This window comes from Flavobacterium ovatum, assembly GCF_040703125.1.
GTDB lineage: Bacteria > Bacteroidota > Bacteroidia > Flavobacteriales > Flavobacteriaceae > Flavobacterium > Flavobacterium ovatum.
On sequence record NZ_CP160035.1, the window covers coordinates 1,614,798 to 1,730,140 of the forward strand.

The 115,343-nt window shown below is 33.2% G+C and carries 94 protein-coding genes and 1 tRNA gene (2 of these 95 cut by a window edge); 55 read left to right on the forward strand and 40 right to left on the reverse strand.

The features are described from left to right. Both ABZP37_RS06935 and dnaG read left to right on the forward strand, forming a co-directional pair. Window positions 1–687, forward strand: partial view of a polyprenyl synthetase family protein gene (locus ABZP37_RS06935; protein WP_366186778.1) — the 3' portion only. It extends 291 nt beyond the left edge of the window; the window shows 687 of its 978 coding nt (coding positions 292–978); its start codon lies beyond the left edge, outside the window; the stop codon is at window positions 685–687. A gap of 151 nt (window positions 688–838) precedes the next feature. Beyond that, entirely contained in the window at window positions 839–2,809 is a 1,971-nt protein-coding gene (gene dnaG, locus ABZP37_RS06940) for a DNA primase (RefSeq protein WP_366186780.1), read from the forward strand. A 94-nt stretch (window positions 2,810–2,903) separates the two neighbouring features. Here dnaG and ABZP37_RS06945 read toward each other — a convergent pair whose 3' ends face one another. Further along, complete coding sequence (locus ABZP37_RS06945; RefSeq protein WP_366186782.1) at window positions 2,904–3,983, reverse strand: response regulator; 1,080 nt, start codon at window positions 3,981–3,983, stop codon at window positions 2,904–2,906. A gap of 423 nt (window positions 3,984–4,406) precedes the next feature. On the opposite strand from ABZP37_RS06945, the gene ABZP37_RS06950 reads away from it, so the two are divergent. Beyond that, a complete protein-coding gene (locus tag ABZP37_RS06950) occupies window positions 4,407–5,162 on the forward strand; it encodes a response regulator transcription factor (protein WP_366186784.1) in 756 nt (251 codons plus the stop codon). A gap of 335 nt (window positions 5,163–5,497) precedes the next feature. Here ABZP37_RS06950 and ABZP37_RS06955 read toward each other — a convergent pair whose 3' ends face one another. From ABZP37_RS06955 to nadE, 3 genes are all read right to left on the reverse strand, one after another. Continuing rightward, on the reverse strand, window positions 5,498–9,070 hold the full coding sequence (locus tag ABZP37_RS06955) for a PAS domain S-box protein (protein WP_366186785.1): 3,573 nt from the start codon (window positions 9,068–9,070) through the stop codon (window positions 5,498–5,500). Between the two features lie 866 nt (window positions 9,071–9,936). Continuing rightward, window positions 9,937–10,566: a response regulator transcription factor gene (locus ABZP37_RS06960; protein WP_366186786.1), complete on the reverse strand. Its 630-nt coding sequence runs from the start codon at window positions 10,564–10,566 to the stop codon at window positions 9,937–9,939. 126 nt (window positions 10,567–10,692) lie between these two features. Then, entirely contained in the window at window positions 10,693–11,493 is an 801-nt protein-coding gene (gene nadE / locus ABZP37_RS06965) for an NAD(+) synthase (protein WP_366186788.1), read from the reverse strand. A gap of 101 nt (window positions 11,494–11,594) precedes the next feature. Between nadE and gldB the strand changes: the two genes are divergently transcribed. The 3 genes from gldB to ABZP37_RS06980 all read left to right on the forward strand — a co-directional run bounded on the left by gldB (window position 11,595) and on the right by ABZP37_RS06980 (window position 13,992). After that, window positions 11,595–12,551, forward strand: a complete 957-nt coding sequence (gldB, locus tag ABZP37_RS06970) for a gliding motility lipoprotein GldB (protein ID WP_366186790.1) — start codon at window positions 11,595–11,597, stop codon at window positions 12,549–12,551. Further along, the gene (gene gldC, locus ABZP37_RS06975; RefSeq protein ID WP_366186791.1) at window positions 12,551–12,895 is read left to right on the forward strand and encodes a gliding motility protein GldC; all 345 of its coding nucleotides are present in this window, start codon (window positions 12,551–12,553) and stop codon (window positions 12,893–12,895) included. The genes gldB and gldC overlap by 1 nt, the downstream gene beginning before the upstream one ends. A 728-nt stretch (window positions 12,896–13,623) precedes the next feature. Beyond that, complete coding sequence (locus ABZP37_RS06980) at window positions 13,624–13,992, forward strand: hypothetical protein (RefSeq protein ID WP_366186792.1); 369 nt, start codon at window positions 13,624–13,626, stop codon at window positions 13,990–13,992. A 247-nt stretch (window positions 13,993–14,239) separates the two neighbouring features. On the opposite strand, the gene yihA is transcribed toward ABZP37_RS06980, so the two are convergent. Next, complete coding sequence (gene yihA / locus ABZP37_RS06985; protein WP_366186793.1) at window positions 14,240–14,875, reverse strand: ribosome biogenesis GTP-binding protein YihA/YsxC; 636 nt, start codon at window positions 14,873–14,875, stop codon at window positions 14,240–14,242. Between the two features lie 144 nt (window positions 14,876–15,019). Next, complete coding sequence (locus ABZP37_RS06990; RefSeq protein ID WP_366186794.1) at window positions 15,020–15,784, reverse strand: alpha/beta hydrolase; 765 nt, start codon at window positions 15,782–15,784, stop codon at window positions 15,020–15,022. A gap of 377 nt (window positions 15,785–16,161) precedes the next feature. Between ABZP37_RS06990 and mraZ the strand changes: the two genes are divergently transcribed. The 15 genes from mraZ to ABZP37_RS07065 all read left to right on the forward strand — a co-directional run bounded on the left by mraZ (window position 16,162) and on the right by ABZP37_RS07065 (window position 32,853). Continuing rightward, window positions 16,162–16,635, forward strand: a complete 474-nt coding sequence (gene mraZ / locus ABZP37_RS06995; protein WP_366186795.1) for a division/cell wall cluster transcriptional repressor MraZ — start codon at window positions 16,162–16,164, stop codon at window positions 16,633–16,635. Beyond that, complete coding sequence (gene rsmH, locus ABZP37_RS07000) at window positions 16,610–17,518, forward strand: 16S rRNA (cytosine(1402)-N(4))-methyltransferase RsmH (RefSeq protein ID WP_366186797.1); 909 nt, start codon at window positions 16,610–16,612, stop codon at window positions 17,516–17,518. Before mraZ ends, rsmH begins: the two co-directional genes overlap by 26 nt. 16 nt (window positions 17,519–17,534) lie before the next feature. Further along, the gene (locus ABZP37_RS07005; protein ID WP_366186799.1) at window positions 17,535–17,882 is read left to right on the forward strand and encodes an FtsL-like putative cell division protein; all 348 of its coding nucleotides are present in this window, start codon (window positions 17,535–17,537) and stop codon (window positions 17,880–17,882) included. Beyond that, on the forward strand, window positions 17,873–19,876 hold the full coding sequence (locus tag ABZP37_RS07010) for a penicillin-binding protein (protein WP_366186801.1): 2,004 nt from the start codon (window positions 17,873–17,875) through the stop codon (window positions 19,874–19,876). The genes ABZP37_RS07005 and ABZP37_RS07010 overlap by 10 nt, the downstream gene beginning before the upstream one ends. A 40-nt stretch (window positions 19,877–19,916) precedes the next feature. Next, entirely contained in the window at window positions 19,917–21,383 is a 1,467-nt protein-coding gene (locus tag ABZP37_RS07015) for a UDP-N-acetylmuramoyl-L-alanyl-D-glutamate--2,6-diaminopimelate ligase (RefSeq protein ID WP_366186803.1), read from the forward strand. A 51-nt stretch (window positions 21,384–21,434) separates the two neighbouring features. Then, window positions 21,435–22,664, forward strand: coding sequence for a phospho-N-acetylmuramoyl-pentapeptide-transferase (gene mraY, locus ABZP37_RS07020; RefSeq protein WP_366186805.1), 1,230 nt, complete (start codon window positions 21,435–21,437; stop codon window positions 22,662–22,664). Between the two features lies 1 nt (window position 22,665). Next, window positions 22,666–23,997, forward strand: coding sequence for a UDP-N-acetylmuramoyl-L-alanine--D-glutamate ligase (gene murD, locus ABZP37_RS07025; protein WP_366186807.1), 1,332 nt, complete (start codon window positions 22,666–22,668; stop codon window positions 23,995–23,997). 36 nt (window positions 23,998–24,033) lie between these two features. Continuing rightward, window positions 24,034–25,326, forward strand: coding sequence for an FtsW/RodA/SpoVE family cell cycle protein (locus ABZP37_RS07030; protein ID WP_366186808.1), 1,293 nt, complete (start codon window positions 24,034–24,036; stop codon window positions 25,324–25,326). 20 nt (window positions 25,327–25,346) lie between these two features. Next, complete coding sequence (murG, locus tag ABZP37_RS07035) at window positions 25,347–26,438, forward strand: undecaprenyldiphospho-muramoylpentapeptide beta-N-acetylglucosaminyltransferase (RefSeq protein ID WP_366186810.1); 1,092 nt, start codon at window positions 25,347–25,349, stop codon at window positions 26,436–26,438. Between the two features lie 69 nt (window positions 26,439–26,507). Then, window positions 26,508–27,860: a UDP-N-acetylmuramate--L-alanine ligase gene (murC, locus tag ABZP37_RS07040; protein WP_366186811.1), complete on the forward strand. Its 1,353-nt coding sequence runs from the start codon at window positions 26,508–26,510 to the stop codon at window positions 27,858–27,860. After that, window positions 27,844–28,569, forward strand: a complete 726-nt coding sequence (locus tag ABZP37_RS07045; RefSeq protein WP_366186812.1) for a cell division protein FtsQ — start codon at window positions 27,844–27,846, stop codon at window positions 28,567–28,569. Before murC ends, ABZP37_RS07045 begins: the two co-directional genes overlap by 17 nt. A gap of 7 nt (window positions 28,570–28,576) precedes the next feature. Beyond that, complete coding sequence (ftsA, locus tag ABZP37_RS07050; RefSeq protein ID WP_366186814.1) at window positions 28,577–29,962, forward strand: cell division protein FtsA; 1,386 nt, start codon at window positions 28,577–28,579, stop codon at window positions 29,960–29,962. A 57-nt stretch (window positions 29,963–30,019) separates the two neighbouring features. Beyond that, window positions 30,020–31,963 carry a cell division protein FtsZ gene (gene ftsZ / locus ABZP37_RS07055; RefSeq protein ID WP_366186816.1) on the forward strand — a complete coding sequence of 648 codons (1,944 nt, stop codon included), beginning with the start codon at window positions 30,020–30,022 and terminating at the stop codon, window positions 31,961–31,963. A 300-nt stretch (window positions 31,964–32,263) separates the two neighbouring features. Beyond that, window positions 32,264–32,713 carry a GatB/YqeY domain-containing protein gene (locus ABZP37_RS07060; RefSeq protein WP_366186817.1) on the forward strand — a complete coding sequence of 150 codons (450 nt, stop codon included), beginning with the start codon at window positions 32,264–32,266 and terminating at the stop codon, window positions 32,711–32,713. Between the two features lie 66 nt (window positions 32,714–32,779). Further along, window positions 32,780–32,853, forward strand: a tRNA-Arg gene (locus tag ABZP37_RS07065). Window positions 32,854–33,298: 445 nt separating this feature from the next. Here the strand turns inward: ABZP37_RS07065 and ABZP37_RS07070 are convergent. Beyond that, the gene (locus ABZP37_RS07070; protein WP_366186818.1) at window positions 33,299–36,619 is read right to left on the reverse strand and encodes a T9SS type A sorting domain-containing protein; all 3,321 of its coding nucleotides are present in this window, start codon (window positions 36,617–36,619) and stop codon (window positions 33,299–33,301) included. Window positions 36,620–36,896: 277 nt separating this feature from the next. Between ABZP37_RS07070 and ABZP37_RS07075 the strand changes: the two genes are divergently transcribed. The 4 genes from ABZP37_RS07075 to ABZP37_RS07090 all read left to right on the forward strand — a co-directional run bounded on the left by ABZP37_RS07075 (window position 36,897) and on the right by ABZP37_RS07090 (window position 44,227). Next, window positions 36,897–37,328 (forward strand): CBS domain-containing protein, encoded by a 432-nt coding sequence (locus ABZP37_RS07075; protein ID WP_366186819.1) that lies wholly within the window; start codon window positions 36,897–36,899, stop codon window positions 37,326–37,328. Window positions 37,329–38,531: 1,203 nt separating this feature from the next. After that, the gene (locus tag ABZP37_RS07080; RefSeq protein ID WP_366186821.1) at window positions 38,532–41,108 is read left to right on the forward strand and encodes a gliding motility-associated C-terminal domain-containing protein; all 2,577 of its coding nucleotides are present in this window, start codon (window positions 38,532–38,534) and stop codon (window positions 41,106–41,108) included. A 29-nt stretch (window positions 41,109–41,137) separates the two neighbouring features. Next, window positions 41,138–42,073 carry a type IX secretion system membrane protein PorP/SprF gene (locus tag ABZP37_RS07085; protein WP_366186822.1) on the forward strand — a complete coding sequence of 312 codons (936 nt, stop codon included), beginning with the start codon at window positions 41,138–41,140 and terminating at the stop codon, window positions 42,071–42,073. Window positions 42,074–42,133: 60 nt separating this feature from the next. Continuing rightward, a complete protein-coding gene (locus ABZP37_RS07090; RefSeq protein WP_366186824.1) occupies window positions 42,134–44,227 on the forward strand; it encodes an OmpA family protein in 2,094 nt (697 codons plus the stop codon). Between the two features lie 64 nt (window positions 44,228–44,291). On the opposite strand, the gene rpe is transcribed toward ABZP37_RS07090, so the two are convergent. Continuing rightward, window positions 44,292–44,954 carry a ribulose-phosphate 3-epimerase gene (rpe, locus tag ABZP37_RS07095; RefSeq protein ID WP_366186826.1) on the reverse strand — a complete coding sequence of 221 codons (663 nt, stop codon included), beginning with the start codon at window positions 44,952–44,954 and terminating at the stop codon, window positions 44,292–44,294. 86 nt (window positions 44,955–45,040) lie between these two features. After that, window positions 45,041–45,904 (reverse strand): sigma-70 family RNA polymerase sigma factor, encoded by an 864-nt coding sequence (locus ABZP37_RS07100; protein ID WP_101137626.1) that lies wholly within the window; start codon window positions 45,902–45,904, stop codon window positions 45,041–45,043. A gap of 332 nt (window positions 45,905–46,236) precedes the next feature. Between ABZP37_RS07100 and ABZP37_RS07105 the strand changes: the two genes are divergently transcribed. Beyond that, the gene (locus tag ABZP37_RS07105) at window positions 46,237–46,542 is read left to right on the forward strand and encodes a hypothetical protein (RefSeq protein ID WP_366186828.1); all 306 of its coding nucleotides are present in this window, start codon (window positions 46,237–46,239) and stop codon (window positions 46,540–46,542) included. 217 nt (window positions 46,543–46,759) lie between these two features. On the opposite strand, the gene ABZP37_RS07110 is transcribed toward ABZP37_RS07105, so the two are convergent. The 5 genes from ABZP37_RS07110 to ABZP37_RS07130 form a co-directional block, all read right to left on the reverse strand. Next, a complete protein-coding gene (locus tag ABZP37_RS07110; protein ID WP_366186830.1) occupies window positions 46,760–47,413 on the reverse strand; it encodes a hypothetical protein in 654 nt (217 codons plus the stop codon). An 83-nt stretch (window positions 47,414–47,496) separates the two neighbouring features. Next, window positions 47,497–49,329, reverse strand: coding sequence for a hypothetical protein (locus ABZP37_RS07115; RefSeq protein ID WP_366186831.1), 1,833 nt, complete (start codon window positions 49,327–49,329; stop codon window positions 47,497–47,499). 104 nt (window positions 49,330–49,433) lie between these two features. Further along, complete coding sequence (locus ABZP37_RS07120) at window positions 49,434–49,760, reverse strand: hypothetical protein (RefSeq protein WP_366186832.1); 327 nt, start codon at window positions 49,758–49,760, stop codon at window positions 49,434–49,436. A 3-nt stretch (window positions 49,761–49,763) separates the two neighbouring features. After that, entirely contained in the window at window positions 49,764–50,183 is a 420-nt protein-coding gene (locus tag ABZP37_RS07125; RefSeq protein WP_366186833.1) for a hypothetical protein, read from the reverse strand. A 2-nt stretch (window positions 50,184–50,185) separates the two neighbouring features. Then, window positions 50,186–51,106 (reverse strand): hypothetical protein, encoded by a 921-nt coding sequence (locus ABZP37_RS07130; protein WP_366186834.1) that lies wholly within the window; start codon window positions 51,104–51,106, stop codon window positions 50,186–50,188. Window positions 51,107–51,316: 210 nt separating this feature from the next. Here ABZP37_RS07130 and ABZP37_RS07135 point away from each other — a divergent pair, with 210 nt between their 5' ends. From ABZP37_RS07135 to ABZP37_RS07155, 5 genes are all read left to right on the forward strand, one after another. Beyond that, entirely contained in the window at window positions 51,317–52,336 is a 1,020-nt protein-coding gene (locus tag ABZP37_RS07135; RefSeq protein ID WP_366186836.1) for an OmpA family protein, read from the forward strand. A gap of 79 nt (window positions 52,337–52,415) precedes the next feature. Beyond that, entirely contained in the window at window positions 52,416–52,979 is a 564-nt protein-coding gene (locus ABZP37_RS07140) for a sigma-70 family RNA polymerase sigma factor (protein WP_366186838.1), read from the forward strand. 1 nt (window position 52,980) lies between these two features. After that, window positions 52,981–53,184 carry a hypothetical protein gene (locus ABZP37_RS07145; protein ID WP_366186839.1) on the forward strand — a complete coding sequence of 68 codons (204 nt, stop codon included), beginning with the start codon at window positions 52,981–52,983 and terminating at the stop codon, window positions 53,182–53,184. Window positions 53,185–53,187: 3 nt separating this feature from the next. After that, complete coding sequence (locus ABZP37_RS07150) at window positions 53,188–54,015, forward strand: hypothetical protein (RefSeq protein WP_366186841.1); 828 nt, start codon at window positions 53,188–53,190, stop codon at window positions 54,013–54,015. Window positions 54,016–54,062: 47 nt separating this feature from the next. Continuing rightward, on the forward strand, window positions 54,063–54,893 hold the full coding sequence (locus ABZP37_RS07155) for a DUF2807 domain-containing protein (RefSeq protein ID WP_366186843.1): 831 nt from the start codon (window positions 54,063–54,065) through the stop codon (window positions 54,891–54,893). A 339-nt stretch (window positions 54,894–55,232) separates the two neighbouring features. Here ABZP37_RS07155 and ABZP37_RS07160 read toward each other — a convergent pair whose 3' ends face one another. From ABZP37_RS07160 to ABZP37_RS07175, 4 genes are all read right to left on the reverse strand, one after another. Then, window positions 55,233–57,374: a polyribonucleotide nucleotidyltransferase gene (locus ABZP37_RS07160; RefSeq protein WP_366186845.1), complete on the reverse strand. Its 2,142-nt coding sequence runs from the start codon at window positions 57,372–57,374 to the stop codon at window positions 55,233–55,235. Window positions 57,375–57,556: 182 nt separating this feature from the next. After that, window positions 57,557–57,823 (reverse strand): 30S ribosomal protein S15, encoded by a 267-nt coding sequence (gene rpsO / locus ABZP37_RS07165; RefSeq protein ID WP_366186847.1) that lies wholly within the window; start codon window positions 57,821–57,823, stop codon window positions 57,557–57,559. 109 nt (window positions 57,824–57,932) lie between these two features. Further along, window positions 57,933–58,883 (reverse strand): energy transducer TonB, encoded by a 951-nt coding sequence (locus tag ABZP37_RS07170; protein ID WP_366186849.1) that lies wholly within the window; start codon window positions 58,881–58,883, stop codon window positions 57,933–57,935. 34 nt (window positions 58,884–58,917) lie between these two features. Next, window positions 58,918–59,373: a GAF domain-containing protein gene (locus tag ABZP37_RS07175; RefSeq protein ID WP_366187490.1), complete on the reverse strand. Its 456-nt coding sequence runs from the start codon at window positions 59,371–59,373 to the stop codon at window positions 58,918–58,920. 73 nt (window positions 59,374–59,446) lie between these two features. On the opposite strand from ABZP37_RS07175, the gene xrtF reads away from it, so the two are divergent. Both xrtF and ABZP37_RS07185 read left to right on the forward strand, forming a co-directional pair. Continuing rightward, on the forward strand, window positions 59,447–59,998 hold the full coding sequence (xrtF, locus tag ABZP37_RS07180) for an exosortase family protein XrtF (RefSeq protein WP_366186851.1): 552 nt from the start codon (window positions 59,447–59,449) through the stop codon (window positions 59,996–59,998). Beyond that, on the forward strand, window positions 59,973–60,416 hold the full coding sequence (locus ABZP37_RS07185) for an exosortase F system-associated protein (RefSeq protein ID WP_366186853.1): 444 nt from the start codon (window positions 59,973–59,975) through the stop codon (window positions 60,414–60,416). The genes xrtF and ABZP37_RS07185 overlap by 26 nt, the downstream gene beginning before the upstream one ends. A 102-nt stretch (window positions 60,417–60,518) precedes the next feature. On the opposite strand, the gene ABZP37_RS07190 is transcribed toward ABZP37_RS07185, so the two are convergent. Both ABZP37_RS07190 and ABZP37_RS07195 read right to left on the reverse strand, forming a co-directional pair. After that, on the reverse strand, window positions 60,519–63,932 hold the full coding sequence (locus tag ABZP37_RS07190) for a transglutaminase family protein (RefSeq protein ID WP_366186855.1): 3,414 nt from the start codon (window positions 63,930–63,932) through the stop codon (window positions 60,519–60,521). Window positions 63,933–64,079: 147 nt separating this feature from the next. Further along, on the reverse strand, window positions 64,080–64,922 hold the full coding sequence (locus ABZP37_RS07195) for a transglutaminase family protein (protein WP_366186857.1): 843 nt from the start codon (window positions 64,920–64,922) through the stop codon (window positions 64,080–64,082). 84 nt (window positions 64,923–65,006) lie between these two features. On the opposite strand from ABZP37_RS07195, the gene ABZP37_RS07200 reads away from it, so the two are divergent. The 10 genes from ABZP37_RS07200 (at window position 65,007) to ABZP37_RS07245 (ending at window position 79,114) form a co-directional block, all read left to right on the forward strand. Next, window positions 65,007–67,589: a circularly permuted type 2 ATP-grasp protein gene (locus ABZP37_RS07200; protein WP_366186859.1), complete on the forward strand. Its 2,583-nt coding sequence runs from the start codon at window positions 65,007–65,009 to the stop codon at window positions 67,587–67,589. Then, complete coding sequence (locus ABZP37_RS07205) at window positions 67,579–68,448, forward strand: transglutaminase family protein (RefSeq protein WP_366186861.1); 870 nt, start codon at window positions 67,579–67,581, stop codon at window positions 68,446–68,448. The genes ABZP37_RS07200 and ABZP37_RS07205 overlap by 11 nt, the downstream gene beginning before the upstream one ends. 119 nt (window positions 68,449–68,567) lie before the next feature. Then, a complete protein-coding gene (locus ABZP37_RS07210) occupies window positions 68,568–69,398 on the forward strand; it encodes a restriction endonuclease (RefSeq protein WP_366186862.1) in 831 nt (276 codons plus the stop codon). Window positions 69,399–69,434: 36 nt separating this feature from the next. Beyond that, window positions 69,435–70,790, forward strand: a complete 1,356-nt coding sequence (locus tag ABZP37_RS07215) for an MBL fold metallo-hydrolase (RefSeq protein ID WP_366186864.1) — start codon at window positions 69,435–69,437, stop codon at window positions 70,788–70,790. A 182-nt stretch (window positions 70,791–70,972) separates the two neighbouring features. Then, window positions 70,973–71,656, forward strand: coding sequence for a VTT domain-containing protein (locus ABZP37_RS07220; RefSeq protein ID WP_366186866.1), 684 nt, complete (start codon window positions 70,973–70,975; stop codon window positions 71,654–71,656). 41 nt (window positions 71,657–71,697) lie between these two features. Then, window positions 71,698–72,081 carry a hypothetical protein gene (locus tag ABZP37_RS07225; RefSeq protein ID WP_366186868.1) on the forward strand — a complete coding sequence of 128 codons (384 nt, stop codon included), beginning with the start codon at window positions 71,698–71,700 and terminating at the stop codon, window positions 72,079–72,081. 103 nt (window positions 72,082–72,184) lie between these two features. Next, on the forward strand, window positions 72,185–74,680 hold the full coding sequence (locus ABZP37_RS07230; protein ID WP_366186869.1) for a DUF2309 domain-containing protein: 2,496 nt from the start codon (window positions 72,185–72,187) through the stop codon (window positions 74,678–74,680). 14 nt (window positions 74,681–74,694) lie between these two features. Next, window positions 74,695–76,563, forward strand: a complete 1,869-nt coding sequence (locus ABZP37_RS07235) for a proton-conducting transporter membrane subunit (protein WP_366186870.1) — start codon at window positions 74,695–74,697, stop codon at window positions 76,561–76,563. A gap of 32 nt (window positions 76,564–76,595) precedes the next feature. Further along, complete coding sequence (locus ABZP37_RS07240; RefSeq protein WP_366186872.1) at window positions 76,596–78,197, forward strand: SulP family inorganic anion transporter; 1,602 nt, start codon at window positions 76,596–76,598, stop codon at window positions 78,195–78,197. A 161-nt stretch (window positions 78,198–78,358) separates the two neighbouring features. After that, entirely contained in the window at window positions 78,359–79,114 is a 756-nt protein-coding gene (locus tag ABZP37_RS07245) for a DUF2490 domain-containing protein (RefSeq protein ID WP_366186874.1), read from the forward strand. Between the two features lie 86 nt (window positions 79,115–79,200). Here the strand turns inward: ABZP37_RS07245 and ABZP37_RS07250 are convergent, their stop codons facing one another. The 12 genes from ABZP37_RS07250 to ABZP37_RS07305 form a co-directional block, all read right to left on the reverse strand. Beyond that, complete coding sequence (locus tag ABZP37_RS07250; protein ID WP_366186876.1) at window positions 79,201–81,555, reverse strand: hypothetical protein; 2,355 nt, start codon at window positions 81,553–81,555, stop codon at window positions 79,201–79,203. Between the two features lie 417 nt (window positions 81,556–81,972). Then, window positions 81,973–83,598 (reverse strand): chaperonin GroEL, encoded by a 1,626-nt coding sequence (gene groL, locus ABZP37_RS07255; RefSeq protein WP_366186878.1) that lies wholly within the window; start codon window positions 83,596–83,598, stop codon window positions 81,973–81,975. Between the two features lie 96 nt (window positions 83,599–83,694). Next, entirely contained in the window at window positions 83,695–83,970 is a 276-nt protein-coding gene (locus ABZP37_RS07260; RefSeq protein WP_366186880.1) for a co-chaperone GroES, read from the reverse strand. Window positions 83,971–84,122: 152 nt separating this feature from the next. Beyond that, a complete protein-coding gene (gene secG, locus ABZP37_RS07265; protein ID WP_366186881.1) occupies window positions 84,123–84,446 on the reverse strand; it encodes a preprotein translocase subunit SecG in 324 nt (107 codons plus the stop codon). A gap of 7 nt (window positions 84,447–84,453) precedes the next feature. Continuing rightward, complete coding sequence (locus tag ABZP37_RS07270) at window positions 84,454–85,296, reverse strand: tetratricopeptide repeat protein (RefSeq protein ID WP_366186883.1); 843 nt, start codon at window positions 85,294–85,296, stop codon at window positions 84,454–84,456. A gap of 43 nt (window positions 85,297–85,339) precedes the next feature. After that, the gene (locus ABZP37_RS07275) at window positions 85,340–85,843 is read right to left on the reverse strand and encodes an LptE family protein (RefSeq protein WP_366186885.1); all 504 of its coding nucleotides are present in this window, start codon (window positions 85,841–85,843) and stop codon (window positions 85,340–85,342) included. A gap of 78 nt (window positions 85,844–85,921) precedes the next feature. Further along, on the reverse strand, window positions 85,922–87,178 hold the full coding sequence (locus ABZP37_RS07280; protein ID WP_366186887.1) for a sigma-54 dependent transcriptional regulator: 1,257 nt from the start codon (window positions 87,176–87,178) through the stop codon (window positions 85,922–85,924). Between the two features lie 88 nt (window positions 87,179–87,266). Next, window positions 87,267–88,712, reverse strand: coding sequence for a tRNA (N6-isopentenyl adenosine(37)-C2)-methylthiotransferase MiaB (gene miaB / locus ABZP37_RS07285; protein ID WP_366186889.1), 1,446 nt, complete (start codon window positions 88,710–88,712; stop codon window positions 87,267–87,269). Between the two features lie 211 nt (window positions 88,713–88,923). After that, a complete protein-coding gene (locus ABZP37_RS07290; RefSeq protein WP_366186891.1) occupies window positions 88,924–89,715 on the reverse strand; it encodes a hypothetical protein in 792 nt (263 codons plus the stop codon). A gap of 24 nt (window positions 89,716–89,739) precedes the next feature. Then, complete coding sequence (locus ABZP37_RS07295) at window positions 89,740–90,468, reverse strand: MIP/aquaporin family protein (protein ID WP_366186893.1); 729 nt, start codon at window positions 90,466–90,468, stop codon at window positions 89,740–89,742. Window positions 90,469–90,497: 29 nt separating this feature from the next. Beyond that, window positions 90,498–91,994 (reverse strand): glycerol kinase GlpK, encoded by a 1,497-nt coding sequence (glpK, locus tag ABZP37_RS07300; protein WP_366186895.1) that lies wholly within the window; start codon window positions 91,992–91,994, stop codon window positions 90,498–90,500. Window positions 91,995–92,016: 22 nt separating this feature from the next. After that, window positions 92,017–93,600, reverse strand: a complete 1,584-nt coding sequence (locus ABZP37_RS07305; RefSeq protein WP_366186896.1) for a glycerol-3-phosphate dehydrogenase/oxidase — start codon at window positions 93,598–93,600, stop codon at window positions 92,017–92,019. A gap of 145 nt (window positions 93,601–93,745) precedes the next feature. Here ABZP37_RS07305 and ABZP37_RS07310 point away from each other — a divergent pair, with 145 nt between their 5' ends. From ABZP37_RS07310 to ABZP37_RS07345, 8 genes are all read left to right on the forward strand, one after another. Then, window positions 93,746–94,519, forward strand: a complete 774-nt coding sequence (locus ABZP37_RS07310; RefSeq protein ID WP_366186897.1) for a DeoR/GlpR family DNA-binding transcription regulator — start codon at window positions 93,746–93,748, stop codon at window positions 94,517–94,519. A gap of 163 nt (window positions 94,520–94,682) precedes the next feature. After that, entirely contained in the window at window positions 94,683–97,199 is a 2,517-nt protein-coding gene (gene topA / locus ABZP37_RS07315; protein WP_366186898.1) for a type I DNA topoisomerase, read from the forward strand. Between the two features lie 6 nt (window positions 97,200–97,205). Continuing rightward, the gene (locus ABZP37_RS07320; protein WP_366186900.1) at window positions 97,206–98,357 is read left to right on the forward strand and encodes a formimidoylglutamase; all 1,152 of its coding nucleotides are present in this window, start codon (window positions 97,206–97,208) and stop codon (window positions 98,355–98,357) included. 127 nt (window positions 98,358–98,484) lie between these two features. Continuing rightward, window positions 98,485–99,888, forward strand: coding sequence for a gliding motility lipoprotein GldK (gene gldK, locus ABZP37_RS07325; RefSeq protein WP_366186902.1), 1,404 nt, complete (start codon window positions 98,485–98,487; stop codon window positions 99,886–99,888). A gap of 37 nt (window positions 99,889–99,925) precedes the next feature. Beyond that, the gene (gldL, locus tag ABZP37_RS07330) at window positions 99,926–100,579 is read left to right on the forward strand and encodes a gliding motility protein GldL (protein WP_366186904.1); all 654 of its coding nucleotides are present in this window, start codon (window positions 99,926–99,928) and stop codon (window positions 100,577–100,579) included. A gap of 52 nt (window positions 100,580–100,631) precedes the next feature. Next, window positions 100,632–102,179 carry a gliding motility protein GldM gene (gene gldM, locus ABZP37_RS07335; RefSeq protein WP_366186906.1) on the forward strand — a complete coding sequence of 516 codons (1,548 nt, stop codon included), beginning with the start codon at window positions 100,632–100,634 and terminating at the stop codon, window positions 102,177–102,179. Between the two features lie 44 nt (window positions 102,180–102,223). After that, complete coding sequence (gene gldN / locus ABZP37_RS07340) at window positions 102,224–103,117, forward strand: gliding motility protein GldN (RefSeq protein ID WP_366186908.1); 894 nt, start codon at window positions 102,224–102,226, stop codon at window positions 103,115–103,117. Window positions 103,118–103,207: 90 nt separating this feature from the next. Beyond that, a complete protein-coding gene (locus ABZP37_RS07345) occupies window positions 103,208–104,260 on the forward strand; it encodes an FAD-binding oxidoreductase (RefSeq protein ID WP_366186910.1) in 1,053 nt (350 codons plus the stop codon). Between the two features lie 10 nt (window positions 104,261–104,270). Here the strand turns inward: ABZP37_RS07345 and ABZP37_RS07350 are convergent, their stop codons facing one another. Next, window positions 104,271–104,678 carry a DUF983 domain-containing protein gene (locus ABZP37_RS07350; RefSeq protein WP_366186911.1) on the reverse strand — a complete coding sequence of 136 codons (408 nt, stop codon included), beginning with the start codon at window positions 104,676–104,678 and terminating at the stop codon, window positions 104,271–104,273. 66 nt (window positions 104,679–104,744) lie between these two features. Here ABZP37_RS07350 and ABZP37_RS07355 point away from each other — a divergent pair, with 66 nt between their 5' ends. After that, entirely contained in the window at window positions 104,745–106,652 is a 1,908-nt protein-coding gene (locus ABZP37_RS07355; protein WP_366186912.1) for an ABC-F family ATP-binding cassette domain-containing protein, read from the forward strand. A gap of 176 nt (window positions 106,653–106,828) precedes the next feature. On the opposite strand, the gene ABZP37_RS07360 is transcribed toward ABZP37_RS07355, so the two are convergent. Beyond that, entirely contained in the window at window positions 106,829–107,797 is a 969-nt protein-coding gene (locus ABZP37_RS07360) for an App1 family protein (RefSeq protein ID WP_366186913.1), read from the reverse strand. 89 nt (window positions 107,798–107,886) lie between these two features. Between ABZP37_RS07360 and ABZP37_RS07365 the strand changes: the two genes are divergently transcribed. Continuing rightward, entirely contained in the window at window positions 107,887–108,732 is an 846-nt protein-coding gene (locus ABZP37_RS07365; RefSeq protein ID WP_366187492.1) for a diacylglycerol kinase family protein, read from the forward strand. A gap of 11 nt (window positions 108,733–108,743) precedes the next feature. On the opposite strand, the gene ABZP37_RS07370 is transcribed toward ABZP37_RS07365, so the two are convergent. Then, complete coding sequence (locus ABZP37_RS07370) at window positions 108,744–109,892, reverse strand: peptidogalycan biosysnthesis protein (RefSeq protein WP_366186915.1); 1,149 nt, start codon at window positions 109,890–109,892, stop codon at window positions 108,744–108,746. A gap of 104 nt (window positions 109,893–109,996) precedes the next feature. Between ABZP37_RS07370 and ABZP37_RS07375 the strand changes: the two genes are divergently transcribed. Further along, on the forward strand, window positions 109,997–110,272 hold the full coding sequence (locus ABZP37_RS07375; RefSeq protein ID WP_366186917.1) for a 4a-hydroxytetrahydrobiopterin dehydratase: 276 nt from the start codon (window positions 109,997–109,999) through the stop codon (window positions 110,270–110,272). Between the two features lie 55 nt (window positions 110,273–110,327). On the opposite strand, the gene ABZP37_RS07380 is transcribed toward ABZP37_RS07375, so the two are convergent. After that, complete coding sequence (locus ABZP37_RS07380) at window positions 110,328–110,810, reverse strand: DUF1761 domain-containing protein (protein WP_366186919.1); 483 nt, start codon at window positions 110,808–110,810, stop codon at window positions 110,328–110,330. A gap of 179 nt (window positions 110,811–110,989) precedes the next feature. Here ABZP37_RS07380 and ABZP37_RS07385 point away from each other — a divergent pair, with 179 nt between their 5' ends. Continuing rightward, on the forward strand, window positions 110,990–111,844 hold the full coding sequence (locus ABZP37_RS07385; RefSeq protein ID WP_366186920.1) for a Two component regulator three Y domain protein: 855 nt from the start codon (window positions 110,990–110,992) through the stop codon (window positions 111,842–111,844). 254 nt (window positions 111,845–112,098) lie between these two features. Here ABZP37_RS07385 and ABZP37_RS07390 read toward each other — a convergent pair whose 3' ends face one another. From ABZP37_RS07390 to ABZP37_RS07405, 4 genes are all read right to left on the reverse strand, one after another. Next, a complete protein-coding gene (locus tag ABZP37_RS07390; RefSeq protein WP_366183768.1) occupies window positions 112,099–113,547 on the reverse strand; it encodes an IS1182 family transposase in 1,449 nt (482 codons plus the stop codon). 197 nt (window positions 113,548–113,744) lie between these two features. Beyond that, the gene (locus ABZP37_RS07395; protein WP_366186921.1) at window positions 113,745–113,981 is read right to left on the reverse strand and encodes a hypothetical protein; all 237 of its coding nucleotides are present in this window, start codon (window positions 113,979–113,981) and stop codon (window positions 113,745–113,747) included. 104 nt (window positions 113,982–114,085) lie between these two features. Beyond that, window positions 114,086–115,270: a Gfo/Idh/MocA family oxidoreductase gene (locus ABZP37_RS07400; RefSeq protein ID WP_366186922.1), complete on the reverse strand. Its 1,185-nt coding sequence runs from the start codon at window positions 115,268–115,270 to the stop codon at window positions 114,086–114,088. 51 nt (window positions 115,271–115,321) lie between these two features. Then, window positions 115,322–115,343: the end of a Gfo/Idh/MocA family oxidoreductase gene (locus ABZP37_RS07405; protein ID WP_366186924.1), read on the reverse strand. It continues 1,337 nt past the right edge of the window; 22 of the gene's 1,359 nt are visible here — the last part of the coding sequence; its start codon lies off the right edge, out of view; its stop codon occupies window positions 115,322–115,324.

Genomic DNA, 115,343 nt, shown 5'->3' on the forward strand with positions numbered 1-115,343 from the left:
GGTTTTTTTTCCATTAATGCGCTTTGGAAAAATAAAATTGCTGTTTTAGTTGGAGATTACTTACTCTCCAAAGGATTGTTGCTTTCTATCGATAATGGAGATTTTGATTTACTGAAAATTATTTCAGTAGCAGTACGTGAAATGAGCGAGGGTGAATTACTTCAAATAGAAAAAGCCCGCCGACTGGATATTACTGAGGCAGTCTATTATGAGATTATCCGAAAAAAGACAGCTACACTTATTGCTGCTTGTTGTGCCCTTGGAGCAAAATCAGTTATTGATGATGATTTTCAAGTAGAAAACATTCGGAAATTTGGAGAATTAATTGGAATGGCATTTCAAATCAAAGATGATTTGTTCGATTATTCTGAAGAAGCCATCGGGAAACCTACAGGTATTGATATCAAAGAGCAAAAGATGACTTTACCACTGATTCATGTTTTAAACACGTGTACTTCTAAAGAGAAATCATGGCTCATTAATTCGATAAAAAACCACAATAAGGACAAAAAACGAGTTAAAGAAGTCATTGCATTTGTAAAAGATAATAATGGTTTAGATTATGCTGAAAAAAAAATGATTGCTTTTCAGCAAGAAGCCCTTTCCCTAATTGAAAATTACCCCAATTCTGAATATAAAAAATCATTAATTTTAATGGTTAATTATGTTATTGAAAGGAAAAAATAAAGGCAATTACAGTGTTGAAAATCAAAAATAAATGAAAATCTAATAGCTATTGTTTTTTTAGATTTACATTGTAATTAGCGTTGAAATTGCAATTGATTTTTGCAATTCATATTGTATCTTTGAACTTTTCCAACTTTGAATTCTTAAGAAATTGATTTCTAAATCTACCATAGATACCGTATTTGAAACTGCTCGTGTTGAGGAAGTTATTGGCGATTTTGTACAATTAAAACGTGCAGGAAGTAATTTTAAAGGCTTGAGTCCATTCTCTGATGAGCGCTCTCCGTCCTTTATGGTTTCACCCGCTAAGGGGATTTGGAAGGATTTTAGTTCTGGAAAAGGCGGAAATTCAGTTGCCTTCCTGATGGAACATGAACACTTTACTTATCCTGAGGCTATACGATATTTGGCCAAAAAATACAATATTGAAATAGAAGAAACAGAGCAAACGAATGAGGAAAAGGCAAATATGGATGCTCGTGAAAGTATGTATCTAGTTTCTGAATTTGCTAAAAATTATTTTCATTCAACCTTATTAAAGTCAGAAGAAGGAAAATCCATAGGTTTATCTTATTTTAAAGAACGAGGTTTTACAAATGAAACGATTGAGAAATTTAGTTTAGGATATTCACCTGAAACTTGGGACGCCTTTACTAAAGAAGCCTTGGGGAAAGGATATCAGTTAGAATATCTTGAAAGTACAGGATTAACTATTCCTAGAGATGATAGACCTTTTGATCGATTCAAAGGACGTGTGATGTTTCCTATTCAAAGTATGTCTGGGAGAACCTTAGGTTTTGGTGGTCGAATTTTAACCAATGATAAAAAGGCGGCCAAGTACCTTAACTCGCCTGAAAGTGATCTCTACCACAAGAGTAAAGTTTTGTATGGTATTTTTCAAGCCAAACAAGCGATTGCAAAACTAAATAATTGTTATTTGGTTGAAGGGTATACAGATGTAATTCAGTTCAATCAATCTGGAATTGAGAACGTGGTAGCTTCTTCTGGAACTGCTTTGACGCCAGATCAAATTAGGCTAGTTAATAGATTAACAAAAAATATTACAGTACTTTTTGATGGTGATGCAGCGGGACTACGTGCTTCTATTCGTGGAATCGATTTAATTCTGGAAGAAGGAATGAATGTCAAAGTCTGTACTTTTCCAGATGGAGAAGATCCGGATAGTTTTGCTAAAAAAACTTCCTATGATGATTTAGTAGCTTATTTAGAAAATAATGCTAAGGATTTTATTCAGTTCAAAGCTTCGCTTTTGATGAATGAGGCAAAGAATGATCCGATTAAAAAAGCCGACTTGATCCGAGATATGGTTCAAAGTATCTCTAAGATTCCAGATCGCATTCAGCGCGAAATTTACATACAGGAATGTTCCCGCATTATGGATATTTCAGAGCAAGTTTTGGTGAGTACTTTGGCTCAGTTAACTCAGAAAGATATTGCTGAAGTGGAGAAAAAAACTAAAAAAGAACAAAAGTCTTTTGAGGTTGTTAAAAATGAAAACCCAGAGTCATTAGAGAAAGTTGATGTGCTGTATCGATTAGAACGTAAAATTATTGAAATTTTATTGTTATATGGGAATAAAGAAGAAGAGTTTGAAGACACATTTATGAAAGCCAATGAAGAAGGGGAAATTGTAAATGTGACGGAGAAAAAAAGACTTAAAGTTTTCTATAGAATTTATCTGAGTCTTCAAGAAGATGAAGTAGAACTTGCAAATCCATTATTTAGAGGAGTTTTTAATGATTTAATTAATCATTATTTGCAAAACGAAAGCTTTAGTTTAGAACAATATTTGATGCATTTACCAGCTGAGTATGCGCAAGAAGTAACTGATATTTTAATGGAGGATGAGAAGCTAGTCATGCACAATTGGGAGGAACAAAATATTTTTCCGAAATCAAAGAATGATACTATTGCTCAAAATGTTAACGAAACCATTTTAACACTGAGGTGGTATTTGGTAGGTGGTATTATAGAGGAATTAAAAAACTCCATATCATCTGATGCAGATAATACGGAGTCTATTTCAATGATTATGGATTATAATACTCTTACTAATGCTTTTTCTAAAAAATTAGGAAGAGTAATGTCTCGTTTTAGTTAGACAGTTTCTGTGTTTTTTTTAAACTAAATCCGCTAGATTAGTAACGTTCGGATTTTAAAACCTTAATATTACATAGATATAGTATTGCGAGTTATTAGATATACTTCTTGATAGGTAGTAAAATATTAATTTTAGTCCCTTCATTTTCTCGGGGTAAAATACTTATTATTCCATTCGATTTCTTTATGATAGATTTACTTAGATAAAGTCCTAAGCCTAATCCTTTTTGTTCTTTTTCATCTCGATTAAACTGTACCGCGGCATCAATCATTTTTAGCTCATCTTCCTTGAATCCAACTCCGAAATCAAATATTCGTATTTCATAATAATCTGTATTATAAAGATTTCCGTCAATAGTTACTTTTTTGTTTTTTGGAGAGAATTTTAATGCATTGTCTAATAATTCAAATAAAATAAAATCTAGATTCTTTTTACTGATTTCTAATTCGGATGTTACAAATTTTGATACTACTCTTTTTTCTAGTCCTGTATAATTCAGAGATAAATTTTTTATAACATTTTTGAAAGTACTTTTAACTTCTGAAAAGTCTCCATTTGCTACTTCAAATTGATTGTCTTTTATGTTCTCCATAAGAACGATTTTTTGCATGGTTCTATTCAAACGCTCACTAGATATTTTAATGGCTTCGTAAAAATTAGATGTTTCACTTTTTTTAAATTCATTAGGATATTTGATAAGTAAATCAATTGAGCCTATAATACTGTTTAAAGGAGTATTTATTTCATGTGAAAAATGGTTTTTATTACCAATGTATAGATTAGTTGTATTTTTAATTTTTTTGAATTTGTCTATTTTTGTTTCTATTGTTTTCAACAAGTCACCTGTTTTAAAAGGTTTTGTTAAAAAGTCGTCAGCTCCATTAATTAAACATTTACGCATTAAATTGTTCTCATTTTTAGCGGTCAAAAATATAAAAGGTATACTACTTAATAGTTTGTCGTCATGAACGATTTTTTGGAAAGAATATCCATCCATTACAGGCATCATTATGTCGCATATAATTAGGTCGGGCGTCCAGTTTTCTAAAATATCAAGTCCAATTTGTCCGTTTATAGCAGTTCTTGTATCATAATTTTTAAGAATTAGTAGCTCATTTATAGTTTCTCTAATATTTAACTCATCATCAATAATTAGTATTCTATTTTTATTCATAAGTGAAATATAAGATGAATTTTGTATTAACTTTTTTTTAGTTTCTAATTGAATAGATCTTTTAATTTGTTTTGTATTAACTCACCCCATTTAGAAGTGGGTTATTGGTGTTTTGAATAACATTTTATTTATAATTCCAGTGTATAATAGAGTTTTGAAATACCGGTTTAAATCTTTATTTTTTTAAAGAAGTATACATAAAATCAAAACTTTTTTTATTTTAGAATAACTAAATTATAGAATTATTTCCTTTTAAAGTTCTAGATAAAATTTCATCCATTATAAATATTTTTTGAGGAATTATTTGATGTCTTTTTGAATATTGATTAAAAGTATTTTAATTGTATGTTTTAAGCTGAATAAGTATCATTGATTTAATATAATTTACTTCTAATTTAAAGTTTTTGTTTGTATTTTAGTTGTGTGAAAAATTCTAAAAAAAACATAGTTCTAATTGAAGATGATTATGCATTAGGTGAGTCAATTGTTGATTTACTGATTTTAAGTAATTTTAATGTGAAGTGGTTTAAAAATGGTTATGAAGCATTTGTGTATTTAGAAAGTGTTTTGCCGGATCTTATTATAAGTGACTTACTGATGCCTGTTATGGGAGGGGAAGCATTGTTTTTAAAAATCAGAAATAATAATAATTTCAGTACTATTCCTTTCGTAATTATTACTGCTAGTAAAGATGATGAAACTAAATTTAGGCAACTAGAAAATGGGGTTAACGACTATATTATGAAGCCATTTAAAACACGAGAATTAATATTAAAAATCAATAATATTCTTAACTTAAAATCGCAAATTGAGAAAAAAAATAGACCTGATCCTTTTTCAAAAGTTACAATAAAGTTATCTGAAAAAGATTTTCTATTATCGGTTAATATTATTTTGGCAAAAAACATAAAAGGTGAAATTGATATTCAAGAATTATCAAATCGGCTTCATATAAGTAAATCTACTTTAGATAAAAAAATCAGAAAGCGTACTAATAAAAATATAAGTCAATATATTAGAGAATTCAAATTAGATTATGCTTTGAAATTAATTTCGTTAGGAGAAAGAAATGTTCAGTTTTTAGTTGATCAGTCTGGTTTTAATTCTTTGTCATATTTCTCAACCAGTTTTAAGAAATATGTAGGCTTGACTCCAAGAGATTATATCAAAACGATTTAAATTTTTTACTTAATGATTCTTATACGTTCTAAATGTTGAATTATATATGGTGTCAATAATTATAATTTAACGAAATTAGATCATCCAGGGGGAGTTTTTGGGGCATTTGACATTACTTAAGATTTAGTTGAATAAATTATTCATGGTTTTTATTACCTCTTTCTCATTACTTTATTTATTTTATTAATGTAAACCTGCGGTTTTTTTTCAATTTAATTGACTTATGTTTTTTTAAGCCCCTTTTTGGCTTTAAATACTAGGAATCCATTTAAAGTAATTTCTAGTATTTAGTCCTCTAATGTGCAATTTATGATCTATAATTTATGTATTTTTTATCACTGTAAATCTAATTCAGGTAATTGTATAATTATTTTAGTTCCTTTTCCAAGTTTGCTTTCTAATTTAACAATACCGGAATTCCTTTCAATAAATGTTTTAACAATATAAAGTCCTAAACCGGTACCTTGAATTCCATTAGTATTACTCGCTCTAAAAAAAGTATTAAAAAGTTTTGGTTGATCGTTTTCAGGGATACCAATACCAAAATCTATTATTTCAATCTTAATTATAGATTCATAATTGATTATTTTCATTATTACATCCCCACAATTTTCAGAATATTTAAAGGCGTTGTTTAGAATATTGAAAATGGCATATTCTATTAAATTTTTGTCGGCAAAAATTAAAAACTCTTTTCCTTCTATTTGTACTTCTACTTTACGATTGTCTTTGTTGTTACTAAAAGTCGTTTGAATAATGTTAAGACAAAGATCTTTTAAATCAAACTTTTCTGGTTTGAAGTTAGTTTTCTTAGAGTCATCCTTAGATATGATTAAAACAGCGTTCATCAATTCAACAATTCTATCAATCTCATCTGTAATTCGGTTGATGTGTTTTCTTAAATTATTACTATTGTCATAGTGTTGTTTTTCTATGTACATGCCAATTAATTCCGCACTTGTCCGTATGGTTGTCATGGGGGTTCGGAACTCGTGAGATATAGTAGAGACTAAATTTGTACGTAATTCATTTAATTCGCGTTCTTGTCTAAGTGTTTTTTCAATTACAAATTCTGCTTTTTTTCTTATGGAAATATCTCTTGTGTTAGTTTGAATTTTTACAGGTATTTCATTTTTAAAAACAATTTTAGCAATAGTTTCTACCCAGATATATTTATTCTCTGAATTTAAATAACGGTACTGAATAGGGGTAATTATATTTGTTGAATTAAGTTTGTATAAATGATTTGTTATCACTTCAATGTCTTCTGGGTGAGCAAAGTCCATTGGTGTTTTACCAACCATTTCTTCTGGTGTAAACCCTATTAAATTTTTAACAGAAGGAGACACATACTGAAAAGTCAGATTCAGTTCATGTAAACAGACTAAATCGATTGTATTGTCTGCTAAAAGACGATATAAATTTTTAGCTTCATTAAGCTGAATGTTTCTGTTTCGGTTGTTTTCTTCTACTAAATCTTTGTTTTCTTTTTCAACTTTTTTTCTTTCAGTGATGTCTATGATTTGTGCGATAAAATATTTAATTTCTCCATTAATATCTCTTACGGTCGAAACGGATAGATTTGTCCAAATAATACTCTTGTTTTTATTAATATATCTTTTTTCTATTTGATAAAATGGTATTTCATTAGCTACTAATCTGCTTTTATTAAATAATTCATTCCTTAAATCATGGGCGTGAGTTATATCCATGAATGTTAGGGACTTTAACTCGTCTTTATGATAACCTAATATATTGCATAAGTGTTTGTTAGCGTCAATCCAATAACCATCATTATTTACTATTCCTATACCAATTGATGAATATTCAAAAGCACCTTTGAATTTTTCTTCACTGCTTAGTAATTCGTCTTTTAGTTTTTTCTCAAGAGTTATATCGGTCAAAGACCCTATCATGCGTGTTGCTTTGCCATTTTTATCTCGTATGATATAGGCTTTATTTTTTACATAGGAATAGTAGCCGTCTGATTTTAAATAGCGGTATTCTTGATTCCATTTTTTGATTGTTTTATCACGTAATATTAAATCTAATTTTTTGTTAACTTTTTCAACATCATCGGGGTGAATGTAACTATCACATTCAGCAGCAGGTATGATATTGTCTTTATTTTTAAAATGATGACCAAAGTGTTTGGTGAAATTATTGCCCATTATTACGGTACCAGTGATAACATCTAAGTCCCAAATTACGTCAGATGTTGCTTTGGTAACATGTTTAAAACGTTCATTACTAACTTTTAATTTTTCTTCAGTATTTTTTTGCATTGTTATGTCGTTGAAAGAACAAATCACATAAAGAAGTTGGTTTTGATTTCCAAAAACAGGAATGGCATCAACTAATAGCCAAACTAAATCTTTTTTTGTGGGTCTATGCACGCCCATAACGACGTTATTGATTGGTTTTAATTGTTTTATAGCTAGTGGTACTGGATGGTCTTCAGGTTTGAAATTAGTCCCATTTTCATAAATTACTTTCCATGATTCATCAAATGAATTTTTCCCTATAAGCTGGTTTTGGGTAAGTCCTAACATTTCGCAAGCGGAGATGTTATTGTCTATGATTTCTGAGTTAGGACCTTGTACTAAAATTCCAACAGCCAAATTTTGGATAATACTTTTGGTAAGTTGTCTGCTTTTTAGAATTTCAGTTTGTATTTTTTTGCTTTCAGTCATGTTTACACTAAAACCAATCATAATATTTAGGCTTCCATCTTTGTTAAAAATTGGTGTGAATTTTCTATCGTGAAAAGTTACTTTTCCATTTGCATCATATAATTCTTCTTCCCACGACAGTGTTTTTTTACTTTGTAGTGCGGCATTAAATTTAGTTTGCCTTTCAATGGCAAATTTATTATTTCGATTGGTATGAGTTGCGTATTCAAAATCATCTTTGCCAATGATATAATCGCTTAGTTCTTTGTTTTTGATTGCAATAGGGTTTATATAGAGGTATTTGTGATTAGAGTCAAATACAGCTACATCAGTTGGCAGACAATTTAATATTGTTTCATATAATTCTTTTTGAAGTTGAAGTTTATGTTTGCCTTCGATATGTTCCGTTACATCCCTACAGTTGCCTATGTAAAATTGTTGATTGTTTTTTTCTATTAAATGAATTTTTGTAGAGTGCCAGCGATAGTATCCTTCCTTGTGTAGTATTCTATAAATGATTTCGCTATTAGTTGTTATATTTAGTTTAATCGTACTGATATATTCAAGACACTTATCAATATCTTCAGGATGAATAAAGTCTGAACTACTTTTGCCAATGATTTCTTCATTTTTATGTCCTAAATACAATCTCCAATTTTTTGATGCAAAACTGATAACTCCTTCTAATGTGAGTTCGTAAACAATTTCATTAGAATTTTCTAATAAAGATTTAAATTGTATTCTATTCTCAATTAACTGCGTTTCTAATTCATGATTTTTTAGGCTTAAATCTAATATCGATTCTATTTGTGTAACACATTGTTTTACTATTTTTAATTCCTTAGTATTAAGTTCGAGATTTTCTTTATTTAGAACGCAAATATTCCCCCATATTAATTTATTGCATGATTTTATGGGGAAACTTGCGCAAAACAAGAAAATTCCTTTGTAATTATTTAATGGATAATCATGATTATAATCAGACGAAATTAAAATTTCTTGACTGTTTATAAGTTTTTGAAAATAATCAATTTCATTTAGATTGCTGAAATTTTCTAATCCTTTTTTAGATACTATAACAACATCTTCTATAGCTTTTATTGAAATGAAGCAGTCGGATATTTCACAAATATCAGATATGTATTCTAGGATAGTATCAAATTCTTTTTTTAAAGTATGACCTGTTAAAACCGACTGTAAAGAATTTGAATCAGGTATTACTTGTGAAGAATACATTGTTTTTTGATTTAGGGGGAATAGATTTTAAATTACACTTGCAAAGTAGGGTTTTGCTTTTTTTTATAAATATAAAAATAATTTGATAACTATTAGTTTTTATTTTAGAAGTCCTTTAGTAAAAAAACTAATGTTTTTTTGTTTTTAATAAATTTGATTAAGATCGATGAAATTGTAAATTATAACTTAGTCAAATTAAAGTTTTTTGTTGAATAAGGTGAAGTTTTTTGTTTTACGTAAAATGAGTTTGTGAGATGTAAAGTGATTAATATAAAGACAGATATGATTGCTAATATTAGAATGATATAAATTAGATATTTATCGCTTTTTTTGTTACTCTAGTGCTAGTGCAATTTACAAACGGGTGAATTACTTCTTTATTCTTGCCCGCTTTAGTAAATCAATAAAATATAATTTTGATATTCTTTAAAGGCATCTTTAAAACATTGATGATGTTTAGGTTTACTTGATAATTTTAATTTTTAAAACATGTGGGTACTTATTTTAAAAGGCGGAACTCTTTTTTAGACGCGTGTTCATCATCACTGCTGGTTTCGCTCATTAAACAAATATGGATAGGATTCGGCTCAGATCTCAATATGAAATATTTGGAGTGGCTTTTCATTGTAATATGAAGATTTTGCTTATCCACGATTGATTCTAGATTTAGGGCAATGCATACCTAAATGGAATAATCTGCTCAATAATTAGAAACTAAACCATTTTAACTCTGAGAAGATAGGCGGTATTATAGAGAAATTAAAAAACTCCATATCATCTGATGCAGATAATATGGAGTCTATTTCAATAATTGTGGATTATAATACTCTTTCTAAAAAATTAGGAAGGGTAATGTCTCGTTTTAGTTAGACAATTTCTAGTTTTTTAGCTTTTTCAACTAAATCTACTAGATTAGTAACGTTCAACTTAGTTAGTAACCTCAATTTGTAAGTACTAATTGTTTTTTCATTCAATCCAAGAATGGTTGCAATTTCGTGGTTCTTTTTACCGCCACTCAAATAACGCAATACTTCCACCTCACGGTTTGAAAGTTTTCTATATAAACGTTCGCTTTTACTTTGTTTAGCGATTAACGCTAAGTTTTTCTTAACGGTTTCGTTCATAATGATTTTTCCTTGGTTTACTTTAACAATAGATTGTCCAAGAGTTTCTAGTTTTTCTTTCTTATGAACATATCCAGAAACACCAGCTTTAATTGCGTTTGGCGCATAAATTTGTTCGGAAAGATTACTGAAAATAATGATTTTCGTTTTTGGGAAATTCTTTAAAATTGATTTGATTTCGAATATACTAGCAAGACCTTCTAATTCTAAATCTAGGATAAGAACATCAATTTCCTTAGTAAGGAGAATGTCCCGAATCATCAAAAAGCTACCTACATTGGCAACGATTGAGATATCTGCATGGTCTTTGAAGTATGATTTTACTCCAAAATGTACTACGGGTAAGCTATCAGCTAAACAAACTTTTATCATGGTATTTTATTTATTTGTGGTATTTAATTTATATTAATTAGGTATGTATTTATTAATGAGGGTATTAAATAATAAAATAAAGTTAGTTAAAAAAAACAACAATGCAAATTTTTCGGACAAAAAAAATCAGATATTATTAATTTCGCATACAGGTATTGGGTTCATTTTATGTTGGTTAGCCTTGTTTAGGCGTTGGTATATATCGAAAACTATTTTTTCTCTTTCTGAGAAATTTGTAATCGATAGTTCGTTTTCATCAGCTAACATTGCCCATTCTAATTCGTCATAACTAGCGCCAAGTTGTTCTTCGTCTGTTTTTTCATCACCAAATAATCCATCTGAAGGTTGTGCGTTGAGAATAGAATCGGGGATTTTTAAATAGGATGCCAGAGCAAATACTTCTGATTTCATCAAATCAGCTATCGGGCTAATATCAACCCCGCCATCTCCATATTTAGTGTAAAATCCTACTCCAAAATCTTCTACTTTATTTCCAGTGCCCGCCACGAGTAACCCGTGAACTCCTGCGTGATAGTATAACGTAGTCATTCGTAATCTAGCTCTAGTGTTTGCTAGTGTTAATTGTAGTTTTTTATCATCAATGTGAGCAGGAACTTCGTTTTTAAAAGTTTCAAATACAGGAGTTAAATCCGTTTCAATACTTGAAACATTGTTGAATTTAGCTTTAAGCTGTACAATATGTTCTCTACCTCGACTTACATGATCTTTGTGCTGGTGTATAGGCATTTCAACACATAAAACCTGTAGGCCAGTTTGTGCACATAAGGTTGATGTTAATGCAGAATCTACTCCTCCAGAAATTCCAATTACAAATCCGTTTACTTTTGCAATATCAGCATATTTTTTTAACCAGTTGACAATGTGAGTATTTACTTTTTCAACTTGTATGGTGTTTTTTTTAGTCATATTTGTTTCAGTTTTAAAAAGCAGGAATATGTATATTTGCTAACTATTGCTAATTAGAATGCAAATAGTAGTTTATTCGTGACAAATTTAAATAAAATAAAATGAAATTATGTGTTATTCCGTTTCTTCTGAGCCTCTTTTTGTTTTCTTGCGATAAAAAAACAAAAATAGAGAAGATTGTTGCAGAAATCCCAGTAAATATTAAGGTGGAGCGTTTCGATAAAGCCTTTTTTGAAACAGCACCTAAAGATTTAGAGAAAGTCAAAAAGGAATATCCTCTATTTTTTCCTGTAGGAAATGATGATTCTGTTTGGGTAGAAAAAATGGAAAACCCGTTGTGGAGAGAGCTGTATAATGAGGTTGAAAAAAAATATGCTGATTTTGATTCTGAAAAAGAGGATTTGGATCGCCTATTCAAACATATCAAATATTATTTTCCCCAAACAGTGATCCCAAAAGTGGCTACGGTAATTTCTGAAATGGATTACAATAATAAAGTTATTTATACAGATAGCTTGGTTGTGATAGCTTTAGAGTTATATTTAGGGAAAGACCATCGATTTTATGAGTTTCCAAAATATATCAAACAAAATTTTGAAAAAAATCAGATGATGCCTGATGTTGTTTCTGAATTTTTTAAATTTAAAGTAAAGCCTAATTTAGAAAAAAGTTTGCTTTCAAAAATGATTTATGCTGGTAAAGAATTGTATTTAAAGGATAAATTATTACCTGAAACTAGTGATGCTGATAAAATTGGGTATACTCCAGAACAACTCCTTTGGTGTCAGGAGAACGAGCAATATATGTGGCAATATTTTATAGAAAAACAATTGCTATACAGTGATGATGTTAAATTAGCATCTCGATTTATAAATCCTGCCCCTTTTTCTAAATTTTATTTAGAAATTGACAATGAAAGTCCCGGGAAGGTGGGAGCGTGGTTAGGCTGGCAAATTGTACGCTCCTATATGGATAACAACAGCGCTTCGTTATCAGAAGTTTTTACTATGAATGCAAAAGAATTATTTGAAAAATCAAAATATAAACCTAAGAAATAATGTCAAATCAAAATAGATCAGAAATAAATTTTCTCGTAGAATTAGACGAAAATAAAGTGCCCGAAAAATTAATGTGGTCTGCCAAAGATGGTGGAGTACAATTGGAAGAGGCCAAAGCAATAATGCTTTCTATTTGGGACAGCAAAGCTAAAGAGAGCATGCGAATTGACTTATGGACTAAAGATATGCCTGTAGATGAAATGAAGGTTTTCTTTCATCAAACCTTAGTAGCAATGTCTGATACCTTTCACCGTGCTACTGGAGATGAAAAAATGGCAGCAACTATGAAGGATTTCTGTGAGTATTTTGCGGAAAAATTAGAGTTGACCAATAAAGAGGAATAACTTATTCTAAAATAGCATTAGTTTCTTGAAAAGGGAATATTAAAGAATATTAAAAGTGCAATGAAAGCTGTACTTTTTTGCTTTAAGTTAAGGTGTGTTTTTCTTTAAGAAGCAGAATGTTTTGTTTTCATAACAAATAGTCGTCCTGCTCACTATATCTTTGTGTTTTAATGAAAAACACAAAGGATGCCGCTGTGATCAGGGCTAAAAAGAAAATCTCATTTTCATAAGAAAGCCTCGCTAAAGTCCGAATCCTTTCGTATGGTCGTTATAATTGAAGTCAAATTTCTCTAATAAACAAAAGCATAGTGAGCGTTTTTTTTTTTTTTTTTTTTGAATTTAATTAAACCTTTAAATAAATTAGAGTGCTATTTTTTTAGTTATTTCTAATGTTTTATAAGATTACTGATGAAGTCATTTTATTTATAAAGGTTGTTTTTGAGTTAATGTGTTTAGTATATGACATGAAGTATCCAAATGGATTCGTGCGGTAGCCAGGGTACTCTTTTATCAGGTTGGAATTACTGTAAATCTATTGGTTTATTAGGATGTTTTTGTGAGCTATTTCTCTTTTCGTGGCTAGACAAGTAATTTAAAGATTAAATGGTGAAAGTCATTTTTATGGTTTGATTTGTGTTTTTACAGTGTAAATATTTTTTTTTAATTGTTTTAAAATATTATTTTGTAACTTGTTGAGATCTAATCTAATAATCTAATAATCTAAAATCATGAAAAAATCTAAATTATTTGTACTCGGTGTTGTATTGTTAGCTGTATTAATGGTCTCTTGTCATAAAGACCGAAAAAAGTTGATTGATACTTGGAAGGTATCTGAAGTTATTGTAAAAACACAGCTTTCAGATTCTTTAAAAAATGATATACTGACCAGAGGTCTATTAACTTTTACGAAAGACGGACTAGTCGAAGGTCATTTGCAGAGAGATTTTACGGATGGAATTTATATTTTAACTGAAAAAGGTACAAGTTTGACAATTAAGGATCATACTGGAACGCCGTTTACTTATGAAAGTACGATTACAGACGATAAAATTATATTAGAAGATGATGATTTAAAATTGACGTTGTTGCCTGAATAGAGTTGTGGTAGCTGTTGTTTATCTATGATATGCATCTACTTAGGTTCATTTTGTCAAAGGTACAAGCTCTATTTTAAGTAGGGTATGTTTCTAAAGGGCATAAAATAAATTTATGGCAAATAGACAGTTTTTGTAAAAAAAAAATAAAAATTTAAATCAAAAGGATATTGTTGTAAAAGAGATTAGTCTACTTTACAAAAAACCCCAAAAACATATTAAAAATGTTTTTGGGGTTTTTTGGTATAATTTATCCAGGTGTATTAAAGGGGCTGTTGTTGCTCTTGAAAACCTCCTGATTGACGTCATCTATATATTGCAGTAATTCCTCTTTTCCGGTATTCTCTGTTGCTGAGGTGATAAAATATTCTGGCATCTCGGCCCAGTTATTGGCAAACATGTTTTTTTTGTATGCTGCAATATGAGAGTCAATTTTTACTTTACTGATTTTGTCAGCTTTCGTAAAAATAATGCAAAATGGAATTTCACTTTCCCCCATATAGGACATAAATTCGATATCGATAGTTTGTGCTTCGTGACGAATGTCGATAAGGACAAACGCACATACTAACTGTTCTCTGTTTTCAAAATAATCCGTGATGAATTGTTGGAATACAGATTTGGTTTTCTTTGAAACTTTAGCATATCCATACCCTGGTAAATCGACTAGGAACCAATTTTTATTAATTAAAAAGTGGTTGATTAATTGTGTTTTCCCAGGTCTTCCTGAGGTTTTGGCTAATTTTTTTTGGTTGGTCAACATATTGATTAATGATGACTTTCCTACGTTTGACCTACCAATAAAAGCATATTCAGGCAAAAAGTCTTTGGGACATTTTGAAGCATCGGAATTACTTATTATAAATTCGGCGGTATTGATTTTCATACTATTGTAATATTAAAGAGCAAAGAAAAGACTTTTAAATTTAGTCAAAAAATAAACCAATCAGAATTTTAGTTTTAATAAGTCTGAGTTCACTAAATTTCTTAATGGTTTAAAAGGGGCTTTGTGTTTTTTATTTTAAAAAAGCTATAAGTTGGTTTTTACAAGCCATTCTTCCAGTACTCGGTTGAATTCTTCAGGTTGTTCCATCATGGCAGCATGTCCACATTCATCAATCCAATACAGCGTAGAATTGGGTAATAATTTTTTAAATTCAGTAGCGACATCTGGGGGGGTTACCTTGTCATTTTTTCCCCAAATAACACATGTTTGTACGTGCATTTTAGGTAAATCTTTCGCCATATTATGACGAATGGCACTTTTGGCAATGGTTAGTGTTTTGATAAGTTTGATACGGTCATTTACAGTTGCGTATACTTCGTCAATTAATTCAGGTGTTGCTACTTTTGGATCATAAAATACATCTTCAGCTTTCTTTTTGATGTATTCGTAGTCGCCTCTTTTTGGGTAACTATCTCCCATAGCGCTTTCGTAAAGTCCTGAGCTTCCTGTAATTACTAGTCCTGCTACTTTTTCAGGATACATTTTAGTGTGGTACAAAGCAATGTGGCCTCCAAGAGAATTTCCTAGTAAAATAACTCGGTCAAATCCTTTGAATGTAATGAAGTCTTTGACGTATTTCGCAAAGCTTTTTACATTCGTTTTAAGTATACTTTGTGTGTATATAGGTAAGTCTGGAATGACAATTTTATATCCTTTTTCTGAGAAGTAGCTAGCAACGGCATCAAAGTTACTTAGCCCTCCCATTAGCCCGTGTAGAATTACAATAGGCGTACCTTCCCCTGCTTCATAATAACTATATCTACCTTCTTTCTTGTAGTGCTTTTCCATGTTGCTTATTCCAGATTTCAATTTTCACAAATATAGGATTTAATAAGTAAAAAAGAATTTTTGATTCTGTTTTTTGGATATAATATTTACCGTGAAATTTTTATTACAAAATCATGCTCTTTGCGGTCTGAATAAGTATGTTTTAATTGGTGAAAATGAAGTGTTGTTGTTAAATCTTTGTGGATAATATAATGATTTATTTAGGGCTTATGAATATTCTTACGGGCCTTTTTGTTTGACGCTAACGATCTGAGCCTCCAAAAATTAAGGTCTTATGGGGGAAAGTGGTTAAACTTATTAACAAAGTGGTATTAAGTGGTAAATTGTGGTAAAATTTTTTATATTTTTGCTTAAATCATTTCATTACAAATAAAGGCTTGAATACAATTGTAGGAACATATGAGTGCAAAGTGGACGCTAAAGGGCGGGTGATGATACCTGCGCCATTGAAAAAGCAGTTAACTACCTCACTTCAAGATGGTTTTGTTTTGAAGCGTTCTGTGTTTCAATCTTGTTTGGAGTTGTATCCAATGGAAGAATGGGATTTGATGATGACAAAAATCAACAAGCTAAATCGATTTGTAAAAAAGAATAATGACTTTATTAGACGTTTTACAGCCGGTGTTAAGGTTGTTGAGATTGATTCTTTAGGACGATTGTTAGTTCCAAAAGATTTGGTTGGTTTTGCGAATATCTCTAAGGATGTTGTTTTTTCATCAGCAGTGAATATTGTAGAGATTTGGGACAAAGATTTATACGAGCAATCTATAAATGGAGATGATATTGATTTTGCTGATTTGGCAGAAGATGTAATGGGAAATTTAAATGACAACGACAATGGAATATCATAATCCAGTTTTACTTCACGAATCTATTGACGGTTTGAATATACAGCCAGATGGGGTTTATGTAGATGTGACTTTTGGTGGAGGCGGTCATTCAAGAGAAATTTTGAGAAGGCTAGGGCCAAACGGAAAATTATATGCTTTTGACCAAGATGAAGATGCATTAGCCAATGCGATAGACGATAGTCGTTTTGTTTTGATTAATGAAAATTTCCGTTTTATAAAACGGTTTTTGCGTTTTTATGGGGCTAAATCTGTAGATGGAATCTTGGGAGACTTAGGGGTTTCTTCACATCAATTTGATGTAGCAGAAAGAGGTTTCTCAACTCGTTTTGATGCAGAATTAGATATGCGAATGAGTCAGAAAAATGATTTGAGTGCTTATAAAGTAGTTAATGATTATGATGACGCTAATCTAAGACGAGTATTCTATGATTACGGTGAATTGAAAAATGCACCTGCACTTTCAAAAACGATTATTGAAGCGAGAGAACTTCAGCCGATAAAAACTACAGATGAATTAAAAGAAGTTTTGGCGAGATATTTACCAGAAAGAGTTAGGAATAAAATTTTGGCTCAAATCTATCAAGCTATTCGAATTGAAGTGAACCAAGAAATGGATGTTTTAAAAGAGTTTTTAGAGCAATCTTTAGAAATATTGAAACCAGAAGGAAGATTAAGCGTGATATCGTATCATTCTTTAGAAGATAGATTGGTTAAGCGATTTATGAAAAACGGAATGTTTGAAGGAGAACCAGAAAAAGATTTTTTTGGAAATTTTTCGGTTCCTTTTAAAACCGTTGGAAAACTGATTATTCCTGATGCTGCCGAAATTAAAATAAATAATAGAGCTCGCTCTGCCAAATTAAGAATTGCCGAAAAAAAATAGTAATCCTATTATAAAGATGAAATACGGAATATACAGCCTGTTAAAAGCAAAATTTCTTGTCGATGATGATGCGATGAAAAATTGGCGTTTTATCGTTTTTTTGATTCTGTTGGCAATAATTATGATCGCAAATACACAACGTTACGAACAAAAAGTGTTCAAAATAGCAGCCCTTACAGGTGAAGTAAAAGAATTACGATCGGAGTTTGTAGATAGGCGTTCCCAATTGATGAAATTAAGAATGGAGTCTACGGTGTCTGAAAAAATGGTGGCCAAAGAAATTTACCCATCTACGGTTCCACCAGTGAAAATTAAAGTTAAGAAAGAAGAAGAAAAAAGTTTTTTCAAAAAATTATGGCAGTAGAGGATAAAAACATATCGTATAGAATGTACCTAGTAGCATTTGTTATCTTTTTGATAGCAATAGCAATAGCTGTGAAGTTAACTAATATTCAGTGGGTTGAAGGAGAATATTATAGAAGTTTGGCAAAGGAAAGAACAGTTCGGAATTTTGTAATTCCAGCTAATAAAGGGAATATTTATTCAGCAGACGGTAGCTTGTTGGCAACTTCTATTCCGAACTATGAAATTCGTTTTGATGCAGTAGCACCAAAAGCAGAAGTTTTTGAAAAAAATGTGGCTTCATTGTCAGATTCGTTGTCTTTGATGTTAGGGAAATCAAGTAATTATTTTCAAAATGAACTTCGAAGAGCAAGAGCTAATAACAATCGTTACTATTTGATTTCTCGTGATTTAAGTTATACGGAATATATTAGAATTAAAAAATTCCCATTGTTCAAGTTAGGCGCTTACAAAGGGGGGGTAATTGTAGAGCAAAAAACTGTACGTGAACATCCTATTGGTAAAATTGCAGAACGTACCATTGGTTACGAAAGAAGATTAGGTGAAGGTAAGTTTGAAGGTAAAGGAATTGAGTGGGCTTATAAAGATTATCTCAATGGTACGGATGGAAAAATATTAAAACAAAAAATAGCCAAAGGACAATGGAAACCTATTCGTGATGTAAATGAAGTGGATCCTCAGGATGGTTACGATGTAATTTCGACTATTGATGTATATATCCAAGACATTGCACATCATGCTTTGTTAAAACAACTACAAGAATACGAAGCAGATCATGGCTGTGTGGTAGTGATGGAAACACAAACGGGTGCTGTAAGAGCTATTGCTAATCTAGGAAGAGCAAATGATGGGACTTATTATGAAACAACCAATTACGCGGTTGCTGAATCACACGAACCAGGATCTACTTTTAAATTAGTGGATTTGATGGCTTTGTTAGAAGACAAAGTTGCAGATACTAGTACGGTGTATGACAGTAAAGGAGGCGAAATTAGATATTCTGGTAAAGCGGTTAGAGATTCACACAAAGGAGGTTATGGTAAAATTTCATTAGCAAGAGGTTTCGAGCTTTCGTCAAATACCGTTATGGTTCAGGCAGTATATAATGCCTATAAAGATAATCCAACTCGTTTTGTAAATCATGTGAATTCATATGGATTGAACAAGAAGTTAAATATGGATTTTAAAGGGGAAGGAAGACCATATATTCCACAACCTTCCAGCAAAAGATGGTCTAATATTTCGTTGCCTTGGATGGCTTTTGGTTACGGAGTTTCGGTAACGCCAATGCAAACTTTAGCCTATTATAATGCTGTCGCAAATAATGGAGTGATGGTGAAACCCTATTTTGTATCCGAAATTAAAGAATGGAATAAAACCATTAAAAAAATGGAGACCGAGGTGATTAACCCTAAAATATGTTCACAAGAAACTATTTTGAAATTGAAAGAAGTTTTAAAGAATGTGGTAAAAAAGGGAACTGGTTCTAAATTGTATTCGAAAGAATTTTCGATGGCAGGAAAAACAGGTACAGCGCAAGTAAATTATAGTAAGGATGGCGGATCTGGTAAGTATTATGCTTCTTCATTTGTAGGTTTCTTTCCGGTAGATCAGCCTAAATATTCTTGTATTGTTGTGGTACACAAGCCAAGTACCGTAAATAATAATTACTATGGTGCAGATGTGGCTGGTCCCGTTTTTAAAAGAATAGCACAGAAAATTTTTACAGATGTTCCTTCCACTAATGAAATCAAAAATATCAATAAAAAGATTCCAAAACAGGAGAAAAGTTATAGTAATTATTTTGCGAGTCTTCAAAAAGAGCAAACGCATATTCCTAATGTGAAAGGAATGCCTGGTATGGATGCAATTGCATTATTGGAGAATTTAGGACTTAAGGTGAGCGCAAAAGGCTTAGGGAAAGTAAAAACACAATCATTACAAGCAGGACAGGATATTATCAAGAATACAAGTATTACACTAGAATTATTATAGTCTCACAACACTTCAATAATTTGGAGAAAATGGAACAAAAATGGATAAAAATTTAAAAGACATATTATATAAAGTAGCGATTGAATCTATCAAAGGTTCAACGGATGTTACGATCAATAAATTGGAATTCGATTCAAGAAAATTGGAAGCCAATGATGTTTTTATTGCTATTCGTGGAACTATTTCAGATGGCCATGATTTTATCCAAAAAGCGATTGAATTAGGGGCTATAGCTATAGTTTGTGATACTTTACCTGAAAAAACAGAAGTCGGTATTACTTATGTTCAAGTACTAGATACTAATAAAGCGTTGGCTTTTATGGCGGCAAATTATTTTGGTGATCCTTCAAAGGATATGAAATTAGTTGGAATTACAGGGACTAATGGAAAAACAACCATTGCTTCTTTATTGTTTCAATTATTTGAAAAAGCAGGTTTCAAAGTGGGATTGATTTCTACTGTAAAAATTGTTGTCGACAAACAAGAGTACAAAGCCACACATACAACACCTGATTCAATAACAATCAACCATTATCTTGAAGAAATGAGAGCTGCTGGGGTTGAATATTGTTTTATGGAAGTGAGTTCTCATGGGATTCACCAAAAAAGAACAGAAGCCTTGCATTTTGTAGGAGGTATTTTCACGAATCTTTCTCACGATCACTTGGATTACCATCCAACATTTGCAGAATATAGAGATGTAAAAAAATCTTTTTTTGATAATTTGCCTAAAACAGCTTTTTCAATCACGAACATTGATGACAAAAACGGAGCTGTGATGTTACAAAACACAGTTTCTAAAAAATGTACGTATGCTTTAAAATCGTATGCCGATTATAGAGCACAAATCCTAGAAAATCAATTATCTGGCTTATTGCTAAAGATAAATGAAAATGAAGTTTGGGTAAAATTAATTGGGACTTTCAATGCTTATAATTTATTAGCTATTTATGCTACAGCTATCGAATTAGGAATGGATAGCTTAGAGACACTTCGACTATTATCAGATTTAGAGAGTGTTTCAGGTCGTTTTCAATTTATAGTATCGAATGCAAATGTTACAGCTATTGTAGATTACGCACACACACCTGATGCCTTAGATAATGTATTGAAAACTATTAATGATATTCGAACTAAAAACGAACAATTAATTACAGTTGTGGGTTGTGGTGGGAACCGTGATAAAGCAAAACGTCCTATTATGGCAGGTATTGCTTCTGAACTGAGTGATAAAACAATTTTGACTTCGGATAATCCTCGAAATGAAGATCCTGAAGTAATTATTCACGAAATGGAACAAGGGGTTGCTGCCCAAAATTTTAAAAAAATATTGGCAATTACAGATAGAAAACAAGCTATTAAAACCGCTTGTCAGTTAGCACAGCCTAATGATATTATTTTGATTGCAGGTAAAGGGCATGAAACGTATCAAGAGATTAATGGTGTTCGCCATGATTTTGATGATATGAAAACAGTAAAAGAAATTTTAGAACAATTTGGTAAATAAATATTCAACAGAAGTTTTTGAATCGAAAATTAACCATTCAACCAATATATTATGCTATACTATTTATTTGAGTATTTAAACAAGACATTAGATGTTTCAGGAACGGGAGTTTTTCAGTACATCACCTTTCGTTCTGCTTTGGCGTTCATATTGTCGCTTTTGTTGTCTACTATTTACGGAAAAAGGGTTATCCTTTTTTTACAAAGACAACAAGTAGGTGAAACAGTTAGAGAACTTGGCCTAGCAGGGCAAAATGAAAAAGCAGGTACTCCAACTATGGGAGGGTTGATTATCATTTTTGCTACGTTGCTTCCTGTATTTTTGTTTGCTAAGCTTCATAATATTTATATAGTGTTACTAATAGTGACCACTTTATGGATGGGTACCATTGGTTTTATTGATGATTATATTAAGATTTTCAAGAAAGATAAAGAAGGGTTAAAAGGGATCTTTAAAGTTTTTGGTCAAGTAGGATTAGGTTTAATTGTAGGTTATGTTTTGTATTTCAGTCCTGATGTTACGGTTCGTACAGATACCAGTAAACGAGATGTTTTTAAGATAACCACAGAGAACACTATTTATCCTGCTCCTATAGAGGAGAAGTCAACAGCTACGACCATTCCTTTCTTTAAGAATAATGAATTTGACTATGCTGAATTATTAGCCTGGACAGGCGAAGGATATGAGAAATGGGCTTGGTTGGTTTTCATACCAGTCGTGATTTTCATCATTACTGCAGTTTCCAATGGAGCAAATCTTACTGATGGAATTGATGGTCTTGCGGCAGGAACGTCTGCTATATCTGTGCTCGCCTTAGGGATATTTACGTTCCTTTCCGGGAATATCATTTTCTCTAATTATCTGAATATCATGTATATTCCTAATTCCGGGGAAATGACGGTTTTTATCTCGGCATTTGTTGGGGCTTTGATAGGATTCCTTTGGTATAATTCCTTTCCCGCTTCGGTATTTATGGGAGATACGGGAAGTTTAACAATAGGAGGTATAATTGCGGTTCTCGCTATTGCGGTAAGAAAAGAAATGTTGATTCCTTTATTATGTGGGATATTCTTGGTCGAAAATTTATCTGTGATTTTACAAGTCAGTTATTTCAAATACACCAAGAAGCGTTTTGGAGAAGGTCGAAGAATATTTTTAATGTCGCCTTTGCATCATCATTATCAAAAGAGAGGTTATCATGAAAGTAAGATTGTAACACGGTTTTGGATTGTAGCCATCTTACTCGCCATTTTATCTATTGTGACATTAAAACTAAGATAATATGAGACTAGTAGTTTTAGGAGGAGGAGAAAGTGGTATAGGTACTGCGATTCTGGGGAAGAAGAAAGGATATGATGTTTTTGTATCTGATTTTGGAAAAATAAAAGAAAAGTACAAACAAGTTCTTATAGATAATGAAATAGAATGGGAAGATGAAAAGCATACAGAAGATTTAGTTCTGAATGCTGATGTCGTGATGAAAAGCCCTGGAATTCCTGATAAAGCAGCCGTTATTAAAAAAATGATTGAAAAAGGGATTCCTGTAATTTCAGAAATTGAATTCGCTGCTCCGTTCACTGATGCAGTAACAATAGGGATTACGGGTAGCAATGGTAAAACCACTACGACAATGTTGGTTTATCATTTGCTAAAATCAGCTGGATTGAATGTAGGACTGGGAGGGAATATCGGGAAAAGTTTTGCTTGGCAGGTAGCCGATGAGAATTATGATTCCTATGTATTGGAATTGAGTAGTTTTCAATTAGACGGGATCTTTAATTATAAGCCACACATTGCAATCATTACTAATATTAGCCCGGATCATTTAGATCGATACGATTATAAATACGAAAATTACATAGCTTCAAAGTTTCGGATAACGATGAATCAAACAGAAGAGGATTATCTAATTTACGATGCAGATGATGAAGCGATAGCAAACTGGTTAAAAAATAATAAAACAAAAGCAAAACTAATACCTTTCTCACTAACGCAAATATTTAGCGAAGGAGCCTTTATACAAAACAACATTATGGAAGTAACAATCAACCAGGACGAATTTAAAATGGAAACAGAAACTATTGCCTTAGAAGGAAAACATAACATGAAAAATGCAATGGCAGCAACTTCAGTGGCTAAATTGATGCAAATTAGAAAAGCAACAATACGTGAGAGTCTGTCTAATTTTGAAGGGGTAGAACACCGTTTGGAGAAAGTGTTGAAAATTCAAAATGTACAGTACGTCAACGATTCAAAAGCGACAAATGTAAATGCTACTTTTTTTGCATTAGACAGCATGAATACGCCAACAGTTTGGATTGTAGGAGGGGTTGATAAAGGAAATGATTACAATGAACTAATGTCATTAGTTCGTGAAAAAGTAAAGGCAATTATTTGTTTAGGGGTGGATAATAAAAAAATAATAGATGCTTTTGGTAATGTTGTTGATATGATGATAGAAGTTACCAATATGAGAGAAGCTGTTATTATGGCACAACGATTAACTGAAAAAGGAGATACTGTTTTGTTGTCACCAGCTTGCGCAAGTTTTGATTTATTCGAAAGTTATGAGGACAGAGGAAATCAATTCAAACAAGCCGTACAGAATTTGTAATACTATTATAAAGTATAATAACTAAAAACAATAATAATGAAACAATTAATAAGCAATTTAAAGGGAGATAAAGGGATTTGGTCCTTTGTGGCTTTATTGGCTTTGTTTTCATTTATGCCTGTTTTTAGCGCCAGTAGTAATTTGGCCTATTTAGGTCATGGTACGGGAAATACGTTAGGTTATTTGTTGAAGCATTTAGGACATGTAGTGTGTGGGTTTTGGATTATTTATGTTTTTCATAGGGTTCCTTATCAGTATTTTAGATCATTTTCGAGGTTGTTATTGCCTATTATTTGGGTGGTTTTAGCTATAACTATGATTAAAGGAACTGTAATTGGTGGTGCTAATGCTAGTAGATGGTTGCAAATTCCATTTGTAGGTATTTCTTTCCAGCCTTCAGCTCTGGCCGCTTTAGTGTTATATGTATATGTAGCTCGTTATTTATCGAAAACTAGAGACGAACCAATTGATTTTATAGATTCCGTTAAAGAACTTTGGGTTCCAGTATTTATTACTTTGATATTTATTCTGCCTTCCAATTTTTCAACTGCTGCCTTGATTTTTTCCATGGTGACAATGTTGGTTTTTATTGGGAAATATCCATTAAAATATTTGATTTATATTATTGGTTTAGGAGTAGTTTCTTTAGCTTTTTTTGTACTCTTAGCTAAAGCTTTTCCAGATTCTAAATTTTTTAGTCGTGTGCATACTTGGGAAAGTAGAATAGAAAATTTCACAACTGATAAACCTGATGAAGATGATTATCAAATTGAAAAAGCTAAAATAGCCATTGCGTCGGGAAAAATATATGGATTAGGCCCTGGTAAAAGTATTCAAAAAAACTTTTTGCCACAATCGTCTTCAGATTTTATTTACGCAATTATTGTTGAAGAGTATGGTTTAGTTGGCGGTTTTGGAGTATTGGTTTTGTATCTCTTATTACTTTTTCGTTTTATCATTGCCTCTCATAAAGCCAATACAACTTTTGGGAAATTAGTAGTTATCGGTCTTGGTTTTCCAATGATTTTTCAAGCAATGATTAATATGGCGGTCGCAGTTGAATTGTTGCCCGTAACAGGACAAACTTTACCACTGATTAGTAGTGGAGGTACATCTATTTGGATGACTTGTATTGCCTTGGGAATCATTATTGGTGTTACCAAAAAAGAAGAAGAAATAGCGGAAGAACAAAAAGAAGCTGCCAAAAGAGAGGAAGCTTTGCAGAAATTAATTGACGGACAGCTATTAGTTGATGAAGAATCAAATAATAGTGATTACTCAATTGAGGATAAAGTTTCTAATCCAATGAATGCTGTTTTAAATAAATAAGAATATCAAATTTAATATATATGCAACCATATAAATTCATTTTAAGCGGAGGGGGAACTGGAGGACACATCTATCCTGCGATTGCAATTGCTAATGAATTGAAACTGCGTTTTCCTGACGCTAAGTTTCTTTTTGTAGGTGCCCAAGATAAAATGGAAATGCAAAAAGTGCCACAAGCAGGATATGATATTAAAGGATTATGGATTGCAGGCTTGCAAAGAAAATTGACTTTGCAAAATGCAATGTTCCCTTTTAAATTGGTTGATAGTTTATTTAAATCTAAAAAAATAATCAAAGAATTTAAACCAGATGTGGTGATTGGAACTGGTGGTTTTGCCAGTGGACCTTTATTGCAAGTGGCGGCTATGATGGGGATTACAACCGTTATACAGGAGCAGAATTCATTTCCAGGGATAACGAATAAGTTGTTAAGTAAGAAAGCAGATGCAATTTGTGTTGCTTATGAAAATTTGGAACGTTTTTTTCCAAAAGAAAAAATGATTTTGACAGGCAATCCTGTTCGTAAAGATTTAATTGCAATTGGTGGTAAACGTGAAGAAGCTATTTCATTTTTTCAATTAGATGCTAGTAAAAAAACTTTGTTAGTGCTTGGAGGTAGTTTAGGCGCAAGAAGAGTTAACCAGTTAATTGAGAAAGAACTTGAAGCTATTGTGGCTCAAAATGTTCAAATTATCTGGCAATGTGGGAAATTGTATTTTGATGAGTATAAAAAATATAATTCTAGTCTTGTACAAGTCGTTTCCTTTATTGAACGAATGGATTTGGTTTATGCCGCTGCTGATGTTATTATTTCTAGAGCGGGAGCATCTTCAGTATCTGAATTATGTATCGTAGGGAAGCCCGTTATTTTTATTCCCTCTCCTAATGTGGCAGAGGATCATCAAACTAAAAATGCGAAAGCTATAGTAGATAAAAATGGTGCTTTGTTGCTAAAAGAATACGAATTGGAGACCTTATTTAGTGTGGTTTTTGAAACGCTATTAAAAGATAGTGGGAAGCAATCTCAATTAAGCGAGAATATAAAAAAATTAGCAATGCCTGAAGCGACTCAAAAGATTGCAGATGTAATTGTGAAATTAATTAATAAATAGCAATAGCAATAGCAAATTGCAAAAATCAATTACAATGTCAATTGAATTTTGAACTTTAAATAGCAGGATATGAATTTAAATCAAATACAGAACGTCTTTTTTATCGGAATTGGAGGCATCGGAATGAGCGCTTTAGCTCGCTATTTTAAAAATATAGGAAAAAATGTTTCTGGATACGATAAGACACCAACAATATTGACTTCAGAGTTGATTGAAAATGGCATTGATATCCATTTTGAAGATAGAATTGATTTGATTCCTAATAATTTTTTTGTGGAAAACACATTGATAATTATTACTCCAGCCGTTCCTAAAGCCCATTCCCAATGGAATTATTTTTTGGAGCGAAAATATCATGTTAGAAAAAGAGCTGAGGTTTTAGGGATTATAACTAAAGATACTTTTTGTTTTGCTGTAGCAGGAACACATGGAAAAACAACAACTTCTAGTATTTTAGGACATATATTGTACGAAAGTGGTGCTGATGTAACGGCTTTTATAGGTGGTATTGTGGAGAATTATAATTCTAATCTTATAGGAAGTGGTAAAACAGTAACGGTGGTTGAGGCTGATGAATTTGATCGTTCCTTCCTGCATTTGCATCCTAATATAGCGTGTGTTACTTCAATGGATGCAGATCATTTGGATATATACGGAACGAGTGATGAGATTGAAAAATCTTTTGTTGAGTTTGCGGATAAGATTGAAGATAAGGGCAATTTAATTGTTACTTGTGAATTGCCTTTAAAAGGTATTACTGTTGCTGTAAATGAAAAAGCAGTTTACAGTGCGGTAAATGTTCGAATTGAAAGTAGTAGTTACGTATTTGATATTAATACTCCAAAAGGGGTTTTAAAAGATTTTCGTTTTGGTTTACCAGGAAGACATAATTTAATGAATGCTTTAATGGCTGTTGCTATGGCGGATATATACGGCACCCCAACCGACGCAATTGCAATGGCCTTAGCATCATTTAAAGGAATTAGAAGACGATTTTCTTACCAAATAAAAACTGAAAACTTAATTTATATAGATGATTATGCACATCATCCTACGGAGATTAATGCGGTTCACCAAGCCGTAACAGAGTTGTACCCTGGTAAGAAAGTGTTGGCTATTTTTCAACCTCATTTGTTTAGTAGAACGAATGATTTTGCTGATGATTTTGCGAAAAGTTTGTCAGCTTTTGATGAAACTATTTTGATGGATATTTACCCTGCTAGAGAATTGCCAATGGAAGGAGTGACTTCTGCTTGGTTGATGGGTAAAATGGATTCAAAAAATAAGAAATTAGTTTCAAAGGAGGATTTGATAGCGGCTATTTTGGAAAGTGACGCCCCTATTATTGTAACGATTGGGGCAGGTGATATTGGAGAATTAGTTGGAACCATTAAAAAAGGACTAAATGAAAAAAATTGTTAATTGGGCAAATATTAGGTTAGTTCTCATATTAGTGATCGTAATTTCGCTTTTTTCGTTTACGTCTAATCGAAATAAAAGTAGAAAATTAAAGAAATCGGTAGTTGTTTTCGTAGGAGATAACCCTCTTTTTGTTAAAAGAGAAACGGTTAATAAATTGTTAATAGAAAATAAGACTAATGCTTCAAGCATTGAAAAAGATAAATTAGATTTGAATAAGCTAGAATACATACTAGATTCAAACGAAATGATTGAGAAATCAGATGTGTTTGTGAGTATAGACGGTGTTCTAAAAGCAGTAGTGAAACAAAAGACTCCAATTGCAAGGGTTTTCGAGGGGAATAGTTCTTTCTATATTGGTTATGAGGGAAGTAAAATGCCTTTGTCTGGTAATTTTACAGCTAGAGTTCCACTTGTTTCTGGTCGTTTTAATGAAGGAAATAAGGAGAAATTAACCGATTTACTTCGCTTTATTTATGACGATGATTTTTTGAAAAAAAATATCATTTCAATACAAATAATGCCGAACGGAAGCTTAAAAATGCTCAATAGAGATTTTAATTATCAAATAGATTTTGGTAGTATCATAAAAGTTGAAGATAAATTCAGGAATTATAAGGCTTTTTATCAGAAAGCTATTTTAGATAGTTCTTTGTATAATTATAAGCGAATAGACCTTCGATTTACACAACAAGTAGTTTGCACTAAATAATAGATTAATGGAAAAAGAGAACATTGCAGTAGGTCTAGATATTGGGACGACCAAGATTGTTGCCATGATAGGGAAAAAGAACGAGTATGGGAAACTCGAGATTTTAGGAGTAGGGAAATCTAAAAGTTTAGGTGTAGCACGTGGTGTTGTGAATAACATTACACAAACAATTCAATCTATTCAACAAGCGGTACAAGATGCTGAAAATAATTCAGGGTACAAAATTAAAGATGTTGTTGTAGGGATTGCAGGACAACACATTCGTAGTATTCAACATACGGATTATATCAGTAGAAATAATCCAGAAGAAGTAATTGGTGGTGCTGACATTCAAATGTTGATTGATCAAGTGAATAAATTGGCCATGTTGCCAGGAGAAGAAATTATTCATGTATTGCCACAAGAATTTAAAATTGATGGGCAATCTGAAATTAAAGAACCAATAGGAATGTATGGCGGAAGACTAGAATCTAGTTTTCATGTCGTAGTAGGTCAAGCATCGTCTATACGTAATGTAGGGCGTTGTATTCAAAGTTCAGGTATCGAATTGTCAGGATTGACATTAGAGCCTTTAGCGTCCTCAGATGCCGTATTGAGCCAAGAAGAAAAAGAAGCAGGTGTAGCTTTAATTGATATTGGTGGTGGAACAACAGATTTAGCTATTTTCAAAGACGGAATCATTCGTCATACGGCGGTTATCCCGTTTGGTGGAAATGTGATTTCTGATGATATCAAAGAAGGTTGTTCGATCATCGAAAAACAAGCAGAATTATTAAAAGTGAAATTTGGATCCGCTTGGCCAGGAGAGAACAAAGACAATGAAATAGTTTCTATTCCTGGATTGAGAGGAAGAGAACCTAAAGAAATTTCATTAAAGAATTTGTCTAAGATTATTCATGCTAGAGTAGTGGAAATTGTTGAACAAGTTTTTACAGAAATTAAAGCGTACGGTCATGAAGATCCTCGTAAAAAATTAATTGCGGGAATTGTACTTACTGGTGGAGGAGCACAACTCAAACACATCAAGCAGTTGGTAGAATACATCACTGGAATGGATACCAGAATTGGATATCCTAACGAGCATTTAGCAGGTGATTCAGACGAAGAATTTTCAAGTCCATTGTATGCTACGGCAGTTGGGTTGGTAATGAATAGTATTGAAAATAAAACGCAAAGCGCCGTTCGTATTGAAGAATTAGTAGCTCCTAAAGCGCCTTTTTATCGTGAACCAGCCTCAGTAGCTGATGATAATTATGAAAGAGTAGAAAGCGAAGCTGAAGAGCGAGCAAATACTAAAGCAAAGAAAGATGAGTCCACAGGTGATAAGATCAAAAGAACATTCTTTGATCGTTATGTCGATAAGATTAAGGACTTTTTAGACAATGCAGAATAGGGTTTTTACCCAAAAAAAAGAATAAGTAATAGTTAATAATATCAAAAACCAAATAAAATGGAGAGCAACTCAGAATTTGGAAGTATTTCATTTGATTTACCTAAAAATCAATCAAATGTTATAAAAGTTATAGGTGTAGGTGGAGGTGGTAGTAATGCCATTAATCATATGTTTAAACAAGGAATCAAAGGAGTTGATTTCATAGTTTGTAATACTGATTCACAGGCATTAGAGAATAGTTCTGTTCCTAACAAGATTCAGTTAGGAGTGAATTTAACTGAAGGCCTAGGTGCAGGAGCTAATCCTGATGTAGGTCAACAATCAGCTATTGAAAGTATTGCTGACATTGAGAAAATGTTAGACCGTAATACCAAGATGGTTTTCATTACCGCAGGTATGGGTGGTGGTACTGGTACAGGTGCTGCTCCAGTTATTGCTCAATTAGCTAAAGAAAGAGAAATCTTAACGGTTGGAATTGTAACACTTCCTTTTACTTTTGAAGGAAAAGTGCGTCATCAACAAGCCTTATTAGGAATAGAAAAATTACGCAAACAAGTCGACTCTTTAATTGTTATCAATAATAACAAATTAAGAGAAGTATATGGTAACCTTGGTTTCAAAGCTGGATTCTCTAAAGCTGACGAAGTTTTAGCTACGGCTTCAAGAGGAATTGCAGAAGTAATTACACATCACTATACTCAAAATATTGATTTACGTGATGCTAAAACGGTATTGTCAAACAGTGGAACAGCTATAATGGGTTCTGCTATTGCTGAAGGCGAAAATAGAGCGAAAGAAGCGATTGTTTCTGCTTTGGATTCTCCACTATTAAATGATAATAAAATTACAGGTGCCAAAAACGTATTGTTGCTCATCGTTTCTGGCACAAATGAAATCACTTTAGATGAGATTGGTGAAATTAATGACCATATTCAAACAGAAGCCGGTTTCAATGCAAATATTATTATGGGAGTTGGTGAAGATGATACCCTTGGTGATGCTATAGCAGTTACTATTATCGCAACTGGATTTGATATTGAACAACAAAACGGAATTGTAAATACAGAGCCAAAAAAGATTATCCACACACTTGAAGACGAACAAAAAAGTGTGCATAACTTATCTCAAAATACCGTTACCGCTTTTGATTTAAATGCAGAAGTTCCTGCGACTAATAATATAGAAAATAAAAGAGTTATTTTTGATTTAAATGAAGACGAAGTGACTCCTGTTCCTGTAGCTACCTCGGTGGCTGAGAATAATGATTTAGTAGTGATGTCAGAATTCATTAAGAATTTAGATGTTACTTTCGAAATCCTTTCGCCTATCAAGGACATCGATTATACTTTTACAACTCCAAAAGTTGAAGAAGTGAAAACGTTTCAAGAGACTAAAGCTATAGAAAAACAAGAACAAACTTGTTTTACTTTTGATTTGCCATTAGAAAAAAAACCTGAACCAGTAGCTAAAGTTGAAGAAGATAAAGTTTTTGAACTTACTAATGAAACTCGTGAGATTAAAGTAAACCAACCAGTTCAATTTGTTCCCGTAACTGAATTATCAGACAATGGAATCATCAAATATTCTCTAGAAGAGTATATGGAGGCTGAAAACGAATTGACGTCTTCTAAACCAGTGGCAAAAGTTGTTGAGGAAGTAATTCCAGCTGAGTTGAATATTACCATGAAACAAGTGGATTTGTCTAAAAAAGAAGAGCCAAAATTTGAAGATATTTCTCCAATGGAAATGACTATTGAAGAAACATTAAGAATGAGAGCTGATGCAAGAAGAAAAAAATTAAAAGAATTCAACTACAAGTTCCATAACAATGTTTCTAAGGTAGAAGAATACGAAAAAGAACCAGCTTACAAAAGACTAGGGATCGATATTTCAAATCAACCTACTAATAACGCTAATTCAAGAACGTCAGTAGGAACGGATAGCAATAATGATATGCAATTGCGTTCTAATAATTCTTATTTGCATGATAACGTAGATTAATTTACTACAATAGATAAAAGCTAACCCGAAAATTCAATTTAATTTTCGGGTTATTTTTTTTATCTTCGCACCACTATTTTTATAGAATATTTTTTTGGGCCTATTTCCAGCTGTCCGTTTCAAGATTTTATCGTAAAATGGTTTTTTCTTAGTCTTTAAAAGAGCTTCCTTCGGTCGCTTTTTAAACCCTAGAAAAAAAACCATTTTCTCTCAAAATGCTTTTTACTACCATCTGGGGCAGTCACGAGATTTGTTATAAAATAGCATAACATTTACATCAATTTAAAACCATCAATAGATATGAGTTTAGCAGTAAACATCATGGACGATATCAAAACAGCTATGAGAGCTAAAGATACCGTTGCATTAGAAGCATTAAGAGCGATCAAGTCAGAGTTATTATTAGCTCAAACAGCTACAGGTACCAAAGAAGAAATTTCAGAAGACGACGAAGTTAAATTGCTTCAACGTTTGGTAAAAACAAGAAAAGAAAGCGCTAGAATCTACACAGAACAAAATCGTCCAGACTTAGCAGAACCAGAATTAGCTCAAGTTGCGGTAATCGAAAAATTCTTACCAGCACAATTAAGCGAAGACGAAATAGAAGTGATCATAGCAAAAATCATAGCAGACTCTGGAGCATCAGGAATCGCTTCCATGGGAAAAGTAATGGGATTAGCATCTGCTCAACTAGGAGGAACTGCTGAAGGAAAAACCATTTCTGCTATCGTGAAGAAATTATTGGTATAAAAATATAGATTACTGAATTTGGATTATAGGTTCAATGATTTTAAATCCAAAATCAGTAATCATTTTGGCTGCGTAGTTCAACTGGATAGAATATCAGATTTCGACTCTGAGGGTTGTGGGTTCGAACCCCGCCGCGGTCACTAAAAAAAAAACATGAAATAGAATAAAATTAAATTATTCTATTTCATGTTTTTTTTGTTAATGCAGCACCTTTATGGTAGCGGGACAAGGGCGAAGTGAACTAACGAAGTAATACCAATAATGATTATAAAATAGTTCCGTGTACAGTCGAGAACCGCTATTACACCACGAATGAGCTACCTATGACGTTTTGTTTTAAATACCTAAATTACAGACACCTAAAAAACACACCCCTAGCCCCCTCTCAAGAGGGGAATTAGAAGTGCTAACATTCAAATAACGTCATTTTATATTGCTTTTTTTAGAATAAAAATTACTCCTCGATTTGACAAAAATTAGATTGGACTATTAGATTGTACAGGTTTTGGTATAATTAGCTCCTAAAAAAATACAATCAAAAAAGGCTGACCTTGACAGTCAGCCTTTTATTTTTAAATAGTAGAATTATTGTTTAATTAATTTTCCTTTATAAACATCTGTATTATTTTTGATGACATAAATGTAAATTCCTGTGGCTAAATCTGAAACAGAATATTCGTTGGATTCATTTTTTGTAAATTGTTTAACTAATGTACCGTTCATCGAGTAAATTTTAAAATCTTGATACGCCAAGTTTTCAACAATTTTCACGACGTTTTTTGTTGGATTTGGATAAATAATAGGGCTGTTGCTGTCCGATTGATGATTGTTTACTTTTAAAAGTGTATTTGGATTAGGGTCTGTGGCAACATACCAACCGCTTCCTCTAGTTGAGGCGTAATATTTTCCGGGTGTGTTATAATCAATAGCAATATCATTAACCCGATCAGATTGGCCATTTCCTTTGTTGAATTTGATCCAACTATTTCCTGAATCTTTAGAAAGATAAGTTCCTCCGTTTATTTGTCCGATTGTAGTGTTTGGTAAGGTAGAAACTAGTATTGTTCGGGTGTCGTATTTTGCTACTTCTACACGGTGTGTCCAGGGGTAGTCGAATATTTTTGACCAAGTTTGCATGTTGTCATCACTTACCCATAATCCACCACCATTGTCAGAAACATTATTAAAACCACTGGTGATATATGCTTTTCCATCTTTGTCAAAATGAATATCATTGATTCCTGAAGTTCCAGAAATGACTGTAGTTGTACTTACTTGCGCCCAATTGCTTCCGTAGTCAGTTGTTTTGTATAAGCCTCCATTGTTACCAATTACTGCCGCATATAATATATTGCTAGCATTTGGGTCAATGGCAATTCGAGCTACATCTAGGGAGCTTGGTAAACCTGTGTTGATTTCGGTCCAAGTTGTGCCACCATCAGTAGACCTATGTACGCCCCATCCTGTAACAGAGTCTCCAACCCATTCTATTCTAATGGATGATCTAGGAACGCAAAAATACATGTTGTTGGTGTTGTTTTTGTCTATCAATAAACACATTTGGTGTACTGCTTGGTCACCGCCTCCAGCAGGCTCAGGCCATGGCAATGGAACAGGAGTTCCTACAGTTGCCCATGTAATTCCACTATCGGTTGATTTTAGTAATTGGCCTCTTTTATCTTGACGGAAAAAAGTAGCAAACCAAATACTTGGATTTGTTGGGTCAACTGCAACAGAACTTACAGAGTGCTCTCCTGATGTTAAGTTGCGAACCGAAGCTCCCTGTGCATCCGGTCGTATTAATATACCTTCGGAATTAGTGATCCATAGGCTGTTTTCGCCTGATGGACATAATACTTTATTTGGAAGGTTTTCGCTTTGGTAAAAACCATGTCCAGGTAAATTGCTGTTTCCAGCTCCTACCCAGCTTTCGCTATTAGGTGTCGTTTCTTCATCATCAATATCTACCCAACTATCTCCGTTATCATAAGAAACGAGGCCGATTTTTGCCATTTGAGTATATAGTACGGATCCGTCAGCATTGAATTGGATAAAATTACATGATTTTTGTTCGTAATCGTCTCGATTGACCCAGTCACTTTTATATTTGATTTGGATATTGGTATTCAATGGGTTTCCTCTGTTGGTCCAATAATTTAAATCAGGACTTCCGGTATTCCAGTTTTTGCCATTTCGTACGGTTACAAACCATTTCGTTCCTCCATCTTTTGTTCTCCATAATTGTCCTGGTTTGAAATTGTTTCCCGATGCATTTGAATAGTTGTTGACTAAATAGATATTGTCAGGGTTTTTTGGGTCTACTGTAATCTGGTTGAAACGTTGTGTAATCTTAGAAGGCATGTTTGGATATTGTGCTACTGCTTCATCGTAGGTTATTCCAAAATAAAAAGCAACGTTGTTGTAATACGATTTTTTAATTCCGGAATTGCTGCTAAATTGCCTCATGTCTAAAGCTATATTACCGCTAATGTTTGTCCAAGTTTCTCCTTTATCGGTGCTTTTAAAAATCCCACCAGTGTCATCAGTTAGTGTGCTACCATCTGCTTTCCACATAATGTTGCTCAAAGCATAAAGAACGACTTGGTTCCCTGTTATGCTAGGGTTGTAATACATACTTAGGGATCGGATGACATTATTGGTGATGCCATTGGATTTTAAAATCCAAGTTGTTCCACCGTTGATACTCTTGTAAAATCCATAATTTGTTCCCGCATAAACTATATTTGAGTTTGTTGGGTCTGTGTATATTGTTTCTATTTCGGCACTAGAATGTAGTCCTGAATTTATTAATGTCCAATTAGCTCCTTTATCTGTGGTTTTCCATATTTTTCCTTGACTATTATTATGGGTATAGGATCCGTTGGGTTGTGAAAGTGGAAAATCTACTCTTCCGTAATCACGCATTCGACCAGCGCCTAAATACCAAACGTTTTCATTTTGAGGGTCAACCGCTATACAAGATAAATAAGCATTTCCTGCCTGGGCTTGAACAGACATAACACGACTCCATGATTTTCCTTTGTCTGAAGATTGGAAAAGATCACCAAGTCTTTTTCCAGTCGAAAATCCAAAATTTGCATTGGAACGGGAGAAATCTATGGAATAAGTTTCAGTTGGTCCTCTCATACCACTATTCCAAGCTCCCGCATCTTCGTTCATGATGGTTTCATATGTAAAACCTCTGTCCGTTGAACGATATGAATTTCCCATGTTGGGAGAGGTGAAATGAGTGTTGCTGTCAGTAGGGTGAGGGTAAAAAGAAGTGTTATTTCCGCTCATTCCAGGTCCAAATTGAATCCATTTTATAGATGGATCAGAGACGATATCTTTGGTTTTTATATCTGTGAAAAAAGCAGATATTGGTGGTAGTTTTTCAATTTGAATGTCATCGAAATAAATATCACCACTATCGGTTGCGCTTGGTCTAATAGAAAAAAGTACAGAGCCTGTATTATCCGTAACTGTAGAAGTAAATTCAGTCGTATATTTTGTCCAAGTCGTTGCTGTGAGTGGAAAATTGACTTGAGTTAGTTTCGTAACTCCATTGTTAGCAAAAATCTTAATGTTACTTTCTGAATTGCTAATGGGGGTTATTGCTTTGTAATAAAAAGTAATACGATAGGTGATACCGTTTTCCCAACTCAAATTTTTTGCAGTTTCTAAGTTTCCTTTTTGCGGAGCCGAATTGAACTGCATTTGAAAACCATTATTTCCTGTTCGTTTAGAAAGAGTATTGATTTCAAATTTAGGCATTGAAGAGATATTGTTTGTAGCTCCCCAATCTGTTGTTAAGTCATTCTCAAACCCACATTTAAAAAGAATGGTTTGGCTCCATATGGAATTTGGTATTAGCTGAAGCAATAAAAAAAGGTAGATATGTTTCATAAGTCTAATTGTAAAGAAAGTTAGATGGTTGGTTTTTATAGGTTACTATGGTTTAGTTTTTAAAGCTAAATTAAATATTTCTAGTATGGGTTTTGGTTTCATATGTCTTAAATGCTAAAACATATGATTTTTAATGCTTTAGATACTTGAGTCTTTTCTTTTTTTATGTAAAATATATGTGTAAATTTGTTTATCTGTTGTTAGTCAATGATTTAGTTTGTTTTTGACGACGGTTGTTAGTTTGTGGATAATGTGTAATTACAAATAATTAGAAATAATGAAACAGCAAGTTCCAGTATCAACTATTATGACTAAAAATATAGTAAAGTTAAATCTTACTGATGATTTGACTAAGGCGGAAGTATTGTTTAAAGCAAATAAAATTAAACACATTCCTGTGGTTAATAATTGTAAAATAGTAGGAATAGTAAGCCTGAATGATATGTTGCGTGTTTGTTGTACTGAAGCCGATGATGAAGCTGATATTGATCTTGAATCTGTTGTGTATAATATGTTTACAATCCAGCAGGTAATGACTAAGAGTGTGATTACAATCAAGCCTTATACCACAATTAAAGAAGCGGCTACAATTTTAGTCGAGAATGATTTTCATGCTTTACCAGTATGTGATGATGAAAATTTGGTTGGTATTCTCACTAGTACTGATTTGATAAATTATTTATTAGAGCAGTATGATATTGAAGAATAGAATTTTATATAGATTACAAATAGGCGACTATTTTTTTTATCTTACTCTCTTATAATCAAGGTTTGTAGTTTAAGAGTATTGCCACATTTGATTTTGTAATTTTTATAACAGATAAGAATGTTTTTTAAAGAGTTTTTGCAATATTTGATAGTAGCATTTTGTATCGCTCCATTTATGATTGTGATTATTTTTAGAGTTTTAGAGCCTTTTGTATGTAGGTGTTTATCAGGCCACTTTATCTTTATTGGTGTCCAGTTCTTAAAAGGATATCTCCAGGCCATCAATTAATTTTCTATAATAGATTAACAATAAAAAAAAGTATTTTGAACATCGACTGAAAGTGTTTCTAAATCATTATAGGTAAAGACATTTAGGTGATCGATGAAATGAAAGTCCTTGTAGCTGCCACTTATATCATATTGATGTTTGGATTACGGGATTTTCTTATTGGTTTTTTACCAAAATTGTAATTTATCTGGATACTTGTTTTTCTTCAGTACATCAAAATTATCATAAAGGCGAATTTAATCCAAGGGTGAAAATCGTGGTTTTTTAATGAAAGGATTTTATATTAGGGCACAGTATTTTCAATGATAATGTAAATTTGGGCTTACATGAATTTACACATGTTTTACATTTTTATTGTTTAAAAAGTAAAGAAATAAGTGTCGCAGTTTTTCAAGATGAGTTTGTCGAAGTATTGAAATATTTTAATGATGAAATACTAAATAAAAGCCTTATCGAAAAGGGTATTTCCGTTTGTATGCTTATGAAAATAAATTTGAATTTTGACTGTTATTTTAGAACATTTTTTAAACACCAGAAAAATTTAAAAAATATCATCCCGAATTGTTTGACTCTGTTTCAAGAATGCTGAACATAAGCGAAAGTACTATTATGTAAAGAGTTGATGTATTAATTTTTATAATAGATTTCTTTGGTTTTTCAATGAAAACTTCCAATGTTAATTTTGTGATTTCATTTAATGGATTGATAGTTATTTGTTTTTGTTCAGTGATTTTCAATTGGTGTTATTTTTTGTAAATTAATGTTTGAAAAAAAAGATATTTTAATCGATGAAACTTAAATTTTGCATGAATTTTTGTCTTATTTTTGGGAAAAATTTAAGAAATATTTATGACTTTAAAATCGCTTGCTTCGACAAAGTTTAATTTTATCTATTACTTTTTAGCCCTGTTTTTTTTGACCTCAAAATCAAATTTAAAAGCACAATGTGCTGGAAATGATAATGCTATTACTATTTGTGATATTTCCAATAATAATAGTAAAACGGTTAATCTTTTTAATTTATTAGGCTCCTCTGCCATTACAGGTGGGATATGGATTGATAATTTAAAGACAGGTGGGTTAAACACTTCAACAGGAGTATTGAATGTTCAATCTATTCGTAACAGTGGTGTTTTTACTTATACCTATATGGTAAATAACGGGGGCTGTGTGGATAGCTCAATAGTTACTGTAACAGTGGGAGGATATACAGGAGTTACGAGTTCCAATGTGACCGTTTGTGGAGATGATAATAATTTTAATTTATTTCAAGCATTTGACGGAAATTTTCTTCGTCCACAATTTGGAGGAGTTTGGTCTGATAATGATGGTACGGGAGCATTAAGTGGTAATTATTTTGATGCTACTAAAGTGCCTTATGAACAAATTTATTCTTTCACTTATACAATTCCTGCCATAGGAACATGCTCACAACAATCGGCTACCGTTTTTGTTAGAACAAAAAAACCAGCTATACCAGGAAGCCCCTTAGATTTATTGTTGTGTAATACGGATGATCTGTCATTATATAAAAACCTTGATTTAGATACTAGGTTATTTGGGCAAGATGCAGGTGGAATTTGGACCGAATCAGGAACAGGACAATTGTCAGGTATACTAGACACAACAATTGATGTACAAGATATTTATAATAGATTTGGAGCAGGAACTTATACGTTTACTTATACTGTGATTCCAGAAAGCCCTGTTTGTATTAGAAAAACAGCTGTTTTTACAATCATTATTGAAGACCTTTTGGACTTTACAGGTTCAACCTTAGTAGTGAATTCCGATATATGTGAAGATGATTTGCCAATCGCTACTTATCAAGCTGTTTTGCGCAGAGGAGTTATGAGTATTCCTAATGGGAGTTATTTGGTGTCATACAATGTTACTTCGGGTACTTCAATAAATTCATATACTACGCTCGCTTTGTTTTCTAGTGGTGTTTTGAATTTTATTGTCAATAAAACAAGTATTGCTAATGCTACTGATTATACGGTTAGTGTTTCAAATATCGTTAAAGAAAATAGTTTAAGACTTTGTATTAATATTATCGGTTCCATTACTGATGTGCTTCATGTAAATCCAATTCCAAAAATTAATATTGGAACTTTGAAAGTCATAGCAGCGTGTAAAGGATTTGATATTCCAGTTGAGATTTCGGGTAATACAAATTTATCAGATGGAAATTATACCATTGTTTATGGTCTATCAGGAACAAATACGATTGCAAATCAAACAGCTACAATCAATGTTGTTAGTGGAGTGGGCTCTTTTTTAATTCCGTCCAATATTTTACCTAATATAGGAAATACAACTCTTTCGATAACAAGAATTACCAATGTTCTTACGGGGTGTACCAATGCTGTTACTTTGACTAAAGGTTTTGATATAAAACCCTTGCCAGATGTTGCTGCTCTTAAAGTAAATATTCCTTCGATTTGCAAAAGGGCATCAGTGACTGTTAATTTAACAGGTTTAGGAACACTGACTAATATTAATGTGGTTTATAATATTAGCGGAGCAAACGTTTTAACCAATATATCAGTGGATTTAGTGGTAACATCTGGAAATACTTCATTTACGATCCCAGCATCATCATTTAATACTGTCGGTACAAATGTTTTTACGATAACTTCTTTGGTTGATAATACCAATGGATGTCAAGCAGTAGTTTTAAATGCTACGGCAAATTTTAGTGTTTTTGATTTACCTGTTACACCAGCATCCAATAGTTTTTCAGTTTGTAAAGTTGATAATCCTACTATTGGAGATTTAATTCCTAGCGGAAATCAGTTTCAGTGGTTTGATTCGCCTACAAGTACAACTCCTTTAGCTCCTACAATTCTTTTGATTTCGGGTACTTATTATGTGAAAGAAGTCAATTCTATTACTGGATGTCAATCCAGTTTAACAATGATTAATGTAGTTGTTAACGAAGTAGCAAAACCAACCCTAAATCCTAATGGCGAAAAGTTTTGTGGAATTGATAATCCAACGCTTCAAGAATTAACGAATAATGTGACTTATTCAGATCAATTAATTTGGTATGATGCTTCGATAAGTGGGAATGAAATTGCTTCAACAGAATTAATAAAAGAAGGTGTGAAATATTATGGGTTTAATTATTCCTCTAGTAAAAGTTGTTTTTCTGAAGTTTTGGAAGTAACGGCTAGTTTAGCAAATTGTGATATTGTAGGGGATATTTTTATTCCTGACGGATTTTCGCCAAATAACGATGGGATCAATGATACATTTAGGATAAAAAACATACCATTTATTTATCCAGATTTTAGCTTAGAAATTTTCAACCGTTATGGAAATTTAATGTTTAAAGGAGATGAAAATAAACCAGAATGGGATGGGGCAAATTCCGATTATAAAGTAGGTATCGAAGGAGCTGCGCCTAATGGTGTTTACTTCTACGTCATTAAATTCAACAAAGGAAGTTTAGCACCAAAACAAGGTAAGCTTTATCTAAACAGATAATTACATCTTCATTATTTAAATATTTTCAAATGAAAAAAACAATATTACTTGTAAGTTTTTTATTTTTTATAATAAATACCAAAGCGCAACAAGACCCTCAGTATACTCATTATATGTATAATATGAATGTGGTAAACCCTGCTTATGCCACAGGAAGTCAATCCTTATTGAATTTAGGAATGCTATACCGTTCTCAATGGAATGATATCGAAGGAGCTCCTAAAACCATGACCGTTTTTGGGCACATGCCTGTAAATAAGAAAGTAGAGTTGGGTTTCTCTTTAATTTCTGACAATATAGGTTCGGGTGCCAAAAAAGAAGATAATTTTTATGCTGATTTTGCGTATGTGTTGGATTTGAATAGCACACATAAATTGTCCTTTGGTGTAAAGGCGGGAGTTACTACTCTCAAAACAAATTTTGATGGATTTATGTTTGATAGTGGTGATGCTTCTACAGATCCAGCTTTTGCACAAAATAATAATATTATAAAACCCAATGTTGGTGTAGGTGCCTATTATTTTACAGATACCTATTATGTAGGATTGTCTGTTCCTAATTTATTAGCCTCAAAACATCTTGATAAAAATGAAGGTATTAAGGCTTTTGGTTCAGAAAATGCCCATACTTTTTTAACAGCAGGTTATGTTTTTACACTATCGGATTTGTGGAAATTGAAACCCGCTTTTATGACCAAATATGTTAAAGGTGCGCCTGTTACTTTAGATTTGTCTGCAAATGTTTTGTACAATAGTCAATTTGAGTTAGGTGCGGCATATCGTGTTGGTGATGCTGTGAGCGCATTGATGGGTCTGAAAGTTTTACCAAGCGTGAAAGTAGGCTATTCTTATGATTACACTTTATCTAATCTTGGCCAGTATAATTCAGGAACACATGAAGTATTTGTGTTGTTTGATTTGGACTTACTGAAGAAAGGATTTGATAAATCACCACGATTTTTCTAAGATATAAAGAAACAAAAAGGGAATAATTAGTATGACCGCTGATAAATAAATTTCGCATTTATGAAAAAAATAATATTGTTACTAATTGTGTTTTCAGTACAATTAATTAATGCACAAGGACAAGATTCTGATAGAGCCAAACGCTTTTTTGAAAGAACCTATTATAGTGAAGCTATACCGTTGTATGAAAGTATAATTAAACAAAATAATTCATTGGAGGTATTGAGGAACCTTGCCGATTGCTATTATTATACCAATGATTACACCAATGCTCAAAGTCATTATCGAATGTTGCTTTCGCAATTTGGCAAGGAGGTAGGAGAAGAATATTATTTTAGATATGCTCAAACTTTAAAAGCTTCTGGGAATTATGATGAAGCTAATAAAATAATGAGCTATTATTGGAACAGTCAAAATGATAAAGCTGCTCTTTCTAGTTTAGAAAAAGGAATTAAGCAGCTCGAAAATATCTCCGCTATTGGTAATCGTTACGAAATTAAAAATTTAGCCATAAATACTGATAAATCCGAATTTGGAGCAGTATTACTGGGGCAGAATTTGATTTATTCAGGAGTTCAGAAATCGAATTTATTTGATAAAAAATACAAATGGAATAATGAGGGGTATCTTGACTTAATGACGATTTCATTGAGTAATGCGAATAAAAAGGATTCAATTGCCAAATCCTTTTCGAAAGAAATTAATACGTCTTTACATGAGTCTAATGCTGTTTTTACCAAAGATGAGAAAACGGTTTATTTTACCCGAAATAATTATAAAGACGGTAAACGTGGAAAAAACAAAGATAAAGTTTCAAATCTTCAGATTTTTAGAGCTGAATTGGTAGGTGGAATATGGACAAATGTTAAGTCGCTTCCATTCAATGGTGACGATTATTCGGTTGAACATCCTGCGTTGAGCCCTGATGAGAAAACCTTGTATTTCGCATCTGATATGCCTGGAACATTGGGCTCGTTTGATATATTTAGTGTGCAAATTCTTGGAGCAGATTACGATACTCCAAAAAATTTAGGGAGTGAAATTAATACCAGTAGAAAAGAACAATTTCCTTTTGTGTCTAATGATAATAAATTGTACTACTCTTCGAATGGACTTCCTGGATATGGTTCATTAGATGTTTTTGTTTCGCAAATAAGCAAAAGTGGATTTTCAAGTCCTGTAAATGCTGGACTTCCTGTAAATTCAGGATATGATGATTTTTGTTTTAATATTGATTCAAATACACAACAAGGATATTTTTCTTCGAATAGAAAAAACGGAAAAGGAAGCGATGATATCTATGAGTTGAAAGAAATGAAGCCGTTAATTGTAGAGGATTGTACTCAATATATAGCGGGTATAATTTCAGATTTCGATACCAAATTACCGTTGAGTCAAGCAGTCGCTATTTTGCAAAATGCGGATAAAGTGGAATTAGAAAAAGTTATAACTACTGAAGATGGAGCATTTCGTTTTACTGTTCCTTGTGAAGCTTCTTATGTTGTTTTGGCTTCAAAAGAGGGTTTTACTTCGAATTATCGAACTTTGAAATTAAACAAAGAACGAAAAAAAGAAAATGATGCTTCCATGACTTTAAGATCTTTAGAGACTATTAAAAAAGAAGATCAAGCTATTATCGCCGAAAAACAAGCGCAAGCGAAAGCTCGTCTTGAAAGACAAAAAAGAGATAAAGAAGTAGCCGAAAAAAGAGCCGTTCAAGAAGCAGAAGTTAAGAAAAAAGAAAAAGTAGCCACTATTATCGCTACAGAAAAAGATATAGTAAAAGAGAAAGACCGATTGGTTATTAAAACAGATCCTATTTATTTTGATTACGATTTGTGGTACATTCGAAAAGAATCAAAACCAATCTTAAATCGTGTGGTAGAATTGATGAAAAAATACCCTGAAATGGTAGTGGAAATCGGTTCGCACACTGATAATAGGGGAAATGATAAATACAATTTTAATTTATCTACCAATAGAGCGAATTCGACTAGAGACTATTTTTTACAACAAGGAATTGACAAGAGTAAAATAGTTGCCAAAGGCTATGGGGAAACGGTTCAAATTATAAAGTGTGAGCCTGAAGCATCCTGCTTAGAGGAACAACATGAATTGAATAGACGTAGCGAATTTGTAATTAAGAATTTGTAGGTATAAGCATTAAATAGAAAGCTCCCAAAATTGGGAGCTTCTTTGTTATTAAGATGTTTTTAAATTAAAAACAAGTCAATTTCTTCAAATTAGCAACTGTAGCAATTGGGTCTGCTGCACCAAAAACGTAGCTACCAGCAACCAATACATCTGCACCAGCTTCGACTAATTGTTTTGCATTTTTATTGGTTACTCCGCCGTCTATTTCGATAATAGTCGAAGCGCCTTTTCTATTAATTAATGCTTTTAGTTTCTGAACTTTAGCATAAGTGTTTTCGATAAAAGATTGTCCTCCAAAACCAGGGTTCACACTCATGATACAAACTAAGTCGATATCATTGATGACATCTTCTAGTAAATCAACGCTTGTATGAGGATTCAAAGCAACTCCAGCTTTCATTCCTTCGGCTTTGATGGCTTGTAGGGTTCTGTGCAAGTGCGTACAAGCTTCAAGGTGAACAGTAAGTACGTCAGCTCCTAGTTTTTTGAAAGTAGAGATGTATCTGTCTGGGTCGACAATCATTAAATGTACGTCGATTGTTTTTGTAGCATGCCTTTTGATAGCATCTAAAACTGGCATTCCAAAAGAGATATTCGGAACAAAAACACCATCCATGATGTCAATATGAAACCAATCAGCTTCACTAGTATTAATCATTTTGATGTCACGTTCTAGGTTAGCAAAATCAGCAGCCAATACTGAAGGAGCAATAAGTGTGTTTTTCATTATAGTTGTTTATGGTGATATTTTTGCAAAGTTACAAAAAAAAACTCCAGTGAATCACTGGAGTTTTAAGGTCGTTAATGCGAGGATTAACCTAAATATGTTTTCAAGATTTTACTTCTAGAAGTATGTTTCAATCTGCGAATTGCTTTCTCTTTAATTTGTCGTACACGTTCACGTGTTAAGTCAAAAGTTTCTCCAATTTCTTCTAGAGTCATTGGGTGTTGGTCACCAAGGCCAAAATACAAACGGACCACATCAGCCTCACGAGGAGTTAATGTTTCTAATGAACGCTCGATTTCAGTACGTAACGATTCGTGGATTAACTCTCTATCAGGGTTAGGAGACTCACCAGAACGTAAAACGTCATAAAGGTTAGAATCTTCACCTTCAACAAGGGGTGCATCCATTGATAAGTGACGACCAGAGTTTTTCATAGACTCTTTTACATCATTTACCGTCATATCTAGTTCTTTTGCAATTTCCTCAGCAGATGGCGGTCTTTCATTAGATTGCTCCAATAAAGCGTACATTTTGTTGATTTTATTGATAGAACCAATTTTGTTCAATGGCAAACGAACGATACGAGATTGTTCTGCCAATGCTTGTAGGATCGATTGACGAATCCACCATACAGCATACGAGATGAATTTAAAACCACGCGTTTCATCAAAACGTTGAGCAGCTTTAATCAAACCTAAGTTTCCTTCGTTAATTAAATCGGGAAGTGTTAAACCTTGGTTTTGATACTGTTTTGCAACCGAAACCACGAAACGTAAGTTAGCTTTAGTTAATTTTTCAAGAGCTTGTTGGTCTCCTGCTTTAATCTTTTGTGCCAATTCTACTTCTTCGTCAGCAGTAATAAGATCAACTTTACCTATTTCTTGTAAATACTTGTCTAATGATGCGGTTTCACGATTGGTAACCTGTTTGGTAATTTTTAGTTGTCTCATGTGTTTATCTCCTCAAATTTAAATGTGTACAAATAGTTATACGTATGGAACGTATAAAAAGTTACAATTGAGATGAATAATTTTAAAGTTAATTTGTATTGTAATATGTAAATATCTAATTTTTAGGATTTTAATATATTTAATTGTAAATTTAAAGAGACATATTTGTATGAGATTTAAAATTATGACATAGCAGTAAGTCTAAATAAAATTAAAAATTTAAAAAATGATCAGATGATAATTTGGCTTTTAGATTGTTTTTAATTTATAATGAAACAGCTTACTTTTCTGTTATAATTAGGTATAAACAATATAACTTAAAATAATTTATTATGGAACAATCTAAAATTGATGCAATCGAAAGTAACTTTCATAAATTAGAAGATATTAAAAATTCATGTGAGAGTTTAATTCAAAAAATAGGTCATTTACAAGTTGATTTATTCAATCATCCAAATGCTAAATTGGAGAAGTTTTTAGGGAAAATAAATGGAGCACTTAGTGGTTCTCATGGTGAAATTGTAGAAGTGACTTCTGAATATGAAACAGAAATTTACATGCCTGCCAAAGGAATGGAGACCTTTAATTCAGCACAAGATGAACTCGAAGAAAATGAAAATGCTGAGTCTAACAAATAAAAACACTAATTAGTCTACTACAGGCTAATTAGAATGCAAGAAACCCGTTTCAAAATCTTTGAAACGGGTTTTTTATAGCTATAAATTTTGGGCATTCCCTACGGGCCGGGCTGTACGCACTCGCTTTATTGTTCCGCTACGCTCCACAATAAGAGCTCAAACAATTGCTCCCATCCCTAATGCAGTTTCCGTTCAACGATGGAGAATTGTTTTTTAATTACGCTTCCTCAATCACTTCTCCTTCAAATTCACCTGAGATTAAATCATTTCGCTCCAACCAATATTCAGATGTGATAATTTCGTAATTTTCATTGTCTTCCGTGTTTAGTTCCCAAACAATTCCGTCAGCATCAGGAAAGGGAGCTTCAGTAGTCATCGGTCCGTCAAAAAGACGTTTGATAAGGTTTCCATCCGAAAGTCCGTTGTTTAGAATTTTCAAGAACTGTTCTTTGGTCAATACTTCTTTTTCTTCAGATGTTATTTTGCATTTCAAGATCACCGCTTTAGCATTGGGGAATTTTCCGTTATATGCTTGATGTAACAGTTGGTTACAATGAAACAAAGGAGCATGTAGCTTGATTACTGGGTATTCTTCACAAACTTTATCCAATAACATGTCATTTGAAATTTGGTCTATTTGTCCTTCGGTTAAGTCTTCAGACATTTTATAAGTTAACATGATGACTGCAGCCTCATTGGGTTCATAATCGCTAATGGCCATAAATAGAAGTTCGCGTAATTCAGCAATAATTTTACTTTGAGCATCTGGAAATCCATATAATGCAAGAAGGTTAACGTAGTCCTCAATTGACCAATAGGTGTTTAGGTCTTCAATCGTTTGAATGTTGTTTATAGTAACTTGGTATTTCATTTTATTTGTTTTTTTATGATTAAAAAATGGAGTATGATTGATTATCATACTCCATTTTGTCCTTTTGAATATAGGATTTGTTGTTATTTTTTAATTACTGCTGGCTTGGTTTTTTCTAACAAAGTTTTTTCTAAGACTTCAACTCTTTTTTTAAGTTTTTCATTTTCAAGAGCATTGTTATAGTTGGTTTTATTAGTCTCCATAACTTTGTCAATCAAACTCTCTAATTCTGCGGGTGACATTTTAATATACTCAGCAGGCTGTGGTTGTACAGGTGCGGCTTTTTCTATCGCAGCAGGAGCTATAGGTATGACCACTGTTGTAGTTGTACTGTCTTTAACCATTTTGACTACAGGAACTGGTACGGTGTTTTCTTTTGTAGCTGTTTTAACAGCTTCTTGATTTGTAGTAATCGTTTTTAATTGGTGTGTTTCCTTGTTTTGCGTCACCTTTTTTTCAATTTGTGCTACTTCTTCTAGTGCATTTTGAGCTGTTTTCTTTTGTTCTAAAATAACCACAGCTTTGTCAATATCATTATTGGCTTTCGCTTCTTCTAGGTCTGTTTCTAGTCCTTTAAGTTTGTTTATGTATTCTTGTTTTAAAACTGATATTTTCTCAGAGTTGTCTGCATTGTTTTTCGCAATTTTTTCATCAATGTATACTTGTGTTTCTTTCTCTTTGATATCCAATTGTTGGTTTAACTGTGCGTTGTAAACATCATTAGGATTTGCTTTCTTACCACCAAAACTTAATTTGATTCCAGCATTATACATGATGTGTGTTTGTAAATTATCTGGGTTAGTTAGGTTTGTAACATCAGTAGCAGAGGTTATCATCCCTCTGGCGCCACCAGTAATCAAAATGTTTTTGCTCAACGGAATATTCAATCCCAAACCTGCTGATGCAAACTCTTCGCTATCTACAGCCGTGTTTGTTTTTCCTAAATAACTGTTTTGAGAATTTAAATAACCACCACCCAAAATTAAGTAAGGAGTCACTCCGTTACCATCATTTAATCGAGCTCTAAATTCTAAACCATACATAGATAAACGGTCAAAAGAGGTCGAAATTTGTTCGTTCTCAGTAGCTTGTAAATAGTAGGCGCGAATTCCAGTATATTGATTGAAGTCAAAACCAGCATAAACTCCCATTAAGTAAGTATCTTTGAAAAGTGATTTGTCATCAAATTTAATGAAATTGACACTAGGCTCAATAATCCATTGAATTCCTTTAAAACCGTTATTAAACTTACTGTAATAGGCTTTGTCTAATTCGCTCATTGTGCCTGGTTTTCTTCCTCCCAAATAAAATTGTAAAGAAGCCTGAGCAGACCAATTGGTTAAAGATTCCGTTTTGAAATCACTGTTGGTTACGCCAAAGTCAGTTTTGTTTTGTGCTGTAATCAAATTTTCACCAGCATTAAAGTTGTATCTGTTGTACTTTCCTTCTAGAGTAAAAACAATACGATCACTCAGTTTGGTTTTGAATCCAAGACCTGCGCTAACATATATTTGGTCAAAATCTTCACCGTTTTTTATTTCGATGTTTTGAACTCCAGAACCCAATGTTAAATAAGGAATAAAACGTCCTCTACCCAGATTGGTTTTGAATTCGCCTCCCCAACGAGTCAAATTAATGTCTTGTGTTTGAAACATAGCATCGTTATAACCCGCAATTCCAAAATCAGAAAAGCTAGTTTTTAACCCTAAAGATTGTAGATAAACCGCACGAATTTCTACATATTCTCCAAAACCAAAACCAATTTTACCCCCTACAGAGGTTGCGTTTTCAAGTCCAGATTGTTTGTCGAAAAAAGTATAGTCTACAAAAGGCGAAGCAGTAAAGCTAATGTCCTTGACTTGTGAAAATCCTAATGTAGAAAGCATTACGATGAGTAAGAGTATTGTTTTTTTCATGTGTTGATAATTATAAATTATTAAATCGGAGCATGTAATTTGCATAGTTGAACTTGGTTGTTGCGACCAATTTACGATCATGCTCATTTCATGGTAAATTTGTTTTAGTTGATTTCTTCTATAGCCACAATTGGAGGCTCTGTAGTCGAAGTGTTCCGTTTTAGTGTTGCAATTTCGAGGTCTTTTTTATGAATTATTATTTCGTTTTTTAGATTCTCAATATGTGCTTCATTTTTAATTTGTTTGTTTTTGTCAGTTAGAAAAAATAACAAACAAAATAGCAGTCCAATCACCATCTCTATTACTAGAGGGAAAGTGGTGAAAATCCCAAATCCCAAATCGAGGTCTGCGCTGGTATGAAAGAGCTCAAAATTAAGGGTATATAAAAAAGCTGCTATAATTAAGTACCCCAGTAAATAGATATTTCTCATGGTTTAATTATTTAGTTTTTTTAATTTCTTTTCTATCGAAATAAGGTTTTTCAAATTCCCTCTGTATTCCTCAATCAATGTTGATACTTCGCTAGTGTTCAAGAAAGGTTTGTGTAAGGTGTCTGTTTTGATATAGTGAGTCAATGATTTCTCACCAAACTCAAAGATAACTGCTTTTTGCCTTTCTAGGATGCTTTTTTCTTCTTTTTGTAGCGAAACTTTGTCAGTATACAAATGGATACGTTGGTTGGCCTCTTCGGCAAGTTCTGCGCTTGCTACATAAGCTTTAGCACTAGAGTCTTTTATTTTTTCGGTCACCACAGCGGTTCCTTCGATTACATTTTCGGTTACATTATCAATGAAATTTTTGATTGAATCGAATGTTGAAGTTGATTTTTTATCTGAAGTTTTTTTATTTGCCATGATTATTTATTTTTATTTTGTTGTTGTTTTTTTCTTTTTCCAATGATGTAAAATACGGCAAACAGTAAGATAACGATTCCTACGGCAATAATTGCATAATACAATCTATTTTGAGTCTTGTCTACTTCAGCTTGATTTTGCGCATTGAGGTCGTGTTGTTCCGTTTTGATCTCAATACTGTCGCTTAATGAAGCTACAGATGAATTGATGTTGTTTATATTAGTAGTAAGACTTGATATTTTTGAATCAATTATGCTAATTTGTTCTGCAATTTTAGACTCTTCTTCTTTTGCAAATTCTCCAAAAATTTCTTGGGCATTATAATCTTCTCTAATTTTTTTACTCAAAAATTCACGTTGATCAATAATAGAAATCACTTGTTCTTCTACATCCGAAATATTTCTATTCAAAGCTTTTACTTTACGTTTTTGTTCGTTGATTTTACCATTGATAGTTCCAAGTAAGCTGTCAGTTTTTGCAAATTCTTTTGGTGCTGCTCCTTTGTCATATAGCGCTTTATGCTGTGCATCATAGACTACTTTTTCTTGATTTAGTAAATCAATCTTTTTAGTGGCCAATTCCATTTCTTTCTTTTGTAGTGCAACTTGTTCTTCTATATTCTCTTTTTGACCTTTAAGTTCATTTAGTTTTAAATTCACACCCTGAATTCCTTTGTCAATTTTAGAATCGTTCATTCTTGCCATTGATTCTTTAGTACTTTTCAACACATTTAATAAGGAATCTTTTTTTCTAGAAAGCGCAATGATTTGTAGCTTTATTTCTTCTTGCTCTTCCAGCGTCTTATTTAGTTGTGAATTGGTCTGAACAATTTCTTTTTGGATTATGGGGTTGTCCGTGTCTTGTTTTTTAGCACAAGAGTTTAATAAAAGTAAGGATAATGCGAGTAAAGTTATTTTTTTCATAGCGTGAATATTTAAACGATTTATAATTAAGACACATAAAAAACGGATAGGTCACATTTATTTTCAAAATAAAAAAAGTGACTTTTTTGTCAATTGAGTGTCTTAATTATAAGTTGTTCACAAAAAGGGACTGCTAAAGGAAATAAAATTCAGTATAATTGAAGTCTTGGATTTTATTTTGATTAAATTCAACAAATAATATAGTATCGTATGAAAACAAAAATAACCTTTATCCTTTTACTTGCTACTACAGTGTTTTTTGGACAAAACCAACAAACAGGCGAGATAGCCATTTCCAAAACACATTTGATTTCGATTTTGCAAAAATTTAAAACTCAAAATCCTATAGCAGTTGATAAACCAGTAGTCGTAACAGCAGTTGTACTGGCCAATAAAACTATAGGAAATGATAGTGTAATGCGTAGAGTGCGTGCTTTAGAAAACGAGTTAGTGGTTTTACGTGCTAAAATTGATTCGGCAGCAAAGCAAACTGTTGTTCATGATACAGTAGTTGTGACTTCGCCGAAAACAATAGTAGTGAGAGATACAGTCTATAGTACTGTTGCAAATGCAAGTAATACTCAAAAAGCTCCTCTTGTCAATGATGAAAATAAAAATTACGAGCAACAATTAAATGCTTTAAATACGAAGTATGATGCTTTATTGCGTAATCAAGAAAAGTTATTGGCATTGCAAAAATTAAATATGATTGCGGTCCCCGCTGGGGTTGCTGTAGTTTCGAATAAAGAGACTAAACCAGTTGAAAAGCCAATAACTGTGGCTGCTGTAAAACCGATTTCTAGTTTGGTTGTTGTAACAGATTCAACAACGATTCAAACTGCTGACACTACTATTAAGCCAGCGCCTACACCTGTTACAGCCAAAGAGGTCCTAGAAGCAAAATACGCGAAAACTCAAGCTCAGGTGTTTTTTGATAATAATTCTTTCAAAATGGGAAGTACTGATGCCTTGCGACTAGAACAGTTAGTGAAAGATTTGAAAGAAAATGATAGTTTGTCGGTGTTTCTGGAAGGCTATACTAGTAAATCAGGTAATGCCGATTATAATAATAAATTGTCTTTATTGCGTAATAATGCTGTGAAGCAATTTTTATTAGAAAAGGGGATTTCAGCAAAAAGGATATCTTCTCAGCATCATGGTGTGGATACCAACAGTACAAATGAAGCTGCAGCCCGTAGAGTGGATGTGAGCTTTGATGTTAAAGATTAATCTAAGGGCTTAATTTATTTTCAATTTATAGTGACCTTTTAATTATTGTTGTGTCTAAACTTCATAAAGTATATATAAAGTGGAAAAATACGATAGTGTGACTGATGAAGAATTAGCCTCAAAAATTGGCAAAACGAATGATACAGTTTTGTTTGGTGTTTTATATGATCGATATGAGCATTTGGTTTATAATAAATGCTACGGATTTGTTCGCTCGGTAGATGAAGCCAAAGATCTTACACAAGATGTTTTTTTGCATGTATTTGTAAAGGTTTCTTCTTTCAATGGGAGATCTAAATTTTCAACATGGTTGTATTCTGTTACTTATAATTTTTGTGTCAATTATTTAAGTCGTGATAAAGAGCGTCAAATTTCGACTCATTCTAATCAAATAGAAGAACAATATAATTTAGCCATTGAAATTAATGATTTTAGTTTGTATCAGATGCAAGTCCATAAACTAGAAAAAGCGTTGCTATTAATACCTCCTGAAGACCGCATGATTCTGCAAATGAAATACCAAGACGATGTTCCGATAAAAGAGCTTCAAGAAGTATTAGGATTATCAGAAAGTGCCGTCAAAATGAGGCTCTCTCGTGCAAAAGTTAAGATAGCTGAAGTGTATAATAATTTAGATATATAATATGGAGAATGAGAACCCTTTTAAAAAAATAGGACTTCCACCGCAAGAAGTACCTAAGGAGTTAAAGCAAAAGGTAATGGACGATGTCAATACAGTTAAGTTTATCATGGAAGTTACCAGTTTGTTTTCGTCAAACTATGCTGAAACGATAGAGAGTATGTTTAAGACCAAAAATAATAATAACAATAATGATACAAATAAATAGAATATGGAAGTTATAGACCAATTAAGATCAGATACATTAAACACGGTTAATACACTTTTCTTTAAAATAGGCGAAGGTATAATTAGTTTTATATATGCTCTACTTGTTTTAGTAATAGGTTGGGCAATTTCAAAAGGAGTGATTTTTATTCTTCGTAAGGCGCTTGCAGTTTCTAGTATTGATAAGTTAGGAGGTAAAATCAATGAATCTGATTTGTTTGGCAATTCAGATTATAAAATTAATATATCCGAAATAATCTTAGGGTTCGTACGCTGGATCTTGATTTTGGTATTTATGATTATCGCTGCGGATGTTATGCAGTGGACTATTATCTCTGTCGAAATAAGTAATTTACTGCGTTATTTACCACGATTATTCAGCGCATTAGCACTTTTTATGATAGGAATTTACATTGCGAATTTTGTTAGAAAAGCTATATACGGTTTGTTTACTTCCTTGAATATGAGTGGAGCAAAAGTAATTAGCAGTATAGCATTTTATGGAATTGCAATTTTAGTAACCATCACAGCACTCAATCAAGCAGGGGTAGATACTACAATTGTTACTAATAATGTTACGATCATTCTAGGAGCTTTTTTATTGACCTTTGCGTTGGCCTTTGGCTTAGGTTCCAAAGATGTTATTACCAACTTATTATTAACTTTTTATGCTAGAAAAAATTATACCATTGGCGAAAAAATTAAAACAGAAGGATATGAAGGTGAGATTGTCGCAATAGACAATATAAGTATGACTTTAAAGACAGCAACAGGAAAAGTAATTATTCCTATACTCGATATCGTAGAAAATACGGTTGAAGTAAAAGAATAGTTTTAAAAGAGAATGTGATTTTTGCTAACCATTAAAAAATAAACAACATGAAAAATAAACTACTAGCTCTTTTTTTACTACTATTTTTCATCTCATTAGAAGCACAAAAAAAGACAAAGATAAAAGGAGATAAAATTGTTCTAGAAAAAACACAAACTCTAAGCGGGTTTGATGCCATCGAGATTTATGATAATCTTGAGGTAACTTTTACAGCGGGAAATTTGAGTAATAATTATTTACTAAAAGCCGACTCTAATTTACATGATGTAGTGAAATTTGATGTTACGGATAGTATACTAAAAATAAGAACTACAGCAAAAATTGTTTCAAAAAAGCAACTTGAAATTGTTTTGAATGTAACCACCATTCATGCTATAAAGCTCTATAATGATGCTAAAATTAAACAATTAGGTTCACTGGTTGTAGCCGAAGATTTTGATATTTTGGGTAAAGACGATTCAAAAATGAAATTGAATATCAGCGCTAAAAACATCAATTTCAGTCTTAGCAACAAAGCAGATGCCGAAGTAGATTTGCAAGCCGAGACTATAAAAATGATTTTAAGCGACAAAGGTGATGCAAAGGTGATCCTAAAAACAACTGCTCTAGACTTGCAGATGTATAAAGATGCTGATCTTACCGCAAGCGGTGATGCCGAAGACTTAAAATTAAGTATGGTGGGTAAGCCTGTTCTGAAAGCCGAAAAATTAATGACTCGAACGGCAGATGTTAAGCAGCAAGATGGTTCGGAAGCAACGCTAAGCTGCTCAAAAGAAATCGGTGTCTTCCTCGAAGGGAAATCAAAACTCTACCTGTACAATACTCCAAACGTAACTATGAACGGAATTCATGGAAAATCGGAGTTGTTGAAGAGATAAGCCTTACTATGATAAATAAATAGTTAAATCCCGTTTCGTATTGAAACGGGATTTTTTGTTTTCGGGTTGTCTTGATAATGCTTTAGTTTACCAATTCGCCGCATGAGGGATTACTTCACTTGGCTTTTATTTTTATTAGGAGTTCAGCGAACTACGCTTGAAGCTAGCTACCGAAGTAGCGCGTATAGCCCGACGGCAGCAAATATAAGGGGGTTTATAGTAAGTGATATATATGAGCCCTTATCTTTGCTGGCGGCATGCCCAAATAAAACAAAAATCCCGTTTCAAATGAATGAAACGGGATTTTTTATAAATAAACCTTTAGTAAACTAAGATTGATTACTCTGGTCTTGCCTCGCGTGGAGGTCTAGCGATAAGTGCTTTTCTTGACACTTTTTCTTTTCTAGTTTTTGGATCCATACCTAAGTATTTCACTTCAAAAACGTCACCCATGTTCACTACATCAGAAACGTTTTCTGTGCGTTCCCAAGCTAACTCAGATACGTGTAATAAAACTTCGTTTCCTGGAGCTGATGTATATTCTACAACTGCACCAAAATCTAGCATTTTGATTACTTTCACTTCGTAAGACTCGTTCATTTGTGGTTTGAAAGTGATTGACTTGATTTTAGCCAATACTGCTTCGATTCCAGCAGGGTCTGTTCCTAGAATTTCAATAACTCCTTCTTCAGTAGCAGGATCTTCATTGATAACAATTGTAGTTCCAGTAGATTTTTGTAATTCTTGAATCACTTTTCCACCAGGTCCGATCAAGGCTCCAATGAATGCATTAGGAATTCTTCTTGTAATGATTTTTGGAGCGTAAGTTTTAACACCTTCTTTTGGAGTAGCCAAAGTTTCGATTAGTTTTCCAAGGATATGCAAACGACCGTCACGAGCTTGCGCCAATGCTGCTTCCATAATCTCGTATTTCAAACCGTCAATTTTGATGTCCATTTGACAAGCTGTGATACCTACAGATGTTCCAGTTACTTTAAAGTCCATGTCTCCTAAGTGATCTTCGTCACCCAAAATATCAGACAATACTGCGTAACGATCCCCGTCAGTAATTAATCCCATAGCGATTCCAGAAACTGGACGAATCATTTGAATACCAGCATCCATCAAAGATAGAGTTCCAGCACAAACAGTTGCCATAGAAGAAGAACCATTCGATTCTAATACTTCAGAAACCACACGAATTGTATAAGGACAATCGCTAGGAATCATATTTTTTAACGCTCTTTGCGCTAAGTTTCCGTGACCAACTTCTCTTCTTGAAGTTCCTCTCAAAGGACGAGCTTCACCAGTAGAAAAAGGAGGGAAGTTATAGTGCAAGTAGAATTTTTCTTCACCTTGTTGAGATGGAGAGTCAATTTGGTTTGCTTCTCTAGAAGTCCCTAAAGTTGCTGTTGCCAAGGCTTGAGTTTCTCCACGTGTAAACAATGCAGATCCGTGTACAGATGGTAAGTAATCTACTTCACACCAGATTGGTCTGATTTCTGTAGTTTTTCTTCCGTCCAAACGTGTTCCTAAATCTAGGGTTACGTTACGAACTGCTTCTTTGTTTGTTTTCTTGAAGTATTTAGAAACTAATTCTCCATCTACAGCCAATTCTTCTTCTGTAAACAAAGCTTTAACTTCTTCTTTCACTTCGTCAAATGCAGCTGTACGTTCTTGTTTAGAAGAACCTTTGCTTGCAATAGCGTATATTTTATCGTAAGATGCTGCTTTTACTTTAGCGTATATAGCTTCATCTTCTCTTTCTCCTTCGTAGGTACGAACTTCTTTTTTACCAAAAGCAGCTTGTAAACGTAGTTGAGCAGAAATTTGATTTTTGATATGTCCGTGAGCAAATTTAATTGCTTCTACCATTTCAGCTTCTGAGATTTCTTTCATTTCACCTTCTACCATTGCGATAGAGTCCATAGAAGCTCCAATCATCATATCGATGTCAGATAAGTCTAATTGTGCACGGCTTGGGTTGATGATGAATTGTCCGTCGATACGACCAACTCTAGCTTCAGAGATTAATGTTTCGAAAGGAATGTCAGATAGTGCTAATGCTGCTGACGCTGCTAAACCTGCTAATGCATCCGGCATTACATCTTCGTCATAAGACATTAACTGAATCATAACTTGTACTTCTGCATGGTAGTCGGATGGGAAAAGTGGACGTAAAACACGGTCAACAAGACGCATTGTTAATACTTCACTATCACTTGGTCTAGCTTCTCTCTTGAAGAAACCACCTGGAAAACGTCCAGCTGCAGCAAATTTTTCGCGGTAATCTACCGTTAATGGTAAAAAGTCGATACCAGGACTTGCTTTTCTTGAAGATACTACTGTTCCTAAAATTACAGTTTTTCCTATTCTAATTACTACAGATCCGTCAGCTTGTTTAGCCAAACGACCTGTTTCGATTGTGATGTTTCTTCCATCACCTAAATCGATGTTTTCTACAAATAATTGTGGAATCATAAATTTTTGTTTTTTTTGGTTATTAAAAAAATGGATAACTAGTTGTGTTGTAGTTGCTGCGCGTAGTTAATGCGTAAAATCCAATGAAAAACCAAAACTTTTTTTATTCAATGTAATTTCCTAAAATACATTAGGACTATAAAAACAAAAAGAGGTACTTACGCACCTCTTTTTTATATTGATTATTTTCTGATACCCAATACTTTGATAATCTCACGATATCTGTTGATTTCTTTCTTTTTCAAGTAATCTAGTAAAGATCTTCTTTTACCTACTAGTAATACTAATGAACGCTCTGTGTTATAATCGTGACGATTTTTTTTCAAGTGCTCAGTTAAATGTGCAATTCTGAAAGTGAATAAAGCGATTTGCGCTTCAGCTTTTCCAGTGTTTGATTTTTCTCCGTGTTGTGCGAAGATTTCTTCTTTTACTTCTTTAGTTAAATACATTCCAATATTATTTAATGATTATTATGTATGTCTATACAGTTATTGTACGACGGGTGCAAAAGTAATAAATAATTATGAGTTATGAGTTATGAGTTATAAGTTTTTTTTGCTATTTGAAATTGCTTTTTCGCTCTAAAAATTGATCGTATGGACTCGCTAGTGGATCTGTACTTTTATTTTGAGGCTCGGCAATAGTAATTGGTATGCTGTACAAAACATTTACTGGCTGTCCTCTTCTTTTTCCAGGTATCCATCTTTCATAGCTAGAAAGTACTTTGATTAGTTCTTCGTCTAATCCTTCTCCAAGTCCTCTTAGTATTTTTATTTTGATTACTTGCCCTTCTTTATCAATCACAAAAGTCGCATAGATTTTTCCTGTTTTTGCTCTTAATTTTGCTCTATTTGTTATAATGAAGTTATTCGATATATAGGAGTAAAAATCTTCTATGCCTTTTTTTGGTGTCGGTTTCTCTTCCATGTTCGCATATTTAGATTCGTTTCCTTTATTATCGGTAAATATGCCGGATATTAGAGTTCCCTTTTTGAATTTTTCTGTATGGGAGATGCTTTTTTTACTGTCGTTTTCATGCCAAAAGCCGTCCTTTAAGCCGTTAACAAATTTTCCTTGAATACTAATACTATCATTGTCAATCAGAAAGTCTCCATTTCCGTTAGTGATTGTTTGAATGTTTTCAGTATTCCAGAACTGTTCTATTTTGCTGATCTTAATTCGTGGGCCAGTAGAATTTGTTTCACCTTCTAGTTTTTTATCTCCATTATCGTAATATTCTGTGACCTTACTGGTGGTTGAGTAATCTTTGTGTTTTATTGTTTTAAATGTTATCTCTCGAACTAATTTTCCGGTTTTATTATAGTCAGATCGAACATATTCATCTTTAGTGATGTACTGATCTTTAATTACGGTACAAGAGTCAAAAACAGTTAAAGATTGTTTTTGGGGCTTGCCATCTTTATAAAAAGTAACTTTGTTATTGCCTAAACGTATTTGAGTGTGAGCAAATGTCGACAAAAGGAGCATGATAGGTAATATTAGCTTCATAGTTTACTATTAGAGAAAACAAAAATATCAAATTCTAAAACAAGTGTGATATTTCTTTACAAACATATTCAATAAATTGTTCATCTTCTATTGTAAACGCATTGATAGTGTGGCTATCGATATCTATTTGGCCAATATTAATCCCTTCAGCAAAAATAGGAACTACGATTTCAGACTTTACAGTAATACTACAGGCAATATAATTATCCTGAGCACTTACATCTGGCACCACAAAATTAGCATTCGAAACCGCCACTTGTCCGCAAATTCCTTTACCAAACGGAATTACAGTATGATCGGTTTCAGCTCCTACATACGCTCCTAAATGCAAGGTTTGTGTTTGGTGATTGGCGAAATAAAATCCAACCCAATTGTAATGCACTATATTTGTGTTTAATAATTGGCAGATAGCTAATAGCTTCTCGTCTTTGCTTGAAACGGAATTTGTTAGTATTTCTCGGGTTTTTGATTTTAGCTCTTGAAAACTCATCATTTTAATTTAGTTTTACACAAAAGTAATCACACTTGTCTTAAATGGATTGATTACTATTTAAAATTTTAATTTGAAAAAATATTTTATTCAATACAAACCATTTTTACTTTTTTTGTCGAAGTTTTTTTTGACCTATTTGCTATTGACTTTCTTGTATCAAGGATATTTAAATAGTTTTGGTTTTAATAAAATGGATTCAATTACCAATTTAGTGGGGCAAAATACGAAACAACTCCTGGGTGTGTTTAATGTAGATTTTGAATTTAAAGAAAATAAAACCGAGTCGTATTTGATGTTATTCTACAATCAAAAATACGTTGCCCGAATCATAGAAGGTTGTAATGCCATTAGTATAATCATTTTGTTTGTGGCTTTTATAGTGTCCTTTTCTGGGAAACTCAAAACAACTATTTTGTATATAATCGGTGGTTCTGTCGCAATCTATATTTTAAATATTGTCAGGATTGCCGTGCTATGTGTCTTGTTGTATTCTTTTCCAGAACACGAAACCATTTTACACCGCATCCTTTTTCCTTTATTTATTTATGGATTCATGTTTTTATTATGGGTAATATGGGTTAATAAATTTTCTTTATATGCTAAAAAAGATATTCGATCATAAACTTAGGTTTTTTATAGGTGGAATTTTAGTGTTCTTATTGGTTTTAATTCGGGCTTTTGAGCGCGTACTTTTTTACGATCCCTTTCTTCAATATTTTGAATTAAATTTTAACGAATTGCCTTTGCCTGACTATAATTCCTTTCAGTTGTTTATAGGGTTGTTGTTTCGTTATGTTCTCAATGCTGTAATTTCATTGGCACTGATTTATGTAATTTTCAAAGATAAAGGCATGGTGAAGTTTGCTTCTGTTTTATATGTTTTTTGTTTTGTTTTCTTGATTGTTGGTTTTTTTGGAGCGATCCAATTGTATGGGAATCACAATAATTTTATACTGTTTTACATCCGCAGATTTCTAATTCAGCCCCTATTTGTGATGCTGTTTATTCCCGCTTTTTACTACCAACGTCTTTCTAAGTAATTTTTTCCATAAAAAAATCTGCTACTAATTAAATACGCCTTATTAAGAGGGTTTTTTAAATAGTAGCAGATTTTTATAAATGAATTTTATTCTCCTAAAAGTTTAGTTCTTCGCCGTCCAAAAATGTCTTAAATCCAAAGTGTAAGGGTATTCAGGATTGATTAACTCAATTGGAGTATCGTGTTTTAAGTCCGATTTTGATTCGACCAAAAATCTAGAAGTAGCTGTACTATTGGCGGGTGTCTCAATTTCTTTGTCTTCCATTGCTGAAGCAGGAGTGTGGCCAAAATCCCAAAAACGACTCATTTTTCTTGATTCAGCTTCAAAACTATTTACCGGTAAAGTATCAAAACTACGTCCTCCAGGATGCGTTACAAAATAAGTACATCCACCAATAACTTTATTGTTCCAAGTATCTACCAAGTCAAAAACTAATGGTACATCAATACCTATATTCGGATGCAATGCGGATGGTGGGTTCCAAGATTTATATCGAATTCCGGCAACATATTCTCCTTTTGTTCCTGTGCTTCTTAGTGGGATTCTACAACCTTTGCATAGTAAAATATGTCTTTCGGGTACAATTCCAGAAACTTTTACTTGTAATCTTTCGAGCGATGAATCCACAAAACGAGAAGTTCCAGTACTTGAAAGTTCTTCTCCTAATACATGCCAAGGTTCTATCCCAAGTCTGATTTCCAACTGAATATTGTCAATCGTCACCGTTCCATGATGTGGGTATCTAAACTCAAAGAATGGGTCAAACCAAGAAATATCAAAGTTATATCCAGAATCTTTTAAATCATTAACTACGTCAATCATATCTAGATAAGCGAAATGTGGCAATAAAAATTTATCATGCAATTCAGTTCCCCAACGGATTAGTTTTTTCTCGTACGGTTCTTTCCAGAATTTAGCTACCAAGGCGCGAACTAATAAATTTTGAACCAAATTCATGTGTTTGTGTGGTGGCATATCAAAAGCACGAAGCTCTAATATCCCCAATCGTCCCGTCGAAGAATCAGGAGAATATAATTTGTCGATGCAAAATTCAGTTCTATGCGTGTTTCCTGTAATATCGGTCAATAGATTTCTGAAAATTCTATCCACCATCCAAAACGGTACTTCCTTGTCTTTCGGAATTTGATCAAATGCAATTTCCATTTCATATAATTTCTCGTCTCTTCCTTCATCAATACGAGGTGCTTGGCTCGTTGGTCCAATAAATGGTCCAGCAAATAAGTAACTCAATACTGGGTGATGTTGCCAGTAGGTAATTAAACTTCGTAGCAAGTCTGGTCTTCTCAATAACGGACTGTCTTCTGGTTTTTCAGCACCAAGAGTTACGTGATTTCCTCCACCGGTTCCTGTGTGGCGACCGTCCACCATAAATTTATCCGTTCCTAAACGAGATAAAAAGGCTTCTTCATATAATGCAGTGGTGTTGTCTACAATTTCTTGCCATGTTTTAGCAGGATGTACATTTACCTCAATAACACCAGGGTCAGGAGTTACCATCATTTTCTCAACACGGTAATCCGATTTAGGTTGGTACCCTTCAATACGTACCGGCATTTGTAGTTTTTCAGCCGTATTTTCAATAGACGTAATTATGTCAATATAATCCTCTAAATAATCAGTAGGAGGAAGGAAAATGTATATAATCCCATCGCGTTCTTCTATACACATTGCTGTGATGAAAGTATCCACCTCAAATAATAATGGATTTTTTTCTTTTTCTTTGGTTTCTTTTTTAGTTAAAATTAGTTTGGCTTTTTCAAACATTTTAACAATAGTCCCATAACGTTTTTTAACTTTTTCGTCATAGTCGCCCAATGGTGATAGGTCTTCAAATGGACTTCTATCAACAACTGATTCTCTTACGTTTTTGGATGTTTTTGGCAGTGAATCCAAAGGTAAGCGCAAACCAATTGGAGAGTTTCCAGGAATTAGGAAACAGTTACCGCGTCTAAATTCCCATGCACAACTTTCCCAATGATCGGCTACATGGTCTTTTCGTAATGGCAATACAAATCCCGAAGGATTGTTTAATCCTTTTTCAAGAGTCTTAGCCAGATTGTGTCGTTGGATAGAATCTTTTAGGTCTACTTTTAGTGGATCTAAATTGATCGGGAGTTTACCTTCTTCTAATGCCCAGTAAATAGGGTCTTCATAAGTAGGTGTGATGTTTTGAGTATCAATACCTAAAAATTTAGTCAGTTCGTTAGCGAATTTTTCAGCATCATGAAAAGTAAATGTGCTTTCGCCTTCTTTGGCTACTAATGCGTCATTTTTCCATAATGGCAAACCATCTTTTCTCCAGTACAATCCATATTGCCAACGAGGGAATAATTCTCCAGGATACCATTTTCCTTGACCAAAATGCAACAAACCGCCATGAGCAAATCGTTTTTTTAATCGTAGCGCTAAATCGTAGGCTAGCCTGCGTTTCATTGGTCCGTCGGCTGTGGTGTTCCATTCGTCCGCTTCGTAATCATCTATCGAAACAAAGGTTGGTTCTCCGCCCATCGTTAAACGAACATCGCCTTCGATTAAATCTCTTTCAACCACATTTCCAACTTCCATGATGTCGTTCCACTGGTTGTCAGAGTAGGGTTTAGTCACGCGTGGATCTTCGTGAATGCGGGTTACTTTGTTTTCAAAATCAAAACTAACTTCACATTTTCCAGTTGCACCCGTTACAGGGGCAGCACTTTCATAATGTGGTGTACAGCATAATGGGATATGTCCTTCGCTGGCAAAAAGTCCAGAAGTAGGGTCCAGACCAATCCATCCAGCTCCGGGTAAATATACCTCTACCCAAGCATGTAAATCGGTAAAATCCGTTTCAGGTCCTGATGGGCCATCAAGAGATTTTTGGTCTGGTGCCAATTGTACAATGTAACCTGATACAAAACGAGCGGCCAACCCAAAATGGCGTAATACGTGAATGAGTAACCATGCAAAATCTCTGCATGAGCCACTCTTGATGCGTAGGGTTTCTTCAGGGGTTTGTACCCCAACTTCCATTCGTAAATTATAGGTAAGCTCTTTGTAAACGGCTTGATTAATATAGACTAGAAAATCATTAGTTGGTAGTGATTTCGTTAGCTTTAGACCATCCATGAATTTTAAGAAAACAGGGCTTTCTTCGGTTAATGGAAGGTAGGCTGTTAGTTCTTGTTGTAGTGTTTTGTCATATGTAAATGGGAATTGCTCAGCATATTCTTCTACAAAAAAATCAAATGGATTGATGACTTGCAATTTTGCAATGACCTCTACTTCAACTTTTAATTCTTGAACAGGATCTGGAAAAACCACTCGAGCTTGATAGTTTCCAAATGGATCTTGTTGCCAATTAATGAAATGATTTTCAGGACTGATTTTAAAGGTGTATCCTTCTATTTGAGTCCTAGAGTGTGCCGCTGGTCGAAGCCTAAAAACATGAGGGAATAATTTAACAGATCGGTCAAATGTATAGGTTGTTTTGTGTGAAATAGCAATTTTAACAGCCATAAATATCGAGTTTTTAGTTTCTAAAATTTCAATAAAAATACGGTATTAATATTGTTAACCCATAAAAAACAGGCAGCTATAATAATAAATATCAGAATGATAATTTATAGTGTATAATGTTGTAGATAATGTAAATTTTTTTATTCTTTAATAAGATATGAAAAAATCTTCAGAAGGATAGGTGTTGTCAGATTCTCCGTTTGTTTGCGAACATTCAATATTCATATAAGTACAGAAGGCATTTCCAAAGAGTGTTGCCACTGCAATTTCTGAGCCGTCTTTACCATCTGCAATTTTGACTAGCTGATTTAAATTGGCCAATCTTGTTGGGTCAAAAACAATCCATGAATTGCCTAGGTATGCTTCGAAACAAGCATGAATATCCGGAGGGACAATATTGCTAGCATAGCAGGTAAAATAGCGTGCAGGAATATTTAAGGCTCTACAAAGTGCAATTCCCAGATGAGCAAAATCTTTACAAACACCTTCTTTTATATTGAGGGTGTCATAAGCAGTTGTATTTGCATCAGAGGAACCACTTACATACTTGATGTTGTTAAAAATCCATTCGTTAATTGCTAATGTTTTTTCTAAATCGGTTGTAATATGGCCAAAGAGATTAAAAGCAAATTCCATTAATTTATCCGAAGGACAATTTCGTGTAGGGGTAAGAAAGGGGATGATTTCATTCTTTAAATTAAATATAGGGGTATTTTTTAAAAGTTTCTTTTTTGCGACCCATTTATAACTTACGTCAATTTGTGCTTGGTAATTGATGGTAAATGGAATGAATTCTGTAGCTTGTAATTTTATAAAACGAGTTTTTGAACCTTTTAAGCTGTATTCCTTGTAGGGTAAGAAAGGGGATACTTCGAGTGTTTCGGATTTTATTTTTTGATTTACAGACTCCTTTAGTACTTGTATATTGAAAACGAATGTAGTGGGAGCGTATACATCGTACTGAATTGTTGTCTTAAGTGTGAATTCCATAAAGTAAAAGTACTAATATTGAGGATAATCGAACGGCTTTTCTTTAAAAAAAATGTAGATTTGTTTTTACTTTAAAAACCATAAATGAGCACGCCATTATCTTTTATAGATTCATATAAAAAAACGATTAAGTCATACGATGAAGTTATTGATAAAAACGGACAAGTAAAACCCCATTGGGCAACCCTTTTTGAAGCCTTAGAAGCGGTAGGTATGGAGGAGTTGGCTATTCGAAATAAAGAAATTGTTAATAAACTCAAAGAAAATGGAGTTACCTATAATGTATATGATTCTGAAACAGGATTGGTACGCCCTTGGAAATTAGATCCGATTCCTTTTATTATTCATCAATCGGAATGGGCTACTATTGAAAAAGGTCTTATTCAACGAGCTAATTTATTGGATTTAATCTATAAAGATATTTATGGAGAGCAGCTTTTAATTAAAAATAATATTATTCCGGCTGAATTAGTTTACGATAATACAGGTTTTTTAAGACCTTGTTTTGATGTCAATCAAAAGGATTATCATCAGCTTACTATTTTAGCTTGTGATATCGCTAGAGGTCCAGATGGTAAAATGTGGTTGTTGGATAATCGGGTTCAATCGCCTTCAGGTACAGGATATGCACTTGAAAATAGGATTGTAATGGCGAATGTTTTTCCAAAATTAAATAAAAATATTCACCGTAGTAAATTAGGGCCTTATTTTAATGAATTGCAAAAGACCGTTGGGAAATTTGGAACCAATTCAGACAATCCTAATGTAGTATTTTTATCTCCCGGTGAAGGAAATGAAACGTACTTTGAGCATGTATACCTTTCCTCTTATTTAGGGTATACCTTAGTTGAAGGAAGTGATTTATTGGTTCGAGAAGGCTATGTTTGGTTGAAAACCATTGATCAATTAGAGCGTGTAGATGTAATCATCAAGCGTGTAGATGATTTGTGGTGTGACCCTTTAGAATTGAATAGTAATTCGCTTCTAGGGATACCAGGTTTGTTGCAGGTGATGCGTTTAGGAAATGTGACGGTTATTAATCCTCCAGGAATAGCCGTTTTAGAGAATCATGGATTGATGGCTTTTATTCAAAATGCGTGTAAATTTTTATTGAAAGAGCCTTTAATTATGAATTCTACCGCTACTTGGTGGTGTGGACAAACTAAAGAATTAAATTATGTTCTGAATAATTTACCTAAATTAATTATTAAAAAAACGAATAGAAATTTAGGTGTGAAATCGATTTACGGGCGTAAATTAAATGAGGAAGAATTAAAGGAACTCAAAATAACCATTTTAAAAAACCCTAAAGAGTTTGTTGCTCAAGAAGAGGTTAGCCTGTCTACAACACCATCTTTAATCGATGGGGAAATTGTTCCTAGACTAGCTGTAATTAGGGCTTTTTTGATTTCGGATGGGAAGAATTATAAAGTTATGCAAGGGGGGTTAACCCGTAGTTCTGTGATTGAAGATAAATTTCAGATATCGAATCAATTTGGAGGCATATCTAAAGATACTTGGATTATTACAGATAATTTAAAGGAACAACTCGAAGAGGAGGAACAGAAGGAACAGATAATTGAGATTAAAAAATCAAATCAAGTTTCTCGTAGTACAGCTCTAACGAGTAGAAACGCTGAGAATTTATTTTGGGTAGGAAGATTGTCTGAGAGAACCATGGTTTTAACGGGTTTTCTTAAAATTATTTTTAGCAGATTAAACGAAAATGTAAGTAATCACGGAAAAAAACAACCGGAGTTTCTAATAGTTTTATTAAAGGCTTTGACACATCTGACGCAATCCTATCCTGGGTTTGTAGGTGAGGATGGAGTAGAAGATGAAACTGTTTTTGAAAAACCATTGGCAGAATTAATTTCACTTATTAAAGATCCTGAAAAAGAAGGTTCTGTTGCTTATAATGTGCAGTCGTTGTTGTATTCTATCAATCACATCAGTGAAAAATGGAATCATGATACCAAAAGAATTATCAGCCTTATAGAAGATAGTTTGACGGGGCTAAAAGAGTCGAATGCTAATAATCTTAGTAGAACTACTCATGGTTTAGATAAATTATATATCCGAATGATGGCGTTTTATGGTAATACCTATGAAACATTACCAAGGGAGAATGGATTTTTTCTATTTGAAGCCGGAAAAAATATTGAACGATTCTTGTCGCTTATTTCGGTTATTCAAACCTTATTCTGTTTTAAAAGGAGCGATGAGGTGGAGCAACTTTTATTGGAATCAGTACTTGAAAATCATAATTTGTTGGCTCAGTATAGAAGTATTTATAAATCTCAAATTAGTTTGGTGGCTGTAATTAATATGTTGTTCTTAGAGAAAAACTCTCCTTACACGCTGGCGTATATTCTGGATACACTTTCATACAATATTGGTCAATTACCAAAAAAATCAGAATTGAACCAGTTAAGTATTGCTGAAAAGAAAGTGCTAGAAGCCAGTACTATAATAAAATTAATTGACCCGGAGGAATTAGTTCAGGCTGATGAAGCAAATTACAGAGAAGTTTTGGATGAGACTATTAATGTCGTTTCTAACCTTCTTTCTTCTGTAACCAATGGATTATCTAGTTTGTATTTTAATCACTCGGTGATGCAACTTTCCTTTTTAGACACTGAAAAAATTGATTCTGATGAAGTATAAATTAGTACATAAAACGACCTATACGTACGTAAATGCAGTGCATAATTATCAATGTATCATTTGTTTACATCCTGTAAATTCTGTTTCGCAAGTGTGCGAAGATTATAAGTTAACAATTGAGCCCAAGCCTCAGAATTTATATCCAAGAAAAGATTATTTCGATAATACTAAGTACTATTTTTCAATTTTAAAACCCCATAAAGTACTACAGGTAACTGCTACTAGTATAGTTGAGGTGTTTCCTTCTAAGTTATTATTTGTTAATTCAATTTCTTGCGAAGCGGTATTGCATTTGTTTAGAACCAAATTGGCTTTAAAAAATGAATTACTACAATACCAACTTCCAAGTCCATTTATTTTTTGGGATGATGAAATTAAAACTTTTGCGGAAAGTTGTTTGATCGCTGACACACCTTTTTATGAAGCAATAGCAAAGTTGTCTTCAAAGATCTTTACCGATTTTGAATTCAATTCTGGAGCGACTAACTTAAATACGCCATTAAAAACTGTTTTGAAAGAACGTAAAGGAGTCTGTCAAGATTTTACTCATTTGATGATTGCTTGCCTGCGAAGTTTAGGTTTTGCTGCTCGTTATGTTAGTGGTTATTTAGAAACTTTGCCTCCAAAAGGGAAAGTTAAACTACAAGGTTCTGATGCTTCACACGCTTGGATTTCCGTTTATGTACCAGAAATGGGTTGGTGTGAATTTGACCCTACTAATAATATCATTCCAGGAGAACGTCATCTTGTTACGGCATATGGTCGTGATTATTCGGACATATCTCCCTTAAAAGGAATAATTTTTAGCTCAGGTGAACATCGCGTTAAGGTGGAGGTTGATGTGATTCCATTGGGGTAGATTGCTGAAGTTGCATTTTTTAGTCTCATTTGTATTTTAACTCAGAATTGCAATTTCCCTTTTTTTTTGCTTATCTTTAAGTGTCGTTTTTTTTTGTTAAGAATCAAAATATTTGAGATATGAAAGTAAGAAGGCAATCTGGAGATAGTGTCGATTATGACCCCGAAAAATTGAAAAGATCTCTTTTGAATTCAGGGGCAAGCGTAATTGTTGTGGATAAAATTTTGCAAAAACTAACTAATGAGGTTTATGATGGTATCACAACTAAAAATATTTACAAAAAAGCATTTAGTCTACTGAAAAAGAATGCTAATTTTCATGCTGCAAGATATAACGTAAAAACGGCTATACATTTGCTTGGTCCCGCAGGATTTTACTTTGAACAATATATTGCTCGGATTTTTGAATCTGAAAAATATGAAGCCATAACTAATTTAACGCTACAAGGTAGGTGTGTTTCGCATGAAGTGGATGTATTGGTAAAAAAGAATGATCGTATTGCAATGATTGAGTGCAAGTTTCACGGTAGTAAAGAAGCAGCCTCAGACGTAAAAGTTCCCATGTATATTCTTTCTAGGTACAATGATCTGAAGCAAGTAAGCCATAAAATTTTTTCGCAAAAAGATCAAATTTCTGAATGTTGGATTGCTACTAATAATAGATTTACTTCTGATGCAAAAGATTTTGCAATATGTAATGATATAAAATTATTGAGTTGGGACTATCCTAAAGATAACAGCATAAAAGTTAAGAATTATCGTGACTGTCTTTACCCTGTGACCTGCTTAACTACTATTACTTTAGCTGAAAAAGAAAAATTGTTGTCATTAGGCGTTATTTTGGCTAGAGATTTAACGACTAGTCCAGAGAAATTAAGTGAAATTATGATAAGTCCAAGAAGGGAAAAGAATATTTTAAAAGAGGTTACAGAGCTTTGTAGATGTTTTTGAGTTAGCAGTAAATGTTTAATCTTAATATTTAGGGGTATGAAAGTAAAATTTATAGGAGGAGCAGGAACCGTAACAGGTTCTAAAACCTTGATAGAAACTAGCGAAATGTCGATTTTGATAGATTGTGGACTTTTTCAAGGGATTAAACCGTTAAGGGAACTCAATTGGGAGCCTTTGCCCGTTTTAGCCTCTTCAATAGACGTGGTTTTGTTAACTCATGGACATTTAGATCACTGTGGTTGGTTGCCAAGACTTGTGAATCAAGGATTTGAAGGAAAGATTTATTGTACTGGTCCCACAGCAGCTGTGGCGAAATTAATCATATTAGATAGCGCTAAAATTCAAGAAGAAGAAGCTGAAAAAGCAATTAAAGAGAAATATTCGATACATGAAATACCAGAACCTTTATATACAGTAGAACAGGCTAAGAAGGTGTTTCCTCTTTTTAGTGTGGTACAACCTGGTGAAAAACTTATTTTGGAAGACGGAAGCGAAGTTATTTTTAATCTGGTAGGACATATTATTGGCGCTTGCAGCATCAGTTTATTTGCCGAAGGGAAAACATTGGTATTCTCTGGTGATGTTGGTAGAGATGATGATGTGTTGCTTTTTCCTCCGACAAAACCCAAAGTGGCTGATTATATTTTTCTTGAAAGTACGTATGGTGACAGATTACATCCTGATACTGATGCCAAATTAGAATTGGAGTTGTATGTTAATAAGACTGTTAGTAATGGAGGTACGGTTATTATACCCAGTTTTGCAGTGGAACGGGCTCAAAGTGTAATGTTTTTATTGTGGCAATTAAAAAATGAAAATAGGATTCCTGACGTGCCTTATATAGTGGATTCACCAATGGGAGCAAGTGCTTTTGAAGTTTTTTTTAATAATACCAAATGGCATAAGTTAACATTGGCAGATTGTCAATCGATGTCAAAAATGTTTGCTATTAACGCTGATTACCAAGAAACATTGGCGGCTATTAATGATAAAGGACCTAAAGTTGTGATTGCCGCTAGTGGAATGATAACAGGGGGACGTGTTTTGAGTTATTTAGTAAATTATATTGGTATTCCAGAAACAACGATCATTATAGTTGGATATCAAGCAGAAGGAACTCGGGGTAAAAAATTAATAGAAGGTGCGAAATCCATAAAAATTTACGGAAATTATTATAATGTAAAAGCTAAGATATTACAAATTCAAGGCTTGTCAGCTCATGGTGATCAACATGATTTGTTAGGCTGGCTTTCGGACTTAGAAACTAAACCGAAAAAGATTTTTTTAGTTCATGGTGAGAATGAACCAGCTGATGCTCTTCGGATAAAAATAAAGGAAATCTATGGTTATGACTGTACAATTCCTTTGATGGGCCAGGAAAGAAAGCTGTAGTATTTATCAGGTAAATAAAGTTAAAGGTTGCTATTTCAGTATTTCTATTCCATCAATTTAAACGAATTATTTAAGAAGTTGTTCTTATACGTTAATAAATTTCTAAAAAGCAATAATAAATTGTTGTTAAACTAAATTATACCTACTTTCACGGCAAATTTTGTGTGTAAAAATAATAGACTATGAGTAGCTTTGATTGGAAGAATTTAGTGGATCCTCTTTTTTATATTCACTTTGATATAAATGGGATAAAAGTAGGTTTATATATCGTGTTGTTTATAGTATTTGCCGAAACTGGTTTGTTTGCAGGTTTCTTTTTACCTGGAGACAGTTTGCTTTTTTTGGCGGGAATTTACAACAGAGAATTGATTGAAAACGTATTAGTCTTAGAAAGCGATTTTATCAATGTTTTTGTGCTATCTACTGTAGTCGGTATTGCAGGTATTCTGGGTAATATTATTGGCTATTGGTTTGGAGCTAAAAGTGGTTATTACTTGTATAATAAAGAAGATAGTTTTTGGTTCAAAAAGAAATACCTCATTCAGTCTAAAGATTTTTTTGAAAGACATGGTGGTAGAGCAATCATTTTTGCTAGATTTCTTCCTATATTTAGGACTTTTGCACCTATAGTTGCTGGAATTGTTTCTATGGAAAAGAAAAAGTTTATGTTTTTTAATGTCGTTAGCTCTTTTTTGTGGTCTTTTGCATTAATCTTCGCAGGCCACTATTTATATGGGTTTTTACTTGAGAATTATCAAATTGATTTAAAAAATCACATCGAAATGATAATTATTGGATTAGTTATTATTACTCTTTCGCCAGTTATTATTAAATTTGCAAAGAAATCGCCAACTTCAGACGAATAGTTGCATGTTTTTAATTGAAATTTAGTTTTTTGCTATTTTTTATGAATAAAAAAAATAAAAGGGGGGATTATTTGTTATCAGCATTGCTGGTAGCATTTTTCTACCTTTTATGTGGAAAAGCACAAACATTTGCAGCGCCAGCAAATTGTCTTTCTAAGGAGGTTTTTTTATTTTCCAATTCAAATTTCCATAATAACAAAGCAATTTTCGAGACTGTTTACTCTGATCCGGGTATCGATAACGATTTTTTTGACGATGTAGAGGTTGAATTTAAAAGCCAGCTATTTTGTTCTTATTCCAAAAAAGTTAATTTTAGCTTTCTTGAAAAGGAAAACAAATCTTTTTACACTACTGTTTCTCTTTTAAACAAAGGGAAAATACCTCTTTATTTATTATTTTGTAATTGGAAAATTGATGTACAATAAATTACGTTTTTAGATATAAAAACATTTTTTTAAAATAATTGAAAGGCCTTTTTAGGTTAAATTGTTTTAAAAATATTCATTAATTTATTGATATAAATCAAAAATGAAACATACAAAATTAGGTTTTGAAGAACAGTCTGTACTTCATCACCTGACGCACTATTTGCCTGCGCAAGCTCCTTTGAAGGATTTTGTGCATCACAATACGCTTCATGCTTTTCAAGATAGAAAGTTTTTTACTGCACTTCATGAATCAGCCGAGATTTTTGGTTACAAAACTTATATGTCATTGTCTGAGTTTAGAAATAAGTACAGCGAAAAAGAGATAAGTAGTAGCATACTTCATCAGGTTTTATTTAAAAAAAAATCACTCAATGAACAAAAAATATGGCTGGATAAGCTATTGAACAAAGAGTATGATTTGTCAAGTAACCCTAGAATAGGAAAGCTGCGTTCCCACTGGAAAGTAGAATATAAAATTAACCTTGATAAATTAGTACACTCTTCTTTGTTTAGAGTGTTGTGTAGTTATCTTGATCAAGGAATTGCCATTTGGTCTTTGCCATTACATGAAGATGGTTTTTTAGCATCCCTAAGACAATTAGAAAAAACAAGCTATGTAAGCCTCTTCAAACAGAAGAGGGCCAAAGAATTATTGTTGGATGAAACTTTAACAATGGAGAAACTGCTCCATATTTTAGTTGGTGACGAAAAATATTTTGAAGAATATTTATTTGACCAACAGTTTGCTCACCCAGGTTGGTCTGGTATGATTGCAGCTATTGAAAATCAACCAGAATCTTTATTGGATAGAAGAAAAATTTCTTTAAAAGAGGTGATTCTCTTTGAATTACTTTTGGAAATTGATGCTTTGGATGGCGAATTTGGATTAAACTGGGCGCCTATTAGTCATTTAATTACCCAGGCGCCTATTAAATTGTTTGCTGAGGTAAAATATGATGAGCTTTATGAAGTGCTTTCGCTATGGCAACAAGCTTTTGAATGGACACTATATGACCAAGTATTATTAGGCGTTAAAGCAACTGCGAGCACAACAAAACCAATTGAGAATCCTAGTTTTCAAGCTTTGTTTTGTATTGATGATAGAGAATGCTCTATTCGTCGTCACGTAGAAAAACAAGATGCTCATGCTGAGACTTTTGGTACTCCAGGACATTTTAATGTCGAGTTCTTTTACCAACCTATTGATGGTAAGTTTTACACTAAACTGTGTCCCGCGCCAGTGACTCCTAAGTTTTTAATTAAAGAAATTGGAGTTTCTAAAAAAAGGGAGACTGATATTCAGTATAATAAATATTCTCATTCTCTAATTCCTGGTTGGATTATTTCCCAAACTTTAGGTTTTTCGTCTGCATTGCGTTTGTTTCTTAATATTTTTAAGCCAACAATGACTCCTGCGACTAGTTCTTCCTTCAGGCATTTGGATAAAAAATCAACTTTGTCCATTGATTTTGATGCTAAGAATCCTTCAGAAAACGATTTGCAAATTGGGTTTAAACCTGAAGAAATGGCGCAAAGAGTAGAGGGTGTTTTACGTAGTGTTGGCTTGATTGAAGGATTTTCTTCGCTAGTATATTTAGTTGGTCATGGAGCTACAAGTGCAAATAATACACATTATGCGGGTTATGATTGCGGAGCTTGTTGTGGAAGACCAGGTTCTGTAAATGCCAAAGTGTTTGCTTATATGGCAAATGATAAAAAGGTAAGAACTATATTAGAAACGAGAGGGATTACAATTCCAGAAACAACTCAGTTTGTTGGTGCGCTGCATGATACCACTCGTGACGATATTACTTTCTTTGATGAAGAATTGATTTTGGAATCAAATTTAAAAACTCATCAAACGAATATACAAACTTTAAATATTGCTTTAGATAAAAATGCTAAAGAACGTTCTAGACGTTTTGAATCTATTGATTCCAACCAATCTTTAGAAGAAGTTCATGAAAAAGTGCGTCGACGTTCAGTTTCTTTATTTGAACCAAGACCAGAATTAAATCATGCTACTAATGCATTATGTGTAGTGGGACGTAGAACGCTCTCAAGAGATTTGTTTTTGGACCGTCGTTCTTTTATGAATTCTTTTGATTATAGTTCAGACCCAAATGGAGATTATTTAGTTGGAATCCTTAACGCTGTTGCACCGGTATGTGGCGGAATCAATCTCGAATATTATTTCTCCAGAGTCGATAATCAAAAACTAGGGGCAGGAACAAAATTACCTCATAATGTTATGGGACTTTTGGGTGTTGCCAATGGTATTGATGGTGATTTACGACCAGGTTTGCCGAGTCAGATGATCGAGGTTCATGACCCTGTTCGTTTAATGGTGGTGGTAGAACATTTTCCTGAAATTGTTTTTAATGCTATTTCAAAATCCCCACAAACCTACGAATGGTTTAAAAACGAATGGGTAAGATTGGTAGCGGTTCATCCTGAGACGAAGGTTTTGTATGTTTTTGAAAATGAAAAGTTTGATGTCTATGAAACGATTCAAGACCAAATTGCAAAAAGATACGTAGAAAATATGTTTGATGATAATTTCAAAGAGAACCTTCCAATAAGTATTCTTAACTAAAAATATATATAAAGATGAATTCATTTTTGCAGTTTTTTTTATTACTGCCATTTTTTGGTTTTGTAATAAGTTTGTTCCTACCTTCTACAAAGGAAGTGTATATATCTCGTGTCGCTTTTTATACTGTTTTAATACAGTTATTGACCTTAATTGGTTTCACTGTAAAATGGTTGCTTATTGGCGCACCTGATTTAGATTTGAAAGAAATCACTATTTTAAGAACAGTAGGCTACGAGTTTTTTATCGAATTTTATTTAGATAAAGTATCTGTAGTATTCTTATTGTTAGGAGCTCTTTTGACGTTTATGATTACCACTTATTCACGTTACTATTTGCACCGTGAAGAAGGATATAAGCGATTTTTTTGCACGGTTTTGCTTTTCTTTTTTGGATTTAATCTGGCGATTTTATCTGGGAATTTCGAAACTTTATTCGTGGGTTGGGAGATTATCGGTATTTCTTCTTTCTTGTTGATTGCGTTCTACAGAGACCGTAATTTGCCTGTGAAAAATGCTTTTAAGGTTTTCTCAGTCTATCGTATTGGAGATGTTGGAATTATTCTAGCTATGTGGGCGAGTCATCATTTGTGGCACGAAAATATTACGTTCATGAAATTAAATAATGCTCAATTGGTTAACGAGCATTTGCAAAATCATACTTTTATTGGGGTTTTTATTTCATTAGGTATCGTTTTGGCTGCTGCCGCAAAATCGGCTCAATTGCCATTTTCTTCTTGGTTGCCTCGTGCTATGGAAGGACCAACGCCTTCAAGCGCCATTTTTTATGGTTCACTTTCTGTGCATTTAGGCTTGTTCTTGATGTTACGTACATTTCCATTTTGGGAAAACCAAACATCGGTTCGTGTGGCTATTGTTTTAATGGGATTCACGACTAGTTTTATGGCTTATTTTATGGCAAGAGTACAATCGTCTGTCAAGAGTCAAGTGGCTTATGGGTCCATTGTTCAAATAGGTTTAATTTTTGTTGAAATTGCTTTAGGCTTTGATAATTTAGCTTTGGTTCATATAGCGGGAAATGCTTTTTTAAGAACGTACCAATTGTTAGTTTCTCCTTCTGTAGTGAGTTATTTGATAAAGGAGCAGTTTTACACTTTTACTCCAAAGGCTATTTCTAAAGAAAATGGTTTTTCAAAACGATTAGCAAATACGTTGTATATTTTGAGTTTAAAAGAGTTTAAGCTAGAGCGTTTCATGGATTTAATTCTTTGGAAGCCATTAAAGGATATTGGTCACAAATTTGATTTTTTAACTTTAGGGTTTCTATATCTGATCTTTATTCCCATTTATCTTTTAGGCTTTTTTGCTTTTTTGTATAAAGTAGAATTACCTGCTACAATTCGTGAAGTACTTCCAGAAACCTTTGCTTTTATTGGTTTGGTTTTGGTGTTTAAATCCTTTTCAGAAAGAAGGAGTCCATTTATTGCATGGGTTTTAATCATTATGAATTACTTCTGGATTTCATTGGCAATCTCTTTCAATGATACCGTTACTATAAATGAATTGGTGATTTATTTATCAGGTTCTTTAATAGCTGGTATTGTGGGTTATATCGCTTTATTGCGTTTAGCAGCTATCGAAAAAACAATTAATTTAAATCAGTATTTAGGGCATTCTTATGAGCATCCTAAGTTTGCTATATTCTTTTTGATTGCGGTATTAGGTGTAATAGGTTTTCCTATAACGAGTACGTTTGTAGGAGTTGATATTATTTTCAGTCATATTGAAAGTGACCAAGTTTTATTAGCATTCCTGATTTCATTAAGTTTTATTATTGCCGGTATTGCAGGAATTCGCATTTATGCACGTTTATTTTTAGGACAGCATATTAAAACCTATCACGCTTTATCATACAGATCATCATAATTTTCATAAAAAATTAATTTAAAAATATACATATGTCAACACATAAAAAATTTATTCCAGCTGATGGATTAGCGGGATTAAAAGAGAATTTTAAATCGGATGTAATTTCTGGTTTTATCGTTTTTTTATTGGCTTTGCCTTTGAGTTTAGGGATTGCTAAGGCATCTGAATTCCCTCCTATAATGGGGTTGATAACTGCCATGATTGGTGGTTTGTTAGTGAGTTTTATCATGGGTTCTCGATTGACCATCAAAGGTCCTGCTGCAGGATTGATTGTTATTGTTGCAGGAGCAGTAGGGGAATTTGGTAACGGAAACCCTGAGTTAGGATGGCATTTAGCCTTAGGTGCTATGGTCGTAGCTGGATTTGTCCAGGTATTATTTGGAGTTTTTAAACTGGGTAAACTGGCTGATTTTTTTCCACTTTCTGCCATTCACGGAATGTTGGCTGCTATTGGAATTATGATCATCGCAAAGCAAATTCCAATTTTGTTGAATGATAATCCAGCATTGGCAAAAGGAAAAGGGCCACTAGAATTATTGGCTAATATTCCTAATTTTATTGCTAATTTTGATCCTAAAGCGTCGATCATTGGTGTCGTTAGTTTAACCATTATGTTAGGTTGGCCTAGAATTAAAAATAGTACGATAAAAATGATTCCTGCTCCATTGGTTGTACTGTTGTTTGCTATACCATGTGAACTGTATATGCACTTTAAAGAAACAGAACCTGCTTATGCCTTGGTTAAGATTGGTAGTTTAGCCGATAGTATTAATTTCAATGCTAGTTTTGCAGGTTTTTCACAAACAGGATTGTTTATTAAATATGTAATTATGTTTGCCTTAGTAGGGTCTTTAGAGTCATTGTTGACTGTAAAAGCAATTGATTTGTTAGATCCTTTCAAACGTAAATCAAATATGAACAAAGATTTAATTGCAGTTGGTTTTGGTAATGTTTTGGCTGCTTTCATGGGAGGTTTACCAATGATTTCAGAAGTTGCTCGTTCTTCTTCTAATGTCAATAACGGTGGGGTTACTCGCTGGGCTAACTTCTTTCATGGTTTGTTTATTTTCTTATTTGTTTTATTGGCAGCTCCAATTTTGGAGTTAATTCCAAATGCTGCATTGGCTGCAATGTTGATTGCTGTAGGGGTCAAATTAGCGCACCCAAAAGAGTTTATCCATACTTTTAACATCGGAAAAGAGCAATTAGCAATATTCTTGGTTACAATTTTCTTTACTTTATTTGAAGATCTGTTAGTTGGTATTGCTGCTGGTATTGTCTTAAAAATGGTCATTCATGTTATCAATGGTACTCCAATTTCTTCTTTCTTTAAAGCACCCACATTAGTGTCATTTGAAGGAGATAATTATTTGGTTGAAATTGATAAAGCCGCTATCTTCACAAACTTTTTGGGGATTAAAAGAAAATTAGATGCAATTCCTTCTGGATTTAATGTGGTGATTGATTTGAAAAACACCAAATTGGTAGATCATTCTGTAATGGAAAATTTAGAACATTTTAAACATGATTATGAATCTAATGGAGGTACCGTTAAAATTATAGGTCTTGAGAAGCATAAACCACTTTCAGACCATGATTTAGCTGGTCGTAAGTTGATATCTGCAATATAATAACCAAAGGTTACCAGAATAACTGATGAAATTTATTTCCAGTCACAAATTACACCGTTTTAATTGAAAAATTATAGAAATTTGTGTGATTTGTGGCTGGTAAATATTTTGGTATTAGCACAGATGGATAAATAGTAACAATAATATTTTAAATTATTAAAATGAAAAAATCGATTCTTCTTTTTTTATTAATTAGTCTAAGTGCTGTACAGGTTTCTTTTGCACAAGTAAAAACAGAAAACAATAATGTCTGGTTGCATTATGTAGGCAAAAATATGCTTACCAAAAAGCTGTCTTTTACCCTTGAAGCCACCATGAGGTATACGGATGGTTTGAATCAAAAACAACAGTGGTTTGTTCGACCAAGTTTGGATTATCAATTTTGTAAAAAATTTGTTGGGAGCATAGGGTACTCGCATTACAATACGTATGTTTATGGTGAGACACCGATAAATAAGATGGATATTCCTGAGGATCACGTTTGGATTCAGGGAACTTATACGCATACAAGCGGTGATTTTAAATTCATCCACAGATTGCGTGATGAAAATAGGTTTGTTGGGGTAGCGGTCAGAGATCCTATTTCTAATGATTATGGTATTGATCATTATGACTATAGAAACAGAATGCGTTATATGTTCTTGGCAAATTATACGATTACTAAAGAAAATGATAAAACTAAACTATTTGGAATTGTAGGTGATGAAGCTTTTGTGAATATTGGAACTAATGCGGGTAAAACTTTTTTCAATCAAAATAGAGTTATTGCAGGTCTTGGGTACAACATTAATGCTCATAATCAAGTACAATTAAATTATATTCATCAACAGATTTGGAATTTTGGGAATACCATTCAAGAATCTAATCCTACTGTGAGATTAACTTATGTTACTAATTTAGATTTCTCTAAGAAATAGAATTTTAGTGAATACAAACAAAAAACCCGATTAAATCTAGTTTAATCGGGTTTTTTGTTTGTGTAATAATAGGCGATTCTAGTATTTTATTGCACTGGAACCGTTTGGTATTCAGAGATTAATTGTCCATCAGCAGCTATACCTTCTATTAGAACCTTGATTTCCTTTTGTCCTGCTTTAGGGAATTTTAGTTCGTAGTTTGGGTTGTCTTTTATAGCAATATTCGATGTCCAATTGAGTGTCCCAAAATAGAAATATTCTTTTTGAGATTCAAAACTAGCATTTTTAAATTCAATATTTTTAGTGAATCCTGTCGTTACTATTAACGATGTGTATTTTGCTCTAAAATAGTCATTTTTATTCCCTCCCTGTTTAAGGAATATTTTAATGGTTCCAGAGCTACTTGCAGATGTATCTGAAGCTCCTGTTTTATCAATATAAATTTCATCAACTTCAGTAAGGTCAAGACTGTACAATAAATTATAGTCAAACACAATTGCGTTATCTAAATAAACTGCTGGAGGGTTATCTGAAAAGGCATCTCTAGTATTGCGTATATAGGCGGTGTTTTCTTCAGGGTCTATACCTGTTCGGAATCCATTTCGGCCAATAAAATCAAGAACGTTGCCAAATTCGTTGTCTTCAATTTTGAAGGCTGTGGCATTCATACTCATGTCATCTTTGTGTTTGAATACTTCTTTCTTAAAAGTATTTTGAATCGTAACACCTGTTAAGTCAATGGCTCCTCCTTCAAATGGAGATTTAGAAAACAAAAAGTTGTTCTCTGGTTTTTTTTCTATAGGACATAGATTTTTTTCAAATCGTAAAGGCAAAGTGAATTTGGATTCATTTGGTGTTACTCTAGCTTCTATATTAGTGAATTTGACTACGCTTTTTTCATTAATCATTTGCAATAGAAAAACCGTCGAATCTTGTGCATAGAAATTTTCGAACTTGAAATTACTATTTTGGTCTATAGCTGTTTCTTCAAATACATTGTTTTTTAAGGAAATAAGTGAAATACGGTATTTGGAATTACCAGTTGTATTCTTTTCTACTTTTCCGCTGATGGTTACTCCTTTGTTGAAGTTATAATTTACTTTAGGTGGTTTGTTTTTAATATTTTCCCAAATATACTTGCTTCTCGTTTGATTAAGCATTAAAAGTTCCATGTCTTGTTTTTGAGACTTGTTTTCACTGTCGTAATAAGTATAGTTATTGTTGTCAGGAGAGTCTAAATACGCATTGAGATAGAAACTTCCTAATATAGAAGTTTTTTGGTTGTTATTGATGTTCTCTTGAGGTAATACGCTGATACTTATGTTGGCTTGTTTTATGTCTGTTTTACCTAATAATATGATGCTATCATTTGCAATAGTTTTTGCTTCAATGGTGGTTTTTACCTTTTCTGTACCATATTGATAGACCAATCGTTCTGTGATTTCATTTAGGTTTTCGTCGATTAAACGAATGATATTTACACCATTTGATAAATATTTTTTATCAAAAAGTAAAACCTCTTCCGTGTCTTCTCCTTTAAACGTAAATTCTTTTTGAATAGAGTTTCCGTCTTGATGAATTATTATAGTAAACTTTTTTCCTTTATATAATTCCAGACCTTTCTCATTTGTTTTTGCGGCTACTGCAATGATGTTTTTAGGAAGATTGTTATTGTAGCTTAATGCAATTCCTGTTTCGGAAATATTTGGTAATAACTGTGTAATATTTAGTTTATCTGTTTTTATCTTCAAAGAGTATGTTTCGTTGCGGTCAGGAATAAAGTAGAAGCTTCCATTTCCCATTTTATTGGTGTTGAAACGGGTGATTTCATTAGACTTTGAATCCACGATTATAGCTTCATTAACTTCAATTCCTTTTTGATTACAATCTGCTATTTTTACACCTACAGTATTGTTTATCGCATTTATGATAATACCGCTTTCAGGAAAAAATGTTGCTTGAGCAGTTTTCCAGTTAGGTTCGGAAGATTTTAAATTATAAGGTTCGTTTTTGTCAATAATTTCAATCGTTTGTGTGAAGGAATCATCTTCATTGAAATTATTCATCCAGTTGGTGTAAAAATGGAAGTGATAGATTCCAGATTTAAATTTGTCTGTCAAATGCAAGCCACCTGCAAAATTACCCTTTGTAGTATAAAGTAATTGTTTTAGAACAATTTGCTCTTGGTCGTCATAAATAACCAATTGCACATTGGTAGTACTAGCATTTGGTTTGCCATTGTTTTTGCTTAACACATATCCTTTATAACCGATATCTTCATTGTTTACATAAGTATCCTTGTTGAATTGAACGTGAATATTTTCTCTATCTAGTCGAAAATAGTTTTCAATGACTGAATTTATTTTTTCGGTGTTATTGATTGTTTGCGAATAAGAGTGTGCGAAAAACAATAAGCTAATGATGGCAAGTTTTAATCTCATTTTGAGAAAAATGTTAGGTTGGTTAAAAATAATGTAATTGGTTATTGTGGGTAAATTTAAGTACAAATGCAATGTCTTTTTGTTAATAAAATACTAATAACGTCTATTCTGTTTGATAAATATTTTTTTTGGCGTGCCCCGCCGAAAAAAGCGGGTCAGGCTATTCATTGCAAGTCCTCAACAAGTTCCACTAGCGCTGCACTTGTTGGTGGGCTTTTCATTTCTATCCTTCACGCAAATTGGACTAAACTAATTTATATTTTACTCCAAAGTTTTTTTAGAAAATTCAAAAATTTGATTTGCATCTTTTCGTCGTAAAATTAGACTACTTTATTTTGAAATAGTTTAATGTGGAGCAAAAAAAAAAATCCGTTCAAATAAATGAACGGATTTTAAAGTTTTATAATGAAGTAAGAATTACATCATTCCTGGCATACCACCACCATGAGAATGAGCTGGGCCTTCTTCTTTGATGTCAATCAAGGCACATTCAGTCGTTAATATCATTCCGGAAACAGATGCTGCATTTTCTAATGCTACTCGAGTTACTTTCTTAGGGTCAATGATTCCTGCAGCAAGCATATCAACGTATTCATTCGTTTTAGCATTGTATCCGTAATCTCCTGAGCCTTCTGCTACTTTTGCTACTACTACTGATCCTTCAAGACCAGCGTTTTCAACAATAGTACGCAAAGGAGATTCGATAGCACGAGCAATAATTTGAATTCCTGTAGCTTCGTCAGCATTCTCAGCAGTGATATCTTTTAAAGCGCTTTTGGCTCTTAATAAAGCAACACCTCCACCAGCAACAATACCTTCCTCTACAGCAGCGCGAGTTGCGTGTAAAGCATCGTCAACACGGTCTTTTTTCTCTTTCATTTCAACTTCAGAGGCAGCGCCTACATAAAGAACAGCAACACCACCAGCTAATTTAGCCAAACGTTCTTGCAATTTTTCTTTATCATAGTCAGAAGTCGAAGCTTCCATTTGACCTTTGATTTGGTTCACACGGTTTTTAATCATTTCCGCTTCACCAGCACCACTTACAATAGTAGAGTTGTCTTTGTTGATTGTAACTTTAGCACAAGAACCTAACATTTCTAAAGTTGTGTTTTCTAAAGTATAACCTCTTTCTTCAGAGATTACGGTTCCACCAGTTAAGATAGCAATATCTTCCAACATTGCTTTTCTTCTGTCTCCAAAACCTGGTGCTTTTACAGCCGCAATTTTCAAGGCTCCACGCAATTTGTTTACAACCAAAGTAGAAAGTGCTTCACCATCTACGTCTTCAGCAATAATCAATAATGGTTTTCCTGATTGAGCCACTGGCTCTAATACAGGTAATAATTCTTTTAAAGAAGAAACTTTTTTGTCATACAAAAGAATGTATGGGTTTTCAAGTTCTACTTCCATTTTTTCAGAATTAGTCACAAAGTAGGGAGAAAGGTATCCTCTGTCAAACTGCATTCCTTCTACAACATCCACATAAGTTTCTGTTCCTTTTGCTTCTTCAACAGTAATTACACCTTCTTTTCCAACTTTAGCGAAAGCAGTAGCGATTAATTCACCAATTACTTCGTCATTATTTGCAGAGATAGATGCAATTTGTTTGATTTTATCTGAATCAGAACCAACTACTTTAGCTTGTTTAGCTAAATCTTTTACGATTGCTTCTACAGCTTTGTCGATTCCTCTTTTTAAGTCCATTGGATTTGCACCTGCAGCAACGTTTTTCAAACCTTCTTTTACGATAGCTTGAGCTAATACTGTTGCAGTTGTTGTTCCGTCTCCTGCTAAGTCATTAGTTTTTGAAGCTACTTCTTTAACCATTTGAGCTCCCATATTTTCTAATGGGTCTTTTAATTCGATTTCTTTAGCAACCGAAACCCCATCTTTAGTCACTGTAGGACCTCCAAATGATTTTCCAATAATTACGTTACGACCTTTTGGTCCTAAAGTTACTTTTACTGCATTTGCCAATGCATCAACACCACGCTTTAGTCCGTCACGTGCTTCAATATCAAATTTTATATCTTTTGCCATCTTAAATTTTTGTTTAATGTTTAAAGTTTTCTTTGTTTAAAATTTCGTGTCAGGTTCACAACTTGAAACCTGAAACTTGAAACTTGAAACAAATTTTTAAATTATTGCAAGAATGTCATCTTCTCTCATAATCAAATAGTCAGTACCTTCTAATTTTAATTCAGTACCAGCATATTTTCCGTAAAGAACGGTGTCTCCAATTTTTACAGTCATTACATGATCTTTTGTGCCATTTCCTACAGCTACAACAGTTCCTTTTTGGGGCTTTTCTTTGGCAGTATCTGGAATAAAAATTCCTGACGCAGTTTTGGTTTCAGCGGCAACTGGCTCAATAAGAACTCTGTCTGAAAGTGGTTTGATGTTTAATGCCATGATTTTTATTTATTTTAAAAGATTAAAAATTAGTATGATGCTTTTGAGCGCTCAGAAACTGTGCCAGTCCCTTGCTCCTGACAATTTTTCCTAAAAAAAATGCCAGCTTTGACAGGCTGGCATTTTTTTTAATTTTATGAAGTGCAAAATAATTATTTTGCTGGACTTACTGGAGCATTTTGAACTGGAGCAGGAGCAGCAGTTTGAGTAGTATTGTCAATGATTTTAGAATCAGTATCACTTAAGCCTCCTGTGAAGCTTAAAGTTGATAATAAAATTAATGCAATTAAGATAGTTGCTAGCGTCCAAGTACTTTTGTCTAAAAAGTCAGTCGTTTTTTGTACACCACCCATTTGTGTAGATCCACCTAATGTAGATGATAATCCACCTCCTTTAGGGTTTTGAACCATGATTACTACAATTAATAGAAAGCAAACTATTGTGATTAAAACTAAAAAAATTGAAAATGTGCTCATTGTATGTTTAATTATTTTGTTGTAAAAGTTTAATATCTGAGATACGGTCTGCAAAGAAACTACTTTTTTCTGGATATTTCAAAATTAATATCTCATATGCTTGTATCGCTTTTTGATATTTTTTTTGTTCCAAATAGACTCTAGCTAATGTCTCTGTCATCAAGTAAGTATGGTCTTCTTTATTGATGTCAATTTGTATAGTGGGACTACTTCCTTGTTTAACCGGGGAAATCTTAGGACTTGACTGTATGAATTTATCAATTAACTGCGATTTTTTCTTCTTTTCAGCTGTAAGTTCAGGAGTTTGAGGAACGCTAATAGTTTCTTTTTCTCTATCAATAGGTTGTATTCTTGATAATTGAAGCCATTCTTGAAAAGAGTGTTTTTCTGTTTTTGAAAAATCTAAAGGTGCTCCGAGAGAAAGTTTGTCTTCTACATCTTGAATTTCATTTGTGTTTTCAGTTGAAGAAGCTTCTTTGATTGATGTTAAAATAGAATCTTCAATGGTATTTGTTGTGACCTTTTTATCTGCTAAAACGGCTTGGCTTTCAATAACAGTAATGTTTAATAATTCTGCAGCTTTTTTGTCAAATAGCTCTCGTTGAATCGAGGTAAAGGAGTCTGAACTAATAAAATCAAACAAAATAGCTCTATCGGTCGTATGCGCCGCTGTTACTTTTAGAGCATAGTTATACTTAAAGCTGTTTTGATTGTATAGTCCTTTTAGTCGAAGCGCACGTGCACTTTGAAAATAAGGAAATTCATCTAAAACATTTTCCAAAGCTGAAGTGTGATTTTCAGTGATGGAATTCGGTTTGTTTATTAAATAAGTATATTCAGTGACATTCATAATTGTATTATTCTTGCATTATAAGTTTAACGAATTTGTAATTTTACCATTTGGCTAATGACTCGTTAAAAATATCTTGTGTAATTCGGGTAAATATATCGGACAAAGCAGTGTCCCGTGTACTACCTGTTAATTGAGTTGTCGCTGGGTAATCATAGAAAAATTCAAAAGTTTTTTCGAAGTTATCCTTTTCTTTCTTTTTGTTAAAAAAGCGAACGTTTATTATAATTTTTAGTCGGTTTTGGGAAGCTTGTTGATCTGCAGTAGCGGTCATTGGGCTAATTCTATAGTCCACAATCTCGCCTTCATAGGTTAGGTCAGCTCCATTTTTCACTAAGTTTAGATTAGTTTGATTCATTATAAGGTCCTGCAAAGCAAGTGTGAAAGTACGATCAATACCAGGGTCGATTAAGTCAGCGTTATTTTGGAAAAAATTGACTTGAAAAGTTTTTGCGTCAATTTTTCCTGTTCCAGTAAAGTTATAGACAGAACAACTCGTTAAGTTGATTAGAATAAATAGGACAAATATAAGATGTGTTTTTTTCATAGGTTTAATAAAAATTTGAGTTTCCTATTTGGGTTTCAAATATATGTAATTTCGAATTTTAAAAACGTAATTAGTTTTTTAAAGATCGAATTGTTTTATTTTTCGGTATAAAGTCCGTTCTGAAATCCCTAATTCGTCTGCCGCAGCTTTCCGTTTTCCTTTGTTCTTTTCTAATGATTTTTTAATCATTTCAATTTCCTTTTGTTCTAATTTCAGAACTTCCTCTTCTTCAATGGTTTCTGCAAAGAGATAGCTGTCTTCTTGTTCGTCGTATTCATTGTCATCGTTTTGGTTTGCAATTAAAGCGGTGTTAGGGCGTTCTTCAAAGTCAATCTCACTTTCATCTTCTTGAGAGCCATATATTTTTTGAATTAAATTAGGATTAATGTCTTGAGCTTTGGCTGTGCCATTTTTCATTAATTCTAACGTAAGTTTTTTCAAATCATTCAAGTCACTTTTCATGTCAAAAAGGACTTTGTATAAAATATCTCTTTCGGTACTGAAATCGCTTTCTGCTTTTTGATCACTAATAACCGAGGGTAAGTTAGAACCTTCTGCAGGCAAATACGATTGTAAAATTATCGCGTTGATGTCGCGGTTTGTTTCCAAAACTGAAATCTGTTCCGCTACATTTCGTAATTGACGAATGTTTCCACTCCAACGAAATTTTTGTAAAAGCTGCACAGCTCCATCATCTAATTTTAAGGATGGCATCTTGTATTTATGAGCAAAATCAGCTGCGAATTTTCTAAAAAGTAAGTGGATATCATCTTTCCTTTCTCTCAAAGGTGGAAGGACAATATCAACAGTACTTAGACGATAATACAAATCTTCACGGAATTTTCCTTTCTGTATAGCATCAAATAAATTCACATTCGTGGCGGCAACTATACGAACATCTGTTTTTTGAACTTGAGATGAACCTACTTTTAGAAATTCTCCATTTTCAAGGATTCTTAGCAAACGTACTTGTGTTGTAAGCGGTAATTCACCCACTTCGTCAAGGAAAATAGTTCCGCCATTCGCAACTTCAAAATACCCTTCACGAGTACTTGTAGCTCCTGTAAAAGCACCTTTCTCATGACCGAAAAGCTCACTGTCAATCGTTCCTTCGGGTATAGCACCACAGTTTACGGCAATGTATTTGCCGTGTTTACGATGTGACAAGGAGTGAATTATTTTTGGAATACTTTCTTTTCCTACACCACTTTCTCCTACTACCAAAACAGAGATGTCAGTGGGTGCAACCTGTATTGCTTTTTCTATTGCACGATTAAGTTTTGGCTCGTTGCCAATAATCTCAAATCGTTGTTTTATATTTTGTACTGACTCCATTAAATATTTGTTTAAAGTTTTTTTAGTTTAAAGTTTAAAGGTTCTCGCGATAACGTGAAACTTTAAACCTTAAACTTTAAACTTTTTTTTAATTCATCTCCGAATACCCAACCGCTTCACCTTTCAATGTTCCGCTAGTACAACTAGTTATTTTTACATTTACAAAGTCACCAATCTTGTAATCTTCCTTCGGAAAAACGACCGTGATACTTTGGGAATTTCTTCCTGAGAATTCTTCTTTTGATTTTTTTGAAATCTTTTCGATTAAAACTTCGACTGTTTTGCCGATGAATTCTTCAGAGCGAAACCAAGCGTGTTTTTGTTGTAAATCCACGATTTCTTGTAAACGTCTGGCTTTTGTTTCTTCGGCTACGTCGTCTTTCATTTTACGTCCGGCTAGTGTTCCTGGGCGCTCAGAGTAGGAGTACATGTATCCAAAGTTGTATTTTACATATTCCATCAAGCTCATGGTGTCTTGATGATCGGCTTCAGTTTCTGTTGGGAAACCTGCAATCATATCTTGCGAAATGGCGCAATCCGGAATAATTGTTCTGATTCTGTTTATCAAAGTCATATATTCTTCTCTTGTATGCAATCGATTCATTTCTTTCAAAATTCGGTCGCTTCCAGATTGAACTGGCAAGTGAATGTGTTTGCAAATATTTGGATGTTTCGCTATTACATGCAAAACACTTTCGTGCATATCTTGTGGATTAGATGTTGAAAAACGAATGCGTATTTTGGGGAAACCTACCGCCACCATTTCTAACAATTGATCAAAATCAACGGCAGTAGCTTTTTGCATTTCGGTTGCGTTTTCGAAATCTTTTTTTAAACCTCCCCCGTACCATAAATAACTATCTACATTTTGTCCAAGAAGGGTGATTTCTTTAAAACCTTTGTCCCGCAAATCTTGAATTTCCTTCATGATACTTTGCGGTTCACGACTACGTTCTCTTCCTCGTGTGAAAGGAACCACGCAAAAGGTGCACATATTGTCACAGCCACGTGTGATAGAAACCAAAGCGGTAATTCCGTTGCTCATCAAACGAACAGGTGAAATATCTCCGTATGTTTCATCCTTAGACAAGATAACGTTGATAGCGTCACGGCCTTCTTCGACTTCGGCCAATAAATTGGGTAAATCTTTGTAAGCATCAGGTCCAACAACAAGATCAACGATTTTTTCTTCTTCTAGGAATTTATCTTTCAATCGTTCTGCCATACAGCCCAAAACGCCCACTTTCATTTTTGGGTTAATACGCTTTACAGCATTGTATTTCTCCAAACGCTTGCGAATCGTTTGTTCTGCTTTGTCTCTAATCGAACAGGTATTTACTAGAACAAGGTCAGCTTCCTCTAAGGTTTGCGTAGTGTTGTATCCGTTAATGGCCAAAATTGAAGCCACAATTTCACTATCCGAAAAGTTCATGGCGCAACCATAACTTTCGATAAATAATTTTTTTGTGTTTTCGGGTTTATTTTGCAAAACAAGACTTTCACCTTGTTTATTTTCATCAATAATCTTTTCCATAAGTCACTTTCAAAAGTGTGTTTTAATAAGAACGCAAATGTACAATTATTTGAGGGAATATGACAAGTTGTCATATTAAGAATTAACAGTATTTTAATTTATTTGAGTGGTTTTGGCTTATGTTCTGTTATTAGGTATTTAAAAGTTGTTCATAAAAAAAAACTCTCTTAATTAAAAGAGAGTTTTTAGCTGACAAATTAAAATTCAAAACTTAGAATAAATTGACATCTAATTGAATTCTTGCAATTTTATTAGCGGGATTCCACATTGCAGTTGCCGAAACAGGTAATTTATAATCAAATATTTCAATGTTTTTAGTGATTGTCATACCTGTATTTACGATGTCGAAATCACTTTGTGCTTTTTTGGTATATAAGTGCTTACTTCCATTAATAGGAAAAGCAGCTCCCATAAATACATTTAGGTTTACTTTTTGATCTCTAATCAACGGATAACTTAATTCTACATAGGTAGAGTTTTTACTACGATAGTCATTGCTGCTATTAAGTTCACGATCGTTTAAGCCACTATATAATAATACATCAGCTTCAAGGCGTAAAGGAAAGCTTTCTGGGAAGCGATACGAGGTTCTTAAATCAATGATATGTGTAGTAGTAAGTTTGTCATAATTAAATACTCTTGGGGTGGTAATGCCTGTTGTGTTAAATAGATCCCATAAACCGATGGACAAATTATTTTTTTTGTATTGAACGAAATAATTTATTTCAGTGTATTTTCCATCAAATCCTGCTCCTCCCCATAGTCCAACTGTAAAGTTTTGTTCTTTGTCTAAGGCATAATGAATGTATCCAGTAGCGGTCATCCCGTCATTGATAACAAGTCCTCTCCATAAATGACTAGTCCTAAGATTAACATTGAAATCTAAACGTGATGGTTTTGTTTCTTTGACAGCAGTATTTACGGTGTCTGAAATAGTTACTTTTTGGGCGTATCCAGTTAACCCCGTAAGTAAAATTACAGCGGAAATTATAAAATTCTTCATTTTTTGGTTTATTTTGGTTGGTTGTTAACTCAGCATTAGGTAACAGAAAGCTGCAAGGGTAGATCCAATTATAGGGCCTACAATAGGAACCCATGCATAGCTCCAGTCGCTACTGCCTTTTAGAAGTAAAGAATGTACAATTCTAGGGCCTAGGTCCCTTGCTGGGTTGATGGCGTAACCTGTAGTTCCTCCTAGACTTAAACCTATTACCCATACCAATATAGCAACTGGTAGTGCGCCTATAGAGCCTAATCCAATTTTGGCATCAGCTGCTACTGCAATACTTAAATCTGGTCCTGCGAGATAAAATATCACAAATATAAGTACGAAAGTTCCAATGATTTCGCTAATTAAATTGGAAGAGTAATTTCTAATGGCTGGACCTGTACTAAAACAAGCTAATTTTCCACCTTCGTCTTCAGTGGCTGCAAAATGATCTTTGTGAGATAGCCAAACTAGGAATGCTCCTATCATAGCTCCAATTAACTGGGCGATGACATAAGAGGCTACTTGGCTCCAGGCGAATTTGCCTGCAATTGCTAGTCCTAGTGTTACAATAGGATTTAGATGTGCGCCACTTACTGGGCCTGCAACTACTACACCAATAAAAACGGCAAATGCCCATGCAGTAGTAATTACTATCCATCCTGAATTGTTTCCTTTAGTTCCTGTGAGTACTACATTGGCAACTACTCCGTTACCTAATAATATCAATAACATTGTGCCGATGATTTCAGCTATAAATGGTGTCATTTTTTTGGTTTTTTAGTTGAGTTCAATAGTTAATCTTCAATCCAGTTGCTAGCTCTTCCGACAGCTCTATCCCAATTGTGGACTAATTGGTCTACTTCAGTTCTAGGCATTTTTGGGTTGAATTCGCGATCAATTGACCATTGATTTTGTAATTCATCAATACTATCCCAATAACCAACAGCTAGTCCAGCTAGATAAGCGGCTCCTAATGCTGTTGTTTCTAATGTTTTTGGGCGTATTACTTTAAAGTCAAACAAGTCAGATTGAAACTGCATTAATAAATTATTAGAAACAGCACCTCCGTCAACACGTAGTTCTTTACCTTTTTTTCCAAAATCTGCTTCCATTGCTTTTGCTAGGTCATAAACTTGGTAGGCAATTCCTTCTAATGTTGCTCTTGCGATATGCGCATTAGTGGTACCTCTTGTGATTCCTACAATAGCACCTCTTGCATATTGGTCCCAATGTGGTGCGCCAAGGCCTGTTAATGCAGGTACGAAGTATACACCTCCATTGTCCGGTACTTTTAGTGCTAATGTTTCGACATCTTCTGCTGATTCTATCATTTTGGCGCCATCACGCAACCACTGTACGGCCGCTCCTCCTACGAAAACACTTCCCTCTAAAGCATAAGTTGTTTTGCCATTGATTTTCCAAGCTACCGTAGTTAGTAGGTTGTTCTTTGAGTAAACTGGTTTGTCTCCAGTATTCATAAGCATAAAGCATCCTGTTCCGTAGGTGTTTTTTACCATTCCTGGCTCGGTGCATAATTGGCCAAAAAGGGCGGCTTGTTGATCACCTGCAACTCCTGCAATAGGAATTTTAGTAGAGAATAATGTTGTACAAGTTTCTCCGTATACTTCACTACTTTGTTTTACGTTTGGTAACATGGCTCTTGGAATGGTGAACAATTCTAATAATTCGTCATCCCACTCAAGAGTATTAATGTTTAATAATAAAGTCCTGCTCGCATTTGTTACGTCGGTCATAAATAAAGCACCACGACTAAGTTTCCAGATTAACCATGTGTCAACTGTTCCAAAACATAATTTTCCTTGCTCTGCTTTTTCTCGAGCGCCAGGTACATTATCTAAGATCCATTTTACTTTTGTTCCAGAGAAATAGGCATCTAAAACTAGACCAGTTTTCTTTTGAATCATCTCGGCATGACCTGCAGCTTTTAGTTCGTCACAATATTTTGCTGTTCTACGATCTTGCCAAACAATAGCATTGTAAATAGGTTCGCTAGTTTCTCTGTCCCAAACAATTGTGGTTTCTCTTTGATTTGTAATACCAATAGCAGCAATTTCCTTTCCGTTGATTCCTGTTTTTGCAATTACTTCGGCAGCAACACTAATTTGGGAAGACCATATTTCATTAGGATCATGTTCTATCCATCCTGGTTTAGGGAATATTTGCTCAAATGGTTTCTGAGAGATTTTTACAATTTCTCCGTCATGATTGAATACGATTGCTCTTGATGATGTAGTTCCTTGGTCAAGGGCTAAGATAAATTTGTTTTTCATGGTAAATAGTTTTTATAGTTAATTAATTTTTTTTAAATTCAGTTAATAGAAAGCCGTTAGCAAGTGTATTGAATTCTTGTATTTGTTTTTTTATCCAAGTTTCGTCGTGTCCAAGCTCTTTGGCAAGCAATTGTGCTACTTTTTCTGAAGCTTCAAGTGCTGCACGTGAGTCTAAGAATAAAAGTCGGACTCTTCTAGATAGTACATCGTCAATTGTTCTGGCCATTTCGTAACGAATAGCCCAAACAACTTCGGCTAATGTATAGTCGTAATTAGGATGCAATTTTTGTTTTAATTCTGGTTCTTGGTTTTGTAGTTCCAGTAATTTAGGTATGTCAGTTCCGTATATGTATAAATGATTTTCACGGTCCGCAGTAGTTGTCTTTAGATTTCCGTGTATTGAGATGTGTTCTGTTTTACATTCTCTCTTTGGTAAATTACGAGTGACGATTGCTTTGTCGATAATGTCTTCCGCAATTTTTCTATAAGTAGTCCATTTACCTCCGGTGATTGTAATTAGTCCAGTTTCGGAAACAATTATTTTGTGACTTCTAGAGACTTCTTTGGTGCTTTTGCCTTCTTTTTCTGGAGCTGCGAGTGGTCTAAGTCCTGCGAAAACAGATAGTACGTCTGCTCGAGTAGGTTTTTTGGACAAGAATCTTTGAGCGGTTTCTAGAACAAATTCTATTTCTTTTTCTAAAGCTATAGGCTCTAAACTGTGAGTTTTAATCAATGTATCCGTTGTTCCGACTACAATTTTATCATGCCATGGCACAGCAAATAGGACTCTTCCATCACTCGTTTTTGGGATCATCAGAGCATGATCACTAGGTAAGAATGATTTGTCGAAAACAAGATGGATTCCTTGACTTGGAACAATGTATTTTTTGTAGACTTTATCGTTCAGTTTCATTATTGAATTAGTGAAGACACCTGTCGCGTTAATGACCGCTTTTCCTTTTAATTCAAATAATTCACCAGTTTCTTGATTTTTTACTTGTACTCCTGTTACTTGGTTGTTATTGTCTTTCAATAGATTAACAACTTTAGTGTAGTTCAAAAGACAAGCACCTTTTTCAACAGCGGTCTGAGCTATGTTGATTGCTAAACGGGAATCGTCAAACTGTCCGTCTTGGTAGATTACTCCGCTTACTAGGCCTTTTTGCTCAATAGTAGGAAGTAGTTCAATTGTTTTTTTCTTCGAAATATATTGTGATTTTCCTAAACTCAATTTCCCAGCCAACATATCATAAATGGTAAGTCCTATCGTGTAAAAATAACCTCCCCACCAATTATAGTTAGGAATAACGAAAGATTGGTTTTTTACTAGATGTCCAGCATTTTGTGCCATCAAACCTCTTTCTTTAAGTGCTTCTCTAACAAGAGATATGTCTCCTTGTTCTAGGTAGCGTACACCACCGTGAACTAGTTTCGTGCTTCTGCTTGATGTCCCTTTTGCGAAATCTACTGCTTCTACTAAAATGGTTTTGTATCCTCTGCTGGCAGCATCAAGTGCAGTGCCGAGACCACTAGCTCCTCCACCAATGATGATTACGTCCCATTCTGGAGTTTGCTTTAGTTTTTGTAATTGTTCTGAATGTTTCATTGTTGTTATCTTTTAGTTTCGTTAGTTTCGATATGCAAATATAACGAAACAAAATGAAACTTTTGATTTTTTGTCAAAAATTTTGTTTTAAAATTGTATTTTTGAAAAAAAAATAGGTTCAATTGTTTAATTATAATTAATAATAATGGTATTGATTAATAGGAGGCAGGAAGAGATACTTAATGAATTAGAACAAAAAGGGTATGTGAATGTGGTCGATTTATGTGAAACCCATAACGTTTCAACCGTAACTATTCGAAAGGATTTGAATTTTTTAGAAAATGAAAAGTTATTGCATCGAACTCATGGAGGGGCTAGCAAAAAACCTTTATATGCTTTTGAGCGTAATGTAGCTGATAAGGAAGAATTGCAAGTGGAGCAAAAGAAACAAATAGCTAAAGAAGCACTCAAATATATTAGTAACAACGATTATATTATTTTGGGCTCAGGAACTAATATTCACTATTTATCTCGAATCATAAGTGGTTTTAATAAATTGACTGTTCTTACCTCTTCGTTAAAAGTTTCTTTAGAACTTTGTAAAGAGTCTAATGTAAATACAATTCAGTTGGGCGGAGATATTCGTAATAGTTCTACTTCTGTTGTTGGCCCAATTGCCGAAGCGACTTTGGGATATTTTTCATGTAATAAATTGTTTTTGGGTACAGATGGAATTCATCTTGATTTTGGGATGAGTACTTCAAATGCTTTAGAAGCTCATTTGAATCAAGCTATGATTGATGTTGCTGAAAAGGTTATCGTGTTGGCTGATTCGACCAAAATGAACGTTCGTGGATTTGGTAAAATTTGTAATTTGAATAAGATTGATATTTTAATTACAGATGAAGGTATTGATAATGAAACTAAAGCAAAGTTGGAAGAAGTTGGTATTGATGTAGTTGTTGCTGGAAAGTTGTAGTATTTTTGTTTTAGAAATGGATTTAAATAGGGCGATTTCCAGGAAGAAATTAGGTTTTTCGTCAAATTATAAAGTGTTTTTAGTGAGGGAATCTTTTTTTAAAAATCACCAAAAGCGTTATATTTAAAAAAAACTTCTACTTTTGTCTCAGAAAAATAGAGCAATGGCAAAGAATTTAGTAATAGTGGAGTCCCCTGCAAAGGCGAAAACAATCGAGAAATTTCTAGGAAGTGATTATCAAGTAGAATCAAGTTATGGGCATATTGCCGACTTGCCTTCCAAGGAAATTGGGGTAGATGTAGAGAATGGTTTTAAACCTAAATACGAAGTTTCGTCAGATAAAAAAGCCTTAGTTACTAAGTTAAAAGGGCTGGCCAAAAAAGCCGATATGGTTTGGTTAGCAAGTGATGAGGATCGCGAGGGAGAAGCTATTTCTTGGCATCTTGCCGAAGAATTAAAATTAGATAAAGCAAAAACAAAACGTATTGTTTTTCATGAGATTACAAAAAATGCGATTCTAAAAGCAATTGATAATCCACGTGAAATAGATTATAATTTAGTAAATGCACAACAAGCGCGTCGTGTATTAGATAGATTGGTAGGATATGAATTGTCTCCGGTTCTTTGGAGAAAAATAAAAGGCGGACTATCTGCGGGTCGTGTGCAATCTGTTTCTGTTCGTTTGATTGTAGAACGAGAACGAGATATTCAAAATTTTAATGCAGTAGCAAGTTATTCTGTTGTAGCTGAATTTACCAATGAAGCAGGAAAGACTTTTAAAGCCAAATTGCCTAAAAATTTCAATACAAAAAAAGAAGCCGAAGATTTTTTAAATAAAAATATTGGTTCTACTTATAAAGTTTCTGATTTAGAAACAAAACCAACAAAGAAAACACCAACCGCTCCGTTTACGACTTCGACTTTACAACAAGAAGCAGCTCGTAAATTGTATTTACCGGTTGGTATCACCATGCAATTGGCGCAACGTTTGTACGAGGCGGGATTGATTACTTATATGAGAACGGATAGTGTAAATTTATCCAAAGACGCGATGGATGCTGCTCAAGCTGAAATTATCACATCTTATGGTAAGGAATTCTCGTTTCCTCGAACATTTGTTAATAAAAGTAAAGGAGCTCAAGAAGCTCACGAGGCGATTCGTCCTACGGATATGTCCCGTCATACGGTGAATATTGATAGAGACCAAGCGCGTTTGTATGATTTGATATGGAAGCGAACTTTAGCGTCTCAAATGAGTGATGCTAAATTGGAACGTACCAATGTAAAAATTCAAGCTAATAATCATTCGGAAACATTTACAGCTTCTGGTGAGGTTTTGCTTTTTGAAGGATTCTTGAAAGTGTACCTTGAAGGACATGATGACGATGAAGAAGAACAAGAGGGGATGTTGCCGGCATTGAAAGTAAACGAAAAGTTAGTCAATAACTTTATTACTGCAACCGAGCGCTATTCAAGACCGCCAGCACGATATACAGAAGCTTCTTTGGTGAAGAAATTAGAAGAATTAGGAATTGGTCGCCCATCTACTTATGCACCAACTATTTCAACTATTATTAATAGAAATTATGTTGAAAAAGGGAATTTAGAAGGAAATGAACGTAATTATACGCAGTTAACTTTACAAGCAGGGAAACTTGTTGAAAAAGGACTAAAAGAGAATACAGGATCAGATAAAGGGAAATTAGTACCTACAGATATTGGTACGATTGTTACTGACTTCTTAGTTAAGAATTTTGGAAATATTTTAGATTACAATTTTACAGCCAAAGTAGAACAAGATTTTGATGAAATTGCGGAAGGAAATGTGGATTGGGCAGTAATGATGAAGGAGTTCTACGATCAATTTCATCCTACTGTAAAAGATGTTGAGGCGAATGCAGAGCGAGAAAGTGGTGAACGTATTTTAGGGACAGACCCAAAATCAGGGAAGCCAGTTTCTGTTCGTTTGGGTAAATTTGGTCCAATGGCTCAAATTGGAGACGCTGAAGACGAAGAGAAAAAGTTTGCAAGCTTAATGAAAGAGCAAAATATTGGGAATATTACGTTGGAAGATGCCTTAAATTTGTTTTTGTTGCCAAAAGCTTTAGGAACGTACTTGGATGAAGAAGTGGAAGTAAGTAATGGTCGTTTTGGTCCATATGTACGTCACGGAAGTGTTTTTATCTCTTTGCCAAAGGGAGAAGATCCATTAGGGGTTTCTAAAGAAAGAGCAGAGGAGTTAATTGATGAAAAAATCAAAGCCGATGCACCAATCGCTACTTATAAAGATGAAGGTGTGCAAAAAGGAGTGGGGCGTTTTGGTCCATTCATCAAATGGAATGGTTTGTTTATCAATGTGAGTAAGAAATATGATTTTGATAATTTATCTCAAGCAGATATTGAAGCTTTAATTGATGATAAAATTCAAAAAAACATAGATAAAGTACTTCATAATTGGGAAGAGGAAGGTATTTTGGTTGAAAAAGCAAGATGGGGTCGTTCTGTGATTTTGAAAGGAAAAATAAAAATTGAATTAGGAAAAGAGGTAGATGCTACAAAATTGACCTTGGAAGAAGTTAAAGAAATGATCGCTCTTAAAACACCGGCTAAGAAAACACCAGTAAAAAAAGCAGCTGCAAAAAAAGCACCTGTGAAGAAAGTAGCTCCTAAAAAGAAATAATAAACTATGGAATTTGAGTTTTTAACCCCTTTGAGTGAAAGTTTTATTGCTCATATAAATGAATTTTCGGTTCAAGAATTAGGAAGTAAAGTAGTTTTTCATACTAAAGATCAATTTCCGGAGATTGAAAAAATTAATATTGCAATAATTGGGGTGTTAGATAATAGGGGAGACAAAAGTGCAGTTCTGGATGTTAATTTGGATCCTATTAGGAAACAGTTGTACGCCATGTTTCCGGGTAATTGGGACGCTTCAATAGCTGATTTAGGAGATATCATCGCAGGGGATAGTATTGAAGATACTTATTTTGCATTGCGAAAAGTTGCGGCAACTTTGATAAAAAACAAGGTGATTCCAATTGTAATTGGGGGTTCGCAAGATTTGACTTATGCATTATACCGTGCTTACGACGATTTAGAGCAAATGGTGAATTTGGTTTCAATTGATAGTAAATTTGATTTTGGTAAAGAAAATGAATCGGTTTTGGCTTCTTCTTTTTTGACTAAAATAATTATTGATGAGCCTAATAACCTATTTAATTATTGTAATATTGGTTATCAAACATACTATAATTCTCAAGAAGAGATAGATTTAATTGAAAAGCTTTTTTTTGATGGATATCGATTAGGTCAAATTTCAAATAATATTTCATTAGCGGAACCTGTTTTTAGGGATGCTGATATAGTGAGTTTGGATTTGAATTCCGTAAAGTCTTCAGATTCAGGAAATTTTATTTCCTTTGAGCCCAATGGTTTTAATGGTAAAGAAATTTGTTCTTTGTCAAGATATGCGGGTATAAGTGATAAGGTTTCTATGTTTGGGCTTTTTAATCATAATAATTCTCTGCAAGAATCAGTTCTTATTGCTCAAATAATCTGGTATTTTATAGAAGGATATCATTATCGTTCTAATGAATATCCATTTGGAAGTAGAGAAAGTTATATTAAGTTTATTGTTCCAATTGAAGAGGAAACTTTGGTTTTTTATAAAAGTGATAAAACCGATAGATGGTGGATAGAAATACCATTTGTAACAAATGGAAACAATAAATTAAAAAGAAATACGTTATTACCTTGTTCCTATGAGGAGTACATAGGGGCGTGCAATCAAGAATTACCTGAAAGATGGTGGAAAGCGCAACGAAAAAATATCGTTTAATCTTAGTTTTGGTAATTTGATTTCTGTATTTTTAAAAAAAAAAATGTTTAGTTAAATAATTGTTTTTTAAAAAAATAATAAATACGTTTACACATTGAAAAATAATGAATATATATCCCGATTTTATATGAAGAATTTCATTGCATTTATGGCAATTTTGACGCTGTTAATTGGCTGTGGTAAATCAAGCGATAAAGGAGAATTGGTTGGTGTTAAAGGGGCGAAGTGGCATCCTGAGAAACCTTATGGAATGACTTTGGTTCCAGGAGGTGCTTTTATCATGGGTAAATCTGATGAAGATGTAGCTGCGGTTCAAGATGCTCCAACTAAAACAGTAACCGTTAGGTCGTTTTATATGGATGAAACTGAGATTACAAATAGTGAGTATCGTCAATTTGTAGAATGGGTAAAAGATTCTACAATGAGAGTTCGATTGGCTATTCTTGCTGATGAATTGGGAATTAAACCTGGTGATGGAAAGAATAGTAAGGCAGGAAGTATAGGTGATTTTGCGTTTAATGATACAGATCCGGCTAAAATGACAGCTTACGATAAGTACATGTATGATAACTATTACAGTATAGGAACAGATGATGATCCTTATGCAGGTAGAAGACTTAATCGAAAAGTTAAACTGATAAAAGATCCAAAAAAATATCCAGATGAATATTACGTTGAGGTGATGGATTCTATGTATTTGCCAATTGAAGCTTCATACAACGGATTGAGAACCATTGATGTAGACAAATTAAAGTTTCGTTATTCTTGGATGGATATTCAAGCTGCAGCTAAAGCTAAAGTTGGAAAAAGAAAAGATTTCATTAAAACTGAAGAGGTTAAGGTGTATCCAGATACAACAGTTTGGATAAAAGATTTTTCATATTCTTATAATGAACCAATGCATAATGATTATTTTTGGCATAAAGCATATGGTGATTACCCTGTAGTTGGTGTTAAGTGGACGCAAGCAAAAGCATTTTGTGCATGGAGAACTCTAAATAAAAATTCCTATATAAAATCTAAAGCTAAAGGTCGTGATTTGATTAACTCATTTCGTTTGCCAACTGAGGCAGAATGGGAATATTCAGCTAGAGGTGGTTTACAATCAGCGACATATCCGTGGGGAGGTCCTTATACTAAAAATGATAGAGGCTGTTTCTTAGCTAATTTTAAGCCAAGTAGAGGTGATTATGCTGCAGATCAGGCATTATATACTGTAGAAGCAAAATCATATGATCCAAATGCCTATAATTTATATAATATGGCAGGGAATGTTTCAGAATGGACTGATACATCTTACGATCCAAATGCTTATGAATATGTTTCTTCAATGAATCCAAATGTATTAGATTTATCTAATAAGCGTAAAGTAGTGCGTGGAGGATCCTGGAAAGACGTGTCTTATTTCTTACAAGTCGCTACTAGGGATTATGAATATGCTGATTCAGCTAGAAGTTATATAGGGTTCCGTACAGTTCAAGACTATATGGGATTGCAAACTACTGGAAATTCCTCTAGTAGAAAAAGATAAAAAACCAAATCTACTAAATAAATAAAAATCACAAATTATGGCATTACTAAGTAAAAAAGCAATGAATTTTGCATACGGAATGGGAGCTGCGGTAGTAATCGTAGGGGCATTGTTTAAAATTACTCATATCGAGTTAGGACCTTTAACAGGTAACTTGATGTTGACAATTGGATTATTGGTAGAAGCGTTAATTTTTGCATTGTCTGCTTTTGAACCCGTAGATGATGAGCTAGATTGGACTTTAGTATATCCGGAATTAGCTAACGGTAAAGCTCAAAAAAGAGAAGTTAAAATTAAACAAGAGTCTCCAGCTGAAGCACAAGGGTTATTGTCACAGAAATTAGATGCAATGCTTAAAGATGCTAAAATTGATGGTGAGTTAATGTCAAGTTTAGGGAATAGTATTAAAAATTTCGAATCTGCAGCTAAAGGTATTGCTCCGACAGTTGACTCAATGGCTTCAACAAAAAAATATAGTGAAGAACTATCTTTGGCTGCTGCGCAAATGGAATCATTGAACAGTTTGTATAAAATTCAATTACAAAGTGCTTCTAGAAATGCTCAAATAAATGAAGAAGTTCTTGAAAACAATGTAAAATTAAAAGAACAAATGCAATCCTTAACTACAAACTTGTCTTCATTGAACAATGTTTATGGAGGAATGCTTACAGCAATGAATAATAAGGGATAATTAGTTTCGAACGACTACAAAAATAATTTTAAACTAATTAGAAAAAATAATTATGGCAGGAGGAAAACTAACCCCTAGACAGAAAATGATTAACCTAATGTATTTGGTTTTCATTGCAATGTTAGCATTAAACATGTCCAAAGAAGTATTATCAGCTTTTGGGATTTTAAATTTAAAAATTGTAGAATCAAACCTAATTTCGGATAATCGTAATGAGTCATCTTTTCAACAGCTAGCACAAAAAGCAGTTGATCAACCGGGTCAATTTGGAGAAAAAAAGGCAAAAGTCGAAAAAATTAGAGCTGTATCTAGAGAACTTAATGATTACATAGAAAGCATTAAAACTTCTGTTACTAAAAATTTCGAAAGAGATGAAGAAGGTAATTTGCCTTACGAGCAAATGGATAAAGGAGATTTGATTGATAATATGTTCTTTACAGGTGATAAACTTTCGGCTAAAGGAAAAGAGTTTTTAGATAAAATTAATAGTTATCCTTCTCAAATAAAAAAAATTGGCGGAAGCTCAATAGCTGAATCAGAAGTAAAGAAAATTGAAAATAGATTTGCTACAATACCTGTTTTTTCAAAAAAAGCTGGAGCAAATTTACCTTGGTTAGAATATAATTATAAGGGATTCCCGATCATTGCAACAATAACTAAGTTGTCTCAGATTCAGGCAGACATTAAAACTACTGAAAGTGATGTAATGACTGGTATGTTTCAATCTGATCTAGTTGCAGCAGCTTCACTTACAGCATATCAGCCAATAGTAGTTTTGGATAAATCTGTTTTCTTTCAAGGAGAAGCAGTTTCGGGTAAAATTATCTTAGGAAAATTTGATCCATCATTAAAAGCCAAATCGGTTGTTGTTAATGGTTCAAGTATTCAAGCAATGGCTGGTCAAGCTAAGTTTTCATTTGGAGCGGGTAATATTGGAGAACATGCAATTGCAGGTTCATTTAATTTTGACGAAAATGGGAAAGTAGTTAGTTTGCCTATTAAAGATAAATATGTAGTTGTTGCTAGGCCTAAATCGGCTACTATATCAGCTGATAAGATGAACGTAGTGTATAGAGGTGTTGTAAATCCAATGACTATATCATTTGCAGGTATTCCTGCTGATAAAGTTTCGGCTTCAGCTCCTGGATTAAGTTCAGCTGGAGGAGGGAAATTTAACATGAGTCCTTCTTCAGGTAGTCAAGTTGTTATTAATGTTACTGGAACTTTACCAGATGGTTCTAAAGTTTCAGATAGTAAGACTTTTAGAATTAAAGGGATTCCTGGTCCAACAGGTACTATTAGAGGAGAAACAGGAGTTGTGAAAGGGCCTAAATCTAATCTTGAAATAGCTACTATTGGTGCTAAATTAGAAGATTTTGATTTTGAAGTTGGTTTAGATGTAGTAGGGTTTAATTTGAAATTAACTGGACAACCAACTGTGGTGGTTCAAGGTGATAAATTAAATTCACAGTGTAAGTCAGTTCTTTCTAAGGCAGTGAGAGGTGATCAGGTAACTATTTCTGAAATTAAAACAAGATTAGTTGGAGCAGGTAGTTATTTATTACCAAGAACTTCTCCAGTAATTTTTGAAATTCAATAGTAGTTATTAATAAAAGGAGTTCATTAAAATTATATAATGGCATCATGAAGAATATAAAAAACGGTTTATTGGTAATGTTTTCTGTAATATGGAGTGTGTCATCTTATGCGCAATCTAATTTACTTAACGCAAAAACACCTTCGCAAATAGGTCTTAAAACACCTGCTCAACTAATCTCGGATAATGATAAGCCATTGGCGTATGGTTATGTTCATGATAGAGATATTTTGATGGGTAAAACTGTGTGGGAAATTATTGATTTAAGTGAAAGAATTAATTTTCCTTTGTATTTTCCAATCGATGAAAACATTGGATCAGATAGACGTTCATTATATTCAGTTTTGACTACTGCTATTAAAAACGGAAAAATCACGGAAGTGTATTCAGATAGTTATTTTAATACTAAGAAATCTTTTAGAGATATCGAAGCTTCTTTGTCTAGAGTTGATACTACTGATGCGGGTCGGGAACAAATAAATGCAGGTAGAAAAGCTGTTTCTGCAGAATATATTTTACGTTCTGATTTAACGGCTCAAGATGTAACACAATACAAAATCAAAGGGTTTTGGTATTTTGATAAACGTCAAAGTGAATTAAAATATCGTTTGCTAGGTATTTGTCCTGTTACTCCAGATGTTTATACAATGAATAGTGATGAAAAAGATTATATAGAGTTATTTTGGATTTTCTTTCCTTCAGCTAGAAATGTGTTACATGAGGCGAAAGCTTTTAATGATAAAAACTCTTCTATGCCAATTTCTTTTGATCAAATCTTGAATTCTAGACGATTCAATAGTGTTATATATAAAGAAGAAAATGTATATGGCGATAGGGAGATTAAGGAATATATGAAAGACAATGCTCAAAATCAATTACTAGAGTCTGAAAGAATAAAAGAAAAGATACGTAATTTTGAGTCTGATATGTGGAATTACTAAGACATTAAAACTTAATAATATTAAACAAAAACTCTTACTTTTTAGTAAGAGTTTTTTATTGGGACTTGGTTTAGCTTTAAAAAAAATAGAATGATAGATTATTTAATTGTTGGTTCAGGATTAGCGGGTATTTCTTTTTCAGAAACTGCATTGGCACAGCATAAGACTATTTTAGTAATTGATGATGATTCTCAAAATTCATCTAAAATAGCTGGAGGGCTTTATAATCCAGTTATTCTAAAACGTTTTAGTGAAGTTTGGCATGCGAAAGAACAATTAGATTTGATGAAGTCATTTTATAGTAGTATTGAAACTAAATTGGATTCTAAATTTGATTTTAAAAAGCCTATATTGAGAAAGTTCTTTTCTATTGAAGAACAAAATAATTGGTTTTCTGCATCTGATAAACCTAGTCTAGCTCCTTTTTTATCACTTAATTTAATTACAAAAAAATATTCGGGAATTAATTCGCCATTTAATTATGGGGAAGTTTTACATACTGGATTTGTTGATACGGCTAGTTTATTGTCTTCTTATAGAGTGTACCTGAAGGTTAATCAATGGTTCCTTAATGAAACTTTTGATTACAATAAATTAATAATTAGTGATGGTTATGTTGAATATAAAGAGGTTCAAGCTAGGAATATCATTTTTGCGGAGGGTTTTGGAATACGTGCTAATCCTTATTTTAAACATTTGCCTCTAGATGGCACCAAAGGGGAGTTATTTATTATTAAAGCACCCATGTTAGGTCTAGACGTAATTGTCAATACTAATGTGTTTATTTTGCCTCTAGGTGATGGATTATTTAAAGTAGGGGCTACTTATAATTGGAAAGACAAATCTGCTGAACCCACAGTAGATGGTAGAGCTGAATTAATAGATAGAATTCAAGAGATTATTGATTGTGATTTTGAGATAGTTGAACATTTTGCAGGAATTCGACCTACTGTTCGTGATAGGCGCCCTTTGGTAGGTACCCATCCTCAATATACGAGAGTGCATGTTCTTAATGGATTAGGGACACGTGGCGTTATGATTGGCCCTGAAATGGCTAAAGCATTATATGATTCTATTGAAAACGGAATTCCTTTAGATGATGAAATTAATATTAACCGTATAAAACCTAAAAATTATATTTAATTATTGTAGATTAGATTTTAGGTATAGTATTTTTTTTCTTTTTGTTGAATGTAGGGTCGTACGAAACAAACATGTTTATGTAAATATTTCTTGACCATCTCAATACTAAAGGGGCCGTAATAATTAAGGCAACAATTATAGATATGAAAGAAGTTTTTAGACTACTATTAAATAATAACTTAGATATGATAAAGGTAGCAATACCAACTGCAACATTCAGTCCGTAGCTTACATACATAGCTCCATAAAAAAACGATGGTTCTATTTGGTAATGTAATCCACAATGGCTACAATCTTCATTCATTTTTAATACTGAGCCTAAATGAAGTGGGTTTTTATCCACATACATGCTTTCATTTTGGCATTTAGGACAACTTCCTGTTAAAATACTATTTAGTTTGGATCCTTTTTTTAACATTTGCAAAAAATTTTAAACAAAGATACGGTTTTAGGATTGTAGCCTTTGTAACTTTAGTCACAATATATGCTTAATATACACAATTTATCCGTTTCATTCGGAGGTACTTATTTGTTCGAAGAAGTAACATTCCGATTAGGAGCTGGAGATCGAGTTGGTCTCGTTGGTAAAAATGGAGCTGGTAAATCTACTATGCTCAAAATGTTAGCGGGAGATTTTAAACCAGATTCGGGTGTTATTTCACAAGAGAAGGATGTTCGCATGGGGTTTCTACGTCAAGATATCGATTTTGAACAAGGAAGAACAGTATTAGAAGAGGCCTACGAAGCTTTTGTAGAGATTAAAATTGTAGAAAAAAAATTAGAAGAAATAAACCATCAATTAGTCACCCGTACTGATTATGAAAGTGAAGAATATTCTAAAATAATTGAAGACCTTTCTGATTATACGCACCGATTTGATTTATTGGGTGGATATAATTATGTTGGTGATACAGAGAAAATTCTTTTAGGTTTAGGTTTCAAAAGAGATGTTTTTAATAATCAAACTGAGACTTTCTCTGGAGGTTGGAGAATGCGTATTGAATTAGCCAAGTTGTTATTACAAGCCAATGATGTTTTGCTACTGGATGAGCCTACAAATCACTTAGATATAGAAAGTATCATTTGGTTAGAAAGTTTTTTACGTAATTATCCTGGAGTCGTGGTAATTGTTTCGCATGATAGAATGTTCTTGGATAACGTAACCAATAGAACTATCGAGATATCATTAGGAAAAGCTTATGATTTCAATAAGCCTTATACACAATACCTAGAATTGCGTCACGAAATTCGTGAAAAACAATTGGCTACTCAAAAAAATCAAGCCAAGAAAATTGAAGAAACTGAAAAGCTAATTGAAAAATTCCGTGCCAAAGCTTCTAAAGCCTCCATGGCACAGTCTTTAATAAAAAAATTAGATAAAGTAGAACGTATCGAGGTAGATGAAGATGATAATTCAGTCATGAATATTTCCTTCCCAGTTTCCAAAGAACCGGGTAGAGTAGTGGTAGAGGCCGAAAATGTAACCAAAAGTTACGGGGATAAAACCATATTGAAAGACATTAATTTATTGGTAGAAAGAGGAAGTAAAATCGCCTTTGTTGGTCAAAATGGTCAAGGAAAATCAACTTTCATCAAAGCTATTGTTGATGAATTTGAATACCAAGGAAATATAAAATTGGGGCACAATGTACAATTGGGTTATTTTGCTCAAAACCAAGCGGAGTATCTTGATGGTGAAATCACATTGTTGCAAACAATGGAGGACGCTGCAATGGATACCAATCGTAGTAAAGTTCGTGATATGTTGGGGTCTTTCTTATTCCGTGGGGATGATGTTGATAAAAAAGTAAAAGTACTTTCGGGAGGGGAACGTAACCGTTTAGCACTTTGTAAATTGTTATTGCAACCCATCAACGTTTTATTGATGGATGAACCTACCAATCACTTGGATATAAAATCTAAGAATGTATTGAAAGCTGCATTGCAAAAATTTGGTGGGACTTTACTTCTTGTTTCTCACGATAGGGATTTCTTGCAAGGGATGTCAAACCTCGTTTATGAATTCAAAGACCAAAAAATAAAGGAATATTTGGGCGATATCAACTACTTCCTAGAGCAACGCAACCTTGAAAACATGCGTGAAGTCGAGAAGAAAGATGCTCAAAAAGCAGCAGCTCCAAAAGAAAGTAACAAAGCGTCCTATGAAGATCAAAAGAAAGGGAAGTCTCTAAATAACAAATTGAGTAAAATTGAAAGTCAAATCAAGCAATTAGAAAAAGACATTCAACATGATGATAAAATGTTGGCTTCTAGTTATGATAAGCATATTGAAGATGCTGCTTTTTTTAAGGCGTACAATAAGAAAAAAGCAGATTTAGACCAGTTTTTACTAGACTGGGAAGTTGTGCAAGGAGATATAGATAAATTGTAGCTAATCCAGCTGACCATTACAATTTTGTACTTACAAAACTTTTTTTGCTAGCCAGTTACAGGAACTTGTCTCGAAGCATAGAGATTCGTTCTGCAACTGGCGCAAAAAAAAATCATAAAAGGATTTTCTTCCGACGCTTAGGAACCATCTAGGCTACTTAGTGTTGTAAGGATATATTAGGAAATAATTCCAATTGATTTAGAATGTTCAATTGCTTGAGCACTATGTTCAAAATAATAAACAGACACATTCAATGTTTTTATATTATCCATAACAGCGATAATTCTGTTTTTTTTTGAATTTCCAGTTTGCCTAATGTAAACTGCTTTGACGCTTAAAGGAAATATTTTGCAAATTGCTTCATATAAAAAGACATCTTCCTGAGAGTCGTCACCCAATAAAACATATTGTAAGTGTGGATAAAATTCTAAAATGTGTTTTATTTTTTCAAACTTATGGTTGTGACGTTCGGGTTTTAAAGACCAGAAAATCTGACGCAAGTTCGTTTTAATATCTTTTAGTAGTAAAACGGCTTTGGGTAATTGATGGATTTCAGTAAATTTAATGATAAATCGATATAAGTTCCATTCACTACTAGATACATAAAAGAATGTATTTCGTTCTTTTTTATTTTCTCTTCCTGCCAAGCTAAGTGCTTGATAATGAAAGACAACGTCTTCAAATACCTTTCTTTTAGTTACATTTTTAAATAAAAGATGGTATATTTTTTTAAGTGGATTTTTAGTGTAAGACACTAGGAAAGTATCATCAATATCAGATATGATTCCTAGATCACCTTCCATTGGACGGTTGTAACTTTCTTGACTTTCGATTTTTTGATCTTTATAAATAATACTTACTTTATAATCTACCCAGCCATATTCATTTTGCTGTAAAGGAATGCAGAATTTAAAATAACCATCATTTAGCGTCTTGGTGTGTATTTTTTCATTATTATGCTCTAGATATACATCCGCATTCGTTTGTGTTTTTATTCGGAACATATTAATTGTTGCGGAAGCATTTTTAAACTTCTTAGATAGAAAATCATAATCTTTCTTATTGGTAGGTTTAAAAACATGCCCCATGACAATCAGCTCTTGTTCATTGGCATAACCTCGATATAATTTTAAAATAGGCTTCATAACAGTGATATCTTTTGGAGTACAACTAAATTTAGTTAAATTTAAGCAATTAAAGGAATGAAATTTTGAAAAAGAATGTATTGCTCATAGTGAATCCAGTTTCAGGAGGTGTCAATAAATACCAGTTTATTAAGGCTACTAGAGATTTTGTATCCGGTAATAATTGGAACCTTGTAATATATAAAACTACAGGTATTAATGATATTGATGTGATACGAGATTTATATGTTGCTAGTCATCCAGAAAGGATTTTAATTGCTGGAGGGGATGGAACGATAAAGATGGTAGGGGAAGCCATGGCAAAAGAAGATGTTGTATTTGGGATATTACCAGTAGGTTCTTCTAATGGTTTGGCAGTCGAACTGGATTTGATGAAAACATTGGAGGAAAATTTAGAAATTGCGCTTCATCACGATTTTATAGAAATTGATATGGTCGTCATTAATGAAATAAGAAGTTTGCATTTGAGTGATATTGGTTTAAATGCCGAACTGATTAAGAATTATAAAAAAAGTAAAATACATGGAAAGTGGGGTTATGCGCTACAGATATTTCACACGTTACTACACGCTAAAAAGCCTTTTATAGCTCATATAACAACTGCTAATGAATCGATAGAATGTGAAGCTCGTATGATTGTGATGGCTAATGCTAAAAAATATGGAACTGGAGTTGTTATTAATCCTTTAGGTGTTCTAAATGATGGTAAATTTGAATTGGTGATTATAAAAAAAATGAGCTTACTTATTTTTTGTAAAATAATAATGGGAATAAAAGTAATAAATCTAAAAGAAGTCGAAATTATATCGACTGACTCAGCCGTAATCAAAACTAATTTTCCAGTCAATTTTCAAATTGATGGCGAATATTTAGGAACTGAAGATGAATTACATATTTCTATTTCGACAGAGAAAATCAAAGTAGCAATTGCTTAGTCTTTTAGTGATTATTTAAATGGATTGCGCTCTTTCCACTCTGTTTTTGGTTCAAAATAAGCGAAACTCTTAGCCATTAATAAATTAATAAAATAATTTTTATGTTTAATCAGCCCAATCATTTCGACAGGAATAGCGCCTACGGAACTTTTTATTTCCAAAGCTGTTCGAGCAAAAATAATACGCTTGTATTTTTTATTAATAGAATAACCAATCATGTCATATAACATATTGAGGTATAACATTTTTTCTCTTTGGCAACTTTCATCATAACCTAAGAAGTAAGTATCTATATCTTCTCCGTTTTTAATCAAAGTATTGAACCCTATCAGTTTTTCATCTATAAAGTAGCCATAGAATAAAAAGTTGTCATGGAGTTTCTTTTTGAATACTTCAAAATGATTTTCAGATAAATAGAATGTATTAAAGGGAGCATTTTGCGCTACATTTAAATATAGCTCGTTGATTCGGTAATGAGATTTTTTTATTTCATCTAGAGATAGTTTTCTCTTATCGATTCCTATTGCTTTTTTTCTTGCACGCTTGTATTGGTCTCGGTATTTTTTATTTAAATCTCCAATATAATCATCAATGGAATTCCATGATTCTTTAATGTTGAAAACCATATTCGGTTGCGTATTAAAATGATAATACGATTTGAATTTCGAGGTTTTAAATAATTGAGTATTGGTAGTTAAGAAGTCTTTGTAAACCGTAAGATGTATTTTCTTCTTTTGGCTTTTTAATTGGTCAGTAAGCGCATGTGTGGCTTCGTGTAATGCAGTAATTCCATCTTCTAAATTGATTTGGTCACTAAAACAAAAACAATTTTGGCCCGTGAGCATATTGTTTCCAATGACTAAAACGTTAGAAATGAATTTTTTAAATAGGAAATTCTTGATCATTGTTTTGAAACAATGATCTCTTTCTCCTAATGAGTTTACTTTACTTAAATTGATTTTTTGTGCTAATGAAATCCCAACCAATTCATTTTCTTTGAAAATTCCAATAAAGTAACAGACCATATTGGTGGGGGCCGATTTTTCCAGAATACTCAAATAGTCTTTACTCAGAAAAATATTCTTAGGCGTTAAGCTATCCCAGTTGGTTGGAAGATTTTGAGTAGAATAATAAATTTGAAAGGATAAATTTGGTTTCAATGTGAAGTTGCCATTTTAAAAGGTCTAAATTACTATTTAAAGTTAAAATAGAAAGCCAATGGATAAATTTTAACTAATTTTATGATTACTAAATTATAATACTTATGGAAATCTATACAGAGACAACAGCACAACCTTTACTGAAAACCTTAAATGATTGGGAATTCAATAATAATGGTATCGAGAAGAAATTTGTTTTTAAAAATTTTAATCAAGCGCTTGGATTTATTGTGCAAATTGGTGTTTTGGCCGAAAAAGCGAATCATCATCCAGAATTGTTTAATGTGTATAATAAGGTGAATGTTCGTTTGTCAACTCATGATGCTGGGGGATTGACGGATAAAGATTTTTTATTAGCGAATGCAATTGAGAAATTATAAAAAAAAACTCGTCCCACTATTTTGAAACGAGTCTGTCGTATGTGTTTTTATTAATTTAAGACCAAGCGCAGATAATTCCACCCATTATCATAAAACTAACAATCCAATATCCAGCTGTGACTAAAGTGTATTTCCAACTTCTTCTTTCGTAGAGTGCATTTGTTCCTATAATAGGTAGTGCCATAAAAACTCCTGTCAGAATACCATGAAAAGCACCATGTTTAAATGTGCGGAAAGTAGTTCCGTAATCAGCCATAAAGGCGTAATAAGAAGGTTTAACAATACTTGGATCTCCACCGATCATGCTTACCGCTCCCCATTGATGAATAGTGATCATTTGTAAGGACATCGAAATTAGGAAAGCATAAACTAATGACATTCCAAATATAAGTACCATATTAGCACCTTTCATCTTTTCTTCTGTCATTCCTGATTCTGTCATCCAAATTGTTCCAAAAACCTTTGGATTGTACCAAATAAATCCAATAACCATAGTTGATGATGCAGCAACTAACAAAACAATAAAATTAATTTCCATGTGATTAGTTTTTAGGTTAGTATATCAAATATAGTTTTTTTATTTAGTTCCTGTAGATCTATTTTATGTAGGTTATGGATTACTATCGAGTAAAAAATACGTAGTTTATCGATTATTTTTACCTTTTTGTGTTGTTTGTGCCTATATTTGAGTGTAAATAAAAAGTAAATCCTACTGTTATGAAAAACTTATTCACATTTATTTTGACTGCTTTAACTTCTTTTTTGATGGTTGCAGAAGTTACTCCGTCAGATAAAGCAACTTTAGTAAAATTATATAATTCAACTAATGGTGTTAATTGGAATACGAAGTGGGACTTAACTTCTCCAGTAACTACATGGTATGGAGTGAAATTAGTTAATGACAAGATTGTTTCAATTAATTTAAGAAATAATAATTTAGTAGGTGAGATTCCAACTGAAATCCTTAGTCTTATTGATTTACAAGAATTAAATTTATATAAAAATAAACTTTCAGGAGTAATTCCTGCAGGTTTAGGGAATTTGAAAAAATTAGAGGTTCTAGATTTATCTTTTAATAGTCTTACAGGTTCTCTACCAGCTTCAATAGGAGATATGGTTAATTTGAAAAGCATTAGTTTGTTTATGAATAGATTGTCTGGTGAATTGCCGTCTCAAATTGGTAATTTGAAAAATCTTGAAACATTATCACTTTTCAACAATGAAATAGAAGGTCAAATTCCAACATCATTATATAATCTTGCTTCTTTGAAAGTAATGCTTTTAAATAGTAATAAATTATCGGGTGAATTAAGTCATCACATTTCAGAAATGAAGTCTTTAGAAAACTTAAGTTTATTTGAAAATAATTTTGTGGGTCAGATACCTTTGGAGTTAGAAAAGTTAAATAAATTGAAAGAAATGAATGTTTCTTATAATAAATTCAGCGGATTAACCTCTAGAAGATTAGCTGTGTTGGATACTTTAAATATGACTATGTTTAATGATAAGGGAGTTGCAGTACTATTAAATATAAAAATGGATAGGAGTACAGCTATTGTTTCGGAGGATTAATTAAATATGTTTTTTCATAATGTTAGTAAATAAATTTAGTTGAAAAGGCTGTCTTGATAAGGAGGGCACTGAAAAACCTCGCTTATTTCGATTTGTGTTATTTTTCAAAGATTAAAAAAACGCTTATAACAGGATTTCAAACATCCGTTATAAGCGTTTTAAATTTTACAACTGTTTTTATTTTAGATTTTAGGAGTCTATTTTTTGGCTTAAAATGAGTGTATTTTAGACAATACGCAAGTAGAACGCATTTCCTACATTAGTTTTATGATTCTTTTTAAATTTACTGTAAAAATAGCCATTGCTCCTTGCATTTGCATATTGTTTATGCCATAAGATATCGCTCTGTCAAAACCATGTGCATTTTTTAACTCACTATTCTTCGCTTCTATTTTGTATCGGTGCTTTGCTTTTTCTTTGTAATAGTCTGTTTCTTGAAAGGATATTTGCTCTTGATGTAAATCTGATTTTATGGATACCGAATATGTTTTTGTTTTTGCTCCCTCTTTATAACAGCCTTCTGTTAAAGGACATGATTTACATTTTTCAACATCAAAATAGTAAGTGTCGACTTGATTTTCCCCGATATCTTTGGTTCCACCTCGTGCTTTTCGTATTGCCATATGACCCGCAGGACATACAAACCTATCGGCATCTTTATTGTAATCAAATTTATCCTCGTCTTTTCTAAATCCTTGTGTTATGGATGGGTTTAGTCTGGCCACTACTTTAATATTTTGCTCACTTGTGATTTTAAGATTTTCTTTCCCCGAATAGGCACCATCGCCAATAATAGTATCTACCTCAATTCCATTTTCTTGACTAATTTCTAAGAGTTTTGGCAACTCCGGTCCATCTCCTTTTTCTCCCGATGTTACTACGGCTGCTGTTATGATGCGCTCTTCGGTCATAGCTAAATGAGTCTTGTAGCCAAAGAAAGAACTCTCGGCAGATTTATGCCCAGTTTTGGCATCGGTATCTTTTGATAAAATTAAATTTTCTTGTGTATCTTCGATGGTTTCTTTTAGCAAGTTGAGTTTTTCTTTTACGGCCGGTATCAAACTCACCGAAGGATCTTCTTCTAGTCTTTTCTCTAACTCTTTGCTATAAGCCAACTCCTTTTCTAAATCATTCTCGTTGTTCTTCTCTGGCATACGTTCTTTCCATTGTTCATCAAATGAATAAACCACTTTACGAAGTTGTTTGGAATGTTCTCTCAGTACGTCTATAGCTAAAAATGGATTTGACCTTGATAAAGTATGTGTGGCATCAACTATTATAGATTTAGAACGAATAACACCTTTTTCAATGGCTAAGGCTACCGTTTTGTTAATCAATAAATTCAATAAATCGGTGTCTTTTAAGCGGAGTTTTCTAAATTTTGTCAATGAACTTGGGTTGATAACATCGGCTTCGGGTGTCATATCCAAAAAATATTTAAAGGACATGTCAAAACGAGAGCGATCAACAACATCAACATCCGAGACCGTATAAATCGTTTTCAAAAGTAGATACTTGAACATACGAATAGGACTTTCTGCCATACGACCATTATTTACACAATAGGTATGTATAAGTTCATCGGTGATAAATGAAAAATCAATTAATTCATTGATTTTTCGAAGAAGATTATCTTTAGGAATGATTAAATCATATAACGAGGAATGCTCGCTGAACTGAATTTGTTGTTGCTGAACTAACATCTAAAAAGCCTTATAATTACAGTTAAATATAACCAAAAAGAAGCAGTAAATAAAATTTTACTGCTCCTTTTTTATGCTGATTTTTTGTAAATGACTTTTTCAGTGCCCTCTTGATAAGACAGCCTTTTTTTTGGTTTTTACCGTTAAAAACACAGTAAGAGCTTTAAGTTTTTATAAGCTTTTACTTTTCTAAATGTTTAAAGATTCAAATCTATGAAACCTGCAACTTCTGTAGAAGCTTCTCCTGTTGAGCTGTTTTCTGCGCGATTAGAATTGTAAACTTTTACAAAATCAACCCCTTTTAACTGTACTGCTTTCCCATCTTTATTTACTGCCCAACTAATATCAATTTGCGCTTTCGCATCTTTATTAGGCCAGTTGTCTACATAGCCCCATTCATAAGCGGGAGTTATCCAATAACTTACTTTTGCCATATTTGATTTTAATAAAGCTTAGATTCAAGTAATAAATGCAATACTTAGGTGTTTATTAAATAAAGCCTACTGATAAGTCTTTAAATTTAGTGCTATTTTCTTTATTAATAAAATGCAGGACTACTCACTATTTTGTTGTTATACATAGCATCTAGTCCCATCTGAATACAAATAGCAGTATTGGCGCCAGTAATTACATCGGATATAGTTTTTTTATTAAGTACAATACTATCTTTGAAGTCAATTAAAGCTTGTTCACTAGGTTCAAGATGTTCTACAGTAATCGGGATTCCAAGTCCTTTTTCCCAGATTACGGTTGCACCCGAAACACCGTCAACCGTACCGTACTCTTTTTTATCTTTACCCTCAGGATAGAACCAAGCTTTGGTATAGTCTAAAATAATGGTGCCTTTATCTCCCATGACTTTAATTTGGTAATCATCTTTGGCATTGCTAGTCAGGCAAGTAAATTTTGCTTTTACGCCCGATGGATAATTGTAAATTAAATGAATATTATCATAGGTTTCTCGACCATCTTTATAATAATCAACACCACCAGTTCCCATGACTTGGTTTGGTTTTTCGCCCAATACCCAGTTGGCAAAATCAATTTGATGCGAACACAATTCGGCAACCAATCCACCTGAAAATTCGTGATACATACGCCAGTTAATTTGTTTTTCTAATTCTGGACTCGGTACTGGTCTTCTCCAGTTTCCATGACGATTCCACTGACAGTCAAAGGCTGTTATTTGGCCTATTTTACCCTCTTTTATAAGGTCCACCACATGAGTATACAATCGAGAACTATGGTACTGATGACCAGTTTGAAATACGTTTTTTGATTGATTCACTTTGGAAACCAAATTATGAATACCATCGTAGCCCTTAGCCATTGTTTTTTCGCAATATACGTGCTTACCAGCGTCCAATGCATCCATTGCAATTTGGGAATGCATGCTAAAAGGTACCGAAACTAATATGGCATCAATATCCTTATTGTCTAATAATTTACGGTAATCGGTATATCCTTTGGCTTTTCCATGGGTGGATTTTAGGCCCTTTTCTAATCGAAAAGGTAAAACATCACACACACCAATTGCATTAAAATTTTTAATCTTATTGATGTTCGCTATCATTCCTGTTCCTCTATTTCCCGTACCAATAATCCCAATATTGACAGAATCATTGGCTTGGCTAAAATTAAGAATATTTCCAAAACCCACTGCAGTAGTAGTTAATGCTGCAGTGGCCATGGAACTTTTTAAAATAAAATCTCTTCTTTTCATTCAATTTTTTTATGCTTGTGAATTAATTAAGATACAATGAATATCTTAATTTTAAACTGGTTTAATTTCCCAA

What these genes read in the sequence shown, in the direction of transcription:
- ABZP37_RS07085 (WP_366186822.1), top strand. Translation starts at nt 41,138, where the DNA reads ATGAAAAAAACAATATTACTTGTAAGTTTTTTATTTTTTATAATAAAT.
- ABZP37_RS07290 (WP_366186891.1), bottom strand. Translation starts at nt 89,715, where the DNA reads ATGAAGAATTTTATAATTTCCGCTGTAATTTTACTTACGGGGTTAACT.
- topA (WP_366186898.1), top strand. Translation starts at nt 94,683, where the DNA reads ATGGCAAAGAATTTAGTAATAGTGGAGTCCCCTGCAAAGGCGAAAACA.
- ABZP37_RS06980 (WP_366186792.1), top strand. Translation starts at nt 13,624, where the DNA reads ATGAAAAAATCTAAATTATTTGTACTCGGTGTTGTATTGTTAGCTGTA.
- ABZP37_RS07310 (WP_366186897.1), top strand. Translation starts at nt 93,746, where the DNA reads ATGGTATTGATTAATAGGAGGCAGGAAGAGATACTTAATGAATTAGAA.
- ABZP37_RS07210 (WP_366186862.1), top strand. Translation starts at nt 68,568, where the DNA reads ATGAAAGTAAGAAGGCAATCTGGAGATAGTGTCGATTATGACCCCGAA.
- ABZP37_RS07160 (WP_366186845.1), bottom strand. Translation starts at nt 57,374, where the DNA reads ATGATTCCACAATTATTTGTAGAAAACATCGATTTAGGTGATGGAAGA.
- ABZP37_RS07170 (WP_366186849.1), bottom strand. Translation starts at nt 58,883, where the DNA reads ATGAAGCTAATATTACCTATCATGCTCCTTTTGTCGACATTTGCTCAC.
- ABZP37_RS07115 (WP_366186831.1), bottom strand. Translation starts at nt 49,329, where the DNA reads ATGAAAAAAACAATACTCTTACTCATCGTAATGCTTTCTACATTAGGA.
- ABZP37_RS07090 (WP_366186824.1), top strand. Translation starts at nt 42,134, where the DNA reads ATGAAAAAAATAATATTGTTACTAATTGTGTTTTCAGTACAATTAATT.
- ABZP37_RS07060 (WP_366186817.1), top strand. Translation starts at nt 32,264, where the DNA reads ATGAGTTTAGCAGTAAACATCATGGACGATATCAAAACAGCTATGAGA.
- ABZP37_RS07400 (WP_366186922.1), bottom strand. Translation starts at nt 115,270, where the DNA reads ATGAAAAGAAGAGATTTTATTTTAAAAAGTTCCATGGCCACTGCAGCA.
- gldB (WP_366186790.1), top strand. Translation starts at nt 11,595, where the DNA reads ATGAAATTATGTGTTATTCCGTTTCTTCTGAGCCTCTTTTTGTTTTCT.
- ABZP37_RS07130 (WP_366186834.1), bottom strand. Translation starts at nt 51,106, where the DNA reads ATGAAAAAAATAACTTTACTCGCATTATCCTTACTTTTATTAAACTCT.
- mraY (WP_366186805.1), top strand. Translation starts at nt 21,435, where the DNA reads ATGCTATACTATTTATTTGAGTATTTAAACAAGACATTAGATGTTTCA.
- ABZP37_RS06955 (WP_366186785.1), bottom strand. Translation starts at nt 9,070, where the DNA reads ATGTATTCTTCACAAGTAATACCTGATTCAAATTCTTTACAGTCGGTT.
- ABZP37_RS07275 (WP_366186885.1), bottom strand. Translation starts at nt 85,843, where the DNA reads ATGAAAAAAACACATCTTATATTTGTCCTATTTATTCTAATCAACTTA.
- ABZP37_RS07270 (WP_366186883.1), bottom strand. Translation starts at nt 85,296, where the DNA reads ATGAATGTCACTGAATATACTTATTTAATAAACAAACCGAATTCCATC.
- murG (WP_366186810.1), top strand. Translation starts at nt 25,347, where the DNA reads ATGCAACCATATAAATTCATTTTAAGCGGAGGGGGAACTGGAGGACAC.
- ABZP37_RS07135 (WP_366186836.1), top strand. Translation starts at nt 51,317, where the DNA reads ATGAAAACAAAAATAACCTTTATCCTTTTACTTGCTACTACAGTGTTT.
- ABZP37_RS07225 (WP_366186868.1), top strand. Translation starts at nt 71,698, where the DNA reads ATGAATAAAAAAAATAAAAGGGGGGATTATTTGTTATCAGCATTGCTG.
- ABZP37_RS07350 (WP_366186911.1), bottom strand. Translation starts at nt 104,678, where the DNA reads ATGTTAAAAAAAGGATCCAAACTAAATAGTATTTTAACAGGAAGTTGT.
- gldM (WP_366186906.1), top strand. Translation starts at nt 100,632, where the DNA reads ATGGCAGGAGGAAAACTAACCCCTAGACAGAAAATGATTAACCTAATG.
- ABZP37_RS07125 (WP_366186833.1), bottom strand. Translation starts at nt 50,183, where the DNA reads ATGGCAAATAAAAAAACTTCAGATAAAAAATCAACTTCAACATTCGAT.
- ABZP37_RS07295 (WP_366186893.1), bottom strand. Translation starts at nt 90,468, where the DNA reads ATGACACCATTTATAGCTGAAATCATCGGCACAATGTTATTGATATTA.
- nadE (WP_366186788.1), bottom strand. Translation starts at nt 11,493, where the DNA reads ATGACTAAAAAAAACACCATACAAGTTGAAAAAGTAAATACTCACATT.
- ABZP37_RS07190 (WP_366186855.1), bottom strand. Translation starts at nt 63,932, where the DNA reads ATGGCTGTTAAAATTGCTATTTCACACAAAACAACCTATACATTTGAC.
- ABZP37_RS07320 (WP_366186900.1), top strand. Translation starts at nt 97,206, where the DNA reads ATGGAATTTGAGTTTTTAACCCCTTTGAGTGAAAGTTTTATTGCTCAT.
- glpK (WP_366186895.1), bottom strand. Translation starts at nt 91,994, where the DNA reads ATGAAAAACAAATTTATCTTAGCCCTTGACCAAGGAACTACATCATCA.
- ABZP37_RS07015 (WP_366186803.1), top strand. Translation starts at nt 19,917, where the DNA reads ATGGATAAAAATTTAAAAGACATATTATATAAAGTAGCGATTGAATCT.
- ABZP37_RS07110 (WP_366186830.1), bottom strand. Translation starts at nt 47,413, where the DNA reads ATGAAATACCAAGTTACTATAAACAACATTCAAACGATTGAAGACCTA.
- gldC (WP_366186791.1), top strand. Translation starts at nt 12,551, where the DNA reads ATGTCAAATCAAAATAGATCAGAAATAAATTTTCTCGTAGAATTAGAC.
- ABZP37_RS07235 (WP_366186870.1), top strand. Translation starts at nt 74,695, where the DNA reads ATGAATTCATTTTTGCAGTTTTTTTTATTACTGCCATTTTTTGGTTTT.
- ABZP37_RS07105 (WP_366186828.1), top strand. Translation starts at nt 46,237, where the DNA reads ATGGAACAATCTAAAATTGATGCAATCGAAAGTAACTTTCATAAATTA.
- ABZP37_RS06960 (WP_366186786.1), bottom strand. Translation starts at nt 10,566, where the DNA reads ATGATAAAAGTTTGTTTAGCTGATAGCTTACCCGTAGTACATTTTGGA.
- groL (WP_366186878.1), bottom strand. Translation starts at nt 83,598, where the DNA reads ATGGCAAAAGATATAAAATTTGATATTGAAGCACGTGACGGACTAAAG.
- rsmH (WP_366186797.1), top strand. Translation starts at nt 16,610, where the DNA reads ATGACAACGACAATGGAATATCATAATCCAGTTTTACTTCACGAATCT.
- ABZP37_RS07185 (WP_366186853.1), top strand. Translation starts at nt 59,973, where the DNA reads ATGCTAAAAAAGATATTCGATCATAAACTTAGGTTTTTTATAGGTGGA.
- ABZP37_RS07010 (WP_366186801.1), top strand. Translation starts at nt 17,873, where the DNA reads ATGGCAGTAGAGGATAAAAACATATCGTATAGAATGTACCTAGTAGCA.
- gldN (WP_366186908.1), top strand. Translation starts at nt 102,224, where the DNA reads ATGAAGAATATAAAAAACGGTTTATTGGTAATGTTTTCTGTAATATGG.
- ABZP37_RS07005 (WP_366186799.1), top strand. Translation starts at nt 17,535, where the DNA reads ATGAAATACGGAATATACAGCCTGTTAAAAGCAAAATTTCTTGTCGAT.
- ABZP37_RS07070 (WP_366186818.1), bottom strand. Translation starts at nt 36,619, where the DNA reads ATGAAACATATCTACCTTTTTTTATTGCTTCAGCTAATACCAAATTCC.
- ABZP37_RS07175 (WP_366187490.1), bottom strand. Translation starts at nt 59,373, where the DNA reads ATGAGTTTTCAAGAGCTAAAATCAAAAACCCGAGAAATACTAACAAAT.
- ABZP37_RS06945 (WP_366186782.1), bottom strand. Translation starts at nt 3,983, where the DNA reads ATGAATAAAAATAGAATACTAATTATTGATGATGAGTTAAATATTAGA.
- ABZP37_RS07215 (WP_366186864.1), top strand. Translation starts at nt 69,435, where the DNA reads ATGAAAGTAAAATTTATAGGAGGAGCAGGAACCGTAACAGGTTCTAAA.
- rpsO (WP_366186847.1), bottom strand. Translation starts at nt 57,823, where the DNA reads ATGTATTTAACTAAAGAAGTAAAAGAAGAAATCTTCGCACAACACGGA.
- ABZP37_RS07155 (WP_366186843.1), top strand. Translation starts at nt 54,063, where the DNA reads ATGAAAAATAAACTACTAGCTCTTTTTTTACTACTATTTTTCATCTCA.
- ftsZ (WP_366186816.1), top strand. Translation starts at nt 30,020, where the DNA reads ATGGAGAGCAACTCAGAATTTGGAAGTATTTCATTTGATTTACCTAAA.
- ABZP37_RS07195 (WP_366186857.1), bottom strand. Translation starts at nt 64,922, where the DNA reads ATGGAATTCACACTTAAGACAACAATTCAGTACGATGTATACGCTCCC.
- ABZP37_RS07120 (WP_366186832.1), bottom strand. Translation starts at nt 49,760, where the DNA reads ATGAGAAATATCTATTTACTGGGGTACTTAATTATAGCAGCTTTTTTA.
- ABZP37_RS07150 (WP_366186841.1), top strand. Translation starts at nt 53,188, where the DNA reads ATGGAAGTTATAGACCAATTAAGATCAGATACATTAAACACGGTTAAT.
- gldL (WP_366186904.1), top strand. Translation starts at nt 99,926, where the DNA reads ATGGCATTACTAAGTAAAAAAGCAATGAATTTTGCATACGGAATGGGA.
- ABZP37_RS07305 (WP_366186896.1), bottom strand. Translation starts at nt 93,600, where the DNA reads ATGAAACATTCAGAACAATTACAAAAACTAAAGCAAACTCCAGAATGG.
- ABZP37_RS07145 (WP_366186839.1), top strand. Translation starts at nt 52,981, where the DNA reads ATGGAGAATGAGAACCCTTTTAAAAAAATAGGACTTCCACCGCAAGAA.
- ABZP37_RS07380 (WP_366186919.1), bottom strand. Translation starts at nt 110,810, where the DNA reads ATGGAAATTAATTTTATTGTTTTGTTAGTTGCTGCATCATCAACTATG.
- ABZP37_RS07205 (WP_366186861.1), top strand. Translation starts at nt 67,579, where the DNA reads ATGAAGTATAAATTAGTACATAAAACGACCTATACGTACGTAAATGCA.
- ABZP37_RS07250 (WP_366186876.1), bottom strand. Translation starts at nt 81,555, where the DNA reads ATGAGATTAAAACTTGCCATCATTAGCTTATTGTTTTTCGCACACTCT.
- ABZP37_RS07375 (WP_366186917.1), top strand. Translation starts at nt 109,997, where the DNA reads ATGGAAATCTATACAGAGACAACAGCACAACCTTTACTGAAAACCTTA.
- ABZP37_RS07345 (WP_366186910.1), top strand. Translation starts at nt 103,208, where the DNA reads ATGATAGATTATTTAATTGTTGGTTCAGGATTAGCGGGTATTTCTTTT.
- gldK (WP_366186902.1), top strand. Translation starts at nt 98,485, where the DNA reads ATGAAGAATTTCATTGCATTTATGGCAATTTTGACGCTGTTAATTGGC.
- ABZP37_RS07395 (WP_366186921.1), bottom strand. Translation starts at nt 113,981, where the DNA reads ATGGCAAAAGTAAGTTATTGGATAACTCCCGCTTATGAATGGGGCTAT.
- ABZP37_RS07245 (WP_366186874.1), top strand. Translation starts at nt 78,359, where the DNA reads ATGAAAAAATCGATTCTTCTTTTTTTATTAATTAGTCTAAGTGCTGTA.
- ABZP37_RS07220 (WP_366186866.1), top strand. Translation starts at nt 70,973, where the DNA reads ATGAGTAGCTTTGATTGGAAGAATTTAGTGGATCCTCTTTTTTATATT.
- ABZP37_RS07355 (WP_366186912.1), top strand. Translation starts at nt 104,745, where the DNA reads ATGCTTAATATACACAATTTATCCGTTTCATTCGGAGGTACTTATTTG.
- ABZP37_RS07260 (WP_366186880.1), bottom strand. Translation starts at nt 83,970, where the DNA reads ATGGCATTAAACATCAAACCACTTTCAGACAGAGTTCTTATTGAGCCA.
- ABZP37_RS07100 (WP_101137626.1), bottom strand. Translation starts at nt 45,904, where the DNA reads ATGAGACAACTAAAAATTACCAAACAGGTTACCAATCGTGAAACCGCA.
- ABZP37_RS07240 (WP_366186872.1), top strand. Translation starts at nt 76,596, where the DNA reads ATGTCAACACATAAAAAATTTATTCCAGCTGATGGATTAGCGGGATTA.
- murD (WP_366186807.1), top strand. Translation starts at nt 22,666, where the DNA reads ATGAGACTAGTAGTTTTAGGAGGAGGAGAAAGTGGTATAGGTACTGCG.
- ABZP37_RS07075 (WP_366186819.1), top strand. Translation starts at nt 36,897, where the DNA reads ATGAAACAGCAAGTTCCAGTATCAACTATTATGACTAAAAATATAGTA.
- murC (WP_366186811.1), top strand. Translation starts at nt 26,508, where the DNA reads ATGAATTTAAATCAAATACAGAACGTCTTTTTTATCGGAATTGGAGGC.
- ABZP37_RS07280 (WP_366186887.1), bottom strand. Translation starts at nt 87,178, where the DNA reads ATGGAGTCAGTACAAAATATAAAACAACGATTTGAGATTATTGGCAAC.
- ABZP37_RS06990 (WP_366186794.1), bottom strand. Translation starts at nt 15,784, where the DNA reads ATGGAAAAGCACTACAAGAAAGAAGGTAGATATAGTTATTATGAAGCA.
- ABZP37_RS07385 (WP_366186920.1), top strand. Translation starts at nt 110,990, where the DNA reads ATGAAAAACTTATTCACATTTATTTTGACTGCTTTAACTTCTTTTTTG.
- yihA (WP_366186793.1), bottom strand. Translation starts at nt 14,875, where the DNA reads ATGAAAATCAATACCGCCGAATTTATAATAAGTAATTCCGATGCTTCA.
- ABZP37_RS07390 (WP_366183768.1), bottom strand. Translation starts at nt 113,547, where the DNA reads ATGTTAGTTCAGCAACAACAAATTCAGTTCAGCGAGCATTCCTCGTTA.
- rpe (WP_366186826.1), bottom strand. Translation starts at nt 44,954, where the DNA reads ATGAAAAACACACTTATTGCTCCTTCAGTATTGGCTGCTGATTTTGCT.
- miaB (WP_366186889.1), bottom strand. Translation starts at nt 88,712, where the DNA reads ATGGAAAAGATTATTGATGAAAATAAACAAGGTGAAAGTCTTGTTTTG.
- secG (WP_366186881.1), bottom strand. Translation starts at nt 84,446, where the DNA reads ATGAGCACATTTTCAATTTTTTTAGTTTTAATCACAATAGTTTGCTTT.
- ABZP37_RS07200 (WP_366186859.1), top strand. Translation starts at nt 65,007, where the DNA reads ATGAGCACGCCATTATCTTTTATAGATTCATATAAAAAAACGATTAAG.
- ABZP37_RS07030 (WP_366186808.1), top strand. Translation starts at nt 24,034, where the DNA reads ATGAAACAATTAATAAGCAATTTAAAGGGAGATAAAGGGATTTGGTCC.
- ftsA (WP_366186814.1), top strand. Translation starts at nt 28,577, where the DNA reads ATGGAAAAAGAGAACATTGCAGTAGGTCTAGATATTGGGACGACCAAG.
- ABZP37_RS07360 (WP_366186913.1), bottom strand. Translation starts at nt 107,797, where the DNA reads ATGAAGCCTATTTTAAAATTATATCGAGGTTATGCCAATGAACAAGAG.
- ABZP37_RS07230 (WP_366186869.1), top strand. Translation starts at nt 72,185, where the DNA reads ATGAAACATACAAAATTAGGTTTTGAAGAACAGTCTGTACTTCATCAC.
- ABZP37_RS07045 (WP_366186812.1), top strand. Translation starts at nt 27,844, where the DNA reads ATGAAAAAAATTGTTAATTGGGCAAATATTAGGTTAGTTCTCATATTA.